This window comes from Weissella diestrammenae (genome assembly GCF_014397255.1).
In the GTDB taxonomy this organism is placed as follows: Bacteria; Bacillota; Bacilli; order Lactobacillales; family Lactobacillaceae; genus Weissella; species Weissella diestrammenae.
In genome coordinates this window covers 980,415-1,095,757 of the sequence record NZ_CP060724.1, presented here as the reverse complement: position 1 = coordinate 1,095,757, position 115,343 = coordinate 980,415, and the positions used below count along the sequence as shown (strand labels likewise).

Here is a 115,343-nt window from a genome sequence, read left to right as displayed (position 1 = left end):
ATCTAATGATAAATAGTGTGGTGCTGCGACACCATAATGATCTAATGTGGCCCGCAAAACACCATTATCAAATGGCGCATTATGGGCAATGACAAGCTGATCAGGTGTATAAAACTGCTTAATTTGCTGCCAAACATCTGGAAATAAAGGCGCATCAACCACATCAGCTGGTTGTATCCCATGGATTTGAATATTTCTTGGATTAAAAGTGGTTTGCGGATTAATCAATGAATAAAATTCATCCACTAATTGATTATCTCGAACAACAACAACCGCCATTGAAACGGCACTTGACCGAACGGCACTAGCTGTTTCAAAATCCATCGCAATAAAATTCATACTTCTTACTCCATTAATCAATTGATTTTATTTTCAACGCCATTTCAATGGCTTGGACCTTAATACCACGAATATCTGTCACTTCAAAATATGTCGACGATGTTTGAATAAAGCCATATTTTTGGTAGATGTGTTTGGCCACTTCATTGCGACATTGAACGGTCAGGACTAATTCGTCGACAGTACTATAGTCAACGGCCCACCGAATCAATTCTTCAAGTAGGGCCTGTCCTAACTTTTGTCCTTGATACGCTGACAAAACAGCTAACCCAACTTCAGCTGATCGGGGTTTGTGGGGCAACGCGGTTGCAGAAACCACACCCAATAAATTGTATTTTTCATCGACGATACCTAACAAAACGTTATTAGTTGTACGCTGCAAAAAGCTAATGTTATCAGCTTCATCAGCTGAATCAATTTGGCTTGCATCCTGATTGAACATCAGGGTATCTGATTCATTTTGTAATTGCTGCACTAGTAATAACAAATTAGTTGCATCGTCTGAGGTCAATGGCCGAATGATGGCTGTCATACTTTACTTCTCCATGGCTGCGACAATTGATTGGCTGCGCGGACCACTGCCAGAAATATCAATGACGCGTTGTTGATTTGTTTCATCATGTAAGACACGTTCTAAGGTCACACTTACCACGTCTTGTGGTAAAAGATCAGCAATAAATGCCGGCCATTCAATTAATGCCACGCCCTCACGGCCAAAATAATCTTCCAGGCCCAATTCATCAGCCCCACCTTCTTCACCTAGTCGATAGACATCAAGATGATAGAGTGGAAAACGCATCGTTTGATATTCGCGCACAAGCGTAAAGGTCGGACTTTTTAGAGGTCGTTGAATGCCTAGTGCTTTGGCAAAACCTTGTGTAAAGGTTGTTTTGCCAGCACCTAAATCACCGTTCAACAAAATTGTATCACCGGGCTGAATGTTTTTTGCCAACAAACCCGCGATTGCTTGCGTTTCTTCGACTGTTTTTACTATTATTCTCATAAGCCAAATTATACCATTTTTATAGAACATGCCCTAATTTTACTCGCCCTGACTTAATTAACCTTAAATTCAAATCACGCAATTTATCAATCAAAAAAGGCATGATGCTTATCATGCCAAATTAAGTCATTTAATTTTCTAATGCTTGCGCTGCCGTGATGATGGCAGTCTTATATACATCTTCCTCATTTGCACCACGTGACAAGTCTGAAACGGGGGCAGCAAGGCCTTGTAAAATTGGGCCAACAGCTTCAAAGCCACCCAAACGTTGGGCTATTTTGTAGCCGATATTCCCCGATTGTAAATCAGGAAATACAAAAACATTTGCATGTCCAGCAACGGGTGAACCCGGTGCTTTTGAAGCACCAACAGCATCAACGAAGGCAGCGTCAAATTGCAACTCACCATCTAAAGCTAAATCAGGTGCCATTTCATGGGCCAATTTAGTTGCTTCTACGACCTTATCAACTTGAGGCGCAGCAGCTGAACCTTTAGTTGAAAATGAGAGCATAGCAACTTGTGGGTCAATGCCAAAGACCTTAGCAGTTTTTGCAGATTGAATCGCAATTTCAGCCATTATTTGAGCATCTAAATCAATGTTAATCGCCGCATCGGCAAAAATATACCGTTCATCACCGCGTTGCATCACAAACGAACCAGAAATGCGTTTCGAACCAGGTATCGTTTTAATAATCTGTAGGGCTGGCCGAACAGTGTCGCCAGTCGGATGCGTTGCCCCTGAAACCATCCCATCGGCATGTTTCATATAAACCAGCATTGTGCCAAAGTAGTTCACATCTTTTAACCATTTTGCGGCCGTCGCTGCATCCGTTTTACCATTCCGACGCGCCACCAAGGCTGAAATCATGGCTTCTTTTTCATCCGTTGGATAAGTTGCTGGGTCTAGAATATCAATCGCATGTAAATCAAAATGATTATCATTAGCTACTTGCTCAATCATTTGACGATTACCCAATAAAATTGGCTTTGCTAGACCATCAGCTGCTAACCGTACGGCCGCACCTTGAATTCTGACGTCTTCTCCCTCAGGGAAAACTAAGGTTTTCCCTTGACCTTTAATTTTTGTTGAAAGTTGTTCAAAAAGTTCCATTTCATTCACCTTCGATTTAATTTATAATGATGGTAACGATTACATGTTTATTATCTCAAAAAAACTGATAAATTGATAGTGAAAAATTTATCAAACTTAATTATACGTCATTACCATTGGATGCCAGCTTCACCATGCCGTTCTAAAAACGCATTCGCTTTTGAGAACGGCCGCGAACCAAAGAACCCTCGGTATGCTGCCAATGGGCTCGGATGCGCAGCTTTAAGAACTAAATTATTTGGACCAGTAATTAAGCGCTCTTTGGCTTGTGCTGGTCGTCCCCATAGGAAAAAAGCCACTGGTTGTGACTGCTGTGCAACCAATTCAATAATGGCATCAGTCAGTGGTTCCCAAATGAGATTGGCATGCCCATTCCGTATATGGGCTGGTACAGTCAAGACAGTGTTTAATAGTAAAACACCTTGCTGTGCCCAAGCCGATAAATCACCTTGCCGAACGCTTTCATCGCCTAAATCATCGGATAATTCACGATAAATATTCACCAACGATTTAGGAATTGGTGTGTTTTTGGGCACTGAGAAACTAAGTCCCATCGCCTGACCAACATTTGGATACGGATCCTGCCCTAAAATAACCACCTTTGTTTGCGCCAACGGGGTCTGCAACAGGGCGGAAAAAACCTGCTCTTTTGGGGGTATACTGATTGTTGGTCGCGATACGCAGTATTTAAAAAGTGCGCAACTTCCGCCCAATACTCTGACCCCAGTCGCTGCCAAAGCGGCAACCACCAATCAGTTAATTTTAAATCATCTAACACAGTCTTAGTTCCTCATTTCTTTTCATAGCAAAGGCGGCCAACGATGAAACAGCTTTATTTCCGACCATCAAATCATCAAACTAGCCTCATTGGCAATGTCATGGATACACATTATCAGCGTCTCTACCAAGTACGTGGCCGCCTAGGTCATCGCGGTGATGCGATGCGTATCTACGACCAAAGTCAACGCTGTTTGGCGCAAATTATTCAGACCACCAATGGTCTCATGCCAAAATTCCAACTGCAAATTGACCACCAAACAATTGGTACTTTTGGTGTCTCATTATATTTTCGCGAACTATTATTCATTAACCATCTCAACTGGGTTGTACTCGTTAATTTAACACAACAGCGGTATCATATTAATCATGTCAATCGGACGCTTGCGCGAGCACGGCCCCACACAAACGGATTACTTCGTATATCAATCAACGACGAGCAATTCACAAGTGTCTTAGCCTTAGTGATTATTTTTCTAGATCGACGCCAACAAATTGGCTTACCCTTTAGTTTACCACGTTTTTATTTCCCAACTCAGCCAAGGCATCTAGGTCTCGAGCATTTCGCTGGTCCAGATATGCATCGTAACGACCACAGAGGAAATATTTAGATTACAATCAAAAACACGACAATTTGCCGGTGAATCAAACGCTAGTTTGACCGGTGCCCAATTGTCGTGTTTTTTAAATTTTGCTCATTGATCTTTGTAAACAATTCAGCGTGACAATCGTCAATCAATCGCACCCCTTTGGTAATCGCCTAATCCTGATTCCGATACGGTGCTTCAGGGATAATAAAGAGTGCAATGATATACACTAAGATCCCTGGGAAAGCGACCGAAAAAATACTAATTGCAATATACAATAAGCGTACTAATTGCGAATTCCACCCAAAATGTTCTGAAATGCCACCTAAGACACCTGCCAAGACCCGATCGTTTCGCGAACGATAAATTTTATTTGTTTGCATACTTTCATTCTCCATTTCTTATTTGATGACAATTGCGCCGAGTGATGTTGATGCGTAAACATTAAAAGCTGGAGTAAACCCAACTTGCGCATCTAAATTCCCACTACTATTTAATACTGTATGTTCACGCAAAACCTTAATCATACCCATTGTCGTATTACCCTTAATTTTAAAACTAATATCTGTCATAAAGCGCATCGTGATATTGCCTAACGCCGTATCCAAATGTATATTACCCGAAACCTGTGCCCAATCAACATCAATATTCCCGGCATTCGCATGGAAACCACCTGCTCCCACAACCTGATGGGCCACTAAATTACCAGCAGCTACTTCAATATCAAACTGTCCAGTTGTGTCCATGAGTTTCAAATCACCAGCTGATACACTACCAATAAATTGATTACTGGCGTTTACCTGACTAAATTTAGCCTTACCAGCTGAAATATCAGCATCAACATTACCGGCATTAACATGTTCAACATTCAACGCACCAGCAATCAAACTTGTTTTTAAGTCACCTTGTAAATCCAAATCAGAAACAAATACCTCACCCGCATTCACACTAAGTTTCAAGTCACCCATAAAATTAGATGGCACTTCAATCTTGATGACATTGCGGAAACGACTACTGAAATTTGATTTGAAGAAATTAAACAGGCCGTGTCCAGTCGGCTTTGGCATCGTAATTCGTAATTGTTGGTCTTCATTCTGTACTTGAACCGCAAATTCTGGTCGATCAATATTGGTTAATTGATGTACCTTTACTTCTTGTCCATCACCGCGACTAATATAAACTTGACCAGCATAGGCATTCACCAATATTTGTCGATAATCCTGGGTCGCTTGGCTAAAGACTGCCACCTCCGTTGTTTCACCAGCAATCATCTTTGCAATTGCTGCGATGTCACCCAAACTGTCCAAAATGGCACGAATGGCATCTGGCTCACTAATCGTCGGATTTTGACGTTGATAATCTTGCAAGGCTTCACTTGCGTCAGACATGACTTCTTCTTTAAATTCATTCAAAGCAGTTGTCTCTGGATAAGCATCAAAAATTGCCCCAATTGATTTTTCCAATGCGTCATTCATCTTTATCACCCATTAATTCATTAATCATTTGCCGTGCAAATGCCCATGCTTCTTTTTCTGCGGTTAACCGTTCCTGACCAAGAGGTGTTAACGAATAGTACTTTCGACGCCCACCTTGACTCTCATCGCCATAATAACTTTCAACTAGACCGGCTTTACCAAGACGTCGAAAAACTGTATACAGCGTCGCCTCGTTTAATGTATATTGACCTTTTGTCCGTTGCTTAATATCTTGTACAATTCGATACCCATACGAATCACCTTGACTCAATAAATTTAAGACAATTGCATCCGTATGCCCACGAATTAAATCTTTCGACAGTTCATTCGCCATTTTTATTACCTCACTACACAAAGTAATATACCATCGATTACTATGCGTGTCAAAGTATTATTTCAGACATTTTTTACGCACCTAAATCGTTAAACAATAAAAAAAGACAGGGTTTCCCCTGTCTCCTGTCTACGGCTAATTCAACTGTTCCGTGTGCGGTCCCTTTTCATCAAAAGCCCGCGACAAAATTTCAATCGTTGTTTGCATTTGTTCATCTGTTACCAATTGTGTTTGACCGTTAACTAAAACATCGTACACATTGTCATAAACACGCCCATAATCACCTTGAATGCTAGGCAAATCTTTCTCAATACGATCGCCACTTTGATTGTAATAGGTCACGTGCCCATAAGCTTGTGGCGCATCCAGGCCAAAACCAGCCATACCTGGCATAATCCCCGCCTTTAAATCATTTTCTTGTTGATCAACGGTTGTTTTGATAAAAGTCCCTTGTGTCCCAACTAAACGCCATTTTGGATATGGTGTCACTGCCAATTCGGTGGATTGAACTGTTGCTTTAAAGGCATTTGCGTAATGCAAATTCACTTCAAATTGATCTTCAATCGTGGCTTGGGTCAAGCGTGTGGCCCGCAAATCATAAGTAGCCGCTTCTGGCCGACCAAAGAGACCAACAATTTGATCTACTAAATGTACCCCATGCCCATACCATGTGCCATCAATTTGCTCACCAGTTAACTGACCCGCCGTTGGTCGATAATGATCCATATGCAACTCTAATTCAACTGGCCGGCCAACATAACCAGCCTGTAACACGTGTTGCAGCGTTAAATAATCTGAATCAAAACGACGATTTTGAAATGGCATTAAGAAACAATGTTGTGCTTTTGCAATTTGTAATAAATCGTCCAATTCAGCGATCGTAGTGACCATTGGTTTGTCGACCAAAACATTTTGACCGGCAAGCAATAATTGTTTGACAAGCTGGTAATGCGTTGGTGCGGGCGTAACGACAACCACTAAATCAAGCGCATCATCATTTAAAATGTCAGTAAAATCAGATGTGAAACGCGTCCCACTGGCTTCCAAAGCTGCTTGATCTAACGGTCGTTTCCCCAAGGTTGGCGCATAAATGCGCGTCACATCAAATTTATCCAATCGTTGTTGTATATATGGTAAATGATAACGATTGGTACTTTTACCAAAACCGACGTAAGCAATTTTTAGCATATTTCCCCCTCCGTATGACTTTTAAAATCGAAAAATCAAATTAGACATTCAATACCTTATCTAAAAAGTCTTTGGTACGTTCATTTTGTGGCCGGTCGAAGACTGCCTCAGGTGTACCAATTTCTTGAATCAGTCCATCCGCAAAAAATACAACCCGATCAGCCACTTGCTTTGCAAAGCCCATTTCATGTGTCACAACAATCATCGTCATGCCTTCGGCAGCTAAATCTTTCATCACGCCCAAGACATCACCAACCATTTCTGGATCGAGGGCTGACGTTGGCTCATCAAATAACATGATTTTAGGATTCATTTCCAAGGCGCGCGCAATCGCTACTCGTTGCTTTTGCCCTCCAGATAAGGTTCCCGGTTTGACATTAGCCTTATCAGCTAGTCCGACACGTTCAAGTAGCGCCATTGCAGTTGAAGTTGCTTCAGCTTTGGTTTTCTTGTGCAATTCTACCGGCGCTAAAATCATATTTTCTAACACTGTCAAATGCGGAAAAAGATTAAAGTGTTGAAAAACCATCCCAATTGTTTCGCGCGTCTTGTTGATATTGTTCTTAGGATCCTCTAAATCCCAGCCATTAATCACAATTTGACCGGAATCTGTAGCCTCGAGTTGATTTAGTGATCGTAAAAATGTTGATTTTCCAGAACCAGAAGGGCCAATCATTACGACTACTTCACCTTCTAAAACAGCTAACGAGATGCCCTTTAAAACCTCATTATTACCATAACTTTTGTGTAAGTCGCGAACCGTTACAATTTCTGTCTGCTCAGTCATCTTATTTCATCCTCTTTTCAATCCAGTTTGACAGCCATGTTAATAGCGTAATGACAATAATATACATCAATCCAACCATCAACCAAACTTTGAACCCTTGTAAATTACGCGCAATAATCAATGTTCCGGTTTGTGTCAATTCAACTAAGCCAATCGCTGACAAAATTGACGTATCCTTTAACGTAATAATAAATTGATTGACGAAGCTAGGAATCGTTAACCGAATTCCCTGCGGCATGATGACCTTTCGCATGGCTTTACCATATGGCAGCCCTAACGAACGAGCCGCCTCTAGTTGTCCCTTATCAACTGACAGGAAACCGCCACGAACAAAAGCACCAATATAAGCACCTTCGTTCAAGACTAATGTCAAGATCCCTGCCGTAAACGCCGGCACCTTTTGCCCAGTTAAATTAGGAATACCAATATAGATGAAAAAAGCCAACACCAACATTGGTAATCCTCTGAAGATATAAATAATTGTGGTTGAAATGCCACGAATAATCCGTGATGGTGCAATTCCCATGACACCTAACAATAATCCCCACAAAGATGCTAAGACGATACCCAAGATCGTCATTTGCAAAGTCATCCATAGACCATGTCCAAACGCCGACCGATTTTCATTAAAAATCGTCAACCAACTAGTCTTATTGGATCCACTTTTTAAATTAGTCGCATATTTTTTGCCCGTATCACCCAAATATCGATGGACAATTTTATCATATTGACCACTGGCAACAATCTTTTTATAACCAGCATTAAATGAAGCAATCAATGCATCATTTGCACCTTTTTTTACCCCAAAACCATACCAAGCTGTTGAAGCTGGCTTCGTGATAATCTTTAAGTCGACGCCTTGTTGAATCGCATAAGCCATGACGGGTTGATCCTCAAAAGCAGCCACGGCATTACCAGTTCGGACGACATCATACATCATACTAGAATCGTTATAAGCAACCATCTTAAAACCATATTGTTTTTGAATTGACTTGGCGTAGTCATATCCAGCCGTTCCGGTTTTAACCGCGACAGTTTTATTTTTCAGCTGCGTCAAATTTTTGATTTGGCTCTTATTAGCAACGGCAACGACAACACCTGATTCATAATATGGTGTTCCAAAATCAAACGATTGTTTTCGTTCATCGGTGATTGACATCCCCGCTAAAATACCGTCTGCTTGTCCAGCTTGGACAGATTGCACAGCCGCATTAAAACTCATTGGTTTTAATTCGTAGGTGAAATTTTCAACTTTGGCAATAGCTTTTAACATATCCAAATCAATGCCAACTAACTTTCCATCACTCATTTGCCATTCAAATGGTGGGTAGGTTGAATCCGTCACAATCGTATAATGTGGTTTGTTAGCTGCATGTCCCTTCGGCACCCCAAGGCCACCAAATCCAATTAAAAATGCTGCAATTAGCACAGCAATATGCAACCCCCATTTTCGCATTATCTTTCCTCCTCAAATTGTCACTTTATTCCACAGTCTAGCATGATGATCTGGCATTTGTCATAAGTGATGTCAGGTTTAATGTTTTTAATTATTGCCTTTACTGACCGAAAAAAGGTAGTTGATACTTCAACTACCTCTACAAATTCATACAAAATGTTATCCCTTCTGGATAATATTTTGTAATACATTGATATAGAAATCTTCGACGTCTTGGACCATTGAATGACTAAGATACTCATTTGGCTGATTACTAATCTTAACTTGGTTCTCAGCTTTAATGGCCCCTGGATAAAACGACATCACTTTCACTGACTTGCCATTTGATTCTTCTTCTTTTTGAAAGCCCTCGCTAATCACACGGACAGCCTCTTTTGTAGCTTGATAAACCAATGACACATTGGCATTAACATACAAACTATCAATTGAACCCAGATTAATAAACAAACCTTGCCCACTTTCATGGAATACAGGCTGACAAGCTGAAATACTATGCAGGACACCTTTAATATTGAAATCAATGATGCGATCCCAAGCCTGCACTAAGTTATCTGCATCTGAAAATCTTGATTGTGGTACCCAATCAATATTATTCACCCAGATATCAATGCGACCAAAAGTTGACACTGCTGTGTTTGATAAATTTTTAACCGATTCTGGGTCAGCAAAATTTGTTGGCAATGCTAACGCTTCACCTCCAACTTGCTTAATCTCTGTTTCAATATCTTTAATTTCATTCGCATCAATTGACCCCAAAATCACTTTATCACCTTTCGTGGCTTGTTTCAGCGCAAATTGACGTGCAAAATGAGATGGCTTTCCTGCAAATACAATTACTTTTCCCATGACTTTATCCCTCCTATTTAGTCCTAAATTTAGGATAACAACACATTATGTACGAATTATTTACAATTTATGCCTAAAAAAAGACCGCCCACCTACGTAGGAAGTCTTCTAATCATTTACAAGTTAATACATCAGTAGCAATGGCTCTGACATCGTCATTACCGTTTAACCGATCGTCTCAATTCTCGTTCTTGATCGCGTTTTTTAATTGTTTCACGTTTATCATAACTATGTTTACCAGTCCCTAACCCGATTAGAACCTTTGCAAAACCACGTTTAATATAAACTTTCAAAGGTACAATTGTCACCCCTGCAACCGATGACGCTTTCGCTAGTCGTGTAATCTCTGACTGATGTAACAATAATCGACGTGACCTTAATGGCTCATGGTTAAACTGATTGCCTTGTGGAAACCAAGCAATATTGACATTATCTAACCAAGCTTCACCGTTTCTAATTTGGACAAAGCCATCAGCAATCGTGATTTGGCCTGCGCGAACCGATTTAATTTCAGTACCGGTCAATGCTAACCCAGCTTCAAACGTCTCACCAATTGCATAATTGTATCTTGCCTTATTGTTGGTTGCTAGCACACCTGGCCCAGCTTGCTTTTTTTTCACCATATCTTATCAACACCTCCGACATATATCAATATCGCGCGATCAATAACGACGTTTGCTTTAAAAAGCGGCATTCATTTTACAAACATCTATCACTACATCGCATGCAAAGTACGTCATTTAATGACGCCCTTTACGATTAACTGAACTATGCTTTGACTCAGGCTTACGCCGATCGCTCGGTGCGCCAAAGGGCTTACCATCATTATGCGTTTTATTCCCTTTGTCCGAACGATTACGCTTATCATTTGTCCGTCGGTCCTGACGATTACCCCCACCAAAACTACCGCGGCGATCATCTGCCACCTTGATATCTGTAATTGGTGCAGCTGTTGGGTCAACCAATACAAAGTCTAATGCGCTTTGTTCTTTATCAACACGAATCAATTTAACTTTCACTGCCTGACCAATTTGGTAAATATGATGGAAACGACGCCCAATCAATGCCAAATGACTTTCATCATAAGCGTAATAATCATCCGTCAAATTCGATGTGTGAATCAATCCCTCAACAGTGTTTGGCAATGAAACGAACATCCCAAACTTCATGACACCATTAACCACTGCATCAAATTCTTCTCCGACCTTATCAGCCATAAATTCAGTCTTCTTCATCGCATCAGTATCCCGTTCTGTATCGATTGCTCGACGTTCACGGACTGATGTATCTTTACCAATCTCTGCTAATTGATCACGATATTGACTTTGCGCTGTCTCATCAATGCCATGCTTAGCATACCACTTAATTAAGCGGTGTACAGTCAGGTCGGGATAACGTCGAATTGGTGAAGTAAAGTGCGTATAATATTTAGCGCCCAACCCAAAATGACCCAAAGACTCATTTGAATATTCAGCCCGTTGCATTGAACGTAACATCATCGTCGACACCATTTGTTCAGACGGCTGGTCCATAAATTCGTCATGAATTTTTTGGAAATCCATCGGTTTAACATCATTTGGATCAGCATTGACCTTACCACCAAGCGCCTTAACAAATTCAAAGAATTTAACACTCTTATCAATATTTGGTGTCGTGTGGACACGATACAAAAATGGCACATTCAACTGGTCAAAATGCATTGCGACTGTTTCGTTGGCTGCCAGCATGAAGGACTCAATCATCCGTTCTGACAAACCACGTTCACGCAATTGAATGTCGACGGGCTTTCCTTGCTCATCAACGATAATTTTTGCCTCTGGCGCATCAAACTCAATCGCACCACGAGCAGTCCGTTTTTTAGCTAATGCATCATGAAGGGCGGACATTTCTTCAAACATGGGCACCAATTCTGAATATTCAGCCCGAGTTTCTTCATCACCAGCTAAAATAGCATTCACTGCCTTATAAGTCATCCGTGCATGCGACTTCATAACTGATTCATGTAAGCGATGCTTGACTAAATCACCAGATGGTGTAAATTCCATTTCAGCCGACATCGCTAAACGTTCAACCCCAGGGTTCAAAGATGCAATTCCATTAGAAATATTTCGAGGCAACATTGGAATGACCCGATCAGTCAAATAAACTGATGTTCCCCGGTTATAGGCTTCCTCATCAAGCGGCGTCCCCGCGACAACATAGTGGGAAACGTCAGCAATATGCACGCCTAAATGGAAGTTACCATTTGGTAGCTTCCAAACCACAACCGCATCGTCCAAATCTTTTGATTCAATTGAGTCAATGGTTACCAGTGGTTGGTCAGTAATATCCTCACGTCCAACCTTTTCACTGGCTTGCACCGTGTCAGGAATCTTTTCAGCCTGAGCCAACACTGCCTCTGGGAAGACAGCTGGCACCTTATGACGATGAACAATCGCCATAATATCAACCCCCGGTTCATCTTTAAAACCAATTGTTTCAGTGATAATACCGGTCATTTGCTTTGGCATCGCTGGTGTGGGATATGCTTGAATCGTGGCAACAACGACTTCACCGTCATTCGCCTGAACACCGCCCTCTGCGACCAAAAAGGCATAATTAGCATGCTTTTTGTCGGTCATATTAATGGTTCCGATATAGCCAGTATAATCTGAACCTAATTTAAATTCGCCAACGACTTGATTCAAGTCGTGAGTAATAATTTCTTCAACTTTTCCTTCTGGCCCTTTACCAGTACTGGTATCCCCTTTAGTCAAAAGTGAGACCCGGACTTGATCTAAATCAAGCGCCAATGCGGTATTGTCGGGATTAACGAAGACATCCTCGTCTAGACCTTCTGCTGATACAAAACCAAAGCCTTTTGCGTTTGAACGAAATGTACCAATGTAACCTTGTACTGACGCATTATATTGAAAAGCCCCTGCTTGTTCAATAATTTTACCTTCACGTTCTAGCACTGCTAATGCTTGGACGACTTGCGTAAAACCATTAGCGTCATCTAAATGTAAGCCGTCAGTCAACGTTTGTGCTGAATAAGTCTGCGTGTTATTGGCTTTCAAAAAACCAAACAATTGATTTTGTAATTGTATTGCGTTCATTTTTTTACCTTTTCCTTTGTTAATAAGTCGTTTACCTGTCTGCTGGCCATAACGAATGGCTCTTATTTCACCCATTAATTATGCCCAGCTAGATTAAACTTCTTATAATAAAACCCTCTCGCAACGTATCACGAGAGGGAAATGCGCTATTTTTAGTGTGCTGAAAGATATACCAACGCTAAGCCCAGAATAAACCAGACAGCGCCGAGAATTGCTGTAATTCGTTGCATTACGGCTTCAAAGCCCCGTGCTTTTTGAGTAGCAAATAAATCACCACCGCCACTACCTGACAAAGCAGATAAAGCATCTTGCTGCTTTGATGGTTGCATCAACACGGCTAAAATAATCAACACGCCAACAATGATCATTGCAGTTAATAGAATACTGTACATTAATCCGGCGCCTCCTTTAGACGTTTAATCTATTGATATATTTTACCATATCCGTGGAGACGACTCAACTAAATATCACCATTCGCATTTTTTTAGGTCGACACGCCATTAATACCCCGCAAGTACGCCATTAAATGACACTTATTTCACTACAAATTTGACCGGTTGATTGTAAGTAACCCCACCATACTGGTCAACATATGAAGCCGTCAATTCGTATTCACCTTTATCAGTACAATTATATGTATGTGAGCCAATTGGAATCTGAATCGTCGAACTTGGTTCTGGCGTACGTAAATTACCACTCGAATCAAGGTCGAAACGCGTCAATTGATACGTAAAACCTTGTTTAAGGCCTGAAATCAACCCATTCTTTACTGTCACGCCCTTCAATGGATGGGCCTGTTCAAAGCGTTTGTCATTAGCTTTTGGAATCGCAATATACTCCTTCACGCCAATCTCAGTTTGGGCACGACCCAAACCATTAATTTGTCTCAGATAACCCGCCTTGCCATATAGATCTGGATAACGGTCGAGATCAATATACCCTGCGCCAGCAACCGCAATTTTTTGTCCAGTAATTATGTCCTCAAATTCGTAGTCTACCGTGGCCCCAGTTAGTCGACTTGTTACGATTTCTCCCCGAACAAAGTCAATCGTTGGCTCACTTTTTAAAGGCCTGAGAATTGCCCCCGGTGCATTTTTTATTTTTCCTTCATGCCATTGACCTGAATGATACGCCTCAATCAAATGGTAATTATTAATGGTTGCATCACCACCATCATCACCGTCAGCATTGACCTCTTTTCCACCGATCGTACCATAATTATTAATAACACTATTATCTTGTGCAATCAATGCATCTTTAACAATCAATTTTGCTCCCTTCTCAACCGTTAATTTAGCGTTTTTTGCTACTCGTACGTCATTGAGATAGGTCACCGTTTGACCCGCTTTAACCGTATAATCTTGTGTGAGAACTTGATTACCAGCAATCGTTTGATTTTGATTTGAGCAACCGACCACGACATCAGCGTGCGTCGTTATAATAGGGGTAACAAGCGGCGTAATAGCAAAAGTACTAGCGACTAGGCCAACCGAAAATGATGAAAAAATTTTATGCATATAAAATACCTCAGTTTAAGTACTCAACTTATCAATAACAAGTTGGTAGTAGCAATATACTCAGATTTTAACTTTAGTTCAACCTTTTTCATACAAAGACCACAAACACATCATTTTTTCTTCAAATTCTGCAATTAAAAACATAGTCATTCCAACTTATCGGACGTCTGGCTATCTTGTTTGACCACCATTCTTAAGACATAAAAATAAAAAAACATACGTAATCACGTATGCTTTATAAATAAAATTAACTAAAGAAAATCATGTCTTGGTTTAAAACCCCAACCGCCCATTTCTTTTTACCGCGCTTAACAATAACATATTGCAATCTGAAACGGATATTATTCTAATCAATATTTGGGCAATTACTTCAACCCAACATTAATATCTGTTTCGTTTTACAGTTTTTCAAAAAGATACCCATACTTAAAGAAAATGGCACCCTCAATTATCATCCTTACATATCTAAAATAACTTTATCAATCATATCAAATGCTGCACGTTTGACATTATACATCTGACGCATTAATTCACCAATACGCTTAGCATTAATTACCATTTCTTTATATTCATCAGGTGTTAATTTATCAAAAATATCTGGTAACTGATCTAGACTATCAATTACAATCCCAATTCCCTGTTTGATAACATAAGGTGCCACCGCACTGGTTTTAGAGACAATAATAGGTTGATCTGCAGCCAAATACATTGAAGCCTTGAACGGTGAATTATATTTTTCATAGTCTCCAAAAATCCCTGTCATCTCAGGATACGTTTCTGAATCCCAAACTAATCCAAAATGTCCTTCTAATACATGTGGAATGGCTTGATGATCAAATAACCCTTTGGAACCAAATTCATTATTCTCATCTGATCCATATAAATTTATTTTTAAATGTTTTCGTGCCTCAACAAGAAATTTTGCCTTTGCAAGATTACCAGCATAGTCAATATCAACCGTTTTTTGCAGTTTTCGTTCCCAATTATTTGTCATACGAAGTGTTATGAACCCAAATAAGCCAACAATTGTATACTTCTGATTGTATTGTAGTCCACAATCTTTAAACATTCGCTGAAGGCGTATCTTCATTGCTTCTGAATGAACCATGATTCCGTCTGATTGAGATAATTCTAAAAGATAATTATAGTTAGGGTCATAACTACCATCTGCAATTTTTTTGTCAGCTCTGCGTCAGTATAGACCCGCCACGGTTCAATATCTTGAATGAATGAAACCACTTTAGCGCCATTAAACTTACATCTCCAGATAAATTCTTTAATAAAGCTACGTCGATTCATCAATTGATATTGAATAAAAACAACATCACCTTTTTTAACACCAGTTAGCGTTCCTTCGATCAGTGCGGTTTGATAATCAGGATCTAAATCGCTATATTGATTCACATAAATTGGTATCGGTCTGAAGTGTAAATCAATTAATGCTTCTTCGATATCAAATCTAGATTTTCCCCCCGCACCACTCTCCCAAAATGGGTATCCTCCAGTATAATGTGTGCCAATTGCTGTCGTAATCCAGTTAGCCATAAATACGTCTCCAATTTTTTATAATCAGTTTGCGATAAATTTAATATTGTTTAATATATATACATATTAATACTAAGTAATTTAAATTATATATTAAATCATGTTCATTATAAATGATATATATTTCTTACATTTATGGTATTAACGTCAATGATACAAATTTCCGAACCAATCTCAGTTTTTTGTCTAAATTGTACAACTAATATTTACATTAAAATCAACACCATATCTCAACCCTTTATTTAAATTTAAATTGATATAAGTTTTAATTTTTTAAATCCCAACCTTATATATAAAACAACAAAAAAACATACGTAATCACGTATGCTTTATAAATAAAATTAACTAAAGAAAATCATGTCTTGGTTTAAAACCCCAACCGCCCATTTCTTTTTACCGCGCTTAACAATAACATATTGTCCATCAAACTTTTGACTAGGGTCAATCACAGCTTCAACATCTTTGATTTGTTCCCCATTAATTCGAATTGCACCATCTTTTACTGATTTACGCGCTGCAGTTTTTGAACTTTCAAGCCCAGCTTTAACAATCAAGTCTAATAACCCAATTACTTGACCATCAAATGTAAAAGTTGGGACATTTCCCGCTAAAGCCCGTACGTCATCCGTCGACAACTGAGCAACATCACCGTTTCCAAAGAGCACTGAGGAAACCAATTGTGCGGTTTTAACCGCCTGTTCACCATGAACAAAGCGTGTCACTTCTTCTGCGAGACGCGTTTGTGCGCGACGCGCAGCCGCGTCATTCTGAACAGACTGCATCAATTCAGCAATTTCAGTTTGCGTTAAAAATGTAAAGTATTTCAACATCTTCTCAACATCATTATCAGCAGTATTTAGCCAAAATTGATAGAACTCAAAAGGCGTGGTCTTTTTTGGATCGAGCCAGACCGCCCCGCCTTCGGTTTTACCAAACTTAGTGCCATCGGCTTTCAATAACAAAGGCACTGTCAACCCAAATGCAGGGGCCTCGCTACCTTCTAACTTATGAATTAAATCAATTCCGCCAGTAATATTTCCCCATTGGTCTGAACCACCAATTTGGAGGCGAACATGTTCATTTTTCCACAAATGATGAAAATCAATCGCTTGCAAAATTTGATACGTAAATTCAGTAAACGAAATACCTGCTTCCAAACGTGACGCAACAACGTCTTTTGCTAACATCACGTTAATTGGAAAGAACTTGCCATAATCACGTAAAAAGCTAACCAATGACAAGTTGCCCAACCAATTATTGTTATTCGTTACTGTAAAACCATCTTTGCCAAAGAGTTTTTCCATTTGTTGTGTGATTTTAGCAACATTTTGCTCAACATCAGCTTGGTTCAATAGTTGTCGTTCTTGCTTTTTCCCAGATGGATCACCGATTGAACCGGTTGCCCCACCGATTAGAATCACTGGACGAACACCTGCTAATTGGAACCGCTTTAAAATCATAAAGGGAATCAAGTGCCCAATATGCATTGAATCTCCAGTTGGGTCAATCCCAACATAAGCCCCAATTTGTTCCTTAATAATCAAAGATTGCAAGCCTTCTGGATCGGTTTGCTGATTAATGGCACCACGCCAAGCTAATTCATTTAATACGTCGCTAGTCATATTTTCCTCCTAAAAATTAAAAGCACCCCAATTTCTCAATTAGGGTGCTTTTTTAATGCACGGTACCACCTAAATTGCGACCATTCGTCGCCACTCAGTATCCGGTAACGTCGGATTACACGTTGTCATAAAATTTCTTGTGACTGTACTTCACATTCGTGAGGGCATGGTTCACATCGACCACCATGTTTCTGATTGACCCTATACGCTAGTTACTATATCACTGACTAAGATGTATTCATTGTATCATGTTCTCAGATATTTGCATCAGTTTTTAACAATTTTTTGCTTTTGCATCCGTCATGAATCAGTATCAATCACTTGCTTGCTATTTTGCCATTTGTTAATCCAATATCACACAAACTAGTGCCACTCGATTAATTTTGATACCTCCAACTTGATTTTCAATTCTAGATTACCACCTCATTCATTCTTAAGGGCTTACCAGTTAGATATTATCAAAAAAAATCCTGCAAGCTTATCACTTGCAGGACATCAATTTCAATGATTCTGATAGTTTACAATTGGAACTGTTGATCAGCATTTGCCATTTCTTGTTGATATTGTTGTTGTAAGGTCGCCGTTGTGTTTGGCTCAATGCGATCAATCGCAACACCTAATACATTCACCGCTTGCTCATAATTATAAGCTTCGTTATACAACTGCTGTGCCTGTTGCACTGCCGTCATGACTTCAGGATATTGACGCAATTGGTTTGCTTTGCGAACTAATCGTCCAGTCAACGCAGCCGCCTCGATCATTTGATTTGTCTCTGACTGTAAGTTATCTAAATCAGAACCCACAATACTTACCTGGCGTTGCATATCATCAACATCCACCCGTGCTGCATGTAATTGCTGCTCCAATTTGCTTAACATATCAGTCACTTGATTAAAGAAGACCAAATATCTTTCTGGAATGCCGGGTAATCCTTGACGTTCCACCTGGCGTTGAATGGCACGAACGCCTTCAACAAATAATTCAACTTTGTTTTGAGAGGCTTTTACAATGCCCGGTAAATCCTGCAATGATTGCCACATAGCCATCTGTTCTTTTTCAACCATACCTAATCGGGCATGGTCTTCAAGCAAAGACGTTCCTAAAGTCGTAAAAACAACCGCGTGATTTGTAATACCCAATTGGATTTCATCCAAATGTTTTTCAACACTAAACAACATCATTTCCCAATTTTTAACTGTCCCATTCTCATCTTTATTCAAGATATAATCCTGGGTCAAGCGATCCAATTCAATTATTAAATCATGATTTTGTTTCTGGGTATGAGTGAGATATTCACGCAATTCATCAACTTTTTCTTGGACATCCACTGAGGCCTGATACTCTTTTTCAAACGTGTCATAGATATAATCAATTTGCTTATGCATCGCGCTTAATTGATCATTCACTTTTTTCAACGTTAATTCTTGTAATAAGTCCAATGTGAATTGCCGTTGTTTTTCAATGTCAGCCAAAGCTGTTGGCACAAAGTCTTCCACAAATCGAAAACCAGCCGTTGTCATTTGATCATATGTTGCCTGCAATTCTTGCTGTTGGGCTGGAATTTTCTCATCAATTTCAGTATAAAGGTCCGGAATCTGTGCAATGCGCTCTTCTAGTTGATTCGTTTCCATGGCTAAAGTTTCATAAATATCAGCTGCTGATGCATGATCCCCAACCTCTGTTAATCGTGCAAATTCTGCAAAATCATCCTCAAGGCTACCCAACACTTCTTCCAACTTATCCAAAGCATTTCCAAATGAAAAACTCTGTGCTAGCAAAACCTTGCGCAAGGCCTTGTATTTTTCTTCTAATTCCGTTACCGCCGTCTTGTGAGCATGGTCTAATTGCTCTAAATCATTTAAGCCCTGCATTACTGTATCAATATCTTTTGCTAACAAATCAATATCTTGTTTCAGCTGTTTAAAAGCCTGGTTAGCTTTGACAAAGTTGATACCTTGAGATTCAAACAAAACTTTGTTTGCTTGCTCCTCAACATTATCAAAGCCTTTCGCTTCTAATTGACTATAAATTGCCTCTAGATTTTGAAATTGTTTAAGTGATTTACCAGTCAAGCTCATCTTTCGACCATTAACCAATCGATCTCGCATCGGAATATCTTTTAATTCTTGACGACGCACCATCAACTTAGCAACTTTACGCGCCGTTAGACGTTGTGACACAAAAACAAACAGATAGACGGCCGCTGCAACAACAATAAGTCCAATGATAATATGTCCAATTTGGGTCATTTAACGTCACTGAAACGTGTAAGACACACGTTCAAACTCCTTATATCTCGAATAATTAATTCTAATGTAACACGCTAAATCAGCATTCCCATTGAAATCGATTAACCTTTATAGATATATGAAATTCCTTTATACAATATTAAAGAATGGCTAATTATCTGCCGTGACGTTATTGAATTTTTTTAGGAACCAAAAAAATCAAAACAAACAATGTTGTTTTGATTTTTATCTCAACTTATCTTAACATTTGACAATTATTTTTCGTCAAAACGATTCGTGCGTTCCGTCTCTCGGCGCCGCTTAATCACCAAAAGCAATAACGTCGCAAGTAGGGTTGCTAACGCAATTTCTAATGCAGAAGCACTCACAGCTCGTGAACCCTGCAAATGCATATTATTCAGTGATTTTTTAATTTGGCTGTCAGTGCCATCAAGGGAATCAACAATTTCATCCTTTGCAGCATTAAGCACCTGATTGGTCACACCTGAAGGGGCAACAGTCGTTTGATTGTCACTACTGCTTTGTACACTAGTATCCACCAAGGCTGTGCTTTCCTGCAAATTATTAGCGACGCTTAAACTTGTCACACCAGAATCAGTGATATCACTAGAATCATTGATTTCTGACTTTTGGCTCGCTTCGTTCGCACGATTAGCGACTTCAGCGGCTACCCGCACGTCATAATTAGCTTGTTCAATCACCGCAGCAGCACTCGCAGCGATTTCAGCCACACTATGGGCCACGTCAGCAGCACTTGAAGCAACCGATTCCGCATTCTTGGCATCCGTAGCAGCACTAACAGCTGTTTCAGCCGCAACACTGGCTGTATTATTCAATTGATCCGCCAATGACGTATCACCTGTTTGTGCGGCCTCAATTGCGGCACTCGCAGCTGAACTTGCCTCACTCGCAGCATTATTGGCAACGACTGCGGCACTGGCTGCAACTGAGGCCGCAGAATTTGCGACACTTGCAGCCGATTCAGCAACACTTGCGGCTGAACTTGCAGCGTTAGCAGCAGCACTAATTACCGCATTATCAGGGTTTGAACTTGCTAATGCAGCGATCTCGTCTGCTATTGATACAGTCTCAGTCGTTAATTGACTGGCCTCACTCGTTGAACTTGCTGCTTGATTTGCATCGCTAGTTGCTTCTGACGCATAAGATGCGGCATTATTGCTAGCTATATCGGCTTCTTGTGCCGCACTACTTGCAGTTGATGCATATTGCGTGGCGTCATCAATCGCTACCGTTTCAGCGTTTGCTGCTGATGAAGCATTAGAGTTAGCCTCTGATGCGACAACCGCAGCGCTTGAGGCAACACTTGCAGCAGAAGAAGCAACATCAGTCGCTACACTTCCTTGATTTGCAGCGCTTGAAGCAACTGAATTAGCTGAATCTGCAACACTTGCAGCACTTGAGGCGACGCTCGCAGCACTACTTGCTAAACTACTTGCACTTGACGCAGCAGAACTATTATCAGCGATAACAGCACTAGAAGCTGCCGCAGCAGCGGAACTTGCAACGTCAGCGGCGCTTGAAGCAACTGATGCGGCAGAGCTTGCAATGTCAGCGGCACTTGAGGCAACTGAAGCTGTACTTGACGCCGTACTTGACGCACTTGAGGCAACCGATGCGGCTTCACTTGCAATATCTGTAGCCGAATCAGCGACACTCGCAGCTGAATTCACTGTTGAATTTGTTGGATGGTCTGTCGCAATTGATGTCGCTTCGCTAGCAGACGAACTAGCCTCACTCGCAGATGAACTAGCGGCACTCGCATAAGAATCGGCAGCGTTAGCTGAACTCTCTGCATTTGAGGCAGCTTGACTCGCTTCTTGAGCAGAAGACGAAGCCTGATTTGCATTGCTATTAGCATTTTGGGCATCATCAGCAGCCTTTGTCCCTTGTCCATTAATAATTGCAGCTTGTAAGTTAGTGATAGCGTCATTAATCGCTTGCGTTGTCCCGTTGTCAGCAGCCGCGGCACTCACGGCGTTATCCAACGCCGTCTTGGCAGCTTGCACTGTCGCATCATCTGCGACATTTGCTGGTACGAGGACCGTAGCGGCGGCACTATTGGCCGCTTCACGTGGTGCGACTTGACTCGCAACCAACGTATTCAAGGTCGTTTGGGCCTCACTTACCCCTGCTTCTTGTGAATATGGCGCAGTGTCTGAATTAACGGCATCAAGGCTACCTTCTAAGGCCGTCTTTGATTCATCAGCTTCATCATCAGCCGTTGTAATTGCGGCTTGTAAGTTAGCGATGGCATCATTAATTGCTTGGGTTGTTCCGTTGTCAGCAGCCGCATTCACGGCGTTATCCAACGCCGTCTTGGCAGCTTGCACCGTCGCATCATCTGCGACATTCGCGGGAACTACGACCGCAGCGGCAGCACTATTGGCCGCTTCACGTGGTGCGACTTGACTCGCCACCAACGTATTCAAGGTCGTTTGGGCCTCATCAACAGCTTGTTTTGCGGCATCGAAGGCACTTTGCGTCGCATTTTCATCCGCTAAGATCCTTTGCGCATTAGAAACGGCAGTTTCTAAGCTTGTCTTGGCCTCACTTACCCCTGCTTCTTGTGAATATGGGGCGGTGGTAGTATTGTAATTCGTAATCGCATTTTCTAAGTCTTTTTTAACTGCTTCTAACGCTGCCACACTTGCAGCCGAGTTAGCAGTCTCTGCTGCTGAAGAAGCAAGACTAACTAGAACATCTAAATGAGAAGTTGCCCGACTTGCATCATCTGCAGCGGAAGACGCTAAACTCGTATTAACATCAGCAATGCTGGCGACACTATTAGCCGCAGAGACTAAGCCATTAGCTAGTGATGTTGCCGCGTCCATAACGCTCTTTGCTGTACTCATTGCAGCTGAATTATTAGCTGTCGCAGCCGAATTATATGAGGCTGTCGCACTTGATAAAACATCATAGGCGCTATTGGCAGCATCAATTGCAGAATTGGCCTGGCTAGCGGCACTGCTTGCTACACTAGCCGCACTACTTGCTACGCTAGCGGCACTGATAATGTCAGCATGAATTGAATTAACCGCCGATTGAGCGCTTGCGGCCTCTGAAGCGGCACTACTAGCAGTACTTGCAGCAGAACTAATCAAACTATTATCGGGTAAACGCTCTGCCAAGCTATTTGTAACACTAGCGGCCTCTGAAGCCACTTGGGCCGAGCTACTAGTCTCACTAGCAGCTTGACTTGATGCGATAGCTGAGCTACTTGCAGCATCTGCATAACTATCAGCATGATTATCGACATTAGCCACATGAAAAAGAACATTTGTAAAGTAAACACCTAAAGTTGTCACACCAGAAGTTCCATAACCTGATTCTGCCACATACGCCACATTAGGCGTCGTATCATGAACACTTGTCCATTCTAATGAAACTTGCTGGCTTGCAATTTGGTCTTTAGGTGGTTGGACACTACCCTGGGCATATGTGATCTGCTTATAGTCGAGGCCATTGTTAGACAAATTAATTGACGTTAATCCTGATAACAGATTTAAATAAAGCGTATTAAACAATTGTGCTTTAACATAAGTATCAGAAACGCCCGCAAATACGCCCCGCAAATTAACAGATGTCACATGATTATCAGCCATAATTTGCTCTAAATAAACAAGTTGAGCCATCACAGTCGGTGAACCAGCGCTACTTGAATTAGTTGTCATCCACGCTGACAGACTCGTCTGACTAAAATCCGCAACACCATTAACGCCCTGCGCTGCACTGATGACGTCTGATTCAAATGATAATTGTGATATAGTTTGTCCAGCATTAACCCCCGATTTAAAGGTATAAGAGGAACCGGTAACATCAGCTGAAACCGTCGCCCCCCCATTAATACTATTTAATGGCATCTGCATCATCACAGTACCACCCAAAGCGACGGTAATTGCTGTCAAACCGGCAGCAACCCAGCGCTTTCCATCCTTATACATTTTGAAACGTGTAATACTTTTTTCATCATTATTATTTGAATTAAACATTTAAGTACCTCCAAAAAGTGAATATCTTCACTAATCCATACCAATCGATCGACTTGTTAGCGTTAACATTGAATTGTGTATCAAGCCATCAAATACTTTCGTCATTTAGATCTTATTTTCTTAACATTTTGTTAATATTTATCTTTTACGTCAAAAAATATAACACTTACAAAAAATCAATTCAAATAATAAGTCTTAGAAAAATTGGTTGAATTTTTAGAAACCGTTTTCATGATGATTGTTCTTATACCACGATCATAATCGTATATTGTGAAAAAATTATAAAAAAGCATCGATAATATCTATCGATGCTCTTATTTATAAATTAATGTCGTATTGATTCTCGAAACAAACTATATGCTGTCCACAATGCTAACCCCACGATTGCATATCGTAGCAACGTTGTATCAATATGTTTAACTAATGTTGCTGCAATGACAACTCCTACGACGCCCCCAATCACAATACCAAATAATCCTTGCCACTGGACACGTTTTGTTTTTACGAAATTAATGGTTGCAGCGAACATAATCATGGCAGCATCCATCATCATCACTGGAAATGCAACAAGCGGATTGACCCCCATCAATGCAAAGAATATCAACTCAGGTGTATAGTTCCCTAATCCAATAGTCATTAAGATACCGATCCCTAAATTGAAAATCACACCCACTACTAGCTGCCATCCGACTAAACCGTGACTCGTAACCGGAATATTAGGCGACGTTAGTGTGTTGACCAGCATAACGATAGCAGCGACTGTTAATGTAATCGACAAGCCACGTTGTATCATTCGAGCATTCCAATTCATAGTGATTTTGGTTCCAATACCTGCACCAAGCATGGCGGCCAACGTCATCGGAATTAATGTGGTGAGGGAGACTTTGACAGCGGTCAAGAAGAATGATGCTTCGACAATCACCGGAATCGCATGCGCTGCATTCATCGTCCCGGGCAGTTGCCGATCATCAGCCATATGTCCGGTCAATTTAAAGGCGGTCGTTGTTGTCGCAAAGCTACCAATTCCAATCGTATCGCCAAAATCAGTAATCAACCCAATTAAGAATCCAGACACAAACTTTTCTTTGATGTTAATCCGGTTAACATACATCTGATGAGCAAATAGCACGCCTAAAAGAAAAATCGCAATTATCAAAATCAATTGCAAGCCATGTAGAATTAATTGTTCATTCATTACAAACCGTCCCCTTTATATCATCCTAATAGCTTAACATCTAATCAAACGACAACCAACCATTTTTGGTTAATAAATTTGATTAACCTCAGTTCGTCAATTTATTTAGTATGATTATTCTAGCGAATGACTTACAATTAGTATATAGAACTCAATATAACTATTTGATCATGAGGAGGAAAACTATGAAAATCGCAATTATTGGTACAACTGGCATGGCCGGCCAAGCCATTTACCTTGAAGCAGTCAAACGTGGTCATGACGTTACTGCAATTGTCCGTGACGGCAAGAAAGCACAGACTATATTGGGCGCGTCGACACAGTTACTCACAAAAGATATTTTTGACTTAACATCAGATGACTTAGCCAATTTTGACGTCGTAGTCAATGCCTTTGCAAACCATCAAGCATCTTACTTAAACTTAGATGCCCTAACCCACTTACTACATCTTTTCCGTCAATCAGCCAAACGCATCATCTTCATTTTAGGGGCTGCCTCACTGCAACTTAATCCAAACGAAATTCTGTTTGATCGATTGAAACAAGTCCCCGATAATGCTGCCTGGATTGACGAACCTCGGTATGGGGTCCTTGAACTCGACATTTTGCGTGCAACGCCCGATGTCAATTGGACCGGTGTATCACCACAACAAGACTTTATTCCAGGGCCAGCCAGTGCCTACAAAACTTCCGATGACTCAATTATTTTTGGACGTGATGGCAAGTCACATGTCACGGCCGGTAATATGGCATTAGGTATCTTAGATGAAATTGAAACACCGCAACATTTGCGTCGTCGTTTTACGATTTCCGACTAAATAAAAAAACGCAGCATATCAATCAATGACAAACTATGAAAGTGACTATCACTTCTAGCGCTAATTGTTTGAGGCTGCGTTTTTATTTGTTTAAATAAAGCTTGATGTGCCTGGGTTTAATTCAACAATTTTACCAGTTCGCTTGTAAATAATCCATTCAGCGATATCTGTCACATAGTCAGATGTCCGCTTTAAATAACCGGCAACGACCAGATAATCTGTAGCTGCTTCAACAGTTTCAGGATTAGCCTTCATCGCATCAATTGCCATGTCACGAATACTACGGGTGTCTTTTGCCACTTGATGTGACACACTTGACATTGAATTAGCACCCATAGCGTCATCACTAATATAGTATGTCAAAACATCGGCAACCATTTTAGCGACCAAGGTACCTGTCTCACCAATTTGCTTTTCAATCTCAGCCACTCGTTGATTACCTTTAACGTGAATTGTTGACAAAGCAATATTTCGTGCGTTATCACCAATTCGTTCGACAACTGATACCGCCTTTAGAATCGTCACAATTTCACGTAAATCAGTCGTGACCGGTTGGTAAAGTGCAATCATTTCAAAGCTCTTTTTTTCAAGGGCAATTTCACGCTGATTAATGGCTTGATCGCCATCAATAATTTCTTGTGCCCCTTGACGATTATGGTCTAAAAAGGCTTGCACGGACCTTTGAATTGTCTCGGATACCAACAATCCCATTTCCTTAAATGATGTATCTAAATCGGCTAATTCTTCATCAAATAAACGTCGCATACCATCATTCCTCCTATTTCATTACATATTTTTTTTACTATTATCCAAAACGACCCGAAATGTAATCTTGCGTCATTTGTTGTGTTGGATTCAAAAATATTTTTTTAGTGTCATCCACTTCAATCAAATTGCCTTGATTGAAGAAAGCTGTGCGATCCGAAATTCGTGATGCTTGTGACATTGAATGAGTCACAATAATCATTGTGTATTGATCGCGCAATTGAATTAACGTATTCTCAACCATATTAGCTGAAACTGGATCTAGGGCTGAAGTTGGTTCATCCAAAAGCAAAATTTCTGGTGACGTTGCCAAGGCGCGTGCGATTGACACACGCTGTTGTTGGCCACCCGACAGAGACAAAGCTGATTTATGTAAATCATCTTTAACTTCATCCCAAATTGCAGCACCTTTAAGTGAGGTTTCAACCCGTTCGTCGAGGGTCATCTTATCCTTCACACCAGCCGTTCTTAAACCGAAAGCCACATTATCATAAATTGAAAATGGAAAAGGATTAGGTTGCTGAAATACCATGCCGATGCGCTTACGTAAGTTAACGGTATCCATTGTAGGTGCATACATATTTTCACCGTTTAATAAGAAAGTACCAGTAACAGTGACATAATCTGTTAAATCATGCATGCGATTCAACGCCCGCAGATAGGTCGACTTTCCAGAACCAGACGGTCCAATCAACGCAGTAATACCAAACTGATCGTAATCAAGATTAATACCATGCAAGGCTTCTTTCTCCCCATAATAGAGGCGGACATTTTCAGTTACTAATTGCTTTTCAGTCATTTATCGCTACCCCTATCCAAAGTTTCCGTTCACATAATCAATCGTTCGTTGCACTTTTGGCCGTGTAAATATCTTACGCGTTAAATCATACTCGATAACCTCACCCATGTGGAAAAATGCTGTGTAATCAGAGACACGTGCAGCTTGTTGCATATTATGCGTCACAATGATAATTGTATATTTTTGTTTCAGCTCCAATAAGGTATCTTCAATCTTAGCTGATGAAATGGGGTCAAGGGCTGATGATGGTTCGTCCAATAACAAAATATCGGGTTGTAAGGCAATTGCTCGAGCAATCACTAACCGTTGTTGTTGTCCCCCTGATAATGAAAGGGCTGACTTATCCAAATTATCTTTGACTTCGTCCCACAGTGCTGCTTGGCGTAAACTTGTTTCAACACGTTCAGCCAATACATTTTTATCTCGAATACCATGTTGTTTCAACGCAAATGTAATATTCTCAACAATTGATTTGGCAAACGGATTTGGCCGTTGAAAGACCATCCCAATATGCTTACGCATTTCATAAACGTCAATCTTTGACGAATTAACGTCCAAGCCGCGATAAATAATCTGCCCATTCACCGTCCCAACTGTGTCATTCATGCGATTCAATGATCGAAGAAAGGTCGACTTACCTGAACCAGAAGCGCCAATCAAAGACGTGATTTTAAACCGTTCGAATTTTAAATCAGCATTCTTTAAGGCACGTTTTTCGCCATAATAAACTTCTAAATCCTTAGTTGATAATGCAATTTCATGCTTATCAGTATTCATTTCCATAATATAGCGTTCAGGCATTTCATCCGAAAACACCAATGGTTTATTTTCTGTCATGATTACAATCCTCTTACTTGCTTGACGTTAAGTGCCGGAACAGTACTTTAGAGATATAGCGAGCAGCAAAATTAAAGATTAATACTGCAATAATTAACACTGCAGATGCACCAGCTGATACATCCGCGGCATCTGGCATAATCCCTTCCGAATTAATTTTCCAAATATGAACAGCTAACGTCTCGGCTGGCCGCATCAAGTTTAATGGTGATGATACATCAAATGGATTCCAATCAGCAAAATTCAAAGCTGGTGCTGATTGACCAGCCGTATAAATCAAAGCAGCCGCTTCACCAAAGACACGACCTGCAGACAGCACAACCCCAGTGACGATGGAAGGCAATGCTGCTGGCAAGATAATATGTCCAACTGTCTCCCAGCGTGATAACCCTAAGGCTGAACCCGCCTCACGTTGCAAGTCAGGAATCGTCCGTAGAGATTCTTCAACAGAACGCGTCAAGAGTGGGAGATTGAAAAATGTCAATGCAATGGCACCTGACAACAATGAGAAACCAAGTTTAAATTGCACAACAAACAATAAGAAACCAAACAAACCAACAACAACTGATGGTAATGATGATAGGATTTCAATTGCTGTTCGGATTAACCCAATGACCCGTGATTTCTTTGATGCGTATTCATTTAAATAGATACCTGCACCTAAAGCAATCGGAAATGAAATGAGCATCGTAATCAACAGCAAATAAATTGAATTGAAAAGTTGAATACCAATTCCCCCACCTGCAACGAACGATTTCGCTGGTGATGTCAAAAAGTGCCAAGATAAGTGTGGCAATCCTTGGAAGAGAATATAGCCCAGCAAGGCTACCAAAACTAAAATCACAAAACCAGCAATCAAATATAAAATACCAGTTGCAATTTTATCAGCACGACGTGGATTTAACATTCTACATTGCCCCCTTCTTTCCAATTGCACGGATGACTAAGTTAAAGACTAATGACATGAGCAATAGAATTAAGGCCAATGACCATAACGCGTTGTTTTCTAATGATCCCATTACTGTGTTTCCAATTCCTTGGGTTAACACTGATGTCAATGTCGCAGCCGGTGACGTTAAATTATGTGGCATTAAGGCCGCATTTCCGACCACCATTTGAACGGCTAAAGCTTCTCCGAAGGCACGGGCCATCCCAAACACGATGGCTGTTAAAATACCTGGCGTAGCAGAACGCAAAATCACTTTATAAATCATTTGCCAACGCGTAGCACCTAAAGCTAATGCGGATTCCCGATAATGTTTTGGCACAGCTCGCAATGTATCAACAGTCATTGACGTGACCGTTGGTAAAATCATTACAAATAGGACAAATGAACCAGCTAAAATACCGAAGCCAGAACCGCCAAAGAGCTGACGCATCACTGGCACAACCACCGTTAAGCCAATAAATCCATAAACAACCGAAGGAATACCAACTAATAATTCCGTCACTGGTTGGAGAATTTTTGCACCACGCTTAGGTGAAATTTCGGTCATAAAGACGGCCGTACCAATCGCAAATGGGGTCGCAATCAAAGCAGAAATCAAGGTAACCAAGAATGAACCAACGATCATTGGCGCAGCTCCAACATATGGATGACCTGCCTTATCAAGTTGTCCAGGTGCCCACTTACTACCTGTTAAGAAGTCCCAAAAATTAACTTTATTAGTAAAGAAGGTTGCGAGCCCTTTTGAAGCAACGAACCAAAAAATTGAAATAACGACGAAAATAATCAATGCTAATGCTGACATTGATAATATGCGCCCAAAACGATCTTTTTTTGTAGCAGCACTAGTTTTAGTCAGTGCTTCACGAATCTCATCCATGTTTTTTCCCCATTATTTAACTTTTGAAATTTGACCAGCAACGTTCCGCTGAACTTGCATATCGTGAATTGAAATATATCCAAGACGCGGCACAACCGTTTTTTGAATTTTATTTGATTGAAGATAATCTAAAAACTTTTGTACATCGGCACTCGGCTTACCCTTGGTATATACATGCTCATATGACCAAATTGGATAAGCGCCGGAAATGACATTAGCATTTAATGGTTTAACATCATTCAGTGTTGGTACAGTGACCACATCATCATCTAAATATGAAAATGCCACATAGGAAATGGCACCGGGAGTTGAAGCAACAATTGAACGTGCCGTTCCTGAGGAATCCTGTTCTTGTCCATCTGCTGACGTACTACCATTCAAACCGTACCTTTCAAATGTAGCACGTGTCCCTGAGCCTGCCACACGATTAACCAAGACAATGGGTAAATTCTTACCGCCAACTTGCTGCCAATTTGTCACCTGCTTGGTAAAAATAGCGTTAAGCTGTTGTGACGTTAGATTTTTAATCCCTGCTTGTTTATTCACAATCGGTGAAATTCCCACAACTGCTACCCAATGGTCAACGAGTTGTTTTGCTTTAATGCCCGCCTTTTCTTCAGCAAACATATCCGCATTTCCTAAGTCAACTGCACCTGATTGAACCTGCGCCAAACCAGTACCAGAACCCCCACCTTGAACATTCACGAACACACCTGGTGTTTCGCGCTGATATTCTTCACCGGCGGCTTCAATCATTGGCTGCAACGCCGTCGATCCCACCGCATTAATGTTGACTGATTTTTGTCCATCATGATTGAGATACGCATATGTGATGGCCGCCACAGCAGCAACTGCTACCGTGCCCCATAACCATTTTTGTTTCATGTTCCTAAGTCTCCTCAAACGTTGTCAATCAATTCAAACCGCTCATGGATTAATAATGATTTTTAACATCATCAGTTAACCACCCAACAGCTTTTGAAGTGTCGCCCGTTTCCATAAATTCATCTACTATAACACCATGTTCTATTATCTTATTTTTTTTCACAAGAGACCATAACAACTTTGTAAAGATTATTGTTACATTGCAATAATTATGCCTCATAAACTTGTTGTTTGAGGCTTTAGCGTGTAACAAAAAAGACTTCAATTAATATGAAGTCCCTCATTATCATTAAAAAACGTTAAATGTCTTAACTTTATTTTTATCTAACACGGTCTACAGTTGCCAATCGTCTAATGAATCAACTGAATAGGTTGGTTGTTTTGATAATGCCTCAACTTGATTGCGTTTTGAAACACCGCTATAAACAAGTAAGGTATCCATGCCAATTTCTAAGCCTGCACGAATATCAGTTTGGTAATTATCACCCACCATAATGACTTCGTCCTTTTTGTAGCCAGTTCGTTCTAACGCCCCCAACATAATTGGTGCATATGGTTTCCCAATGATGACCGGTTCTTGCTGCGTTGCGGTTTGGATAGCCGCAACAATTGACCCGGCACCGGGAATAAACCCTCGCTCATTAGGAAGGTTTGTATCAACATTGGTCGCCACAAATTTAGCACCATGCTGAATTGCAAGCGTTGCTTGCATTAAATCTTCATATTTCAATTCACGATTCAAGCCAATAACTGCAACATCTGCATCCCCAGCTGTCACAATTTCAAAGCCCTTATCTGCCAATGCCTGATGAAGCCCGACTTCACCCAAAACAAAGACTTTTTGGACATTTTCTAGACTAGCCACGTAGTCAGCCGTTGCCATCGCTGATGTATAAATTTGATCGACCGTTGTTTCAATCCCATGCTGTTCAGTTAAAAACGCAGCAACCATTTCTGGCGTTTTAGTCGCATTATTAGTAACAAACAAATAATCCGTATTTTTTGCTTTTAATGACGCAATAAAACGTTGGCCGCTTGGAAAACTCTCTGTGCCTTTATAAATGGTGCCATCCAAATCAATAAAGTATGCTGCATATTTTGACATCAAATTACCCCTCATCACTAACCCGATTCCGAATTTCGAATCGACGTTTACGATTATTTCCCTTTGTAACTGCTTTACCTTGTGCCTTTTGACGCACTGTCTGTCGATTTGCCACTTCTTTTTTTTGTTCTTTTATGACTGGCCCACTCTGATTTTGATGGGTACTATTACTCTGATTTTGATGTTTTCGCCCACCACGTCGTCGTGGCTTATGCATTGCCGGTTCATCAATCTCTTCAATCACATGTGGATTCAAGTTTTCTAATACAAAATATGGTGCCCCAAAATTGATATTTTCATACAAATAATCTTGTAGCGCACCAATTTGTAGTGCTCTTGATACCCCAGTTTTTCCCTCTTCGTACAAGCCATGCAAACGTAGCTGATCTGCTGCAATATCGCCAACGATATAATCATATTTTTCTAAAAACTCACTAAAACGAGCTGCTAACCGATCATCTGAATATGCATCTCGATAATTAGCAACCAATCGATATTGACGATCATTTATCATCAAATCGTCCACATTATTACCATGCACAATGGTTGTTTGTGCCATCCGTTCAAGTGTCTGAGCTTCAGCTAATTCTTTCATTCTTTCGCGATCCACAAATTCACCGCCTTTCTGAATAATTTATCTCAATTGTTTCTTTAAATACGTGGCAAAGTCCTCTCGAAACACTGTATCATACGACAAGACGTTTTGACCAGCTATTTCCAAGGTTGGAAAATAAGGCAGGAGTAAATAATGATCGAGACTACCGATAGCATACTGCTTTTGCATCTCAATGGGCACGTTATGAACGTAAACTTGTTGATCGGCGTCCATCGTCATGCCATCAAAGACTATTTCTCCCCAGTGATTTCCTCGAAAGCCCATTCCTTTAACTTTTTCACCCAAAAGAAAACGGCGTGATTTCTTAACTTCCAACATCAAGCGCCTCAAGTCGGCACCAGACAATACCGTTCGCATGGCATGAATCGCATGCGGTAGCATCGTATGAATTGTTTTAGCGGTAATTCGACCAGCAGGCAAATCGGTTAAAAATAATCCTGTCGATAGCATCGCAATATCCGTATGTGTCTGAGCTTCAAGCGCTTTTAACCCTAAATCAATCAAACGATTGGGCGCATCTAATTCTCGTTGATAATTAACCGCTGATGTCCCCACAACAATTTTATCTAGTTGCTCATCCCCACTCACTTCATAGCTTCGACTTTCCGTCTGATCATTCTTTTGTGCTGGTAATTCATCAGTATTAATTGTGTGCGCTTGTAACTGCATCAACTGCCCATTTTCAACGACTAATTCAACTTTACCAATATGTTCACCATAACGACCAGCAGCCGCTAAAATGGCATTACCGTGTCTTTCACCATGTGGTAAATGATGGTGTGTATGCGCTCCTAAAATGACTTGAATCGCTGAACACGTTTCAGCAATTCGACGATCAACTAGAATGCCCAAATGCGATAATAGAATATTAAAATCAGTCTGACCTTCCAAATCACGTAAAACATTTTGTAATGCCGTTTGAATCTCAACTGGTTGCCAATCAAGTAACGGGTATGTTAACTGGTAAGGGGCGGTTAGCCCGATAATACCAATGCGCGTACCTGCCGCAGTCGTTATAATTTTATAAGGCAATGCCCATCTTGGCCTTTGATGTGTTCGTGCATCAATGATGTTTGACACAATCACTGGAAAATTTGCTTGCTCATACAACTGATTCAACGCGTCATGTGGGATGCCTAAGCCCTCATTATTACCAATCGTCACAGCATCATAGTGGACTTCATTCATCAACGCGACATTAGCTTGCCCCATTGTGGCCTCAGTTAACGGGTGATAACGATCAATCGCGTCCCCAATATCAAACGTTAAGACAGATACGTTATCCCGCCGTAAATTGGCTTGCTGGCTCGTTAGGTAACGTCTAATTTTAGGCCACCGTTCTAAATGAGAATGTAAATCATTAGTATGCAGAATTGTAATTCGTTCGCGCATAATATCCCCTTTCTACATTCAATTGATGCCATTTGATTGATTCAATTCTTAGCGCATTTTAGCAAACGCATCATGCTTACGCTGAATAATTCTCTCAATCATTTTAAGACTAAGCGGTGTGCCGAATGGTGGTCGCTCTAGTGCTGTCAAATAATCTAAATCTGCACTATCGACACCAATGTTAATATTCTCTTGAATTGGCACACTGGCATGATGAATATGGCCATGTAAATTAATGCTTGATTGCGTTTTGCCAAACAATATCGGATAATGCGTCAAAAAAAACTGATGATGATTTGCCTTTAAAATGATACCAACATCATGAAAGACAAATTTTGGTTGACCGTCGGCCAATATTTGATTGTGAACAGACAAAAATTTAAACAAATCACGCGTGTCATGATTACCCTTAATAAAAATTAAATGGCCGTTCAATGCATACAATAATTCCAATACCATTTGATAGCCTTTTCGAGCTGGCTTTATACCATTCAATAATGCGATATCACCCAAATGATAAACGGTATCGGTTGGTTTAACTTGCTCATTCCAAGCCGTCATCATCGCCAAATGTTCTGCCTCAATGTGAGTGAATGGCCGCGGTGAAAAATGTTGGCTTGTCAATAATTCGGCATGGAAAAAATGTGTATCTGAGATGAAATATTGCATTTATCCCCCTATTAATTGATCACAACTAAATCCTTAGTAATTCCAGCAGTCAAATTTTCAAAGCCATCAGCTGTCACAATAATATCATCCTCAATTCGAACACCAACGTGATTGGGCACATAAATACCAGGTTCAATCGTCAACAACATGCCTGCTTCGATTTGGTCGTCTGAATTAGCCGAAACTGCTGGTCCTTCATGAATAGCTAGACCCACTCCATGTCCAGTCGAATGGTTAAACTCCTTACCATACCCTGCATCAGCAATGATTTCCCGAGCTGCCTCATCAATACTGGTACCTGAAATACCAGCCTTAATCACTGAGATCGCCTTCTCATTTGCGGTTTTAACAATGTCATAAATTTTTCGACTCTCATCATCAATCTGTCCCACAGCGAAGGTCCGCGTAATATCAGACGTATAACCATCAACAAAATAACCAAAGTCAACGGTCACCAATTCACCGGGCATAATCTTTTTATCTGTAGCTTCACCATGTGGTAATGCGCCACGCACGCCTGATGCCACAATTGTATCAAATGATGCCTTTTCCGCACCACGGGCTTTAACCAAACGATCCAATAAATTGGCAATCTCTCGTTCTGTCATACCAGCATGTAGCATTGGTAACATTTCATTGTACGCATCAACTGACACTTGTGCTGCACGCCGTAAGGCTGCTAATTCATTGGCATCTTTCACTTGACGAAGCCAACCGACTAATTCAGGAACTGGAACGATATCTGAATCGGCATCCACGCCTTCAAATGTTTCATCTAGAAAGTCAAAAATTCGGAATGGTAATGATTCTTCAAAGCCGAGATTATTAATCTTATATCGCTTGGCAACTAACATGGCCACACCATAATAGTCACGCGTAATTAAGAGTTCCACGCCTTCTGGTAAATGATCACGGAAATCAGTTTCATAGCGGGCATCTGTAATTAGGGCTGTTTGATCCGGCCCGATTAATAAGACACCATCACCGGTGCCACCATAAAAGCCAGTCAAATATTTGAGATTGTCCCCATCAGTAATTAAAAAACCATTGATGTTGAATGCTGCTAGATTTTTTCTAACACGTGCAATACGTTCTGAATACATATCATAATCCTCACTTATAATTGATTTACTAACTATTATATACCAGTCTCTTACTAAACCGTTTGAATCGATACAATCTCACAAGCTTACCATTAAAAATAAAAAAGCCAACCGCAAAAATCGATTGACTCTTTTTCTAAATACACTTATAAATCAGTATCAATTACCGCATATTTACCGTCATTTCGCTTATAGACGACTGCTGGAATTTCAGTCTCTGCGTCTAAGAACACAAAGAATTCATGACCTAATAAGTCCATCTGCAAAATAGCTTCTTCAACATCCATTGGCTTTAATGCTACGTGCTTTGTTCGCACAATTTCAAGTTTTTCATCATCTGTGTCATCTGGATCGACATCAGCAACAAAGGTGTCGATACCTTTATAACCCTTTTCACGAGACTTCCGATTAACCTTGGTCTTGTACTTTCGAATCTGACGTTCCAATTTTTCTGACACAAAATCAATGGCTTGATACAAATCAGCCTCAGTGTCCTCGGCTCGTAATAGCAAGTAAGGCAATTGAATCGTTACTTCGATCTTAAATGTTTTCTCTTGATAAGACCGTAAGTTAACATGCGCAACATACTTGTTATCATCACTCAAATAACGTTCCAAACGTGTCAAACGCTTTTCCACGTATTCTTTAATAGCTTCAGTGACTTCGATATTTTCACCACGTACAATAAATTCTAGCATAGCGACAATCTCCATTCTTTTTGTTCTGTCAATTGTCAGTAACAAACAATTGACCCACCTAAGACAACCATTCTCATTTGATACTCATCTTAGTAACTATATTGTAACATTTTTAAACACTAATTAAAACGCTTTCACAAACTATTTAATTCCAATTCATCTAGCTAGTGTAATTGAACATACATTCTTCACACCGTTTGCATACAATAAATCAGCGGCATGATAAAGTGTGCGTCCCGTTGTGTAAACATCATCAACTAACATAACCTCTTGGCTGCGGACGACTTCAGGTGTCACTTGTAATATGAATGGTTGTCGCGTACTGAGTCGTTCTCGCCGATTTTTTTTGACTTGGTTGTCCTTTTGAATCCATCTAACTTTCAACCACTGCTGATACTTAACGTGTGATAACAGACCTTCAACCTGATTAAAACCACGTTCATGCAGTGTGTCCTCAGCCGCTGGAATCGGTACAATAATTCGTCGTCCTCGTAAAGCCCGACTCATCTCAGCGCAAAATATGTTTTTTAAATGATATCCACCTTCAAATTTATATGTCCGAAAATATGTTTGCATTATTGTGTTGTATTCATATAAGGCCTGATTATTTAATAACTGCTTGCCATATCGTTGCCATTGTAAGCAGTCATCACAAAGCGTATCTGCTGATTTACCACATCCTAAGCACACATGCTTAGGATCAATTGGACAAAATTGATGCTGACAATCACTACATATGAATTGATCAACTTGTGTTCGATTAAATAATATTTGATCAATCTGATAAAATGCTGGCATATCGCCACCACAAATTTCACACATCGTTACCTCAACGCATTTAAATATTTAATTTCATTATTTGCAGCCAGTACCGAATAACACACTTCAGACACAATGGCTAATACTAACCCCGTTGGTCGTTCAATACTACGACCACAACGCCCAGCAATTTGAATTAATGCCGTCTCATTAAATGGCAATTCATCTGCCCCCAAAATAATGACATCAATGCCGACAAAGGTAACACCACGTTCTAAAATTGTCGTCGTTATCAACCCAAGCAGTTTCTTCTCTCGCATCTGTTCTATCAGTTGATGTCGTTTTGGACTATCGGCATGTACCATGCCTATTGAAATAACATCACTAATCTGATTATATATCAATTGTAAATCGGTTACTTGAGGCACAAAAATCAAAAATTGTCGTTTAATCTGTTGATACTGTTTTAATCGATTCTTGATATATCTCGGTAATTGATGTCGCCAATAGCGACTCACTTTAATCGTCAACTGCGGCAAGTGATGCCCATGAAATCGCTGCGTTAAAATTGAATACGTAAGTATCTGCTGCCTTACTTGCTGCATTAATTGTTTGCTCGGCGTCGCGGTCAGATAGAAGATACTGCCCTTTTCAAGCAATGCTTGTTGTACTGCCACTTGCAAACGCTGATCGTTCACATAAGGAAATGCATCACCTTCATCAACAATAATGACATCAAACGCAGCCTTAAAATGCATTAACTGATGTGTTGTTGCAATGAGCAATTGCGTGTAGCGATAATGTTCTAAACTATCACCATAGCAACATACTGAATCGATTAAAAAAAATTGATGAATTCGTTTATTGAGTTCAATCACAACATCTACCCGTGGCGCGACAAGTGCAATTCGCTTTTTTTGTTGAATTGCTTGAATTAGTAATGGAAATATCATTTCCGTTTTACCAGCCCCAGTCACTGCATAGGTCAAATGCGAACTATGATTTGTAAGGGCCTGCAATTGGGCTTGGCTAATTTGTTTTTGTGCGGGGGTCAATTCTCCAGTCCAACTACAAACTCGAGTTGGTAAAATAAAAGCGTGAGGTTCAGGTAAATAGCCAAAATACTGTGATTCACGCACACGTCCTAAAAGATGGCAATGCCAACAATAGCGTTCCTCATTTGGTAATCGCCATTGTTTTTTGATATCACCCAAACAGCGCTGACATTGATTATTTAAAATTGCCGGTGAGATTTCAACATCAGAACGTGGTGTTTCTAATTTAACTTGTCGGCCATAAAATAATTGAATCGTCATCTCTCAAGCTCCTTGATAATAAGGTGCCTTTTGCATGAAATATGTGACAAAAAAACGAGATTGAACTAAACTTCAGACTTCGAAGTTTAATTCATTTCGCTTTCTATTCATGGATTTACTTTACAACTGTCCCATCAGCATCTTTTGTGACTTTCATGCTCTTGACTGGAATATAACCTAGCTTCTTCGTGACAGCTTTTTCAACTGCTTTTGAAGTCATAAACTTAATAAATGACTTTGTTGTCTTATCTGGTGATAGCGTCGTATACATATGCTCATATGCCCAAATTGACCACTTATTTGTGGTAACATTTTTATTTGTTGGTTTGACGTGATCGATTGATATTTTCTTCAAATTCTTGGCGGACTTACCATTTGTATATGAAAAGGCGAGATATGAAATCGCACCTGGTGTCTGACCAACAATTTTTTGCACTGCCCCATTATCATCTTGTTCTTGAGCAGTTTTTACTTCAGTCCCACCCATCACCGCTTGTTCAAATGTTGTCCGCGTGCCTGAACCTTGTGCGCGATTAATTAAGACAATTTTTTCATCATTACCGCCGACTTCTTTCCAATTAGTAATTTTACCAGCGAAAATATCTTGTAATTGTTGCTTCTTGAGGTTTTCAACTTTAATGTCTTTATTCACAACAGGGGTGATACCAACTACAGCCACCTTATGATCTTTAAGCTTTGACGCGTCAATTCCTGATTTTTGTTCAGCAAAAATATCCGAATTTCCGATTGTCACTCCACCTTTACCAACTTGGCTGAGGCCAGCACCAGATCCACCCCCCTGAACTGTAATTGATGCACCTGAGTGTGAGTCGCTATACATTTCTCCTGCCTCAGCTGCTAATGGTTGAAGTGCAGTTGAACCGACTGCCAACACCTTTTGAGCTGCTCCCACAGCCGGCAAGCCGGTTGCTAGCACCGCTGCACCTGCCATGGAAACCAACAATCCCTTAAAAACCAATTTCTTCATTATATTTCTCCCTTTTTTCCAATAGATGTAGTTAAGCTGATTCAACATTAATGGTATGGTAGTAGAACTTAGGAACTGAATCAAACTTAACTACAAGTTCTATTGTAGTGATTGTATGTAATGAATAGTGGCATAGTTTAATAAACATTATGTAAAGGAAAAATATACAATAAAAAAATACCCATCAAATTGATGGGTATTTCATTTGCATCGCGACTTCCTATCCTCGCAGGAAGCGATCCTCCAACTACTTTCGGCGTTACTGAGCTTAACTTCTGTGTTCGGTATGGGAACAGGTGTGACCTCAGTGCCATCGTCACGACACGTTTATTAAATTGAGAAGTTTAATCCTCTCAAAACTGAATCATATTGTTTGTAAATTTGTGAAATAAATTGAACCACCACGTTTTATTCAACTTGGTTAAGTCCTCGAACCATTAGTACTAGTCCGCTCCATGCCTCGCGGCACTTCCACTTCTAGCCTATCTACCTCATCATCTATAAGGGGTCTTACTTCTTTCGAATGGGAAATCTCATCTCGAGGCGAGTTTCACACTTAGATGCTTTCAGCGTTTATCTCATCCGTACATAGCTACTCAGCGATGCTCCTGGCGGAACAACTGATACACCAGTGGTACGTCCACCCCGGTCCTCTCGTACTAAGGGCAGCTCCTCTCAAATTTCCTACGCCCGCGACGGATAGGGACCGAACTGTCTCACGACGTTCTGAACCCAGCTCGCGTACCGCTTTAATGGGCGAACAGCCCAACCCTTGGGACCGACTACAGCCCCAGGATGCGATGAGCCGACATCGAGGTGCCAAACCTCCCCGTCGATGTGGACTCTTGGGGAGATAAGCCTGTTATCCCCAGGGTAGCTTTTGTCCGTTGAGCGATGGCCCTTCCATGCGGAACCACCGGATCACTAAGTCCTACTTTCGTACCTGCTCGACCTGTTAGTCTCGCAGTCAAGCTCGCTTGTGCCTTTACACTCTGCGAATGATTTCCAACCATTCTGAGCGAACCTTTGAGCGCCTCCGTTACCTTTTAGGAGGCGACCGCCCCAGTCAAACTGCCTGCCAGACACTGTCTTCCATCACGATTAGTGATGCGAGTTAGAGTGATCATACAACGAGGGTAGTATCCCACCAACGCCTCCATCGAAACTAGCGTTCCGATCTCTACGGCTCCTACCTATCCTGTACAAGCTGCACAAGCACTCAATATCAAGCTACAGTAAAGCTCCATGGGGTCTTTCCGTCCTGTCGCGGGTAACCCGCATCTTCACGGGTATTTAAATTTCACCGAGTCTCTCGTTGAGACAGTGCCCAGATCGTTACGCCTTTCGTGCGGGTCGGAACTTACCCGACAAGGAATTTCGCTACCTTAGGACCGTTATAGTTACGGCCGCCGTTTACTGGGGCTTCAATTCGCACCTTCGCCGAAGCTAAGCACTCCTTTTAACCTTCCAGCACCGGGCAGGCGTCAGCCCCTATACGTCATCTTACGATTTTGCAGAAACCTGTGTTTTTGATAAACAGTCGCCTGGGCCTATTCACTGCGGCTCAGCTTGCGCTGAGCACCCCTTCTCCCGAAGTTACGGGGTCATTTTGCCGAGTTCCTTAACGAGAGTTCACTCGCACACCTTAGGATGCTCTCCTCGACTACCTGTGTCGGTTTGCGGTACGGGCAGGTAAACACTAACTAGAAGCTTTTCTCGGCAGCGTGACATCATGGACTTCTCTACTTAATTTCGATCCTCATCATCGCTTGTTCTTATAGGGATAAGCATTTAACTACTCCCAAAACTTACGATTTAACCCAGCATTTCCATTCGCTGGGATCCATTAGCCTTCTGCGTCCCTCCATCGTTCAAACATGTTCACCTGGTACTGGAATCTCAACCAGTTATCCATCGACTACGCCTCTTGGCCTCGCCTTAGGTCCCGACTAACCCTGGGAGGACGAGCCTTCCCCAGGAAACCTTAGTCATACGGTGGACAGGATTCTCACCTGTCTTTCGCTACTCATACCGGCATTCTCACTTCTATGCGCTCCACCAGTCCTCACGGTCTGACTTCATCGCCCATAGAACGCTCTCCTATCGCGCCAACTTAGTTGGCACCCGTAGTTTCGGTGGTGTGTTTAGCCCCGGTACATTTTCGGCGCAGAATCACTCGACTAGTGAGCTATTACGCACTCTTTAAATGGTGGCTGCTTCTGAGCCAACATCCTAGTTGTCTATGCAACTCCACATCCTTTTCCACTTAACACACACTTAGGGACCTTAACTGACGATCTGGGCTGTTCCCCTTTCGACAATGGATCTTATCACTCACTGTCTGACTCCCGGACATACGTAATTGGCATTCGGAGTTTATCTTAATTTGGTAACCCGAGATGGGCCCCGCACCAAAACAGTGCTCTACCTCCAATACGCTACATTCCGAGGCTAGCCCTAAAGCTATTTCGGAGAGAACCAGCTATCTCCAAGTTCGATTGGAATTTCACCGCTACCCACACCTCATCCTAGCATTTTTCAACATGCACAGGTTCGGGCCTCCAGTGCGTCTTACCACACCTTCACCCTGGACATGGGTAGGTCACCTGGTTTCGGGTCTACAACTACATACTATGACGCCCATTTCAGACTCGCTTTCGCTTCGGCTCCGGTCTTTCCACCTTAACCTTGCATGTAATCGTAACTCGCCGGTTCATTCTACAAAAGGCACGCCATCACCCCTTAACGGGCTCTGACTTCTTGTAGGCACATGGTTTCAGGAACTTTTTCACTCCCCTTCCGGGGTGCTTTTCACCTTTCCCTCACGGTACTGGTTCACTATCGGTCACTAGGTAGTATTTAGCCTTGGGAGATGGTCCTCCCAGATTCCGACCGGATTTCACGTGTCCGGCCGTACTCAGGATCCTACACGGGAGATTGCATGCTTTCGTTTACAGGGCTATCACCTTGTCTCGCGTGGCTTCCCAACCACTTCAACTAACATACAATTTTGTAACTCCACAACGGTAGTCCTACAACCCCAAAGTGCAAGCACTTTGGTTTGGGCTCTTCCGGGTTCGCTCGCCGCTACTGACGGAATCGATTTTTCTTTCTACTCCTGCTGCTAATGAGATGTTTCAGTTCACAGCGTCTACCTTCAACTAGTCTATAGATTCAACTAGTGATAACTTGCATAACAAGTTGGGTTCCCCCATTCGGAAATCCCCGGATCAAAGCTTACTTACAGCTCCCCGAGGCATATCGGTGTTAGTCCCGTCCTTCATCGGCTCCTAGTGCCAAGGCATCCACCATGCGCCCTTAATAACTTAACCTATCAACTGACGTTGATGATTTAAGTTTTGAGTATGTGACATCTTTCAGTCACTTGCGATTATCACGATATTGCTATCGTGATGAACTTGTATAAAAACTCAAAATAACGCGGTGTAATACACTGTCAATTGTCTTGCGACAATCAACTCTTGATTACTCGGTTCAATTTATTGATTTTCAATAATTTGAAATTTTAAATTTACTAATATGATTCAGTTTTCAAAGAACTAATGATATTGGCAACCGAAGTTGCCAATGGAGAATAGCGGGATCGAACCGCTGACCCCCTGCTTGCAAAGCAGGTGCTCTCCCAGCTGAGCTAATTCCCCAGATGATACTATTGAGTGTAAAACACTCAAAACTAAATAACGTTTCAACGATGTGCAAGTTTCCGATTTTCCTTAGAAAGGAGGTGATCCAGCCGCAGGTTCTCCTACGGCTACCTTGTTACGACTTCACCCTAATCATCTGTCCCACCTTAGGCGGCTGGCTCCTAATAAAAGGTTACCCCACCGACTTTGGGTGTTACAAACTCTCATGGTGTGACGGGCGGTGTGTACAAGACCCGGGAACGTATTCACCGCGGCGTGCTGATCCGCGATTACTAGCGATTCCGACTTCGTGTAGGCGAGTTGCAGCCTACAGTCCGAACTGAGACAAGCTTTAAGAGATTTGCGCACCCTCGCGGGTTGGCGACTCGTTGTACTTGCCATTGTAGCACGTGTGTAGCCCAGGTCATAAGGGGCATGATGATTTGACGTCATCCCCGCCTTCCTCCGGTTTGTCACCGGCAGTCTTGCTAGAGTGCCCAACTAAATGCTGGCAACTAACAATAAGGGTTGCGCTCGTTGCGGGACTTAACCCAACATCTCACGACACGAGCTGACGACAACCATGCACCACCTGTCACTTTGTCCCCGAAGGGAAAGCACCATCTCTGGTGTGGTCAAAGGATGTCAAGACCTGGTAAGGTTCTTCGCGTTGCTTCGAATTAAACCACATGCTCCACCGCTTGTGCGGGTCCCCGTCAATTCCTTTGAGTTTCAACCTTGCGGTCGTACTCCCCAGGCGGAGTGCTTAATGCGTTAGCTTCGCCACTTAGGGGCGGAAACCCCCAAACAGCTAGCACTCATCGTTTACGGTGTGGACTACCAGGGTATCTAATCCTGTTTGCTACCCACACTTTCGAGCCTCAACGTCAGTTACAGTCCAGAAAGCCGCCTTCGCCACTGGTGTTCTTCCATATATCTACGCATTTCACCGCTACACATGGAGTTCCACTTTCCTCTACTGCACTCAAGTCATCCAGTTTCCAAAGCAATTCCTCGGTTGAGCCGAGGGCTTTCACTTCAGACTTAAATAACCGTCTGCGCTCGCTTTACGCCCAATAAATCCGGATAACGCTTGGAACATACGTATTACCGCGGCTGCTGGCACGTATTTAGCCGTTCCTTTCTGGTAAGATACCGTCACACACTGAACAGTTACTCTCAATGTCATTCTTCTCTTACAACAGTGTTTTACGAGCCGAAACCCTTCATCACACACGCGGCGTTGCTCCATCAGACTTTCGTCCATTGTGGAAGATTCCCTACTGCTGCCTCCCGTAGGAGTATGGGCCGTGTCTCAGTCCCATTGTGGCCGATCAGTCTCTCAACTCGGCTATGCATCATCGTCTTGGTAAGCCATTACCTTACCAACTAACTAATGCACCGCGGGACCATCTCTTAGTGATAGCATGACCACCTTTTAAGTGAGAACCATGCGGTTCTCATTGTTATACGGTATTAGCATTTGTTTCCAAATGTTATCCCCTGCTAAGAGGTAGGTTTCCCACGTGTTACTCACCCGTTCGCCACTCACTGCAATGTCTGAATCAAATCTGAGCAAGCTCTTCATTTCATCAAACCACAGTGCGTTCGACTTGCATGTATTAGGCACGCCGCCAGCGTTCATCCTGAGCCAGGATCAAACTCTCAATTTAAATTGATCAGCTTGAGTATAACTCAATCTTTTTTTGTTGTTTAACAGATGTTAAACGAATTTACTAGCGAAATTGACTTCGCAAATGTTTGTATCATTTTTACGTGATACACTTGCACATTTGTTTCATCGAAACGTTATTTAGTTTTCAATGTTCTACGTTGTTGTCTCAATCAGACAACTTTTATATCTTACCAAAGCGTGATGACAATGTCAACAACTTTGATGATTTATTTTATCGACGTGATGTCATAAAGCATCGCAATTCGACTTAACTAATATACCTCATTCTAAAACGTTCGTCAACTGCTAAAACCCATTAGTTTTTTCCGAACATTAGTCGATCACATCGCAAATTCGTACCAGACCGCTCGCGCCATGGTAATCGCCACATTTATACTGCCGTCACCAAAGCGTTAACCACATTAAACAATGTCCTCACGGTTTACCATTTAAGGTCAATTGCATTTTGAATGAATCAAAAAAACCTCATTAATTGATTTGAGCCAACTAATGAGGTTTTCAATACCCTACACTTTATTTCAATATACAAACAATATTGGTTTTAGAATAATGCCATTTGATTTTCATCAGACATACCATCAACAACACCATTATCTTCGAAGAATTGCATCAAGGTTTGCGAAACACCCCCACGTTTTGCTAAATCTTCTTTAGATAAGAATTCGCCATCTGCCCGAGCAGCAATAATCCGCTTTGCAACGTTATCGCCTAAACTAGGCACGGCATTAAACGGCGCAATAAGTGTATCGCCACTAATCACCCATTGTTCTGAGTCAGATTGGTATAAGTCAACCATCCCAAAATTGATTCCGCGTTCAGTAGCTTCATTAGCTATTTCTAGCACGGTCACCAAATCTCGATCTTTTGCCGAAGCATCTAAGCCCTGCCCATGAATTTCGGTAATCCGACCTTTCAGCGCCTGTGAACCACGTGCCATTGTTACAATATCAAAATTGCTAGCTCGTACGGAAAAGTAAGCCGCATAATACAAAGTTGGAAAATAAACTTTAAAGTACGCAATTCTTAGTGCCATGAGGACATACGCCGCAGCGTGGGCTAACGGGAACATATATTGAATCTTTTTTAGCGAATCAATATACCATTCTTGTACGCCAGCGGTACGTAATTCCGCTTGATACGCATCTGAAACACCTTTCCCTTTACGCACTTTTTCCATAATTTGAAATGCTGATTCAGGATTGACCCCTTCATTAATCAAGTCAGTCATGATTTTATCTCGGGTTCCAATCACAGTTGAAATATCAGCCAAACCGCGTTGAATTAATTCATCAGCATTGCCACGCCAAACGTCTGTCCCATGAGATAGGCCAGAAATTTGCAGCAAGTCAGCATAACTTTTCGGATTCGTTTCTTGCAGCATCCCCCGAACAAATGCTGTTCCAAATTCTGGTACGCCAAGCGTCCCGGTTTTTGAGAAAATATCATCCGCCTTAACGCCTAACACATCAGGTGACTGAAAAAGGCTCATAACTCCTTCGTCATTCATTGGAATTGTCTTAGGGTCAATGCCCGACATATCTTGTAGGGCACGAATCATCGTTGGATCATCATGACCTAAGATATCCATTTTCAAAATATTGTCATGAATGGAATGGAAATCAAAGTGCGTTGTTTTCCATTTTGCTTTCACATCATCCGCTGGAAATTGAATTGGTGTAAAGTCATAAATTTCCATATCATCTGGGACAATCAAAATTCCAGCTGGGTGTTGACCCGTCGTTCGCTTAACGCCAGTTGCCCCAGCAGCTAAACGCTCTATTTCGGCCGTTTTAAATGAAACAACTTCTTCTTCTGACAAATGAACATCTTCAAGATTTTGTATCCCTAGGTCCTTTTGCTTTTGCTTTCGAACAGCCTCGTTCAAATCACGTTCATAGGCCTTAACATAACCAAAGGCTGTTTTATCAGCAACAGTCGCAATGGTTCCGGCCCGAAAAACATTGTTTTCCCCAAACAATGATTTCATATAATTATGTGCAAAGGGTTGATAATCACCTGAGAAATTCAAATCAATATCAGGCACTTTGTTCCCTTTAAATCCAAGAAAAGTTTCAAACGGAATATTATGCCCATCACCAATCAATGGTGACTCATCTAACGGTGAATTTTTCATTGGGATGGAATAACCTGATCCGTAAACACGAGGATCAACAAATTCAACATAGTCACCAGCCCGACTATAGTAGTGCGGTGCCAAAGCATTCACTTCGGTAATTCCCGCTAAAAGCGCTACCAAAGACGAACCAACCGAACCACGAGAACCAACCAGGTAGCCGTCTTTATTCGATTTTGCCACCAAACGTTGTGCCACCAAGTAAATAACCGCAAAACCATTTCCAATAATTGACGCCAACTCACGTTCAATTCGAGCTTCAATTTGGAGAGGCAATGGCTTTCCATACATGGCGTAGGCTGTCGTATACGTTTTGTCACGAATTTCTTGCTCGGCCGTTGGCATATTAGGTGGATAATTACCACTTTTAATCGCCTCGACGGATTCAATCTGATCAGCGACAACATTCGTATTATGCACGACAATCTCTTGTGCTGTTTGCTCACCCAAAAATGAAAAGTCCGCTAATAACTCAGCTGTGGTCCGGAAATGAACATCCGGTAGTGGATAACGATTAAGCATATTCGCACCACCTTGTGAATTAATGAGAATCTTTCGATAAATGGCATCTTCAGGGTCCAAATAATGTGCATCGCCACTAACCACCACTGGTTTACCAAGTTCGTGACCAATTTCAACTGCATCAGTGAGAATTTCGTGTAAGCGTTCTTCACCTTTAATCATTTCTCGTGCAAGTTCTTGCGAATAATTAGCAGGCGGTTGGACTTCAATATAATCATAATATTCAGCTAACTTAGTTGCAGCCGCTTTTCCTTTTCGTTCCAATGTTTCAAAAAACTCGCCACTTGCATCACCAGTACCGACAATTAAGCCTTCACGATATTTTTCAAGCAGTGATCGTGGCGTACGTGGCATACGGTCCAAATATTTTACATTTGAATCGGAAATTAATTTATATAAATTTTTGACACCTGTTTGATTTTTAACCAAAACAGTTGCCCGCTTGGGGCGTTCGTGTCGCCATGGCTCACCATCATTAATATGTTCATTTAATTGGTTAGCCGTCGTCACACCATAGCGTTCACGTGCATCTTGTAATAATTGACGGGCAACATGACCAGTCGCTGTTGCATCATAAATCGCGTTGTGCGCATGCTCTAATGGAATACCTAACTTTTTTGCTAACGTTCCCAAAGTGAATCGCCGCATTTCTGGATGTAAGAATCGGGCCAAAGGGAGGGTGTCAATCACCACATTTGTCAAAGGCGTCATTTGATTTCGTTTCAACGCTTCATCGACCATTGGAATATCAAAATCAATCACATTATGTCCAACTAATATGGCATCACCATAAAATTTTTGGAAATCCGCAAAAACTTCAGCTTCAGATCGTGCCTGTCGCAAATCATTATCGGTAATATGCGTGATTTCCATGATGATTGGACTCAACGCTTCATGCGGATTAATATATTCATCGAACTCGTCAATAACATTGCCTTTTTGCATCTTAACGGCTGATAATTGGATGACTTTGTCATAGCGTGGCGCTAGTCCAGTCGTTTCCACGTCAAAGACAACATATTCTGCATCATCTAAATTGGTATCATCTGTATTCAGGGCAAACAATGTCCCGTCATCAACAAGGTTTATTTCAACACCATAGATCATTTTAAAATAATCGCCATTCATTTGAGCAAAGGTTTTGATGTCATCTAAGTGAGCCTTCTGAAAGGCCTTCAATTCGTCATCATCAGCTATTTTTTCACCTTGTTGTTGCGCATAAGCATGGGTGGCATGGGTTAAAAGCTTTGCATTAACCTTACTAGCTGTCGAAGACGCTTCTGGAAACGCCTGTGCCCCAGCAGTATCAGTCACAGCCAGTGCACGCATGCCCCAGCTTGCAGCAGTGTTAATATACTCACTGATAGCACTTGTCGCATCCATTGTTGACATAATTGAATGAACTTGTAGATCGACGCGCTTTTCAGCACCATCGTAAGTGTCCTTACGCGCTTTCTTACCCGGAATCTCCTCAATATCTCGAAACATCATCGTTAAGTCATGACTGAAACTATCTTCTCGAATATTACCGCGTACTCGATACCAACCACCATTTTTTAAGCTATCCAACCATGGTTCTTCAGCTTCTTGGTTTAAGAATTTCTTTAAAATAAAGGAGTCAGTGTAGTCCGACATTTTTAAAATGGCCAGTTTTCGCCCACTCTTCAACTCACGAATTTCACTATCAAAGACATAGCCTTCAAATGTGACCAAATCCGCTTCCATTGTTACTTCGGCCATTTTTGAGACTAGTACGCCAGATGGAATACCTTTCCCAATTGCATGTGCCGTTACTTTTGATCGTACGCGACTCTTTTGCGCGTCTTCATTTTTTTCAGATTCTTTTTGCCGCTCAAGTGCGCCCGCACGTTGGGCAACCAAATTTTCACGTGCCTGTTGGGCAAGTATTCGTTCATCTTCAGCTTTTTGATCCAACAAGTGGGCCATCGAATCCTGTGCCATTTGCTCATCTAATACCAATTTAAAAGGCAACTCATCTTGAATACCTAACTGGCGATACGATGCACCAATCAATGCCATACCCGTAGTTTGTGCATAATTGAGCCAAAATTGTGAGTCAAATCTCAAAAGAATATTACCTTCAATTACTTCAGCCGCAACATGCTCAAATGCCGGGCGAAAGGCACCAGATTCATTTTGATGTTGTTGTAAAATCCACGCCCAATAACGGACTACTTCTTCCAAAGCTGGTTGTTCGTGTAAATGAAATTGGAAGTGAGTGGTTGCAATTTGCTGAAAAGTGGCTGTTAACTGTTGTGAAAACAGTGCAACTTCTTTCACATCAGGTAATGCCGGTAATTCAATGTTAAATTCCCATTGCTTAGAATTCTCATGCACAACCAATTTCTTCAATTTGGCTGCTATCAATCCCTGTGGTATTTCTTTCAAATTCAATTGTTGCGCCAAAATTTTAAATTGTTCCTCACCAGATAAATGCATTGATTCGCTCCTTTCCCCTAATGATTTTCCCAGATTAGATGATATACACTAAAAATCATCAGTTGTGTTAACCCAAAAACTAAAATGAAAATAAACATATTGGCGCCCATCATCATTTGAATTTGCGTTAATATTCCATGCAGATTCGTCAAAATATCCCATGAATTAATTCGAGCAAAACGACCTAAATACATGGCAAAAGCTGAAATAAATGCAATCACGACATAAAACACCACCCGCCAACTCCGTTTTTTAAGTGGTAACGATGCTTGCATGATTTCCAAGCTAGACAGGCCAATAAGCATCCCCAGCATGACACCAGTAAACAAAAAACCATAATTTAAATACTGGGCCGTATTGGCCAGTCCGGTTCCAATTGCTGACAGATGACTAAAATCAGTTAGCAGATACATCGCATTTGGAAAGAAACAAAGCCAACACAAAAAGACTAGCCATTGGAACCACTTTTTGCGTTGCATGGCCAGTCGCCGATAGACGATTGCAAAGTCAAGTGGCAATAACGCCAAAAATACATTCCAGATTAAAAATCCAAAGTGTGACGGAATAACAAAAACTAGAATCCAAAAGATGAACACCATTAAATGCAAACCAATAATTAACTTTTTTTCTGCATACTTCATTTATTTCACCATATTACTCAAAAGGGTTAACCCAAAATGATGCGTTTGACCCGTCATCATATTTTGAATTAACCACCTTTTCTTGATTATCTATTCAACTGTTTCAGGCGCTTGTTGCAACAAAATTTGAAGTGTATTTGCTAGTTCTTCGACTCGCACTTCAATTGCTTCCTCGGCAGTCCGGACTTTAACTTCCACCACACCTTCACCAGCCTTCTTACCAACTGTCACACGAACTGGCAACCCAATCAAATCAGAATCTGCGAACTTAACCCCAGGTCGTTCACTTCGATCATCAACCAAAACTTCATACCCAGCGGCAACTAATTGCGTTTCAATTTGATCCGTTAATGCCCCTTGCACATCATCGCTATACTTAATTGGTACTAAATGTACATCCCAAGGAGCAACGGCGCGTGGCCAAGCCAGACCACGATCATCCGCATTTTGCTCAGCAATCGCAGACAAAAGACGTGAAACACCAATACCATAAGAACCCATGATAACATCTTGCTGACGGCCATTGGCATCCAAAACTTGTGCCCCATTGCTTTAGAGTATCGCGTACCAAGCTTAAAGATATGCCCGATTTCAATTCCCTTTGTAAAGACCAAGTTCCCAGTCCCATCAATCGCAGGTCGACCTTCAATGGCAACCCGAATATCAGCAACCTCATCAATTCTAAAATCACGATCAATATTTGCATTCAAATAATGGAATCCAGCTTCATTAGCGCCAACCGGCACGTTGACCATATCTTGAACCCATTCATCAGCAATAATCTTAATTGTATCATCAACACCAACCGGTCCTAATGAACCAAATGGTGCCCCTAGAATTGTTTGTGATTCAGCTTCAGTTGCCATGCGCAATGCTTGCGTGCCCAAAAGATGACCAACTTTAATTTCATTCACTTCGTAATCACCACGAACTAACAAGAGCACTGGTTGTTCATCAGCAATCATCAGAATGGTTTTAACTAATTGTTCTGGTGTCTTTTCAAGATACGCAGCCAATTCATCGATTGTTTTAACTTCTGGCGTTGCAATCTTTTCAAGTGTATTGGGTGTCGCATGTGACTTATTTGGCGTATACAAATCTTTAGCCATTTCTAAGTTAGCAGCATAATCTGAATTATCAGAGTAAGCAATAATATCTTCTCCGGCCTCAGCAGGTGCTGAAAACTCTTTTGAATCAGATCCACCCATCGCACCAGCATCACCAACGATAACGCGATAGTCAAGGCCAACAGCATCGAAAATATTAATATAAGCTTGTTCCATTTTCTTATAAGCCTCATCCAAACCAGCTTGATCAACAGAAAATGAGTAAGCATCCTTCATAATAAATTCACGGCCGCGCAATAACCCAAATCGTGGCCGCCGTTCGTCACGTAATTTCGTCTGAATTTGATATAGCGTAATTGGTAGACGCTTGTAAGATTTAATATCATCTCGAATCAATGAAGTCATCGTCTCTTCATGCGTTGGACCAAGAATCATTTTTCGATCATGACGATTCTTAAGCTTAAACAAATCTGGTCCATAACTTTCATAACGCCCAGATTCTTCCCAAAGCTCGGCGGGCAATAAAACCGGCGTTGCCATCTCAATTGCATCAATTGCTTCCATCTCGCGACGGATAATCGTATTCATTTTGTTTAATACACGTTGGGCTAATGGTAAGTACGCATAAACCCCCGCTGCCACCTGACGAATGTAACCCGCCCGAAGCATTAATTGGTGTGAAATCACTTCTGCATCAGCAGGCGCTTCACGTAATGTTGGAATGAACACTTTAGACTGTTTCATAATTACCCATCCTATTTCTAACATTCATGTTATGTGAAATTTATTCAATCATTTTACCATATCAATATGGCAGACAAATGACATCACCTCAAAAAAATGCGTGCGATATCATTCCATGTCACAGCAATCATCAAAATGACTAGCAAAACTGCTCCAAAGGCCGTGACATAATTTTCTACCTTCTCCGGAATTGGCCGTCGAATCAAGATCTCAATGACATTCAAAACAATTTTCCCGCCATCAAGGGCTGGAATCGGAAAAAGATTAATTAATCCTAAATTAACGGATAACCAAGCCATAAAACTGACCACTGCTAAGACACCCAATGAACTAACATCAGAAGTAGTTTTAAAAATTGATACAGGACCACCCAACTTATTAATATCTGGTCGAATGATTAAATCTTTGATACTATGAAAAATTTGCGTAAAGGCCTGTCCGGCCGTGTGAATACCATACTGCACACGATCGGCAGCTGATGTTGATTGACGAGCCGTAATCCCAATCATTTGATATTTCTGACCCTGATCAGTCATTTTTTTCACTTTAACAGTTGCCGTCTTCACGACTCCTTGTCGAACAAACGTTACGGCAACTTGGTTTTTAGTCGTCGTTTGAATGTAGGTCTGCATACTTTGCCAATTATTAATTTGATGCCCATCTAATTTTGTAATGCGGTCATTGTGCTGAATACCCGCCTGATAAGCCGGAGAATTCTTCTGTGCTTGATCAACGGTGGTCGTTGTCACAGAAGGCATAGCAAACGCCAACCCAAAAAACAAAACAACAGCTAAAATAAAATTCATCAACGGTCCTGCAAAATTAATCAATAATCGTTGCCAAGCACTGGCCGACTCCAGATGAGTTGCCCGCGGGGCGATAATCACTTCGGTCCCATTTGGCTCAATCATAGTGGCATCAGGGTCAACTGACCACGTCAACCTTTTTGTATCATCATTTTCTAAATAACCGTGAATTTCTAACGCATCAACTAGGTCAGCTTGATCAACCGTGACTGCCATACCACCAATCAAAGCCATCTCACTAGACAAACTAATCCGTTTCACTTGATTGTCTTCTGGCACAATCACGATGGTCATACCTGGTTGAATTTCTGGCGCATCAATATCGCCGCGCCCTGCCATCCGTACGTAACCACCAAGTGGTAATAACCGCAACGTATAGGTTGTGCCATTGCGTCTCAATTGTACAACTTTTGGCCCCATCCCAATCGCAAATTCACGAACACGGACACCTGACCATTTAGCAACCATAAAATGCCCTAACTCATGAATAAAGACCACCACCGCAAAAACAATAATAAACGCAATAATACCAGTCATTAACGCAATCCTCCTAATAAGAATAGGATTGGCATCACAATCAGCATTGAATCAAAACGATCCAAGATGCCACCATGGCCTGGTAAAATCGTACCTGAATCTTTCACCTTATAAAAACGCTTTAAACCGGATTCAATTAAATCACCATATTGACCAGCAACTGACAATATACCAGTCAATAAAATCATGACTGGCATTGAATAAGCCTGTGGGAAAAAGTAAACGTAAACGGTCATAATAACCATTGCCAAAATCGTACCGCCAATTGATCCTTCCCATGTTTTATTGGGACTAATCCGTGGTGCCAATGGGGTTTTCCCAATTTTTCGGCCAATGAGATATGCCCCTGAATCTGTTAACCAAACAATTAACATCCCGTAGAAAATAACACTTAAACCAGCTTCACGCGCTTGCACGAAGAAATGAAATCCCATACCAACATACATCATAGCCAGTGTAAAGACGCCAGCATCCTCAAAATTAAAATGGTTTTTCGTCACAACAGTATGGAGCAGCATCAATAGAACAAAAATATACAACAGTGACGAGGCATGTACCGGCACTGGTAGTTTCGTATTGATTTCGTTCCAGACATTATTAGGCAAAGTCATCAACGCTGCACCTAACATTGAAATAATAGCTTCAAATGAAACCAACAAGCGCTTGCGCATCAATGCGACTTCACTCATCGCAATAACAGCCAAAATTGCCGCTACTGCTTGCAAGATAACGCCACCAGCCACTAAGGTTGGGATGAAAACCGCTAATGCTACAACGGCTGTAATTACTCGTGTCTTCATATCTATATCCTCTACTCTTTATCACTCTTATTTTCAGCTAACCCACCAAACCGTCGATGACGATTCTGATAAATCAAGATGGCTCGCTTTAATTCATCGGCGTCCATTTCTGGCCAATGTTTAGTCAAAAACACAAATTCACTATAGGCCAATTGCCATAGTAAAAAGTTCGAGACACGTTCTTCACCACTTGTGCGAATTAGTAATTCAGGATCACCATATTCACCTAACGAGGCAGTCATCAAGTGTGTAGCCATCGTCTGCTCAGTGATTTGGTCTGGCTTGATTTGCCCTGCCAACACTTGCTCGGCAATTTGTTGTACCCCAGTAATGATTTCTGCTCGTGCGCCATAATTCAACGCAAAATTCAAGACCATACCTGTATTTTTAGCAGTTTGTTCAACGGCAGCCTGGACTGCTTTTTGTGTCCCAACTGGTAATTGATCCGTATAGCCCATCACTTCCACTCGAACGTTGTTTTCGATCAATTCAGGCACGAACGTGTCAAAAAAACGGCCCGGTAATTTCATTAGGAATTGCACTTCATTATCAGGTCGTTTCCAATTTTCAGTTGAAAAAGCATACAAAGTTAATACTTTAACCCCTAAATCACTAGCTGCAATGGTCATCGTTTTGACAACGTCCATTCCCCGCTGGTGCCCAGCAATTCTTGGCAAGCCCTTGGCTTTTGCCCACCGACCATTGCCGTCCATAATAATGGCAATATGGTGCGGTATGCGTTGCATATCAATTTGTTGTTCGTTCGATTTTGATAATCGTTTTCTAAAGAACACAGTATTTCTCCAAATCCAAGTGCCAAAACACTAAGTATTTATTTTATTGTACCATCTTGGTCATAAGCGCCGGCTAATATTGCTTCAATTGTGTCCAAAACACCATTGTGTTCATTATCATTTAGTGCTTCATTCGCAATTCTGACCTTCATAAAGTCTTCAGCATTAGGCATCACAAATGGCAATCCGACATAACGTAACATCTCTAAGTCGTTCCCATTATCTCCAAACGCTGCCATTTCTTCAGGCTTGATTTGCCAAATATCACTTAATGCTGATAAACCTGTTTCTTTATTTGTATTAGCCGCCAAAATCGATACCGAGCCAAAACCTGAGCCAGTCGTATGTAATTCCTCTCCGAAAACATCACGTAATTCCCGGATATATTCAACCACATTCGCTGTTTCAGGCCAGACTAATTCAATGACAAAAATATCATCGTCAATCGCCATAAACTTTTCAACTTGGACGACATTCGTGTAGAATTGCGACACCTGTGCAATAATTTCCGGTGTGGCGTGGTTCGACACATAAGCCCCTTTTAAGCCAGAGAGTACAATGAGATTCTCCATCATCGCATGGTTTTCCCGATTCCATGCCAAAACTTGCGCGATTTTATCCTTTGGTACTGGGCGCTTGTAAAGCACACCTTCATGGTCTGAGACCATTGCACCATTACTTGAAACATACGTTAATCGTTTAGGATCAACTGGGTTAAAATACGATTGTAATTGTTTCAACTGATTACCACTAGCAGCAACCATTTTAATACCCCGTGCATCCATTTGGTCTAACAAACTTTCAAATCGGGTATAATCAAATGTTTTGTCTGTTCGTAATAATGTACCGTCCATATCTGTGGCAATTAATTTAATTGTCATATAGCTTCCCCCCATTTTCAATCACTCATCGTTTATGGCTATTGCATCAATCTTGACGATGTTAGGTTATCGTTGATATTCAGTCATGAATCCAGTGTCTCAATAATTATCTCCACCGTTCGCATACACTTGGGGCTTTTACATCCCAAAATGTTCGATTCAAACAGCGTTTCTGCGACAATGTATGTTATTATCATGTCAGAGCACCAGCATTAACGCGAACGTTATCCAACGTATGCGCCTTTTATTATTCAATCATTCATGAATCGTTATGCAATATAATTGCTAACCAAATCACATAAATTAACAAAACACGATAAAATATGACATGTTAGCCATCATTTGTTTGATAAAATATATAATGAATTATACAAGAATTTAACGCACGTGACATTAAAAAATAGAAGGAAGTCTCTCATGGATTCACACGTCACCCCCACACAAGCCCCACAAAACACACCACAACGCATGAATAGACAACGCGCTTTCTATCGACAGATACCATGGTTATCAGTCATCTTAAGTGTTACCGCTCAATTGTTAATCTGGTGGGTTTATCCACTAATTTACTCAAAAGAACTAAGTGCTGGTCAATGGCAACATAATCCGGCCTTAATGACTTATTCGGTCTTTCTAGCGCTCACTATCTTTTTCACATTCAATCGGCGCTTTGTTGGCTGGCTCAATTATCTATTCTTAGTTATCCCATTCCTTTTACTCTACTTTCTATACCGTGAGATGACGATTCAGCAATTAGTACTCCTTATATTATTACCAATTGCTTTAGTCGCTATTCATCTAAAATGGCTTAATTTACAAAACATCTTTGGCCTAATCTTATTTTCTGGCCTGTCAACATTATCATTACCCGTCGTTATTTTCTATCAGCAAAACACATTTCTAACGAAACCATTTTTAATTAGCCTTATGCCACTACTGTTGAGCTATTTATTTTACATGACCATTATTTTCATCCCTGATGGTAAGAAAAAGCGACTCACCGCCCTCGTATTTGGCATTATGCTCCTTTTGACTATTTTGTCATTACCTTGGAATATTTGGACCTTAATTGCACTTATCATATTAATCGCGACATGGATGATTTTTATCAATTTGGATTTAAAACAACGCTACCGGATGACATTCTTCACCATATTACAAGCAGCGACAATTTTATTAATTTTCATGCAACAGGCCCACTAAATAACTGATAACAAAAGACGCCATTTTTATCATGATTTATGATAAAAATGGCGTCTTTTCAATAAAAACACTTTCATTCTCAATATTTCAGAATTTGTCGTTGTATCAGTTAAAACCTTCCAAACGTTAGCGTGCCATACCACATATGATTTTAACACTCACATCAGACCAAAACATTCATATTTTTGTAAACTAGATTTTTCAACCATAATCATCTTGGATTAACTGTTGGTAGCTAACAATGAATAGCGTTCAGTAACCAATTGGGCATCAATCACTCGACCAAAATGCAGTAAAAAATCGACTACCACTCGTTGGTTTGTCACACTTTTTTCATTATCATTAATCAACACTAACATATCTTTTAAGGCAGCAAACAGAACTTCATCCACTAATGATTCATATCGACCTAACAAACCATCAATCCGCTCATATACTGCCTTGACTATGGTCAGATGATTAGGTAACAAATCGATTGCACACCAGATGATCAAAGTAATTAATTCAGTGCTTTTAGGAAAACAATATAAAATCAACCATTCTTCGACAAGTTTTGAATGTTCAAGAAAGAATATCAAAAAATCAGACTTAACTTTTTCGCCAACAAAAGCATAGGTATACCGAAATAATAGAATTTCTAGATTACCAAACGTTTGATGCGCCACCATTTCGTGTATAACCTTCTCAATATGAATCACCAAGCTTGACGTTGGTTCAGCCGTATCAGTGTAAGTCAAAATTAATGTTGTGACTGCTTTTTTGGACACGGTATCAGTCATCAGTTGGCTAATCTCTCTCCGTAGTTGATCTGAATTAATTGGCGTCATCAAAACCACGTCATGCGCTTCTAAAAGATTTTTTAGTGGCTGATACAAAATTAAAAAATCAGCATCGGCATCATTCACTTCAATCATAAAATCAAAAAAATGCACATTCAGATGATTGATAAAATCTAAGAAACTAATGACCGACGGGTTATTCAACCCATGTTCAAACTTCGATAAACTCGACAAACTATGGCTGCCTACGACAGTTTTCAAGCCATAATTTTTATTACCCCGCAAACGTTTCATTGCTGCACCATATTCAATTAGATTCATCTGTTTCTCCAATATACATATTCAACAAGACCTGATCAATTTCAGCAATCAAATAGTGGCGCCGAGCTAATTGTAAAGGCGCAATTAGATGCCGTAGCGTATGTAATTTAATCAGGGCTTCTTTATCATGATTGTTTAAAATCATCAATTTGGCCTGGTAAACCTCAAACAAAAATTGAGTGTCAAAATCTGCTTCATGCGAAACTCCTCGCCACAATGCGATGATTTGTTCCGCCAAATCAAGTCGTAATCCATCCATCACATTTCTTAAAGCAGCAAGCAAGACTGTCGCGATTTGCCTTAAATCAACACGATTGATTCTTTTTGCTTCTGACAAATTAAATTGCAATTGACACACAATTGATTCAACCTCAATCGGTGGCGCAAAATAGAGATAAGCTTGTAATAATATATATTCGAATCGTGACCAACTGTTAGTTGCATCAATAGCCGTCCGAATTGACTGACACATACGCCTAATCTCAGCATGATGACTCGTCTCTATTTGTGTGATGTGATGAAACATCGTTAATTTTAAAGCCATTTTAAATAGCAAAGGCGCACCAGAATTCGCTGCTTGTAATTCATACCTTAAATAAATCGGGAGCAAGGGGGCAAGGTAGTCTGCCTGTTTAATTGTGTATTCAAACTGGGAAATCAGATCCCAATATTTGTAACCTGCAACGCGTACACCCCATTCTTCAATGCCGCAATCTAATTTTTCTAAAAGCATACTAAGCTGAACTAGCGAAATATTCAATTGACCATGTTCAAAATTTGAAATATAACTAGGCGTCGTCTGTTCAAAACTTAATGCTTTTAGTGACATCTGTCTTTGCTTGCGTAATGTCTTAAACGCTTGGCTAATAATTCGTGTCATGTGTTCGTCACTCTGCATTGCGATTCCCCCTCCTAGTCAAAAAATCAGCATTCTACTATTTTGTCATAAATATCGGACTAATCTTTGAAAATTCCACGCATATTTTCGAATATTATAAAAAAAGACGCAAATGCGCAAAAAAGCCAAAGAAAAAAAAACAACAACATTTTCTAAAATATGCGAATCAAATCCTAAAAATGACACAATAAGCGTTGTATTAACGCACAAGAATTATTAATAAATTTTTAGGAGATTATTTATCATGTTACTGACACAGTTTTTGAACCAGCATAAAGGCAAGCTCGGATTCGCAACACTCTTAGTTACGAGCGGCATCGCAATTGGCTGCTTCAAAACGGAGTCTTCACAACCGTTAAAGCTTGTCGCATCGGACAATAAAACGATTATTACACATTTAAACGCAAGCGATGTCCAGCAGTATCATAAACCACTCAATAGCAAATCGTTTGTCATGCCTGACCATTCAGAAAAACTGACCAGCACATTTGACTTAAAAAAGACTTTCAACAGTAGTTCGTATACCTTTGATTTATCACTAGCCCAAACCTTGTCAATCGCTGATTTAAATTCATATGGATCCGGACTATCTGATGTGACTGGTGACGGTACAGCTGAGAATACCCTACAAACAATGGGTTTCAAAGATGTCATCGGTTACAACTACAATGTCGCTAGTCAAGCGCAAAAAGATAGTTGGTCGACAACCGCCTATGCCATTGGTCACAAGGACATGGGGTTATATGATGCATACGCTGTCATTGTCCGAGGAACACCCGATGACGATGAATGGATTGGTGATTGGGATATTCGGTCAAATCAACCAGACACACAAACCATTCATCAAGGGATGAATAAGGCAGCCGAAGATGTTGAAGGACAATTAAAGGCATATGCTAAAAATCATCAGCAACATGGTGGACTATTGACTAGTGACTCAACCACACTCAACACAAAAACAAAAATCATCATTTCAGGACACTCACGCGGAGCGTCCGTCACCGATATTTTAGCGACAAGTCTAGGCAAACAAGGCTTAGATAAAAATAACATCTACGCCTATGCTTTCTCGCCTGCCCGAACAATGACTTCAACCGCCCTCAAAAACAATGACTTCAATTACATTTGGAACATCATTGCGCCGGCTGATTTCATTCCCACATTAGGCCTAGATCAATTGGGCCTAAAAATTTCTGGTAACCAAGTCTTTTTACCTAACGCTGACGATCAACGTGTAAAGCAAGCATTAGTCAGTTATCAAAAAACCTTACCTAAAACAAATAGCGAACGTGCCTTTTTAACATCATATGTTAAAAATGATCGTAGTAACCTTTTGGGTAATGCAGCCGCTAGTCAAAGCTTTGGTCAATATATGAACACCAATTCAAAATCATTGCTAAAGCCATTAAGCCAATCAACCGTTGACCAAAACTTCTATCAAACTTTCAAGCCACTCTTGACCGAATACCTAGTCAACACTAATGAGCCAACTAAAAATTCAAATGATGCCATTCGATTCTTCAATTTTGCGATGTCATTTATGATGTATCACAAGTTAAACGGCACCCTTGATAACGGTCAATTAGAAACCCAAACGCCGGGGATTACGAAAGCATTTAATGACTATATTGACGAAAAAAAGAATGTTAACGAACGCCATTATGCTGCCTATTTAGGCGTCTGTGACGATCCTAATTTTACAAATCAATTTGGTAAATTCGATATTAATCAACACATTATGCAAACCTACCAAGCCTTGCTTGCAGTACTGAAGTAGTCAAAATTCTGACATCGATCACACATTCGATGTCTTTTATTATATAAAAAAGCGATGCATCAGAAAATTACTGACATGCATCCCTTTTCTTCATATTTTTAATCCCTTTTTCTATCTGGGCTCAAACATGGGTGCTATAAATGTTGCAATTTTACCCACCAACGACCAAATGCCAATAAACTAAGCAATGCTAAGTTTAACATCAACCATGCGACATTTTCATGCGTACCAGTGGCCGGTAAAACGGCCGTCTGCTTGCTTGAAATTTGTTCTTGCACAATCTGTTCAGGGGCATTCTGGTGTGCTGGCACTTCAACGGCTGGTTTGTTACCATCGTCATGCTGTCCGCCATCACTGAGTGGCAGAATTTTTTTCGTCACACGCACGATAATTGGCTCATTATTGACCTGATTATTGCTGTCCACCGAAAAAGTACCGATGTTTTTTTCTAACGACACAATTGAATATCCCGTTGGTAATTGTAATGCTGCTTGATCATGCGAGAAGAAATATGTCGTACCAACTTGGCCGGTAATTGATCCAGTCGCTATATTTTCCCCACCGTCAGTCACAAAATTGACCGGTAATGTAATCGCATTAGTCGAAATCATCATCAAAATATTAACAACTGAAGAACCATCCGGATTGGTCTCTGCCACATTCGTTGCATCATAAGTTAGTGGAACCGCAGTGTTTCCAATTGTGTTCCAATAAACAACACCCGTTAAACTGGTCCCATTAGGATAAAAACCCAATTGTTGTAAGGCAGTTAATGTACTTGGGTCCCCAGACTGAATTGCACTAATAATGTCGGCCTGATGTGCAGTACTAGCGCCAGTCTGTGCCGTTGGAATGGCTTCACCAGTGTCTGGATCAGTCGAAGCAGAGAGCGAACGAACAATATAGTAGATATTTCCTGCTGTATCCGTCATCTGACCTTCAATGAGTGATGTATCAATCGGGCCAGTCAACGAACTAGCTGGTAGAATCGTTTGAAAATTAACATACACATCATCAATTGTTGCCGCTGATACAGTTGTCGATTGAACATTGACCGCTTGCAGCACTATGATACTACCGGTTAAGCCAACCCCAACACCTACCATCAGAAACATCAGCAAATGACGTATTGATCTAACGATATTCATATGAAACACCCCCTTTTTTAAGCAGTTCTTTTCTTAATTATATAAAAAAGCGCCTTCAAATGAAAGCGTTTTCTTTTAGGCTGCATCCCTTATTCTAAGACTGCAATATAACCTAAATTTCGATAATGATTATTATAATCCATGCCATAACCAACTAGAAATTCATTGGGTACACGAATACCAACAAAATCAGCATGGATATCATCAGCTGCAATTTGCTCACGCTTATCAGTTGCAACTGCCAAGAGCACCTTTCGTGCGCCCCGCGCTAACAATTCTTTTTTAAGATACTGCAACGTTAAGCCGGTATCAATCACTTCATCCAACAAAATCACAATCCGATCATTCACATCCTGTTGAATATCTTTGACCACCGTAACCACACCCGTTGATTGTTCGTTGGCATAACTCGAAACATGAATATAATCCATTTGGACATCAGCACCAATTTCACGTAACAAATCGGCCATCCAAATATATGCCCCCTTCATGATACCGACAAATAAAACATCTTTTAAATCATCGCCACAAGCCTGTTTTATTTCGTTAGCGACTCTGGGCACCATGGCTTTAATTTCTGATTCGGACACAACAGTTCGACCTAATTTCATTTCCATGATTAAGCCTCTGCGTCCTTCCAAATATCAAACAAGACATTCGTTTGCTCGTTTGATGGCCCCACTGCGAATGTATACAATGGCACACCAACTAATTCTTCGACGCGTTGTAAATACTTTTGCGCATTAATTGGCAAATCTGCACGCTGTTTGATTTCAGTGATATCTTCTTCCCAACCAGGTAATTCCTCATATACCGGCTTAGCCCGACGAATATCGCCAAGTGACGCTGGATAATGGGTTAATGTCTCGCCGTCCAATTCGTAGGCAACAGCAATCTTAACTGTCTTCAACCCAGACAGAACGTCTAATGAATTTAATGCGAGGTGAGTAAAACCACCAATACGGGCTGAATGACGCATAATCACTGTATCTAACCACCCAATTCGTCGTGGACGACCAGTAACTACGCCATATTCATGTGCTACTTCGCGAATGCGTTGTCCCACTTCATCAAACAATTCAGTTGGGAAGGGCCCATCGCCAACACGTGACGTATATGCCTTCATCACCCCAACGACGCGTTGAATTTTAGTTGGTCCAATTCCCGCACCAATCGTTGCCCCACCACCAACTGGTGATGAAGATGTCACATACGGATACGTCCCATGATCAATATCAAGCAAAGCACCTTGCGCGCCTTCAAATAACACCCGTTTACCTTGCTCTAAATATTCATTGGCTAAGACGGCTGTATCGGCGACATATGGTGCTAGTTGTTGTCCATATGCATAAAATTCTTGAACAAGCGGCTCAACAGCTAGTGCCTCATGATTGTATATTTTTTCCAAAAGTTCATTTTTTTCAGCCAGAACTGTCGTTAAGCGTTCTCGCAATACATCTTCATCAAGTAGATCAACAACCCGAATTCCTGTTCGTGCTGCTTTATCCATATATGCTGGACCAATACCACGACCAGTTGTCCCAATTTTACCATCACCCTTTTTTAAATCAGCTAATTTATCAATCAAAATATGATATGGGAAAATAACATGGGCACGATCTGATATGCGCAAATTATCTGTTGTCACACCTTTAACATGAATTGACGCCAGTTCTTCCAATAACGCTTTAGGGTTTACAACCGAACCATTACCGATGACCGCTAATTTTTTTGGATCAAAAATTCCAGAAGGAATCGAAGACAGTTCAAATTTTTCACCATTCACATAAATCGTATGACCCGCATTATTACCACCTTGATAACGCACAACCATATCGGCGTCACGAGCAATGAAATTAGTAATCTTACCCTTACCTTCATCACCCCATTGACTCCCTACTACCACAATCCCTGCCATATTGGCCTCCCATTAATCGATAGAATATAAATATTTCCTATAGTTCTCATTTCCAACCTTATTAATTTTAGCAACATTAACTAGGAAATTCAATATAATCAAATATAAAAAACCAAAAAATAGCATATTCCATTCATTAATGTTCGTTTTTTAGCTTGACTAACTTACTTTCAATCTTCATACTTAGCATGTTAGCTTTTATTATTTTTTTATTATTAGGAGATTTAATTATGGCGTTCATCGCACGTTACTTTCATTTCGATGAGTTGAAAACAACCCACCGGCGCGAACTTATTGCAGGTATCACGACCTTCGTATCCATGGCATACATCCTTTTCGTCAATCCAACGGTCCTTGGTGCCGCTGGCATGGATAAAGGTGCAGTGTTTACAGCAACTGGTGTTTCGGCAGCTGTCGCTACGATATTCATGGGCCTAGTTGCCAAATATCCAATTGCAATTGCGCCTGGTTTAGGCGTCAATGCATTCTTTGCTTATTCCGTTGTTATCGGAATGAAAATCCCATGGCAAACTGCTATGGCCGGTGTCCTAGTGGCCGCCTTAATTTTCCTTTTACTGACATTCTTTAGAATTCGCGAAAAAATTATCAACCTCATTCCTCAAGACCTAAAAGTGGCGATTGCAGCCGGAATTGGCCTATTTATTGCTTTTATCGGTTTACATGATGCAGGTTTGATTGTCGCAAATCCCTCAACAATGGTCTCACTTGGGTCATTAACCAGCGACAAGTCACTCCTTGCAATTTTTGGAATTATTGTGACATTCATTCTCATGGCACGTAAAACACCAGCTGCAATTTTCATTGGTATGATCTTAACTGCCACTGTTGGCGTTCTCTTCGGTCTCATTGAATTACCAAAGCAATTCATTTCTGCAGCCCCATCACTCGCACCAACTTTTGGTCAATCAATTAAACATTTGACCGACATAAATACATTCCAACTGGCGACAGTTGTATTGACATTTCTAATTGTGACTTTCTTTGATACCGCCGGAACAATGATTGGTTTGGCAACGCAAGCCGGCTTTATGAAAAATGGTGAAATGCCACGAGCAGGAAAGGCCTTAATGGCGGATGCCGTTGGTATGACTGTCGGTGCCGTGATCGGAACATCACCAACTTCCGCTTTCGTTGAATCTTCTTCTGGAATCGCAGTCGGTGGTCGTTCAGGATTAACTTCGGTTTATACCGGCCTGCTTTTCATCTTCGCATTACTCTTTTCACCATTGCTCTCGGTCGTAACACCACAAGTGACGGCACCAGCATTAGTCGTTGTCGGGGTCTTAATGGCTGAGAATTTGCGTGACGTGAATTGGCAAGATTTCGCCATTGCAGCACCCGCATTCTTGATCGTAATCGGTATGCCACTGACTTACTCAATTTCAGACGGTATTGCCCTTGGCTTTATTTTATATCCAATGACAATGATTGCTACCAAACGTGGTAAAGATGTCCCCGTTATGATGTACATTCTAGCGGCGATTTTCCTAATCTTCTTATTCTTAGTCGCGCACTAAGCGATTAATAGCTCAAAATTAACACCGATTAGCTACTATCGCCAATCGGTGTTTTTATTTGTGCATCATCCAATTGCTGATTTACTCAAATAACTCATACACCATGCTTGACAAATATTACGGGCATTAATAGTCTCAGATGGTTAATGAGCATCACACACTTTATCTGTTACTGCAAAGCAAAAAAGCATTCACTGAGCAACTAAATGTCGTTTCTATCTGACAAAACGTTTATTGCAATAATAAAAAAGCCGATACAACTTAATGTATCGGCTTTTAAACAAATTGTGGTTAACGAATTAACCCAACTTGTTGTAGTATTCAACGATTAGCGCTTCGTTAAAGTCACCATCTAACTCTTCGCGTTCAGGCAAACGAGTCAAAGTTCCCTTAAGAGCATCTTTGTCAAAGTCTACGAATGGCAAATGTCCGAATTGTGATTCAACAGATGCCAAGATGTAAACGTTCTTTTGTGACTTTTCACGAACTGAGATTTCTTGTCCCACTTTAACTTCGTATGATGGAATATCAACACGCTTACCATCAACCAAGATGTGACCATGGTTTACCAATTGACGGGCTTGTTGGCGAGTTGATGCCAATCCCAAACGGTAAACAATGTTATCCAAACGTGTCTCCAACAAGATCAAGAAGTTAGTACCGTGAAGACCCTTGCGAATCTTACCAGCCTTATTGAACAAGTTGTGGAATTGACGTTCAGTCAAACCATAAGTGAAACGAACCTTTTGCTTTTCACGCAATTGTGTTCCGAAATCAGAAAGCTTTGCGCGGCGTCCGGCACCGTGATCTCCAGGTGCATAGTTACGACGAGCAATTTCTTTACCAGTTCCTGACAAAGAAACACCCAAACGACGTGAGATACGGTACTTAGGACCAGTATAACGTGACATGTGATATGTCCTCCAGAATTTTATTTGTGTGAATTCATTCTAGAGAATTGCCTCATATTCGTGCAATTCATCCAAACTTTCACCGCTGCAGCGCGGTTACTAGTGAGGCCTCGCCAATAACTTGAAACAAGGACGATGAATTGTTGACGAGCTTACGGACAATCCGCTGCAGTTTTCAACACTTAAAGTAATATACCAAAAAAAAAAGCCAATGTAAAGGTTTCATACCTGCAAGCATGCATTGATAATTGCCTTTACAACAATTCGCCACGATTTATTGGGGCATTAGACGTAATAAATAATCGTGTACTTCTTCTAGCTTATCCTTTTTTAAGTAGGCTATTTTCCCCGTTTGACATAATCAACTATCAGGACAGTAACAGCAAGCAACATGAAAAGGCACCGATTCCATTATGTATGTTGATGCCGAGGATTAGAAAGCAATAAAACGCCCACTTCATTTTTTTGTTCATCAGCGTTAGACCCCATGTTTTAGAATGTCGTTCGTCTCCGCCTAGAGCGCATTTTGAGTGTAGTTACATCTCATTTTTTGTACGCTTTAAATGAGCTCGCCATAGCCAGCTTGGCATCATAATGCCAAACAAAATAAGCCCAAACGCCTGTGAAAACCAATAGTTATCCCGAAATTGCTGAATAAAATGTAACGGTGCAAATTGAATGCCAATGAGTACACCTATTAAAATAACCTGCAGACGATATGTATAATCTAAAATTTTAATACGCATTTTTTTCTCCATTTTTCTGGCAACGCAATCTTCATCGCAATGCCTGCAAGTAACAAAAACCAACTATAAATCATTGATTAATGTGCAACACTTTATCAAGCTATTCAGATGCTCCAAAACCATTGACGTATGTTGTTAGTTCAATCTAATGCTTTTTAATCAAAAGTACAAGCGTTTTTCATTGTTGTGCCAAAAACGTTCCGAAAGCATTCACACATTCTTCTTTTGTCTGATTTTAAAGATAAATCCCAGTTGCTAGTTGAAGTTTCTCAGACGATATAACTAAATCAAATAGGATGTTAAAATAATTTTTAACTATCACGTTTTTTAGAATCATACATTTAACTTTTTTCATTCAATAGTCTCAAACCCTCCCTTTTTAAATCTGTATCAAAACCCATATTTTATTTTTTTAAACGAAAAGTCATAGTCACCAACAGCTTCAAAAATCAGTTTAAATCCTTTTTTAACGAACTAATCAAGAGACCTTTAATCAACCATTCAGCATACCAATCCACCGATTGAATGCACGTTCATTTCAAACGATGCCCTTAACCCCACAATAAAAAATGAGATAGACAAATCTATCCCATTTCATGAGTCATTCAATTTGCTGGATTTTATCTCAATCCACACCGCCATCGCTAGCAAACATTTCAAAAATAACCTACCAGATTCTAGTGGCATGTTTATAGTTGAAACTCAAAACGACTGGCAACATATTGTGTTCGCACAAATTCAAAAGGATGTGCCAGACTATCCAAGGTCAGCTGTGTTAAAACTAACACCGGTTCGCCAACTTTCATTGCCAGCAATGGTGCCACCGTTTCTTGTACCAAACCTGCCGTCAGAATGCGTTTCGCCTGCCCGACAATTAATCCCTGATCTGTCAATGCGTGATAAAGTGACGCAGTAACAGTTTCCTCAGGTAATCCTTTTACTAAATGGGCTGGAACCACAGCAACTTCAAAAGCAATGGGTTCACCGTCACCAGAACGCACACGTTCCATCCGTAACACACTAGTCGTAACATCAATTTGTAGTTCATCGACCTCTTGAGGCGTTGGTTGCCCAATTTTGTATGAAATCACTTGTGAACTAGCGATTTTCCCTGCTGCAGCCATCATTTCTGTAAAAGACGATGTCCGATCAAGATTTTCTTGCACGCGCGCAGTCGCAACATAAGTGCCCGAGCCCACCCGGCGCTCTAAATAACCTTCATCTACCAATAACATCACAGCCTGTCGTAATGTCATACGAGACACATCAAACTGTTCTGATAATTCACGCTCTGACGGAATGCGTTCACCGGCCACCCAACGGCCAGCGTCAATAGCCTCCTTGATTTCATCATGAATTTGAATGTAAATTGGTGCCACCATCGTATGATATTCTCCTAGTTTTTAATTACCGCATCAGATGGTTTGAATTGACGACCAAGACTATAAGTCATCTCCAGATTAGTTAAAGCCGCATCAAACAGGTTGAAATCTGCATCTTTACCAACCTCTAATGTCCCTTTATTTGTCAAACCAAATTCCTTTGCCTGATTCACCGAAGCCATTTGAACCGTTTCTTGCACAGTTGCCCCTGTGAATGCCATCATATTTAAGAAGGCATGTTTAAATTGTAAAACAGACCCCGCTAATGTGCCATCTTCAAGTCGAGCTTGTCCATCTTTTACCCAAACTTTTTGGCCGCCCAATTCTGAAATACCTTCGCCAATGCCTTTCGCCCGCATTGAATCAGTAATCAAATCGATCCGATGTGCACCTTTTAACCGCCAAGCCACTTTGACCATATCTGGTGCAATGTGGAAGCCATCGACAATCATTTCAGCATACATGTCTTCATCTAACATGGCATGACCAGTAACACCTGGATCGCGATGCTTCATTGGTCGTTGTGCATTATATAGGTGCGTTACATGCTTCACTTTTGAATGCGTTTGTAAGAATTCACGAGTTGCATCTGAATGTCCAACTGAGCCAATAATATTGTTTGCCTTCAAATAGTTCTCAAATTCAGACAAATTCTCAGCACGTTCTGGTGCATAGGTAATTAGTCGCACGCGCTGACCTGATAATTCATTCCAGCGTGCTACCTTTTCCACACTAGGTGCGATAATATATTTCTCCGGTTGTGCCCCTTTAAAGTGAGGGTTAATGAAAGGTCCTTCAAGATGAACCCCCATAATAGCGGGTTCTTCCGCAGCGGCTTGATTAATTGCTCGCATCGCTTGATCAATATTTGGCACACTTTGCGTCATCGTCGTCGGAAAAACAGATGTGATACCTTCAGTAATTTCATCACGGACCATCTGAACTATCTCATCAGCATCCCCATCCATTGTGTCAAAACCATAGGCACCATGTGTGTGTACATCAATAAAGCCTGGGACTAGGTTGGCACCTTGTGCATCGAGAACTGATTCATCGGTTGCTAGGGCTTGATAATCCGCCATTGCCCCGATTGCCTCGATTTGTTTATCAAATCGAATAAACCCTTGTTCAATGACCGGTTGTGCACCCGTTCCTGTGTAAATCTTTGCGTTAATCACCACTTTACTCATGTCATAACCCCCTATGAATTTTGGTCTATACCATTTATATCTTATATTATAACCCTATTTAAAAAGAAAACACGTCAAAATGACGTGTCTTTTGACTAATTAGCTAGACCAACAGTGTGCGTTTCAACAACGAAGCCTTTGAGTGCATTATAAATATGCTTTGCACGGCTTGCCTTCGTGGTGATACCAAATACAGTCGGCCCGGTGCCAGACATTTGGGCCGCGTCAGCCCCAAATTGCAGCATTTTCTCTTTAATACGGATAATCTCAGGAAACTGCTTAGCCGTCACTGGTTCTAACACATTAAACATACCACGTGCTAAGGTCTCATAGTCACCCTCATCAACCGCGTGCATCAACGCTTGCATGTCGCCATGCTCTAATTGATCATACCGCACTGTCCGCAACAACTTGGGCGTTGAAACACTCACTGAAGGTTTAGCAATAATAAAATAAATTGATGGTAGTTTCATATGCAAAGGCGTCACAATTTCGCCTCGTCCAGTTACTTTAGCTGGCCGTGAATAGACACAAAATGGGACATCGGCATCTATTTTAAGGCCTTCCGTCGCTAATTGGGCTTCACTCAGTTCAAGTTGCCAAATTTTATTTAAAGCACGTAAAACTGCCGCGGCATCCGATGAACCGCCACCCAATCCTGCTGCAATTGGAATTTTCTTATCAATATGAATTTCGATGCCATCCGTTGCATCAGCAATTTGGCGCATAATTTGCGCCGCTTGATAGGCTAGATTGCGTTCGTTTGAGGGTAAAAGACCAGATGTTGATTCAACAATGATGTCAGTGTGCGCCTGTGTCGTTCTGACCGTCACAGTATCTGCTAAATCAACCGCAACCATCAACATATCCCATTCTTGCAAGCCGTCTGCATGCAGATAAGGCGTGTCGAGGCTAATGTTCAATTTCGCATATGCCCGCTCTAAGACTTCCATAATTTGCAATCCTTTCTTCAATTTCTCTTGGGTTAATTATATCAAAAGCATCACCATTTATGGCAATCAAAAAAGACAATCCCCATATCCATAGGAAATTGTCTTAATCTGATTACATAATTGAGTAATTAACTAAATAGTCAAAGTAAAGTAATTGGTCCGTGACATCAATGATTAAATTATCTTTTTTATACAACACCAATCGCCAGTCTGACACGTGGTTATCATTGTTTTCATCAATAAATTGATTCATGGTGCCGTCGTTATTAAGTAAAAGATACCCAGCAAACTGTTCAATCACATCTGCCAATACTGTTGTACGGCGTTCAACATGCCCATCGTTAACATCATTTAATGTGATTGAAAAATCGCCCAATTCTGATCGCGTATTTTCAAAATACCATTTAAATGCCATCAAATCATTGATTGTTAAGCCAATGTTCATCAGATAGTCAACGCTTAATCGAAAATGAATTGGCATCACATGATCTTGTACTGCCGACACTTGAAAATGATCAGCATAAAAAATGGCCAAGCGTTGCCAATCATCAGTATCTGGTACCTTGGTGCCATCCTCAAACGCTATTAACGTTGCTTTAGGCATCTGAATGGTTTCACTCACTTGAGTTAATGATAGATTAAAAAAATCGCGAATTGTCTTTAAATTATTCATAACGATATTTTAACAGATTTTAGGTGCATCAAGCTACTCAAATTGGTTTCAGTGCTTGATTATCAATCACATACTTCCGCCATGCTAATGCTTGTGTAAATTGACGATGATGTGACACTAAAATAACTGCACCCGTAAATTGTTGTAAAAACACTTGCAGAGCTTGCAGGGCTGAAATATCTAAATAATTCGTTGGCTCATCTAAAATTAATAGGTTAGCCCCGGATAATAATGTTCTCACCAAACTGACCCGTACACGTTCACCACCTGACAATGATGCTACATTTTGATGATACATTTCCCCACGAATACCCATAGCACCAAGAAAGTCACGTGCAATTTGTTCAGATTCATTTGAGTCCTGCAAGACATTGTCAATGACCGTCGCTTGATTCTCTAGTTGATCCAATTGCTGAGAAAAATACCCCACCTTAGTCATAACATGCTGATTAGCTTGTTTGACCAGCATTTGTAACAATGTACTTTTCCCAATTCCATTTTCGCCATGAATAATATATTTATCCCGTCCTTGAACCTTTAAAGTCACTTCATCAACTAAAATTTTATCATCTGCGCTTTTGACCGGTATTCCTACGACATTCACTAATACTTGGGTTGAACGCACGTTGGCTTGATGTTGTAACTTTAAAGTTTGTTTTTGCTGCGGTTTTTCAATTTCAGCCAACCGATTAGATTCCTTATTCAATATCTTTGCGTTACTCGTTAATTGGGCCTGAACCGTATCACCTTTTAAGGTATTATTTTGGCGTTTCACGCGATTGCCGCGTTGTACTAGTTTCTGCGCTTCATCGTGTAACTTCTTGGCTTGTTGGCGTGCGGCTCGATATTGTTGTTGCTCAGTAACCTCAATTTGCTCAACGGTCGCACGATAACGCACATAATCCATATGATATGCTTGGAGCTTGTTATCTTTTAAAGCCCACACCCAATTAACCAATGCTTCCAACAAATATTCATCGTGTGAAACGATGATTAAAATGCCTCGATAACGTTTTAAACGATTAATCAGCCAATCTTGATGCGCAACATCCAGGTTAGCCGTTGGCTCATCAAGCAACAAAACCGGCGGATTCCGATCAAGTGCCTGACGTAACGCCTGAATTTCAATCTCACCGCCACTCTGACGCTGGGCTGTAGTCACATCAAAGATTTGCGGTACTAAGAACGGTTGACTTGAAGCTGTAATTTGACCTGTATAATCGGTATCATCACCTGTCAGCATGCTCAACAACGTACTTTTCCCGACCCCATTATCACCGACAACCCCGATGACATCCCCTTTATTTGCCGTCAATTTATCCGTTGTAAATAACACTTGACCGCGCATATTTTTTGTAATTTGATTTATTTTCAACATATAAAAACCACCAATCTTTCAATTTTCTAGACTGGTGGCATGCACAAAAAGCGCTTCTTTCAGCCATGTTCAACACCAATCTAAAAATAGCATGTCCTCTGTTTATCACAAAAGACGTGAATATTTTAAGCATTGGTTAATTGCGCATTGGCTGAATACCTCGTTTTTCTGAATTACTTTTAGTCTAACAAATTATACAATCAAGCTCAAGTTATACAAATTAACCATTGTATTAATAGTGAAACCTTTGTAAAATAGAGTAGTTGATGCCCCTGTAGCATAATGGATAGTGCAAAGGAGTTCTAACCCTGGGATGGGGGTTCAATTCCCTCCAGGGGCATATATATACCTTTAACATCAAGGGTTTATCGTGATTTGTAGCCTTTATTGTAGCCCTAACAAATCGTAAGTGAAACAAAAGACTGCTTAGTTCAAAACCAAGCAGTCTTTTTGTTACCCTATATTAGTTCGCCGTTCATCTATCAGATTTTGCAATTCATCCAAATCATCACTAGTCGCCAAATTTCGAATAAATGATCGCGCTGTACTTCTGTAATTCAAATACTTTGTATACTCTTTATTCTTTTTTCTCCAGTTGTTGTTTGCTTCATTTTGGCTCACTTTTTCATCAGCATCCTTTTGGGGCCGTCCTGCATTATTTTCGATTGTCATTTACTGCCCCCAAAATAAATAGAACCATTCCAACATTCGTAATCGCAGAAATGGATTCAGAATGAACAAACCAATTACCAACTATGAGAATAAGTAGAATAATTAAGAACCACTTGTTTTTATAAAAATTTGTCATGTTATTACTTAGCATGTTAGAATTTAATTACACGAAAGCAAGGGTATTTCTACCCTTACTTTGTTATTTGTCGTCGTCTTTCTTATTCTTTCTAAGTTGTTGAACTATCGCAATTGTTGACACAACTTGGAATAAGATTTCGGCGACTTTTTTAATATCGTCTAACATTACTTTCTCCTTTCTATATATATTATACGCACTCTTATGAGTATTAAAAGTCAACCCTTTTTCTAAACTTTTTTCAATTATTTTAAGCTCGCCCAACGAATATTACTCATCTCAATTTGATGATTTCCAATAAATATATCAGTCTCTCCATAACCCTTAACAACACCATGAATTATCTGTGGTACAAACTCATCTTGTCTTACACGTTCCTGTATAGCTACCATACGCCCTTTTGAGTATGCATCGAATAACACTTCACCAATCTCTACCATACTCATCTCTGGCATCCACTCCTGTTCATACGCTTGTTTACGTGCAAATCTATTTTTCTCAGCATCTTCCGTGTGGTCAGATAAATAATAACCCTGCCATTTAACCATGCCGCGATCACGATAATCATTCTCAAAGAATCGCTTAGCCCTTTCAAGGGTTTCATCATTTATTGTTTCTTGATTCATTACATATCTCCTTTTGTTAGTTTTAATTTAATATAGTATAGTTTAAAACTAACATTTTTCAAGACAAAATAAAAAAGCCCACGCAATAAAATTTACCGGGTGGGCTTAAATATTAATTTACATACGCAGATTTCAGCCAAGGTAGCTATCGAAAATAATGTATTTTTCGAAAATATCAATTTTTTTATTAATATTATTTCATGTAAAATGTATTCTTATTGAATGAGTATTCCTCGCAAGTTACAATAGTCTGAAAGAAGGAGGTTTATGCTTATGTTAAACGTAAACAAATCGCGTACCACACCATTCCAAGAACTGATTATGTTTTTAGCTATCTATTTCATTTTTGTGTTTTCTGGGCCTTACTTATCAATCCCTGGGGTAGATAACAATATCATTACATTCTTAACTGCCGTAGTTTTTGCAGGAATAATTTTTTTCAATCTGAAAACAACTCATTTATTTGAAAAGAATATTCTTCATCGCCGAAGTTCAAAAATGCTTATTATTACTCTATCTATTATTTCATTTCTATGGCTATTCTTAGCATTAGGTATGATGAACAATATTACAAGTATCTTAAAACTCAGTCCTCAACTAATTATTTTGGCAATGTTCTCAGCGCTTAGCGCTGGTATCTTTGAGGAATTTCTTGTACGTGGACTGGCAGTACATTTTTCGATGAAATTTTTGGAAAAATCACGTTATTCAATTTTCCTATCAGTCATTTTTTCATCTATCATCTTTGGGCTTCTGCATATTTCAAACTCCCTTGTCATGAGTCAATCATTCACTTCAACGGCTCAACAAGTTTTCTATGCAACTGCCATAGGAATTTTTCTCGCCGTACTACGAATAATGACTAACGGTCTTATTTTACCAGTACTTATTCATTCGTTAATCGACTTCTCTCCAACAGTTACTTCGGGAACTCCGATTGCTGTTCAATCATGGACACCAATTCTAAGCGTATTTATTCCAATTATCATCTTAATGAGTATAGCCGCAGCCATTCTGAATTCTGAAAAAAATCATTTTTCAAATTAAAAAAAGCTCACTTGATAGTTAGTCCTACCAAGTGAGCTTTTTTCTATGCTGCTAATAACGAATTAGCATCGTACCAAACCATGCCTCTGATGGTATTCAAATAACTAACAGAGCTGTAAATAACAGATTGAGTACCATTCTATCTAAAATCAACGCAAATCAAAGAATCACCATCCACGGACTACGGCACACTCACGCAAGTTACCTACTCTCTCAAGGAATAGATATTCAGTATGTCTCTGAAAGATTAGGCCATGCTGATGTGAACATCACGATGTCAGTGTATGCTCATTTGTTGAACAAAAGAAGAATCGAAGAAAATGATAAGACAATTTCCTTGTTTAATAATTTGTAGCCTTTTTGTAGCCCTAAACACATAAAATACCATAAAAATAAATGAATTATACAGAATTAAAAACACCCAATAAACGCCTATATGCCAACGCATTTGCCGATATATCAAGACTTAACCAAAAATCACTCAAACTCTCTCCAGGGGCATATCGGTCAAATTAAGAACCCCGTCATTTCGGCACAATGCTGATATGACGGGGTTTTATTATACTTCAAAATTCATATTTAACCGTGATTTATCGTGAAATACCGTAAAAAATCGTAGCATTTGCTACAAATTTGCGACATCGTTAATCTACCGTACTGATTCACTTTTATTTAATCTGATATATGGCGTTTCAACCGTTCTAATTCCAATTTTAATCACCGATTCTCCTTTCTCAAAGCAATCAGCGCCTGTGTTTGAATTTCAATTTGTTTATCTTTGCCTAATGTTAATGGGATTGATTGCGTGTGACTCATGTGATTACCTCCAAATTGCGATATATCATTTGCCTTAATTATCTCACTAAGAATAAAGACACCCACCACAATCAATATGGTCGGTGCCTTTTAATTATTTCTTTGTACTAACGAACAAACCATTAAATGGTGAATCGCCTGTCATGGCGACTTGTGTTAGAAAAATTTTCAGTGCTGATTGCGTGGACAGGCCTTGGCTTTTAAAGACATCATCGGCGCGATCTTTAATCACTTCTTCAACGCGTAATTGAATTAGTTTTTCATTCATCTTCTGCCACCTCTTATCACTGTCAAACTGGATTCCAATCGACTATAAACACGTGATACAGTTATCTCAATGAGATTAATTGTGCTTTGGCTTGAACAACAAACTTGCACCCGCAAAGATTGCTGTCAAAACTGCTAATCCAATTGCAAACAGTCCAATTGTCCGCCCAGTTTCAGGTAATTGTGCATCTGTTGTCTTCTCATGATGTGAAACAACTGGGGCTTCAGGCTCAGCTGGTGTCGTTGGTGTCTCTGACTTTGTATAGACGTAAGTCACTTCTTGATCAGCAGCTGTATATTGCCCCTTTTCGCTACCTTGAACTTCTTTGAAAGTATATCCGTCAATCGTCTTCTGCTGTGTTGCCCAATCAGTTGCAATATCACCTGACTGTGTCTCATCACTAGCTAATTGTTGTCCACTTTCATCAACGTAATGTGCAGTGACTTTTCCTTGCGCTGGTGTTACAGGGGCTTTTGTGTACACATAAGTTACTTCTTGATCGTTAGCAGTATAAGTACCACTTTCAGCACCTTGTACTTCTTTGAATTGCCAACCAGTGATATCATGTTTTTTTGTTTTCCAAGTGTCATTAATATCACCTGATTGAATTTCATCTGGATCTAATTGATTACCCGCTTCATCTACGAAATGGGCAATAATATTTCCTTGCGCAACTGTATACTTAAAGCTTTCCAATTGGAATTGTTGCAAGTTCTTATTCGTTCCAGTCGATGAAACAATCGCAAATGACATGCTCTTGTTTTGACCTAACATTGTCGTAATGTCTTGTTCCCAACTTTGTCCGTCAAAATCAACACTCATTTTCTTAGTTGTCCCATCATAAGAAACGGTAATATCTTTAAAAGTATTCCCAGATGGTTGGGCAATCTTTTTGGCCGTTGACTCAATTGTTGACACAACACCTGATGTACCATCTAAGAAGCCACCAAATGAGTAATCATCACGGGCTGAAGATGAATCCATAAATTGCGCAGGATCTGGCGTATAAGTTACTGTTGCGCCAGTTGCAGGTTCATTGTAGTAGGTGTCTAATTTAAAGCCAAAGGCTTCCTTAACACCACCAACACCCATCGCATTACCAGAATTTCCAATCACGTCAGTATCACCCGGTTGGAAAGCAAAACCAACACCGTCAGCGCCACCTTGTAACTTGCTCTTGTCACCAAGATTCACTTTTCCCTTTAAGGTAAATGATTGGGTCATGTCAATTTTGTTGTTCAAAATAGTGTTCCCAACTTGATACTGCGCATCAGGAGTCAACGTTGCCGTGTCCCCATTGATTGTCGCATTACGATTTTGGGTAAAATTGGCCGCATAATCAGTACCTGTCAAGACGACATCACGTGAAGCTGCTTTGGCACTTTTTTGAATTGATGATTGGGCATGCATGACATTCCCATAAACGATTGGCAAACTTGCAACTGATGTTGCTGTTGTTCCCAAAACTAAAACTGTAAATAATAGGTGACTCTTACGCATATGATTCATTGATATACTCCTAAATAATTTATTGATACTAATATAATGTCTATTGATATAAAATTTCACGTCTCATATCAATACATTTATATTAACAAATATATTTATACTGCGTACTTTTTGATTTTTTAAAAAATAAAAAAATAAAAAAAGCGTCACAAACGACGCTTCAATCAAAATATAGAAATATTATTTCATTATATATGAATCATGCTTGATAATCTTTACCGCCCCTAGTACGTGGCATTATTTCAATGTCCACCCACCGTCTAACGTCAGGACTTGACCTTGCATATAACTTGCTTCCGGGCTAGTCACGTATAAGGTTAAATTTGCCACTTCTTCTGGTTGTGCCCAACGCTGAATCGGAGTCTGTTCGGCAACCGACTGCGCCATCGACCCGTCACCAGCAAAATCAGCCGCATTCATCGGTGTTTTGATGGCGCCAGGGGCAATCGCATTGATATGAATATGATCATGTGCATAATCCAACGCTAATTGACGCATCCAACCAACAAGCGCGTGCTTTGACGTCGTGTATGCTGCACCACCACCGCCAGCAACCTGACCTGCAATCGATGCCATGTAGACAATTTCACCTTTTTGGCGTTTAACCATACCCGGTAGAATCGCCAACGTCAATTGAATCGCAGCATTAACATTGACCGTCATAACTTTTTGAATTTTAGCATAATCTGTTTCAAGTGCCGGCGTAAACGCATCTAAAACACCAGCCGTGTTTAAAAAAACATCAATTTCTTGTAGGATTGAATCCTTTAACAAGGTAGTCATCTGTGTCACATCACTTAAGTCCACTACATAAGTCGTTAATTTTGGATGCGACAAGGTTATCTTTTGCTTATCAATTGCAATCACATTTGCGCCAGCTGTTAAGTACGCCATCATTTGTGCATACCCAATACCAGACGCTGCACCTGTAATTAAGACATTTTCTTGCGTATATTCTTGTGTTATCATCTACTGCTACTCCCTGACTATCGACCCAAATCAATGCGTTTGTGCAATAAATAAATCAGCACTGCCCCAACAATTAATGATAAGCATTCGCCGATTGCTACCCAACCATATGTGACCCAAAATGGGGCGTGGGCAACAAAAAACAATTCCAAAGCGACACTCCACATCATAATCGTATCAACAACGGTACTGATAACTAAACGTTTAACAATACTTGTCACATGACGCGTCAAAAAAGCACTGATTGACGTCATAATTAACGTGCCAAGCGTCCCAAAAATCACATCAACGATTCCTAGTGGCGAAAACAAATTAGCAATCAAAACACCTAGCGTTAATGCCCAGATATAGCGTCGATTAAAGACAGCCAAATGATTCAGGCCCTCCGACATTCTTAATTGCACTGGCCCATATGCAAACGGCGCAAAGAGCAAAGTCATCGTGACATATAATGCCGCAACAATACCAATGAGCGCCGTGCTTTGAACACGTTTTCGATTATTATCTGCCATTTTTCTATTAACTCCTAGTTTTTTTCTGTAGTCAGCCAAAGGCCAGCTACGCGTAGGATGGTTACGAACCACTGTTTTCTATCATAGCATAATTTGAAAAGCGTTGGCACGCTTACGGTTTACGTTTCAATCTGACAAAAATTTTTTAGATTCATTTTCGAAGTGGATTTTGTTACAATGGATAAATCATGTTTAATTCGGGGGAACACTAATGTCTAATCAATCCAAAGGCCTATTGCTTGCCGCAACAGGCCCTGCTTTTTGGGGTCTAAATAGCGTGGCTGTTGACTTATTATTCAAACAACACGTCGATTCACAGTGGTTTGCCACTTTCCGACTACTATTATCAGGTCTCATTATCCTAGGCATTGCATATATTCAAAACGGCACCCGTATTTTTGCGCCATTTAAACAATTCCAATCTTTCTGCCGCCTAATTTTATTTTCAATTTTAGGCATGTTCTTCGTACAATACGCTTACATCATGGCGATTCACGCTGGCAATGCAGCCACTGCAACCGTACTACAATTCACTAATCCCATTATGATTGTCATCATTCTAGCGATCCTCAAACGTCAGTTACCGAGGCGTCAAGATGTCATTGCCATTATTTTAGCCATTCTTGGCACCCTTTTAATCGCAACCCATGGTCATTTAACAACACTCGCCATGTCCAAGTCGGCATTAATTTGGGGCTTATCAGCAGCAGTTGGTGCTGTATTTTACACCCTTTTACCCGGTAGCCTCGTTAAGACATTTGGTGCAATTACCATTTCTGGGTGGGCAATGTTGATTGCCGGTATTTTTATTAACTTCATACATCCAGTCTGGGTGGGCGTCCCCCATTTCAACTGGTCAATCAGTTTGATTTTAGTATTTTCAATCGTCTTTGGGACCGCCTTAGCGTACTTGGTATTCATTCAAAGTTTAACCCTGATTGCACCGACGACAGCTAGCACGCTTGGTGCTGTTGAGCCACTAATCGGGACACTATTAAGTGTACTATTGTTTCATATCAACTTTGGCGCCATTGATACCTTAGGGGCCGTCTTAATCATCAGCACCGTGTTCATTCAAACTATGCACGCACCAAAACCCGCTTTCACCCCAAAGGCTTGAAGGTATTTATAAAATAAAAAATCTGGCAGTCTACCACGACTACCAGATTTTTTAATTCGTTTGATTGATCAACTGTGTCACAGCCGAATCAATTGTTGCTTGATCGAGATGTAACTCATTCAACCCTAATTTAAGGTATGAACGCCATGCATGGGCAAAGTCACTTTGACGCCGTTGATGATAGCTATTTAATAACATTGTATCAATACCGATGAATTGATGATTCAAATGCCGTTGTGGAAATTTAGCAAATTGCTGCAAATCTTGCGGCTCTAGGACCATTAAATGTATCCATTGCTGCTTTAAACTAATCAGTAAAAACTGAACTAACCCAGTGGCATACAACGTATCGACGCCGGCATCATCTAATCGTAGCGTGACCGGCACATTCGGGTTCACTGCCTGGGTCAACGTTTGCAACTGTCCTAACGTTCCCAATAGATTTAAATAGTCATTCAATAAATAATCATCTCTTTTAATTGGCCGTTCCCAATCATCAGCAACCGTCCGAAACATCGGACGGACATTTCTTAAATATTTTGCAATATCAATCTGCATCCGCGACGGACTCCTTTGGATATAGAACCTCAACAATCACCTGTGGTCGCCGGACACGACGCATGTTATCATCAAATACAGCTTGCTTTGATGCAACTTCAATCGTCTTACGTTCTTTCAGATACCATGTACCAATGAAATCATAATCTAATAAGACATCAAGCCACGAAACCGCATGATGCCCATCAAGCACTTGGAAATGCCATTCTTGCCCTGCAATTGCTTGAGGATTTTCGTCATAAAAGACCCGCATTTCGACACCATTTTCAAGCATCATCGCTGCACCATTTTGAACAGTCTGCAAGAAATAATTCGATTCAGCGGATAGCACGAATAATCGGTCAAGCATACCAGCTGGCATCTCAGTTTGTACTAACTCATAACGATAATTATCATCTGTCTCCAAGATATTATAATCAACATCATAACCAAAAGTCTGGGCCATGTACCGTCCAAACGTCCGCAGTAAATCAGATACCGTTCGAATATCATCAGCTGTGTCTTTCGCCCGATAATTCGATACTAACAAGCTTGTTAGGGCATGCGAGTTGAAATACAATTGTTTATCCTGAATTGACCAGAAAAACAATTTTTGCTTGGTACCCATTTCAACAAAATATACCGTACCATCAGGGTTTTCTATAAACTGAAAGACCCCCGGCACCTGTAATTGTGTGAATACCATCGTTAATTCTTCACGGTCAGTTGGCGTTAACAGATCATACATTTGCCCATTTGCAAAAGTTAAAAACCGATGCATCGCCAATAAATACCAGTCTTTATGTTGGTATTGTCGAGGCACACGAGCCCATTCAGTTTGTAATTGATAGCTCACCAATTCTTCAAGCACCGTATGCACAATTGTCGGATCTGTCGTCATCGATAATAGATTCAACTGGCTCATTTGTTCTGAAATTGCTGAAACGTCTGAATTAATCAAATCAACGTAAGCATTGATATGGCCTTGAATATGATCAGTCATTGTTTTGTCCTCCCGCTTCTGGCAAGATAGACGCTGGCAGTTGACTAACATAGTCATGATACAAATTAGCGACAGCTACCTTAAAGGCGGCAAAATTTTCAAATTGTTCATTAATCGCCCGTTGCTCATAAATGAGAATGGTATCTTCTTTTGAATAATTTAAAATCACCGCGTTATTTTCAGCAATCAACTTTGGTACTTCCACCGCTTTTTCATCAGCAGACTGAATTTGGGCCAAACGCGTTTTAATTTGTTCACGTCGATTCTTAACTTCTTGTGATTCAAACATTCCTGGCTTCTCTCCCAGTTGTTCTAACTCATTCGTTAAGCTAACTCGTTCTTCATTACGACTACTTTGTTGATCAACAATCCGTTGCAACGCTTCATTGGAACGCGTCGTATCTTCTATCACATCAGTATGATAGCGACGACCCGATTCAGCTAATTCAACAGCCCGACTTAGCATTTGGTATTCCTCATCATCAAAAATGAAATTAACCGTTAATGGATCTAACAGACCAAAATGCCGTCGATCCCACCAATTTCCAAAATAAAGTTGATACACCCCACGCGCATCTTCTTCATAATAAAAGAACGGGAATTTTTCTGACAGGTATGCAATAAGACGCATCGCTAAATGATGTGACAGCTCTTCTAAAATGTCATCCACCATTCGCGCATCTTGCCGATTATCCCTACCTTCAGTTTGACCTTCAATTGTTTCAACATATTTTTTATTATCAAGTAATTGATACAATTTACGGTCATCATCATCATTAATCGCCTGTTGGACGGCATGAATATAAGTTAATTTGTCAGTTAATTTTTGATTGAACGTATCGCGTTCATCGTCAATTGTTGTTTTTAAATACGGTGTCTGTTCCATAACAAACCTCCTATGAATTTACAAAATATCTATTCTATTCTATTCTACACTGTCTATCACATTAAAGGACAGCAGCTCCCATTCCACAAGTAATTCTTAAGAGTCTAAAAAAATCCTTCAATCAATTTCGATTAAAGGATTTAGCATTTAATTAGTATTGCTCAAGGTAGGTGTCAATTTCCCACTCTGAGACATGTTGACGATATGACGTATATTCAACCCGTTTAGCTGCAATAAAGGTATTCGCCATATGTTGACCAAGGGCTTCCTTGACCACCAAGTCTTCATCTAACATATTGACCGCAGCCAATAATGTGTCAGGCAAATCAGTTATACCAGCCTTTTTACGCTCTGATTCGTCCATCAAATAAATATTACGGTCAACTGCATGGTTTGGTTCTAATTCACGCTCAATACCATCCAACCCAGCGGCTAAGATTGCCGCAAAGGCTGTATAAGGATTGGCAGTCGGATCCACCGAACGCAATTCCAAACGTGTTGAGTTACCACGTGCAGCTGGCACACGAACCATTGGTGAACGGTTTGAGCCTGACCACGCCACATAAACAGGGGCTTCAAATCCTGGTGTTAACCGCTTATATGAATTAACCGTTGGATTTGTAATTGCCGTAAAGGCCGCCGCATGATCTAAAATACCGCCTAAGAAGTTATAAGCTGTCTTTGACAACTGCATTTCACCGTCTTCGTCAAAGAAAGCGTTCCCGGCTTCAGTGAAGAGCGACATATTCGTATGCATCCCATTACCGTTAATCCCAGAGATTGGCTTGGGCAAAAATGTCGCATACAAACCATGCTTACGGGCGATTGTTTTAACAATTAATTTGAAAGTTTGAATATTGTCGGCGGCATCAAGCGCATTCGAATATTTAAAATCAACTTCATGCTGACCGGGGCGACTTCGTGATGGGCAGCTTCAACTTCAAAGCCCATCTTTTCCATTTCTAAGACAATTTCACGGCGTGTATTTTCCCCCAAATCAAGTGGTGCTAAATCAAAATAGCCACCTTTATCATTTAATTTAAGGGTTGGTTCACCATTCGCATCCAATTTAAACAGGAAAAACTCAGGTTCTGTCCCTAAATTAAACGCTTTATAGCCAGCCCGATCCATCTGAGCTAAAATACGCTTTAAATTATTTCGTGGATCACCAGCAAACGGTTCGCGGTCAACGGTGTAAATATCCGCAATCAAACGTGCCACTTTCCCACCATTATCGTCAGTCGCCCATGGGAAAATCATAAACGTTGCCAAATCAGGGTACAAATACATATCTGATTCTTCAATTCGAACAAAACCTTCAATTGACGAACCATCAAACATTAAATTATTATTCAAGACTTTATCCAGTTGTGATACTGGCACTTCAACATTCTTAATTGCACCAAAAACATCTGAAAATTGAATTCGTAAAAATTGAACATTTTCTTCTTGAATAATATTACGAATATCGTCTTTTGAATAATTTTTTCGAACCATGATAAAATATCTCCTTTTATATGACAATAGCAATAACAACATCTACGTCGATTAGCGCTTTCCTTGACCACCTAAACGTCCAATTTGCATAAACTCCCCCTGCAACGCCTTCCGTAATTGCGCTTCGGTTGCATTTTTTGTTCGTTTTGCCTTTTGCTTGTCTTCAACTTCATGAATCTCAGAAATTGTATACCCGGCATCTAAATAATCGGCAATTTCCAATAGACGATCAACGTCATTTAATGAATATCGGCGCTGTTTGCCAGCGCCGCGTTTAGGGGCTATCAGTCCTTGCTGATCATAATAACGAATCTGGCGATCACTCAGCCCGGTCAATTCACGAATGACGCTAATGGGGAGCACTGCCATTTCTCGGCGTAATTCCTGTTCACTCATGTGTCTCGACCTCCTAATCTATCCAAATTATAACCGGCAAATATGAATATTTAATGACAGATGTTAATTTCCCTTACATGAAGTCGATGATCGCTTCAAAAATAGCTGTGAGCTGGGTTGGATGCGCGACTAAATCATACCAATGAATATCTTGAAATTGATTATTGAACCACGTTAACTGTCGTTTTGCATATTGCCGAGACGCTTGTTGTAATTTTGAGATACCCATTTCAAGTGGGACGTCATTCGTTAACACTGGGAAGAGCTCTTTATACCCAATTGCTTTTTTAGCGGTCGCATCATCAGGCAACGCATAAGCTAACGCGACTTCTGTCATCAAGCCCGCCTCGACCATTTGAATGACACGATGATTAATTCGCGCATATAATTGCTCGCGAACCGTGGATAGGCCGATAATATAGGCGTCATATTTTCTTTCTGGTACCGGTTGTTGTTCAGAAAATGGTCGTCCTGTCTGCTCACTGACCAACAGCGCACGAATTAAACGTCGCGTTTGACCAGGTAGAATACGTTGCGCACTAACTGGGTCTACCAACCTTACGGCTTCTCGTAATTCCTGCTCGCCTTGCTGAGCAACATTTGTTAGCCACTTATCAACTGAGGCTTGGTCATCAACGCCAACCTCTGCTAAAGGTCGATCACCTAGTAAGGCTTGAATATAAAATCCCGTCCCACCGACAACAATAGGTAACTTTTGGCGTGCGGTAATATCATCAATTGCTTCACGGGCTAAATCAACAAATTGGGCAGCAGAAAAATGTTCAGTTGGTTCAGCGATATCAATCAGATGATGTGGCACAATGCGTTGTTCCGCCCGTGTCGCCTTGGCGGTCCCAATATCCAGCTGCCGATAAATCTGCATCGAATCACCTGAAACAATTTCACCATTAAACTTTTGGGCAATTTCCAATGATAATACCGTTTTCCCAACCGCGGTTGGTCCGACAATGACTACAATTTTTGGGCGTTCATTCATAAGCACAATCCATTCTATTTGTTGGCAATAAAGCACAAGTAACAAATTACTGATATAATTATTATATCCAAATATATAATTAAAAGTAGAGGTATTAAACAATGAAGAAATTTGGTTGGGGTATCGTTACCGGTATTGCTGGTACTGTTGCTGGTTTAGTTGGTGCAGGTCATATTTTTCATAAAGTTGCCATTAAGCCCTTAGAAGAAGAAGAGGCTAAGTTCGAGGCGACTGAAATTCGTGGCGCTCGTAAAGCTGGTAACTCACACACACCACGTTAAAAAACTTTAAAAAATAAGCTGATGATTGATTTAACCAATCATCAGCTTATTTTTATTTTGTCTTGCCCGTGTAAGTCGACATACCACCCTTGAGAACAAACATTTGTGGATATCCTTGTTTAGCAAGCTTTCGCGTAATAGAAGCCGCCCCTTGATTGTTCGCATCCACAAAAAAGACAGGTTTATCTTTTCGAATCGCAGCTGGATTTTGCAGCAATAATTGTAATTGAATATTACGTGCGCCTAATACATGCTTAGCTTTAAAATCAGCAGGGTCTCGTAAATCAATAATTTGCTCGCCGCGACTTTGGCTCTCAAATGCTTCACTCGTTAACACTGTTGCATGCCGTTTCAACGAATAAGTCGTCCACCACCGCAATCCTAGATTAACTGCCAAATAGATAATAATCAAAGCTAACAACGCATACAACATTTTTAATTTCCTCGAACTTCAGAATTTTGTTTAATATGTTATCATTTTAGCACAATTTAAGCCCAATTTAACGGCAAATTCAGATTAAATTTTCAGACTCTGCGCCTGTTGCGTGCGTTGATACTGTCGATAAATCTCATAAACAGCCCGGCCGGAAAAGGTTAAATTTGCCGTCTTTAACGCTTCCTTTGACATCCACTTTTTTTGATCAATTTCAGTCATGTCAATATTTTGGCTTTCCGATTGTACATCAGTCGCCAGAAAAACATTAGTAAATAATTGGGTCGTATCACCATTTGCATATTTTGCTTGAAAGTTTGGGCCAGACGCTGCCCCAATCAATTGTAGCCGGTTTGGATCAACAACCACCCCAGCCTCCTCAAACGCCTCTCGACTAGCATTTTCTTGCCATGACATTTCAGGTTCCACATACCCACCCGGAAACGCCCAACCTTTAAAATCACGATTATAAATCAGCATTAATTGATTATCTTTTTCAATCACCACGTCAATTGTCGGCATTACTAATAGCGTGTCGTGACCAATCTTTTCGCGAATACGTGCAACATACGATGCTTGATAGGGCATATTTTTCTCCTTAATACAATAAAGCCCCGAAACAAACCTGTTTCGAGGCATAATCATTATGAATTAACGGGCTTCACCAACGAAGGTCCCAGTTGCGGCATTATAGCCAAAGCCAACAGATGTAATTGAAGCATTCAACAACCAGTTACGGTGTCCAGGTGCAGCCATCATGTTAGTTTCGTTATACCAAGCGCTGATAACACCCGCACCTGATCCAAATTGAATAGCAACAACTTCATAACCATATGACTGTGCGAAGTGCGCTGAGTCAACAGAACCGGCCATCATATTAGCACGCATTGCAGCAGTAGATGCCAAACCAGCGTCATATGAAACAGGCGACAAGCCATATTGTGCACGCAAAGCATTCATTGCATTAAGTGCTTCAGAATAGCTACCTGTTGCTTGGGCAACGGGCGCGCTAGCTGTGTTTTGATTTGTAGTCGCTGTTGCAACAGATGTCGCAGCAGGCGCTACAGATTGCGCTTCAGGCTTTCCCTTAGCGACCCAAGCGTTATATTCGTCCATCGTCATAAAGCCATCACCGTCTGTATCAGCATTGGCGTTATATTGAATATCTTCTTGTGCAACTGGTTCAGCCGCAGCTGATGAAGCAGCTGGTGCAGTTTGAGTTGGTTGTAATTGTAAGACTTGCCCCACAACAATGGTTGCATCCTCACTACCAAGACCATTATATGAAACGATGTTTGCCGTAGAAACTTGTGTCAATTCGGCAATCTTTGATAGTGTGTCCCCACTTTGAACAGTGTAAGTTGTATTATCGGCTGATAATCCAGTTGGTTGAGCAGCTTCAGAGGTGGCTTGCGTATTAGATAACTTCAACGTTTGTCCGATTGACAAAACGTTAGCATCGCTCACTTGCTCTTCCAAAACTGACAAATCAATACCAGTTGCTTCAGCAATTGAAGATAGCGTGTCACCTTCTTGAACAGTATAGTTAGTCAAATCAGCTGATTGGCTAACTGCTTGTTTCACTTCATCGACACTCTTGGCGCGCCATGAAGATTGTGGTGCCGTTTCATCGGCAGATACTTGTGTTTGATCATTAGCTGGAATGAATGCACCAGCAGCCAAGGCTGCTGCGGCAACTAAAAACTTACCATTCTTATATAGTTTCGTGTTTTCAAATTTAGACATTATATTAGTACTCCCTTTGAGCGCTGCTTAATTTCACTTTTATTAGTATATTAATATGGTAGCAGTGGAATTTGACATTAATGTTACTGTTACAAGACACAAACTTAAATTTAGTCTACGAATTCTGTAACAGGCTGTAAAACGTGATAAATAAGGTGTTTTTACCTAATTTTTGTCATTTGCAACACGTTACTAACTGCCAATGATTTTCTTTCTTAAACACTCCTTAAGATTTAGAATTATAAAAATAACGTTAAAAATGCTAATTTTCTACAAATTGTTACATTTGTCATAAAACAGTAACGTTTGTTTATCAAACCATTCGTTTTTTTGACTATTAACGCTTACAAACGCTGGACACAACTCAAAAAGTCACTCATTGAAGCCGATTATACGCGCCATCCATATTTTGCCCACCTACGCTGACACTAGTATGCTTGATAAAAATAAAACGCACGTCAATCAGGTTTCCCCAATTACGAGCGTTTACATGCAATGCAAATGATTTTTTTAAATTAGTTAGCTTGTTTAGCTAGCAATGCTGCCCCATACGCTCCAGCGTCATTACCCAAAACTGCCAACTTGACATCTGTTGTTTCTTTGACAGGTGGGAAAGCAAATTGCTTAAAGTTCTTTTGAACTCGTGTAATCAAGAAATTACCGGCTGCCGACACACCACCACCAATCACGATTGATGACGGATTAAAGACATTAGCAAGGTTAGCGGCAGCATACCCAAGATAGTAAGCCACTTTATTCACCACTTCGTTGGCTAAGAAGTCATCTTGTTTAGCTAAATCAAATACAATTTTTGAGGTCACTTCATCCCCATCATCAATCATGCTCTTCAATTTTGAATTTCCTGCATATTCTTCAGCTAAATCTTGTGCCAAGTGGACAACACCAGTTGCCGACGTATATTGCTCTAAGCAACCGTGGTTGCCACAAGTACATAAGTACCCATCTGGTTCAACAATCACGTGTCCAATTTCACCAGCTGTCCCGATAGCACCATGCAATAATTTACCTTCGTTAATGATACCACCACCGACACCAGTACCAAGCGTGATGAAAATGACTTCTTTTGCATTTTCACCGGCACCACGCCATTGTTCACCCAATGCAGCAGAATTTGCATCATTATCAATGGCCAATGGTAAGCCAGTACCTTCCTCAATTAGCTGCTTCACTTCAACTGGTGTTTCACGCCAATTCAAATTATAAGCCGCTCGGACGGTTCCTTTTTCAAAATCAACCGTACCTGGGGTTCCCATCCCAATACCAATAATACGTTCCTTTGGTAAATCATATAAATCAAGATGGTGGTTAATTGATTCAACAATGTCTGGCACAATATGCGAACCATTATCTAAAACATTGGTGCGAATTGACCATTTTTGTTGAATTTCACCTTCGGCCGTTAAAATAGCGAACTTAATGGTTGTTCCACCTAAGTCCACCCCGATTAATTTATCTTTAGTCATCGTTATTTTCCCCAATCATTTTTAAATGTATGCGTTTTCAATTACTTAATTATTATACAAAAAAAAATCGTAACTTCCAAATTTTTTATCAACAATCCCTTATAGAAAAGGTAGCCAACTTAAAATTGGCTACCTTTACAATCAACTAAGATTCATTTGTTCCATTTCCATCCGATGTTCATGTGCTAATACAAGCTTAATCCTTGCATAATCTTTGGCACTAATAAGATCAGCCCGATATAAATTATCGATTTCAATGGCTGCCAATTCAATATCCCAAATTCGTTTACCGACATGAATATAAATATCATACATTTTTAGCAAATTCAAGACATCTTTAAATGTTCGCATTTGTTCCGTCATTAGACACCTCTTTGCAATGCAATGTATAACAAGCCACCAGCAAGAAGCAACACACCGATCGCCGACATACTTTTACCCCACCAAGTCACTTTAAACGAACCAGTTTGACAGCGACTACTAATGAGCAACGGCGAGGCAATAAGCCCCATCATGATGCCTCCAAGATGTGCATAGACATCAACCCCATCACGCGTAAAACTCATCAGAAACGAAATCACTACCAGAATACCAATTGTTGTTGCTTCGCGCTTCCAAAAATCATGAAAACGATCCAAAATGCCAATACCAATTACGGCACCAAACAACCCGTATATACCACCAGATGCGCCTGCAGAAATACCGCGCATATCACCAAAAGCTAAACTAGCTAAATTGCCGATTAAAACAGCACCAAAAAATAAACATGCAAATCGTACATGACCAATTTGCCATTCTAATAATTTACCGATGAAATACAAAACAACTAAATTAAAGATTAAATGGGTTGGTGTAATATGCAAAAATCCCGCCGCCAACAATCGCCACCATTGGTGCTGTTCAAGAATAGCAGGTCCATACTGTGCACCGGCATGGTACAGCACATTCACTGAAATTGTGGGACTATAAGAAACTAACATTTCCCAAATAAAAATAGCCACTAACACAATTACCAAAGTGATGTTAACTGGTTGAATTTTAAAATTTTCTTGCCAATATTGCTTTCGCGAAAGTTTCATAATCTATCCTTAATCCAAGATGAGAATCTCATCCATTTTTATATCCGTGAGTTCAACTGGCCACATCGGTTGGGATAAATAGTTTGATTGAATGGTTACCCCAAGTTTGTAACCCGCAGCTTGCGCTAAATAGCGATCATAATAACCACCGCCAAATCCGACGCGCTGACCATCAGCGCTGAATCCCAAGCCTGGGACAATGAATAAATCAATGTCAGCAGCTGCTACAATTGGTGCATCAGTTGGCTCTAAAATCCCAAAACTACTTTTAGTATACTGCGTAGATGTAGTGATTTCATGAAAATTCATCCGCCTTTTTGCTTCAACCTTTGGCACCACAACGCGTTTATTGAGTTGTTGGGCAATTTGTACAAGTGCTAAGGTTGGTAATTCAAAACCTTGTGACAGCGATAATGCAACTGTATCAGCTGCTTTAAATCGGTGATGGGCTACAACTAATGTGCCCATCTTTTGCATCAGCGTCCCGCGTTCCAAATCAGACAGCGCGCTTAAATGATTTTGAAAAACCAAACGTATCTCTGTTTTGTTCATGGTCGCCTTCCTTATCACTTAAATTAACCATTAATTACCCGAGTTTTCAACGTCATTCCAATAGGCTTGCCAAATAGCATTTGTAATCGGAATTGACACTGCATCTTCTGACTGATTTGAAATACCAGGAATGACAACAGCCACAGCAACATCACGGTTTGGCACATATGAAATTGCCGTTGAACTATATGTTTGTTGCCCATTGGTGGTGGTTTCAGCCGTTCCGGTTTTAGCAGAGATATCTGGTTTAACCGTTTTCATGCTAGCCCCCGTTACATAAGGGCCCGAACCGTGGACGACTAAATGCATACCTTCCCAAATCGCTTGCCGTTCACTATCAGTCCAGCCAACAGTTCCCAGAACCTGCGTCCCAATTGTTGTTTGTAACTGATCCATATCCGAGTTTTCTTTTCGCTGGGTAATCGATTCGACAACATGCGGACGTACGCGATAACCACCATTTGCAATGGTCGCTACATACTGAGCCATCTGCATAGGTGTATACGTATCATACTGACCAAATGACTCATCCAAAGCATTTCCCTTATGTTCATCATCAGTCTTACCCCGTAGACCAGCCGTTTCTCCAGGTAAATCAATGCCAGTTTTAACACCTAATCCAAAGCGGGCAAACCCATTACGCATCTTCTGCCAAACGTCATTATTCAACGACGTTAAGGACATGTTGGGATAATAACTTGTCCCCCCATTTTCAGCATGAGCTGCATCACATACGAATTTGATGAATTCTGTAATGCAGTTTGCGCAGTCAGTGGCACTGCCCCATTTTGATTAAACCATGACGCCTTTTTAGGTGTCGCCGCAATTTGGATTGGCACATCAGTAATATTGCTATTCTGTGGCGTAATCACATTATTCATAAATGCTGTTGTAATCATGGCTGGCTTAACCGCCGACCCAACGACCTGGGCACGGTTAATATTACCTAATGCATCATCTGTTTTCTTGCCAGTCTGGTTATCACGATAAACACCACCCATTGCATACAGGCCACCTGTTTTAGGATTAATAACAACCGCATAAGCACCTTGCGTTAAACCACCTGGCATTTTTTCGTTCAAGATCTTTTGCACATCTTCTTGGAACTTCGCATTAATTGTTAAATGCAAACTATCGCCAGCTTGTCCCGCATTTTTAACTGCTGTTGTTGTTTCACCCGTTTTACCATCAGTAGAAACTGAAATTTCTTTTTTCGTTCCACGCAATGATGATTCATAGAACTGTTCCAAATAAGATGTTCCCACACTATCATCACGGGCATATCCTTGTGTCAAAAGCGTGTTAACCTTTGAGTCTGGCAAACCAGCTTTCGATGTCGAGACCGAACCAATCACTGACTGCATCCCGGTACCATTTGGATAGTCACGCGTATAATACAATCCCACTTTGACGCCTGGCATCGCTGATTGGCGCTCACCAATTTTAGCCACCTCAGCAGCAGAAACATCAGTTTCCTTCAGGTAGACGGTTGACAGTGCATACGCATTATTCATTTTTTGATAAATCATCGCTGCATTTTTTTGTGCATCAGATAATACGATTTGATCATCATGTTTCATCAAATATTGCGTCAATTGTCGAACCCGTTCATCTGTTCCTTCAACTGCAATATTTTTAATATGCTTAGCTACTAAGGCGCTTCGTTTTGCATTTTGCAAATAATAAGATGCTGCCGCGGATTTTGACAATTGTGCCGTATCAATTTGAATATTTTTGGCGACTTCATTTGCCACTTGGTACATTTTTTGTTCACTAATATTCTTAGGTTTAGTGTACATGACCGCCTGTGACCCTTTATTTGCGACTAACACTTTGCCCGTTGTATCGTAAATCATGCCTCGTTGCACTTTTTCCTTTTCGACACTTTGGGTACCTGATGAAATTTCAGCGACGAACTTCTCGTGATTTCTGATTTGTAAATTCATCAACTGCGCACCAAGTGCAATCAACATAACAATCACAAGTCCTAACAATATATTCAATCGAATTGGAATTCGAGTGAGTGAGTTTGGGGCCTTACGTGCGGTTCCCCTTCGATTCGGTCGTTGCATGCTTACACCTATATTTCCTGAGTTAATTACCTTTAATTTTATCACAGAACAGTGACGGCTTCCTTAAAATCACAATTATAACGATAGCATACATCACTAATTTAAAAAAAGCGGTTAAGTCCGCCATACACAACATTTGATAACTATCAAATATTAAGCATATGCCCACTTAACGCGCTCTTAACTATTTATGCTAATGCAACTGCAAGAATTTCAACTTCAAAAGAGAAACCATTATCCATTACAACTTGCACTTTATCGCCAACCTTATTACCAATTAATGCCTTACCAATTGGTGATTCATTTGAAATTTTACCTTCATCAGGATTAGCTTCAACTGCACCAACGATTGTATATGCTTCCTCTGGTTCACCTGCTTCTTTAAAGGTCACACGCTTACCAACAGATACTTCATCCGCTGCAATAGCCGCTGAATCAATAATTTCAACGTTATCCAACATATTTTGTAGTGATTTAATGCGACCTTCCACAAAGGCTTGTTCGTCTTTAGCTGATTGGTATTCAGAATTTTCAGATAAATCACCATGAGAACGCGCTTCTTGAATAGCAGCTGTAATCTCACCACGTCGAACTGTGATCAACTCATTCAATTCATTTTCTAACTTTTTCTTACCTTCTTCTGTCATCGGGAATTTCTTTTCATCTGCCATTCCTGAATCCCCCTGTCATCTTCAATTTTTATAATTATGCATTTGATAGTTTAGTCATCAAAAACTAAAAATCACGATACCATGTTATTGACTCAATGTAAAGGCTTACCGTGTAACGAATGGCGCCGTTTTGTACTTTCAGACCAACTCAAGCCCATTAAAAATAATACAAAGCCAATTGAAACAACCCCACCAATATGCAATAACGGCACCTTATAGCGATATTCTATCCGATGTTTACCCGGTGAAATCACAGCGCCAACAAAGAAATTAGCAATTTTAATTTGATTCACTTCTTTGCCATCGACATACAAGGTCCAGCCGCGACTCGCTGGAATCGTTGACATCAATAAATTCTCACCACGTGGCATATCAATTTGTCCACTAATCTTTGTAGATGAAAAGTGAGTCATTTTCAACCCTTGCGCTTGAAACGTACTTGCTTGTTCCTGCAGCAATTTAGCATTCAAGGTATATAACGAGACGTCTTGTAACCACAAACTCTTTTTTTGCAAGACTAACTTAATCGTATGTTGACTCCCCACATCACCGGTATCTGGTAATGGAACCACAATAGTATGCCGATGAGATGGGACAGATTGCAAGGTTTCACCATCGACACTGATTATCACATCTTCCGCAGCAATTGATGCACCTAATGTCAGGTAACTAGGCCCACCTTCACGTTTAGCATAGGTTAATACAAGCTCTGCCGGTTGATTTGCATCTTGCTTATTTAAAAATGCACCCGTGATTACAGTCGGTACATTCAAATTTTGCCCCGAAGTCTGTAAAAAATTATCGCTGGTTATCACATTATTTTCAGATTGCCCAGTCAAACTTTGCCATAACTTGTTTTGATTCCCCAGCGGGTCGTTGCTCCGACTCGTATAGCCAATGGCATCTGTATTGGCCGCAAAAGCGATCGGTAGCGCTTGTTCATTTTTTTGAATCAACACTTTATTGGTCTTGGCAATTTGTGGATAAGTCAACATGTCAAAACGCGGATAAGTTGCAAATGTCGATGGATTACCTAATTCAGTCGGTATCGCTCGATTTGGCTGTAGTACATATCGCATACCTAATAAACTATCACTAAGCAAAGTACCACCATCGTAGGCAATGTAATTGTCACCCTCTGGTTGACCAATTGCGGCCATGAAATCACTTTGTTGATGCTCAAGTGCTGAGCTAAAAGTGGTGGCGCCATTAAAGTCGCCCTGTAACGGATCACCTTTTGTGCGCTGAAATGATTTAGTAACACGATAAAAGTCATCGGCTTTTTGAGGTAGTTTTGCACTCGCCGTCTCAATGGACTGAACAATCGTTCGATATTCATCAGCATTAAGATAACTAAAGTTATCTAAAGTCCAGACGGTACTCATTAACATCTCTAAGATAATACTGATCCCCAAACACCAATGCCACCACCACCCACGAAATTGTAATTGCTGTAACACAAGAATGATTGTCAAGAAGCCAACACCAATTCCAATTTGCATCCATGTTAAATCATTTAAAGCTGAGAGTCGATAAATCGACCACCCGATACCGAGCACCAACACGAAGATGAACCCAATTAATTGACGCCGACTCAGTCTCACCTCAGGTGACCAAACTGATGCGGCTAACCATATCATCCAAAAACTAAAGACATACGAAAAGCGATATGGATACCACACTGGGAATGAAAACCCATGCCAGGCAATATTAACCGGGTCATACACCATTGATATAATCAACACAAGCGTTACGAAACCAGCAGCTAATCTTGTTTGCCACCTGATTTCACGATGCGTAAAGAAATACCAAACCAAAATCAAAACAAAACTGCCCACAAAGATATTAGGTAGTCCATCCTTCATCTGTTCAAAATTAAAAGTACCCATAAATAACTTTGAGACCAAGTCTAGTGGTGGATAAGCCAATTGGTTTTTAAGTCCCTCGAGCATATGCTGGCCTTTTGATTCCATCAGGGCTTGAGCAGTTGGCAACCAAATCACAGTCGCTAATCCAATACTCATCAGGGTACTAAAGGTGAATTTTCCAATAATAACCAGGCGCTCATGTAACGTATATGGTTGCCAAAATAGGCGCCAAATGAGATATAGTCCTAAAAATAACCCAATCATATAAGCCATGTAATAGTTAACGATAAAAATAAGCGTCAATGATAACGTCAAACGCCAATGACTCATGCCATCCAAAAAGCGTTCAAATCCAACCACAATCAGTGGCAGCAAAATTGCACCGTCTAACCACATCAAATTTAGTTGATTGGCGACAAACCACCCCATCATCGCGTAAATCAAACCAAAAACAGGTAAAGCCCAACCCTTTTGCCAGCGTATCTGGCGTAAGGCAAACGCCATTGACCAGCTCGCACACCCATATTTAATAGCCGTTAAAAATAAAATTGCAGCCGGCAATTGTGCATTTGTAAATGGTAATAAAAGTAAATTAAATGGGCTCAACAAATAATATGCCCAATCACCAAACGTTTCCCCACCTAGACCTTTTGTAAAACTAAACAACAAATCTGTTGGGTGATGCAAGAGCGTTTGTTTATAACCAGCAAAAAAATCAATATATTGTTGCCCTAAATCAACTGTTAAGATTGACCCATGACCAAATGGCGTCATATGACGATACGCAAAATAGCCGACCATCAAAACTGTCGGCATTAAAAAGCTTATCCAGAGTGCTTGCGTGTTAACCCGCCATTTCAGGGGATTGATTATTTTTTTAAACATTAAATATTCCTAGTTCAATTACTTTGAGTGACTCGTCTCCATGGCTTGATTACTGGCATCAAATTTTTCGACCGCTGCATCATGCGCCGCCTGATTCTTTGAATAGATAATCTCACCCGTTTTTAAATTCGCAACAAAGTAGAGATATTTTTCATCGCGCTCAGTTGCATTCAAAACGGCCTTCACAGCTTGTAAACTCGGGTTATTGAACGGTCCGGGTCCAAAACCACTCTTTTGATATAAATTATATGGCGAATCAACTTGGACATCTGTATTCGACAAATTGACTTTGTCTGTTTGTAACGCATACTTGACGGTCACGTCAGACTGAATCGGCATGTTGATTGAAATGCGATTTAGAAAAACACCTGCTATCTTGCGCATATCTTTATCACCAACACCCTCGCCTTGAATAATTGATGCCAACGTTATTGCTTGTTGAACCGTCAATTTTTGTTTTTCAATTTTTGAAAAATATGGCATTAATTCAGTATTGGTCTTCGCAACCATTGCACTAATCAATTCATAAACATTCTGATACGCATCGAAATTGTAGGTTGCTGGATACAAATAACCTTCTAATCGATATCGTACATCTTTCGCAGCCATCGCTGACTGTAATAATTGTGGGTATTTCTGAGCCAGGCGATCCATAAATGACTGGTCTTTTAATGCGGTCAAAAATTCCTCAGCCGTGAATTTACCCGTCTTATCAACTTTTTTAACAAAACTATCAATCGTTTCGCCTTCAGTCATCGCTACCATATGTTTTGCATTAATTGGCGCATCTGCCCCACCAATTTGTAGCTGGTTAATAATTTCCGCTAACGACATCGTTTGATTGAAACGATAGTATCCTGCTCGCAAATCAGACGTTGTGTGCGTCCGCAAATAATGATTAAATGCCAATGATGAATGAATTAATTTTTTTTGTGCTAATAATTTCCCAATCTGTTTTGCCGATGAACCCGGTGCAACATGAACTGGCTGCATCGTCTTATTTTTAACATTTACGGCCTGATATTGATTAACGGTCACAAAATAATACGCCACGCCACCACCGACCAACATCATTAATACGACCAACATTAAAAATATCTTACGTCCACGTTTCTTAGCCCGTCTGGGTTTCTTAGTCTGTTGCACTGGCTGATTAACTGACGTTGACTTTGACGCCCGTTGCGGACGGTTTGCTTGACGCGCTACCTGTTGCTCATGCAGCGCTGGTTTATCATTCGTCTGAGTGTTTGGCGTTGTTGGTTGAATTGTTTTTGAATCTGGCACATGCTGCGCTTCAACAGGGTCATTTTGACTGGCCTTTTGATTCACTGACTGATGTTTCCCAAGCAAGCGCTTTTTTTCTTTATATCGCGCATTTCGCGGTTCAAATGGCATAACAACACCTTCCTACTTCCTTAATAATATTAAGTATACCGACACATTCCGTTTTTTGTGGTTTGAACGGTTCATTTTTTACCATTTATAAAGAATCATTATTCATGAAATAATACCTAAAAAAAGACTAGGTCAACGGCAATCCGCCATTATCCCTAACCTTCTAACAATATTTTATCGAATTTCAGCATCAAATTGCTTTGCTAATTGCTTCGTGATGCGTTCAACAGCGGTATTAATTTCATCATCAACTAAAGTCTTTTCAGGATCAATGAATGTCAATGAATAGGCTAACGACTTTTTATCATGCGCCACATTCTGACCAGTATAGACATCAAACAGCATAATATTTGCTAGATGCTTGCCACCAGCCTCTAGAATCGCTGACTTGATATCATCAGCAGATACTTGGCGACCAACCAAAATCGCTAGGTCACGTGAAATACTTGGGAAACGAGTAATCGCTTCATAATGTGTCAAATCACGTGCTAAGGTCGCAATCAAATCAAGATCCATTTCAAAGGCAAAGGTTTGATTAATCTTATATGCTTTAGCCACTAGCGGATGAATTTGACCAATAAATCCGATGCGTGTCTCCCCAACAAAAATATTAGCTGTTTGTCCGGGATGCATTTCTGGTTGTCGATCAGTCGGTTCAAATCGAACAGGTGCCTCAAAAGCATAATTAGCTAACAACTGTTCAACAATGCCCTTCAAAGCAAAGAAGTCAACTGATTCAGCCGGGGTTTGCCAAGAACGCGCTTGCCAAGCACCAGTGATCACCCCCGCAACATGTTCAATTTCAGCCGGTTGATGATTTTTATTGCCATTTGAAACAAAAACACGACCTTGTTCATACAGTGCGACATCGTTTTGGTTCCGTGCAACATTATATGCGACATCATCTAGCAAACCTGTCAAAATTGAACTCCGCGTCTGTTGACGATCTTGTGTCATTGGATAGTCTAACTGAATCGGTTCACCATGATGCAATTTAAATTGCGCTGCTTTCTCTGGGGTCGTTAACACATATGAAATTGCTTGATTCAACCCAAGGCCCTCAAGATCATGTCGGGTTGCTCGAATCAACTTTTGTTTTGGCGTTAATTGACCAGGCGTTGTCGCACCAACAGGTAATGTGGTTGGTAAATTATCGTAGCCATAAAGACGTGCAATTTCTTCAATCAAATCAGCTGGAATCGAGATATCCCAACGGCGAGCCGGAATTGTTACCGTAAATTCATCTGCCGAAAGTTCAAAAGCAAAGTCCAAACGCTTGAAAAAACCAGCGACAGTTATCGCAGTTAGTGACGTTCCAAGCACTCGATTAATATCGGTCATTTTCACACTCACAACTGGTGCGTGATACGTGGCCTGTTGTGCAACAACACGGCCTTGTGTAATTTCACCACCTGCCAATTCAGCGATTAACGCTGCGGCATGATCAAGAGCTTTGAATGTCTCAGCAACATTGACACCGCGTTCAAAACGTTGTGAGGCCTCAGAATGTAGATTTTGATCACGTGCGGCATGTCGAATGGATTTGGGTTCGAAAACAGCTGCTTCTAGAACAATATTAGTCGTCTGCGCCGTGACTTCGGTGGACTCACCACCCATCACACCAGCAAACATTAAGCCTTGTTCACCAGCAGCAATAATCAAATCCTCTTCGCCAGCTGTCCGTTCCACACCATCGAGAGTTTTAATTTGTTCATCAACATGAGCTGTTCGAACATGTAAATCATGGCTTGGCAAGGTATCAAAATCAAAAGCATGTAACGGTTGACCGTACATCAAAAGCATATAATTTGTCACATCGACCACGTTATTAATCGGCCGAATACCCATGGTCCAAAGACGTTTTTGCAACCATAGTGGTGAATCGCCAATTTTAACGTTTTTTACAATACGTAACCCATAATAAGGTGCCAAAGCACTTGGTGCTTCAGCCGAAATTAAATCACTCGTTTTTTCTGATGTTTCTTTCAAGTCAAATGTTGGACGCGTTAAAGTTTCATCTAATATCGCTGCAATTTCATACGCCGTCCCATTCATTGACAACATGTCTGCACGATTTGGTGTAATACCAGTTTCTAAGACGTCATCTGTCATTCCTAGGACTTCTAATGCATCGGTCCCTGGGATTAAATCTTTCGCATCCTCTGGATTGAACACCCAAATACCCTCTTCAAAGTCTTTGGGGGCGACTTTATCATCAAATCCAATTTCTTGCAGTGCGACTAACATACCATAAGATACAACACCACGTAACTTACCCTTACGAATTTTTTGACCATCACCAACAACAGATCCATGTTTGGCCAAAATAACCGTTTGTCCAGCTGCAACGTTTGGTGCGCCGGTAACGATTTGGATTGGCTCATCTTCACCGGCGTCAACCTGCGTAATCACCATATGATCTGAATCAGGATGGGGTTCAACTGATAACACCCGCGCGATGACAATGTTTTTCATATCACCTTGGGGTTGATATTGTCCTTCAATTTCCACCGCGGTCCGTGAAATTTTTTCTGCCAATTCATTGACTGGCAAATTAATATCCAAATAGTCTCGTAACCAATTGACTGATACTTTCATTATTCTTCTTATCCCTTCTGATCAAATTGCGTTAGGAAACGAACATCGTTGAGATAGAAATTACGTATATCCTCAACACCATACTTCAACATTGCAAAGCGGTCTGGTCCAAGGCCAAAGGCAAAGCCGCCATAAACATCAGGATCAACTCCTGCCATACGCAATACATTTGGGTGCACCATTCCAGCCCCCAGCACTTCAATCCACTCAATATCCTCTGGTTTTGTATCTGCAGTCACTGCCCCCCATGAGACATCAACTTCAACTGAAGGTTCAGTAAAAGGGAAGTATGATGGGCGTAAACGAATCTCATGATCAGCACCAAACAACTGATGTGCTACCGCCAATAACGTCCCTTTCAAATCACCCATTGTAATGTGCTTATCAATCACTAGGCCTTCAACTTGATGGAATTGATGTGAATGAGTAGCGTCATCAGTATCGCGACGATAAACTCGACCGGGTGAAATCATTTTCAATGGCCCAGCATTAAAATCATGCGTTTCTAATGTCCGTGCTTGCACTGGTGAGGTTTGTGTCCGCATTAAAATATCAGGTGTGATGTAAAATGTGTCCTGCATATCACGTGCTGGGTGGTCTTTTGGCAAATTCATCATTTCGAAATTGTATTGATCTTGTTCGACTTCTGGACCCTCAACAATTTGATAACCCATCCCCATAAATTGATCTTCGAGTGATTCAATGATTTGTTGCAAAACATGTGGCTGACCTTGATGAACTGGTTTACCTGGCAAAGTTACGTCAATCGTTTCTTGAGCAAGTTGCTTGGTCAGCGCCTCAGCTTCTAATGCTGATTGTCGATCAGTAATCGCTTGTGTTAATGCATCACGCACCTCATTGGCTAAGGCGCCAATTGCTGGTCGTTCCTCAGGCGTTAAATCTTTCATGCCCCGCAATACTTCTGTCAAAGGTCCCTTTTTTCCAAGCCAATCAACGCGGGTTTGATGCAATGTCTTTAAGTCAGTGGCCACCACTGAAATATCATGCATTGCCCGTTCGCGTAATTGCGCTAATTCATCAGCCAAACTCATGCTATTCTCCTCTTTTATCTATCAATTTAATTAAAAAATCCCTTTGGCATGATAAACATGCCAAAGGGACGTTAATTTAACGTGGTACCACCCAATTTTTATTATGAACCATCTCATAATACTTAGGCATCTCATAACGATGATGAACCGTGCCAGCCTTATCAACTGACAAACTCCCGACTGAAATTCAAGCTAGATGATTAGGCGACTTCCCACTATTTATCGCTCTCTGGACTAATATCTTCCCTTTACTAGGTCGTTCAAAGTTTATGCCTTAAGTATACAAGTATTTCAATAAATTTCAAGCGATTAGCCTAATTAACACTAATTCAAGGCTTTACCTAGCTGACATTGACAACACCGCTAATCATCATTAACCAAATAGATTGTGCGATTTAATCCACGATTAGCAAATGACTCATCGCCCACGGTGCACAAAAAAATAGCAAGCGAACGCCTACTATTTCTATTGTTTACAAAAATTCTTTAATATTCTTAATTGTCGCTTCTCGGCCAAGCAATTCCAATACATCCCCTAAATTAGGCCCTTCGTTCACACGAGATGATGTAATACGAATTGGCATCCACAAATCACGGCCCTTGATCCCCATTTCGTTTTGAACGGCACGAATAGTCTCGACAATCGCTGCTGAATCAAAAATTGGCAAAGCTTCAAGCTTAGCAACCCAATTGGTTAACAATTCAGGCACGTAATCTTTAGCAAGCCATGCCAGAGATTCTTCACTCAAATCAGCTTTTGCTGTTAAATCAAAGAAAACAGGCTTTACTAGTGGTACAATCTGTGACGTATATGAAATACCATCTTGATGCAAACTCAAAACTTGACGCACCCATTGCAACTTTTCAGCGGTCAAATCTTCAGCTTGAATATAACCAGCAGTAATTAATTCATGCAGGAGCTTATCAAATAAGACGGCACTATCAATCTTTTTTATCCATTGATTATTCACCCAAGCTAATTTCTTATTATCAAATTTAGCTGGTGATTTTGATAGGCGGTCAGGATCAAACATCTTAACCAATTGTTTCGTTGTAAATATCTCAGCTTCACCAACTGGTGACCAACCTAACAAAACGATAAAATTAAGCATGGCTTCTGGCAAATAACCCATTTCCCGGTATTGAGAAATGAAGGCAATCACGTTGTTGTCACGCTTTGATAATTTCTTACCTGTTTCGGCATTCAAAATCAAAGTCATGTGCCCATATACCGGTGCTTCCCAATCAAACGCATCATAAATCATTAGTTGTTTAGGTGTGTTCGAGACATGCTCGTCACCACGAAGTACGTGTGAAATTTCCATCAAATGATCATCAATTACGACCGCGAAATTATATGTTGGCATCCCATCAGCTTTTTGAATCACCCAGTCACCACCAACTTGTTCTGCCCCGATGGACACGTGACCCTTAACCAAGTCATCCCAAACATACGTCTTTTCAACTGGTACTCGGAAGCGGACAACCGCTGGCAAGCCTTTAGCTTCCGCTGCTGCTTGAGCCGCGGTGATTTCTTCATCACTCATACCTGCATACTCATAGACATAATGTGGTGCTTGCTTGGCAGCAATTTGGGCTTCTCGCTCAGCTTCTAGCTCTTCTGACGTTTTATATGATTTATATGCCAATCCACGGGCCAACAACTCATCAATATACTTTTTATAGATATCTAATCGTTCTGACTGCCGATAAGGACCATACTTACCAGGATTACGAGGTGACTCATCCCAATCCAATCCCAACCACGCCAGATTATCAAATTGCGATTCTTCCCCATCAGCCACATTACGTGACGTGTCGGTATCTTCAATCCGGATAATAAACTCACCATTATAATGGCGCGCAAAAAGCCAATTAAACAAGGCCGTCCGTGTATTTCCAATATGCAAATAGCCCGTTGGTGATGGGGCATACCTTACGCGTACTTTTTTCTCACTACTATCCGTCATGAATGTTGTCCTCTTCCCTAAAACTAATTTAACCAAACACTATGATGTTTGGTACTTGATAAAATAAAACCATTGTCTAATTTACGCCATTTTGTTGCTGTTTTCAACTATACCGTTGCTAAATAATTACCAAAAATCATACGCCCAGCATCGGTTTGAAGGCTCGAAGTCACCTCAACGGCAACCGTTTCTTGAAGATGGGTTTGTCCATCCTCCACCACCACCATCGTGCCATCATCGAGATAACCAATGGCCTGTTGCCGTTCGCGACCATTTTTAACCAATGTGATTTCCAAATGTTCTCCGACTGCAACACTCGTTCGTAGCGCACCGGCTAATGCATTTAAATTGAGTACCTCAACATTTTGAAAGCGGGTCACTTTATTCAAGTTAAAATCATTTGTGACTAAGATGCCGTTTAACTCTTGTGCTAACCGAATCAATTTTTCGTCAACTTCCTTGATATCCTCATAATCACCGTCCCACATCTCTAGTGGCATCGTTTCGTACCGACGCAATTCATTTAAGATATCCAATCCACGACGGCCACGCACTCGTTTGAGAGGCTCACCAGCATCCGCAATATACTGCAATTCGTACAAGACGAAATTAGGCACCAATAACGTCCCCTCAATCCAACCAGTCTTCACTAATTCTAAAATGCGACCATCAATCAAAATATTCGTATCTAGAATTTTATAATGATGATAGTTGTTTTCTTCAGTGGTTAATACATCGCTTTCTTTGTCAGACCCGCGCGTCGAACGAATTCGAAGTCGCGAAGTAATTGTCCCGACAAAATGATAAACATCCTCCATCCTGCCAGTACCAATCCGATAACCCAAGTAGCCCATCGCTAACATAACTAAAATCGGCACGCCGGCATTTAAAAATACATTTCCCTGAATACTACGCAATGGTGAGGTAATTAGCACTGCTAAAACCAAACCGATCATCATACTCAAACTACCAAGTAACAATTTAAGGGGTGATTCCTCACTCAAAATTGTTTCAACTTGCTTCAGCGCTCGGTCAACTAATCGCCATGCAGTAAGACTTAATAGGAAAAAAATAAGTGCACCGAGGATAAAATCCGTAATTGGATTGTTAACCCACAATAAATTTGAATACCCTATTACGTCCCACAAGATTGGCAAAAAAGTGATTCCAAAAGCGGCACCACCTAGCATAAACGCTAATTGAATAATTCGTTTTCGCATTTGCTTCTCTCCTGTTTTCATACTCTAGTCAATTTTCAAAGCCACTTGCAACGCTTCTTCAAGTGTTCCTACCGCAATCACTTGAATATCCGTGATTTTATCTTGCTTGGTCATACTGTTCTTCGGCACAAAAATCCGTTTAAACCCTAACTTTTTTGCCTCAGCAATGCGGTCTTTTACACGCGGAATGCGTCGCAATTCACCGGTCAAACCAATTTCACCGATGAAGGCATCGGTCGCACGCGTACCAACATTCTGATAACTCGATGCAATCGCGACCGCAATCGCTAAGTCGACCGCCGGTTCGTTCAGCCTGACGCCACCAGCTGCACGCACATAAGCATCTTGATTTTGTAACAGTAAATTCGCTCGTTTTTCAAGCACAGCCATTAATAACGTCACACGATTTCGGTCAATGCCTGAACTCGTCCGCTGGGCATTACCAAATGCGGTTGGCGTGACAAGCGCTTGCACTTCGACTAACACCGGCCTCGAGCCTTCTAATGTCACAACAACCGCTGACCCAGTCGCATCTTGCAACCGTTCTTCCAAAAACATTTCTGAAGGATTTAACACTTCAGAAAGCCCTTCTTGTTGCATCTCGAAAATACCGAGTTCATTGGTCGAACCAAAACGATTTTTAACAGCCCGCAAAAGTCGAAAACTTCTTTGGTTATCCCCTTCAAAATATAAAACAGTATCAACCATATGCTCTAAAATTTTAGGTCCAGCAATCGCGCCTTCTTTGGTCACATGGCCAACAATAAAAATTGTGATGCCATTTGTTTTGGCAATTTGTAATAGTTCTGCCGTCGTTTCCCGAATTTGAGCGACCGAACCAACCGCTGAAGCAATATCTGGTTGTTGCATCGTCTGAATCGAGTCAATAATCACAAATTCCGGTTGATATTCATCAATGGCTTTCCGAATTTGTGCCATATCAGTCTCTGGATACAGTAAAAATTGTTCATTATCTTGCACACCTAAACGTTCAGCACGTAATTTGATTTGCGCAGCACTTTCTTCACCTGATACATACAAAACCGTCCCCTGGTCTGCTAATTGTCCAGAAACTTGTAAAAGTAACGTTGACTTACCAATCCCAGGATCACCACCGATAAGCACCATCGATCCAGGTACTACACCGCCCCTAGCACCCGATTGAATTCAGTTAACGCCGTTTTCACACGCGGCACTTCAGCTAATGACACTTGATTAAGACGTTCAACCTTTGCCACTTGTCCTGCTAAATTCACACGATTTTTACGATCGACTTTTTCAGTTGGTATGACTTCTTCAACGAGTGTTCCCCAGGCACCACAGTTTGCACAACGACCAAGGTAACGTTGCGAGACATACCCACAATTCGTACAAACAAATTGCGTTTTTGCCTTTGCCATTATTTTTTATCCCCCGTTGAACCAAATCCACTGACACGGTCCTGCTTACTATCTTGCGCATCATCATCAGTTACCAAAAATGGCATGAAAATACCTTGTCCGATACGTTCACCCTTTTTTATCTGAACATCTTTGACACCAAAATTAAGCAACTGAATAAAAATTTCGCCTTCATTGCTTTCATTATCGGCATAATCAGCATCGATGACACCAACCCCATTTGGTAAAATCAAGCGTCGTTTGAGTGGGCCAGACGAGCGATTTGCCAGCATCAAATATTCATCATGATTCATGTACGCTTTAATCCCAGTTGGCACCAGCAACGGCTTTAAAGCTTGATCTGCCGTCAAGTAATCTGTCTCAGTCATTGTTTCGCCTTTGAAAAGTCCAAATAATAGTTTAATAAAATTCAATTTCCAAATCGTTGGTAAAATGAAATCTTCAGCAGCTTCAAAATCATAGCCTGCCGCTTGTTTAGTTGCTCTTTTGGGTAAGTGCAAACCCGCATCTTGATATTTGGTCACAATTGCAAATCGACGTGTCATAAATCCACTCCTTTTATCTGATGGTTACTATTATACCGGACTTTCCTCATAAATAATAAAGCATTCTTCTAAAAGAATGCTTAAACAATACGATTAATCTGGATTGTGCCATTCCAACTTTTGATAGGCCGGTGTCGTCATGAATTTTTTCTTTGCATACGAGCAAATCGGCCGTAACTTAACATCTGCTGCTTGTGCGCGTTCAATCACTGCTGCTAACAACTGACTAGCAACGCCTTGTCCGCGAAGTTCGGGTGCGACAATCGTTGAATCAATCGACCAAACACGACCGTTTTCAATGGCCGGAAATAAAATTTCTGCATCAACTTGTCCCGTTTCATTTCGATGAAACAATCGACCTGGTTCATATTCAAAATCCATAGAATGCCCTCCTTTACACATATTTTACCACATTCAACATTTATGAATGCGCTTTCAAACAAAAAGATAGCCGACTTAACCTTCATCAAACGTGCCACCCGTTTTTTGAATGAGGTCATGCTATCTTTTTTAATGTTTATACCGCTTCGCCACAGATTTCATTTAGACCGTGACAGTTTCATCAGCAGCCACAATTTTAATCTCGTCGTCACGAAGTTCAGCCTTCAACTTTTTAATTTCTGGATTATCCAGATAAAAGTCTGCAATCTGATCTTCTAATTGTTCTTGAATCACACGCCGCAATGGTCGTGCACCCATAGCCGGATTGTAACCCAATGTCACAAGGCGCTCCACAGCGGGCTTAGTCACTTCGATCGTTAAACCAGTAGGCGCAATCGTTTCATTCATGTCATTTAACATCAAACGAACAATCTTCAGCAAGTCGTCTTTCGACAAAGCGTTGAACTCAACAATGCCATCAAACCGGTTCAAAAATTCTGGCTTGAAGTACGGTGCTAGCCGATCCATTAACTCACTTGCAACTGATGCTTGTTCATTTTGATCATCCTTAGCATCAAAGCCAACTTTACCAACATTAACACCCGTTCCTGCATTTGATGTCATAATAATGATGGTATCCTTGAATGAGACGGTATGTCCTTGTGCGTCAGTCAACCGACCATCATCTAGAATTTGCAAAAACATATTCATTACATCTGGATGTGCCTTTTCCACCTCATCTAACAAAATTAATGAGTATGGGTGTCTGCGGACTGCTTCTGTTAACTGACCCGACTCCTCATAACCGATATAACCAGCCGGTGCTCCAATCAACTTCGAAACACTATGCTTTTCCATATATTCTGACATGTCAAAACGAATCATACTATCAGTTGTACCAAATAACTCTTTTGCAAGCTGTTTAGCCGTTTCAGTCTTTCCAACACCGGTCGGACCGACAAATAAGAAACTACCAATTGGCCGATTAGCCTTATTGAATCCAACCCGATTACGACGAATAGCCCGTGCAATCTTTTGGGTGGCTTCCGTTTGCCCGATAACGTGATCCGCCAAATTTTGCGCAAGATGCTTTAATTGTTGTTGCTCAGCATCTTGTAAGTCACCGACCGGAATACCAGTCTTTTCTTCAACGATCGTTTGAATATCTGCGACATCAATAACCTGTTGTCCATCCTTCACTGGCTGTGATTCTTGTGCAGCTTTCTTTTGTCGATTTAACTGTTCAACTTGGTCACGCCAGTAACCAGCCTTTTCATAATCTTCATCATCAATTGATTGCTGTTTCATTTTTTCAGCGTATGCAATTTGTTTCTCTAACTTTTGTGGATCCTCCACTTTAATTGCCAAGTTCTTACGTGACCCTGCCTCGTCCATTAAATCAATGGCCTTATCAGGTAAGAAACGTTCTGGAATATAGCGGTTTGACAAATCAACCGCAGCTTCCAGTGCTGCATCACTATACTTGACCTTATGATAATCTTCATAGCGGCCACGGATGCCTTGCAAAATTTGTAAGGCTTCTTCAGTCGTTGGTTCATCAACTTGAACCGTTTGGAAACGACGTGCAATCGCAGCATCCTTTTCAATTTGTCGATACTCATTGAGCGTTGTCGCTCCAACTAATTGGAACTCACCACGTGCCAAAGCCGGCTTCAAAATATTACCAGCGTCCATAGAACCTTCGCCAGCTGTACCTGCACCCATAATCTCATGGATCTCATCAATGAACAAAATCACGTCTTCACGCTTTGACACTTCTGCCATCAATTTTTGCATACGTTCTTCAAACTGTCCTCGTACGCCGGTACCTTGGACTAATGACACCACGTCCAAGCGAATGACTTCTTTACCTTGTAACTTTGAAGGCACCTGACCATCAACAATGGCTTGTGCTAATCCCTCGACCACTGCCGTCTTACCGACACCAGCTTCACCAATCAAAACGGGATTATTCTTAGTACGACGATTCAAAATTTCAATCACCCGTGCAATTTCAGGGTCACGACCAATGACTGGGTCAAACTTACCCTTCCTTGCCATTTCAGTCATATTCATTCCAAATTGTTCAAGTAAACTATCACCGTCGTTACCATTCCCGTTGTTTTGCATTTGGGCTTGTCGTTGCCGTTGCTGTTCAGCCGCTGCCCGTTGCATTTGGGCTTGCCGTTGCCGTTGACGATCTAAATCGCCATTCATTGCATTAAAAATATCATCAAAATTTGAGAAACCAAATGGATCATAATTTGCCATATTCTGTATCCTCCTCATTTATTACCTGTTTATCTACTCAGATTAAAGATGTCATATCAATCCTGACCTTCCTTGACCTTGTATTTATATTTTAGCACTCTAACAACGAGAGTGCAAATGTTTTGGTGAGATTTTTTTAATTTTTCAATAAACCCCATTAATGTACAGGCACGACATGCTTTAAAACAACATTTTAAAAGCAACTTGTATCACATCAACTTACGATTTTATTCTTCCCCACCCATGTTATTTTAGAAAAGGTTATAATAATTGTAATGAAAAACGCTAACTAAATAAGACATCTGTATTAACGCAGATGTCTTATCACATGATAACTTTTGGAGGTATATTAATGCAGACACCAACAACTATGACTACTATCATGACAACCAGTGACAGCCAAGTGCCCCTTACGCTCATTCAAACGCCATTACCACAACCTGAACCATTTGATCTTTTGGTCAAAATTTCAGCAGTCTCGGTCAACCCGGTTGATTTAAAGCAGGCACAAGTTGCGGTCACAAATCAAACCCCAAAGATCTTAGGCTATGATGCTGTTGGCACTGTTGTCGACACCGGGGCACAAGCCTCAAAATTTAAAATCGGCGATCGCGTCATGTTTGCTGGCGCCGTGAACCGTCAAGGCTCATATGCCGAATTTGAAGCTGTGCATGAGGATTTAGTGGCACTCGCACCTTCTAATATTGCCGACGCACAATTGGCTGGCGTACCACTTAGTTTCTTAACAGCTTATGAATTACTCATTGATAAATTTCGTTTGATTCCCAGCGCCAATGCCAATCAGGGTCAAAGTATCTTCATTATTAATGGGGCTGGTGGGGTCGGCTCATCAATGATTCAACTGGCAAAATGGCTCGGATTGACTGTCATCGCATCAGCATCCCGCCCCAAGACGATTGACTGGGTACAGTCACTTGGTGCCGACCACGTTGTTAATCATCGTTTAGATTATTTAGCTGAGATTAAAGCCATGGGTATCGATACAATCCCATATATTGCAATCTTACACAATCCAAATCAACATTTTACAGCGGCAGCAGAATTAATTAGTCCTTTTGGTCACATTGGCAGCATCGTTGAAAATGCGACACCCCTGCCAATTGAACGTTTGAAAAGTAAGGCAGCCTCATTTGACTGGGAATTTATGTTCGCTAAATCGCTTTACCATTATCACATGGCAAGCCAAGGTACCATATTAGCGCTCGCTGGTGAATTACTGACGACACACACTTATAAAACGCCTGTGACACAGACGTTAGCTGGGTTATCCCTTGATACGATCCACGAGGCACATCAGTTACTGACTTCAAATCAACTGATTGGTAAATTAACAATCACATATTAATTAAAAAAAGCGGTTTGGACAAATTGTCCAAACCGCTTTAATTTTATTACTTTGCTTCTACGACTTGCTTACCATTGTAAGTACCGTCAGCCGCAACATGATGATTACGAACATAAACACCATTTTCGTTCATGTGGATTGCAGGTGTTTGAATACCACCACGACCACCACGACGTGAACGCTTCTTAGCTTTAGAAGTCTTATGTGTAGGAACTGCCATAATTTTTTTCCTCCTTTTACGCTACCAAGCCTAAAACGAGGAGGCAGCATTAAATTAATAATCGATTATTTTTTCAACTGTTCTAATTTACATGATTTTTGAATAATTGTCAAGGCACTCACTCGAAAACCCACCTTTAATGTGTCCTATATGCTATCGTCAGCCATTTAAAAATAGGCGCGGCAACCGCTTAGCCTAGTTCTTGACACGCATAACTAATGCTTAACCGTTTTGTCTTTGATGACAACAATTTTTGACCAAGTTACTCATTAGAACCAACTTTATCTCAACCCAGCCCCGTAATTCTAAGTTGATTGAACGCATCATTAATACTGTTACCAATCTCAACTTCAACCGTTATTGTCATGTTTTTATGCCTCATGCCAATCACCCCCATATTGATAAAAACACAAAATAAACACAAACACCTACCACAAACAAGCAAGCTTTCCAGAAATAACAAAAATTGGGCAATCTTTTTGCTGTAACGCATTGATTCATCCACAACGCCACTACATCACAATCAGGTAATCTAATTTTATCAAAAATAAAAATTTTCCCATTGCTTTGCCCAAAATTGCAGCGCAAATCCTCGTTAAACAAAAAATCATCGTGCAATACTTGAAATGATTGAACTAATTGTTGTATACTATTGTTTATTGATTGGGTATTAGCCAAGCGGTAAGGCAATAGTTTCTGGTACTATCATGCGCTGGTTCGAATCCAGCATACCCAGTAATCAAAAAGAGGCCATGTCAGATGTGTTTATTAACCATCAACATGACCTTTTTTATTCTTTATCAGATAAACGCCACCGTGTCATCACACCCGTCGCGAACTGAGCAACAATTCAACGAAAGCATACTGTTTCAATGGTGCCAATGTTGCCATAAAACATGCAGCCCATAAATAGCACCTGTCAAAATGACCCAAGGCCCTATTACTAAAACTAATAGATTCCCATCTTTCATTGGCAAGCATAGCGTTTGAATAATTCGAATCATCAAAACGAGAAATGCCGCAATGACCCCAGCCCAGATAACGTTTTGTTTCATTTATAAATACCTCGTTTAATATATAAAAAATATTAATATTGAATGCTTTTATGTATAATAATGACATATACAATTAAGGTGGTATCGCATTATGGAAGAAAATAATACACCGCAACATGTGTTGGTTGAACACATCATTAATATTAGTGATGCCTTCAACGCTGGTTTCGGTTTTACCCTCGGTGTATTTATTTGCACGCTACTCATTTCAATCGTCGGCTTCTTATTTTGGGGGCTTTTCATATTATTGGTTGCGCACTAATCGTCATTGTCAGCTCAGACATCAGTCTGAGCTTTTTCATTTCGACTGTGCACCGCTTAAGTAATTGGCACAACCGTTACGCATACTTGATCGCCCACTTTTTTGTTTAATGCCTGTCGAATCGACTTTAATATACCAATAATATAGCAAATTGACCCATCAGGATTTTTAACGCCCATGTTAACGATACTACCTTGATAACTGATACCATCAAACATTACTTGGACTTTGAGCCTTCCCTTACCAAATTTTTCCCTAATATCATACGGAAAAGCCATATATGCCCCACCTTTTCCCACCGTTGCGCTTTGAATCGTGGCCAGAAAAGTATAGGTTTTATTATTCATCATACCCATCACGTTACCTTATCTCTACAATTGCCTTTGCATCAAAATGTCACGTTGCACGTCTTGACCCAAAACAAATTCATGTTGATCAAAAGCGACAAATCCCATTTTTTGATAGAAGGCTCGTGCATTATCATTATGCTCCCAAACCCCCAACCAAATCACGGACTTTGATTGATTTTTTGCTTCTTGCTGTGCATATTCTAATAGCACTTTGCCTAAGCCCCGTTTTTGATATGCTTTGCGCAGATAAATACGCTCAATCTCTAAGCTGTTTTTAGTTGCTTGCTCTGATTGTGCCTGATTAATATTTAGTTTCAAATAGCCTGCTAATTCAGCATCGACCCATAAAAAATAAAACCACGAATCTACCTGAGCAAGTTCCAAACGCAATTGTTGTTGACTGTAAGCATTAGCTAAATATTCTGCCAAATCATCCGGCTGATTTTGTGCACCAAATGTGTCACTAAAGGTTTCAACACTGATAGCCTGTAATTGTTCAACATCATTTTCAGTGACTATTCTAATCTCAAACATATTCCACTCCTAGCTTCATTTAATACGGCCGAATCCGACCATTTTTTACATCTCGCCAATCCGATTGTACATTTGCAGTAACACGTTTTAACAATCGTTCTAACTGTCTAATTTCTGTCGCTGTTAAACCAGAGGTACTTGATTGCTCTGAATAGACGTGTTCATTGAAAACAACCTGGTAGCGTTCTTTACCACGCTGAGTGAGATAGAGGCAATTAATTTTTTGATTATCTGCCCGCTTACGTTTTTCAATCATTCCCCGCTCAGCTAATCGCTGAACTGCGCGAGCCGTTGTCGTCCGATCAATCAATAACATTTCGGCTAACTCTTCTTGGATAATACCTGGATGTACAGCTATTCGTACCAGATATAAATATTGTCCCCTCGTCAAATCCAATTGTAAAAATTCTAAATTACTAATTGAATCTAAACCACGCGCGATGTCACCAATCTCACGCAAAATTTGACTCATTGCACCATCTCCTTTCAAGCTGGAATAATACTTTGTTGCAAATGCAACAATATTGACAAAAAATTATTTGCGCCGAATTAACTGCGCAAATGAAATACCCGCAATTGCAACCCAACTCACAGCGAGGACGTTAAAAATAATTTCGTCCCACCAACTATCCCATCGATAACTTTGAATCAACAAATACACAATACCACCTAAAATACAAAGGCTACTGATTAACATATAGATCCAAAAACTGTCGTTTCTCATCACTACCCTTTCCAATTAAGCCATATTCGTCCAATAATCAAACACTAAATTTTTATGGTGTTTTAATACAAATAAACTATGTTAATTATACATAACATATCAATAATTGAACACTTAATCGAAAGAAGATTGCAACCCCCTAAGCATATGTTTAACATACTGTTAAAGTTCCTGTAATGTTCTCGTTACCAAAACTCTCATTATGACATTGTTGTTTCATAAGCATAGTCATTTTCTATTTAGCTTTGTGTTTTCAAAGCAATCTGTCAAAGATAGATACGTTAAATCAACTGATTTAAACATAGCCACTTATTGGCAACATTATAACACATGGTCATTTGCCTTAGTCAATACCTTTTTACGACTTAGTCGTATAGTTCGTGTTTTTACCAGTACGTGGCTAACTGTAGCTGAAATATAGTTCGTATTTATCAGCCAATGTAGTGTTCCAGGAACGACGTTTAGTTCGTGTTTTACATATAAATCAACACCTTTGCATACAAAAACGACCCATGATTGCTCATTGAGTCGTTATTTTTGTCTATTTTGATAGAATTTGTACACCTTCCAAGTTATCTGACCAACCGATTAGGCTTGCTCCGTGGAAAGTATCGGTAATGTGAGCACCGTTTAGTTCCATTTGTCCATTAAGAACAGCTTGTACTTCTGCATATGATAGGTG

102 protein-coding genes, 3 tRNA genes, 3 rRNA genes, 4 pseudogenes and 1 other annotated feature (2 of these 113 cut by a window edge) are annotated in these 115,343 nt (G+C 40.6%); of the genes and pseudogenes, 13 read left to right on the top strand and 99 right to left on the bottom strand.

Translation table 11 applies throughout. From position 1 onward, the window contains the following. The 5 genes and pseudogenes from H9L19_RS05370 to H9L19_RS05350 form a co-directional block, all read right to left on the bottom strand. Positions 1-339, bottom strand: partial view of a 3'-5' exonuclease gene (locus H9L19_RS05370; protein ID WP_187528672.1) — the 5' portion only. Its footprint begins 195 nt before the window's first position; only the first 339 of its 534 coding nucleotides appear in the window; the start codon lies at positions 337-339; the stop codon falls past the left edge of the window. A gap of 13 nt (positions 340-352) precedes the next feature. Next, entirely contained in the window at positions 353-871 is a 519-nt protein-coding gene (locus H9L19_RS05365; RefSeq protein ID WP_187528671.1) for a GNAT family N-acetyltransferase, read from the bottom strand. 3 nt (positions 872-874) lie between these two features. Further along, the gene (gene tsaE, locus H9L19_RS05360; protein ID WP_187528670.1) at positions 875-1,342 is read right to left on the bottom strand and encodes a tRNA (adenosine(37)-N6)-threonylcarbamoyltransferase complex ATPase subunit type 1 TsaE; all 468 of its coding nucleotides are present in this window, start codon (positions 1,340-1,342) and stop codon (positions 875-877) included. Positions 1,343-1,472: 130 nt separating this feature from the next. Beyond that, positions 1,473-2,453 carry a phosphate acetyltransferase gene (gene pta, locus H9L19_RS05355; RefSeq protein ID WP_187528669.1) on the bottom strand — a complete coding sequence of 327 codons (981 nt, stop codon included), beginning with the start codon at positions 2,451-2,453 and terminating at the stop codon, positions 1,473-1,475. A 110-nt stretch (positions 2,454-2,563) separates the two neighbouring features. Then, positions 2,564-3,231, bottom strand: a pseudogene (locus H9L19_RS05350) (uracil-DNA glycosylase). 43 nt (positions 3,232-3,274) lie between these two features. Here H9L19_RS05350 and H9L19_RS05345 point away from each other — a divergent pair. After that, a complete protein-coding gene (locus H9L19_RS05345; RefSeq protein ID WP_187528668.1) occupies positions 3,275-3,841 on the top strand; it encodes an LURP-one-related/scramblase family protein in 567 nt (188 codons plus the stop codon). Between the two features lie 149 nt (positions 3,842-3,990). Here H9L19_RS05345 and H9L19_RS05340 read toward each other — a convergent pair whose 3' ends face one another. The 17 genes from H9L19_RS05340 to H9L19_RS05260 all read right to left on the bottom strand — a co-directional run bounded on the left by H9L19_RS05340 (position 3,991) and on the right by H9L19_RS05260 (position 25,139). Then, positions 3,991-4,200 carry a PspC domain-containing protein gene (locus tag H9L19_RS05340; RefSeq protein ID WP_187528667.1) on the bottom strand — a complete coding sequence of 70 codons (210 nt, stop codon included), beginning with the start codon at positions 4,198-4,200 and terminating at the stop codon, positions 3,991-3,993. A gap of 18 nt (positions 4,201-4,218) precedes the next feature. Further along, entirely contained in the window at positions 4,219-5,292 is a 1,074-nt protein-coding gene (locus H9L19_RS05335; RefSeq protein WP_187528666.1) for a DUF4097 family beta strand repeat-containing protein, read from the bottom strand. Continuing rightward, positions 5,285-5,626 carry a PadR family transcriptional regulator gene (locus H9L19_RS05330; protein ID WP_187528665.1) on the bottom strand — a complete coding sequence of 114 codons (342 nt, stop codon included), beginning with the start codon at positions 5,624-5,626 and terminating at the stop codon, positions 5,285-5,287. The genes H9L19_RS05335 and H9L19_RS05330 overlap by 8 nt, the downstream gene beginning before the upstream one ends. Before the next feature lie 135 nt (positions 5,627-5,761). Next, positions 5,762-6,814: a Gfo/Idh/MocA family oxidoreductase gene (locus tag H9L19_RS05325; protein ID WP_187528664.1), complete on the bottom strand. Its 1,053-nt coding sequence runs from the start codon at positions 6,812-6,814 to the stop codon at positions 5,762-5,764. 40 nt (positions 6,815-6,854) lie between these two features. Then, on the bottom strand, positions 6,855-7,601 hold the full coding sequence (locus H9L19_RS05320; protein ID WP_276509290.1) for an amino acid ABC transporter ATP-binding protein: 747 nt from the start codon (positions 7,599-7,601) through the stop codon (positions 6,855-6,857). 1 nt (position 7,602) lies between these two features. Then, positions 7,603-9,057 (bottom strand): ABC transporter substrate-binding protein/permease, encoded by a 1,455-nt coding sequence (locus tag H9L19_RS05315; RefSeq protein ID WP_187528663.1) that lies wholly within the window; start codon positions 9,055-9,057, stop codon positions 7,603-7,605. Positions 9,058-9,216: 159 nt separating this feature from the next. Next, complete coding sequence (locus H9L19_RS05310) at positions 9,217-9,903, bottom strand: SDR family oxidoreductase (RefSeq protein WP_187528662.1); 687 nt, start codon at positions 9,901-9,903, stop codon at positions 9,217-9,219. A 158-nt stretch (positions 9,904-10,061) separates the two neighbouring features. Further along, positions 10,062-10,526, bottom strand: coding sequence for an SsrA-binding protein SmpB (gene smpB / locus H9L19_RS05305; protein ID WP_187528661.1), 465 nt, complete (start codon positions 10,524-10,526; stop codon positions 10,062-10,064). Positions 10,527-10,643: 117 nt separating this feature from the next. Further along, on the bottom strand, positions 10,644-13,001 hold the full coding sequence (rnr, locus tag H9L19_RS05300; RefSeq protein WP_187528660.1) for a ribonuclease R: 2,358 nt from the start codon (positions 12,999-13,001) through the stop codon (positions 10,644-10,646). A gap of 152 nt (positions 13,002-13,153) precedes the next feature. Then, complete coding sequence (gene secG / locus H9L19_RS05295) at positions 13,154-13,393, bottom strand: preprotein translocase subunit SecG (protein WP_187528659.1); 240 nt, start codon at positions 13,391-13,393, stop codon at positions 13,154-13,156. Positions 13,394-13,534: 141 nt separating this feature from the next. Next, the gene (locus H9L19_RS05290; protein ID WP_187528658.1) at positions 13,535-14,518 is read right to left on the bottom strand and encodes a hypothetical protein; all 984 of its coding nucleotides are present in this window, start codon (positions 14,516-14,518) and stop codon (positions 13,535-13,537) included. A 457-nt stretch (positions 14,519-14,975) separates the two neighbouring features. Next, positions 14,976-15,587, bottom strand: a complete 612-nt coding sequence (locus H9L19_RS05285) for a glycosyltransferase (protein WP_187528657.1) — start codon at positions 15,585-15,587, stop codon at positions 14,976-14,978. A gap of 62 nt (positions 15,588-15,649) precedes the next feature. Continuing rightward, the gene (locus tag H9L19_RS05280) at positions 15,650-16,063 is read right to left on the bottom strand and encodes a glycosyltransferase (RefSeq protein ID WP_187528656.1); all 414 of its coding nucleotides are present in this window, start codon (positions 16,061-16,063) and stop codon (positions 15,650-15,652) included. A gap of 341 nt (positions 16,064-16,404) precedes the next feature. Further along, positions 16,405-17,685 carry a tyrosine--tRNA ligase gene (gene tyrS, locus H9L19_RS05275; RefSeq protein WP_187528655.1) on the bottom strand — a complete coding sequence of 427 codons (1,281 nt, stop codon included), beginning with the start codon at positions 17,683-17,685 and terminating at the stop codon, positions 16,405-16,407. 518 nt (positions 17,686-18,203) lie between these two features. After that, on the bottom strand, positions 18,204-19,934 hold the full coding sequence (locus tag H9L19_RS05270; protein WP_187528654.1) for a septation ring formation regulator EzrA: 1,731 nt from the start codon (positions 19,932-19,934) through the stop codon (positions 18,204-18,206). Positions 19,935-20,188: 254 nt separating this feature from the next. Next, positions 20,189-23,944, bottom strand: coding sequence for a KxYKxGKxW signal peptide domain-containing protein (locus H9L19_RS05265; RefSeq protein WP_187528653.1), 3,756 nt, complete (start codon positions 23,942-23,944; stop codon positions 20,189-20,191). A gap of 325 nt (positions 23,945-24,269) precedes the next feature. Continuing rightward, positions 24,270-25,139 carry a sulfite exporter TauE/SafE family protein gene (locus H9L19_RS05260; protein ID WP_187528652.1) on the bottom strand — a complete coding sequence of 290 codons (870 nt, stop codon included), beginning with the start codon at positions 25,137-25,139 and terminating at the stop codon, positions 24,270-24,272. 185 nt (positions 25,140-25,324) lie between these two features. Between H9L19_RS05260 and H9L19_RS05255 the strand changes: the two genes are divergently transcribed. Further along, complete coding sequence (locus H9L19_RS05255; RefSeq protein ID WP_187528651.1) at positions 25,325-25,957, top strand: NAD(P)H-binding protein; 633 nt, start codon at positions 25,325-25,327, stop codon at positions 25,955-25,957. Between the two features lie 90 nt (positions 25,958-26,047). Here the strand turns inward: H9L19_RS05255 and phoU are convergent, their stop codons facing one another. The 26 genes and pseudogenes from phoU to H9L19_RS05125 form a co-directional block, all read right to left on the bottom strand. Further along, positions 26,048-26,722: a phosphate signaling complex protein PhoU gene (phoU, locus tag H9L19_RS05250; protein WP_187528650.1), complete on the bottom strand. Its 675-nt coding sequence runs from the start codon at positions 26,720-26,722 to the stop codon at positions 26,048-26,050. 40 nt (positions 26,723-26,762) lie between these two features. Beyond that, positions 26,763-27,521: a phosphate ABC transporter ATP-binding protein PstB gene (gene pstB / locus H9L19_RS05245; RefSeq protein ID WP_187528649.1), complete on the bottom strand. Its 759-nt coding sequence runs from the start codon at positions 27,519-27,521 to the stop codon at positions 26,763-26,765. Between the two features lie 12 nt (positions 27,522-27,533). Further along, complete coding sequence (gene pstB, locus H9L19_RS05240; protein ID WP_187528648.1) at positions 27,534-28,358, bottom strand: phosphate ABC transporter ATP-binding protein PstB; 825 nt, start codon at positions 28,356-28,358, stop codon at positions 27,534-27,536. Positions 28,359-28,371: 13 nt separating this feature from the next. Beyond that, complete coding sequence (gene pstA, locus H9L19_RS05235; RefSeq protein WP_187528647.1) at positions 28,372-29,265, bottom strand: phosphate ABC transporter permease PstA; 894 nt, start codon at positions 29,263-29,265, stop codon at positions 28,372-28,374. Position 29,266: 1 nt separating this feature from the next. Next, on the bottom strand, positions 29,267-30,184 hold the full coding sequence (pstC, locus tag H9L19_RS05230; protein WP_187528646.1) for a phosphate ABC transporter permease subunit PstC: 918 nt from the start codon (positions 30,182-30,184) through the stop codon (positions 29,267-29,269). A 12-nt stretch (positions 30,185-30,196) separates the two neighbouring features. Continuing rightward, the gene (locus H9L19_RS05225; RefSeq protein WP_187528645.1) at positions 30,197-31,069 is read right to left on the bottom strand and encodes a phosphate ABC transporter substrate-binding protein PstS family protein; all 873 of its coding nucleotides are present in this window, start codon (positions 31,067-31,069) and stop codon (positions 30,197-30,199) included. A 334-nt stretch (positions 31,070-31,403) separates the two neighbouring features. Next, positions 31,404-32,174 carry a TIGR01457 family HAD-type hydrolase gene (locus tag H9L19_RS05220; RefSeq protein ID WP_187528644.1) on the bottom strand — a complete coding sequence of 257 codons (771 nt, stop codon included), beginning with the start codon at positions 32,172-32,174 and terminating at the stop codon, positions 31,404-31,406. 4 nt (positions 32,175-32,178) lie between these two features. Continuing rightward, a complete protein-coding gene (locus tag H9L19_RS05215) occupies positions 32,179-32,784 on the bottom strand; it encodes a YutD family protein (RefSeq protein ID WP_187528643.1) in 606 nt (201 codons plus the stop codon). Positions 32,785-32,808: 24 nt separating this feature from the next. Beyond that, a complete protein-coding gene (locus H9L19_RS05210) occupies positions 32,809-34,182 on the bottom strand; it encodes a bifunctional metallophosphatase/5'-nucleotidase (RefSeq protein WP_187528642.1) in 1,374 nt (457 codons plus the stop codon). Positions 34,183-34,230: 48 nt separating this feature from the next. After that, positions 34,231-34,851: a metallophosphoesterase family protein gene (locus H9L19_RS05205; protein ID WP_187528641.1), complete on the bottom strand. Its 621-nt coding sequence runs from the start codon at positions 34,849-34,851 to the stop codon at positions 34,231-34,233. Positions 34,852-34,862: 11 nt separating this feature from the next. After that, positions 34,863-35,954 carry a M24 family metallopeptidase gene (locus H9L19_RS05200; RefSeq protein WP_187528640.1) on the bottom strand — a complete coding sequence of 364 codons (1,092 nt, stop codon included), beginning with the start codon at positions 35,952-35,954 and terminating at the stop codon, positions 34,863-34,865. Between the two features lie 146 nt (positions 35,955-36,100). Further along, positions 36,101-36,652 (bottom strand): ribosome hibernation-promoting factor, HPF/YfiA family, encoded by a 552-nt coding sequence (gene hpf, locus H9L19_RS05195; RefSeq protein ID WP_187528639.1) that lies wholly within the window; start codon positions 36,650-36,652, stop codon positions 36,101-36,103. Positions 36,653-36,808: 156 nt separating this feature from the next. Next, complete coding sequence (locus H9L19_RS05190; RefSeq protein ID WP_187528638.1) at positions 36,809-37,474, bottom strand: ComF family protein; 666 nt, start codon at positions 37,472-37,474, stop codon at positions 36,809-36,811. Positions 37,475-37,476: 2 nt separating this feature from the next. After that, entirely contained in the window at positions 37,477-38,727 is a 1,251-nt protein-coding gene (locus tag H9L19_RS05185; protein ID WP_187528637.1) for a helicase-related protein, read from the bottom strand. A 115-nt stretch (positions 38,728-38,842) separates the two neighbouring features. After that, complete coding sequence (locus tag H9L19_RS05180; RefSeq protein ID WP_187528636.1) at positions 38,843-39,715, bottom strand: phosphate ABC transporter substrate-binding protein; 873 nt, start codon at positions 39,713-39,715, stop codon at positions 38,843-38,845. A gap of 207 nt (positions 39,716-39,922) precedes the next feature. Then, a 5S ribosomal RNA gene (gene rrf, locus H9L19_RS05175) occupies positions 39,923-40,039 on the bottom strand. 93 nt (positions 40,040-40,132) lie between these two features. Next, a 23S ribosomal RNA gene (locus H9L19_RS05170) occupies positions 40,133-43,047 on the bottom strand. 257 nt (positions 43,048-43,304) lie between these two features. Continuing rightward, a tRNA-Ala gene (locus H9L19_RS05165) sits at positions 43,305-43,377 on the bottom strand. A gap of 76 nt (positions 43,378-43,453) precedes the next feature. Continuing rightward, a 16S ribosomal RNA gene (locus tag H9L19_RS05160) occupies positions 43,454-45,032 on the bottom strand. The 16S, 23S and 5S rRNA genes sit together here with 1 tRNA gene alongside, the layout of an rRNA operon. Positions 45,033-45,596: 564 nt before the next feature. Continuing rightward, complete coding sequence (locus H9L19_RS05155) at positions 45,597-50,171, bottom strand: PolC-type DNA polymerase III (protein WP_187528635.1); 4,575 nt, start codon at positions 50,169-50,171, stop codon at positions 45,597-45,599. A gap of 17 nt (positions 50,172-50,188) precedes the next feature. Next, positions 50,189-50,812 carry a DUF1361 domain-containing protein gene (locus H9L19_RS05150; protein WP_187528634.1) on the bottom strand — a complete coding sequence of 208 codons (624 nt, stop codon included), beginning with the start codon at positions 50,810-50,812 and terminating at the stop codon, positions 50,189-50,191. Positions 50,813-50,902: 90 nt separating this feature from the next. Then, positions 50,903-52,623 (bottom strand): annotated as a pseudogene (locus H9L19_RS05145) (proline--tRNA ligase). A gap of 83 nt (positions 52,624-52,706) precedes the next feature. Further along, positions 52,707-53,966, bottom strand: coding sequence for an RIP metalloprotease RseP (rseP, locus tag H9L19_RS05140; protein WP_187528633.1), 1,260 nt, complete (start codon positions 53,964-53,966; stop codon positions 52,707-52,709). Continuing rightward, a complete protein-coding gene (locus tag H9L19_RS05135; RefSeq protein ID WP_187528632.1) occupies positions 53,966-54,766 on the bottom strand; it encodes a phosphatidate cytidylyltransferase in 801 nt (266 codons plus the stop codon). The genes rseP and H9L19_RS05135 overlap by 1 nt, the downstream gene beginning before the upstream one ends. 11 nt (positions 54,767-54,777) lie before the next feature. Beyond that, complete coding sequence (locus tag H9L19_RS05130; RefSeq protein WP_338117717.1) at positions 54,778-55,560, bottom strand: isoprenyl transferase; 783 nt, start codon at positions 55,558-55,560, stop codon at positions 54,778-54,780. A 38-nt stretch (positions 55,561-55,598) separates the two neighbouring features. Beyond that, positions 55,599-56,441, bottom strand: a complete 843-nt coding sequence (locus tag H9L19_RS05125) for a Cof-type HAD-IIB family hydrolase (protein ID WP_187528631.1) — start codon at positions 56,439-56,441, stop codon at positions 55,599-55,601. A gap of 417 nt (positions 56,442-56,858) precedes the next feature. On the opposite strand from H9L19_RS05125, the gene H9L19_RS05120 reads away from it, so the two are divergent. Continuing rightward, a complete protein-coding gene (locus H9L19_RS05120; RefSeq protein WP_243198129.1) occupies positions 56,859-57,644 on the top strand; it encodes a hypothetical protein in 786 nt (261 codons plus the stop codon). 221 nt (positions 57,645-57,865) lie between these two features. Here the strand turns inward: H9L19_RS05120 and H9L19_RS05115 are convergent, their stop codons facing one another. Both H9L19_RS05115 and H9L19_RS05110 read right to left on the bottom strand, forming a co-directional pair. Further along, the gene (locus tag H9L19_RS05115; protein WP_187528630.1) at positions 57,866-58,744 is read right to left on the bottom strand and encodes a hypothetical protein; all 879 of its coding nucleotides are present in this window, start codon (positions 58,742-58,744) and stop codon (positions 57,866-57,868) included. Further along, positions 58,731-59,642, bottom strand: coding sequence for a helix-turn-helix domain-containing protein (locus tag H9L19_RS05110; protein ID WP_187528629.1), 912 nt, complete (start codon positions 59,640-59,642; stop codon positions 58,731-58,733). The genes H9L19_RS05115 and H9L19_RS05110 overlap by 14 nt, the downstream gene beginning before the upstream one ends. A gap of 244 nt (positions 59,643-59,886) precedes the next feature. Here H9L19_RS05110 and H9L19_RS05105 point away from each other — a divergent pair, with 244 nt between their 5' ends. Beyond that, the gene (locus tag H9L19_RS05105) at positions 59,887-61,419 is read left to right on the top strand and encodes a lipase family protein (protein ID WP_187528628.1); all 1,533 of its coding nucleotides are present in this window, start codon (positions 59,887-59,889) and stop codon (positions 61,417-61,419) included. 134 nt (positions 61,420-61,553) lie between these two features. On the opposite strand, the gene H9L19_RS05100 is transcribed toward H9L19_RS05105, so the two are convergent. The 3 genes from H9L19_RS05100 to H9L19_RS05090 form a co-directional block, all read right to left on the bottom strand. Beyond that, positions 61,554-62,567 (bottom strand): hypothetical protein, encoded by a 1,014-nt coding sequence (locus tag H9L19_RS05100; protein ID WP_187528627.1) that lies wholly within the window; start codon positions 62,565-62,567, stop codon positions 61,554-61,556. 89 nt (positions 62,568-62,656) lie between these two features. Continuing rightward, positions 62,657-63,184 (bottom strand): hypoxanthine phosphoribosyltransferase, encoded by a 528-nt coding sequence (gene hpt, locus H9L19_RS05095; protein ID WP_187528626.1) that lies wholly within the window; start codon positions 63,182-63,184, stop codon positions 62,657-62,659. A 2-nt stretch (positions 63,185-63,186) separates the two neighbouring features. Next, entirely contained in the window at positions 63,187-64,485 is a 1,299-nt protein-coding gene (locus H9L19_RS05090; RefSeq protein ID WP_187528625.1) for an adenylosuccinate synthase, read from the bottom strand. Between the two features lie 230 nt (positions 64,486-64,715). On the opposite strand from H9L19_RS05090, the gene H9L19_RS05085 reads away from it, so the two are divergent. Further along, positions 64,716-66,023 carry an NCS2 family permease gene (locus H9L19_RS05085; protein WP_187528624.1) on the top strand — a complete coding sequence of 436 codons (1,308 nt, stop codon included), beginning with the start codon at positions 64,716-64,718 and terminating at the stop codon, positions 66,021-66,023. A 299-nt stretch (positions 66,024-66,322) separates the two neighbouring features. Here H9L19_RS05085 and rpsD read toward each other — a convergent pair whose 3' ends face one another. The 7 genes from rpsD to H9L19_RS05050 form a co-directional block, all read right to left on the bottom strand. Beyond that, a complete protein-coding gene (gene rpsD, locus H9L19_RS05080; RefSeq protein WP_187528623.1) occupies positions 66,323-66,934 on the bottom strand; it encodes a 30S ribosomal protein S4 in 612 nt (203 codons plus the stop codon). Between the two features lie 536 nt (positions 66,935-67,470). Then, positions 67,471-67,680, bottom strand: a complete 210-nt coding sequence (locus H9L19_RS05075) for a hypothetical protein (RefSeq protein ID WP_187528622.1) — start codon at positions 67,678-67,680, stop codon at positions 67,471-67,473. 689 nt (positions 67,681-68,369) lie between these two features. Continuing rightward, positions 68,370-69,062 carry a GntR family transcriptional regulator gene (locus tag H9L19_RS05070; RefSeq protein WP_187528621.1) on the bottom strand — a complete coding sequence of 231 codons (693 nt, stop codon included), beginning with the start codon at positions 69,060-69,062 and terminating at the stop codon, positions 68,370-68,372. Between the two features lie 14 nt (positions 69,063-69,076). Continuing rightward, positions 69,077-70,252, bottom strand: coding sequence for an N-acetylglucosamine-6-phosphate deacetylase (gene nagA / locus H9L19_RS05065; protein ID WP_187528620.1), 1,176 nt, complete (start codon positions 70,250-70,252; stop codon positions 69,077-69,079). Positions 70,253-70,347: 95 nt separating this feature from the next. Next, positions 70,348-71,205, bottom strand: coding sequence for a 4-(cytidine 5'-diphospho)-2-C-methyl-D-erythritol kinase (gene ispE, locus H9L19_RS05060; protein WP_187529925.1), 858 nt, complete (start codon positions 71,203-71,205; stop codon positions 70,348-70,350). 112 nt (positions 71,206-71,317) lie between these two features. Beyond that, on the bottom strand, positions 71,318-71,878 hold the full coding sequence (locus H9L19_RS05055) for a helix-turn-helix domain-containing protein (protein WP_187528619.1): 561 nt from the start codon (positions 71,876-71,878) through the stop codon (positions 71,318-71,320). A gap of 37 nt (positions 71,879-71,915) precedes the next feature. Then, complete coding sequence (locus H9L19_RS05050; RefSeq protein WP_187528618.1) at positions 71,916-73,256, bottom strand: ATP-binding cassette domain-containing protein; 1,341 nt, start codon at positions 73,254-73,256, stop codon at positions 71,916-71,918. A 268-nt stretch (positions 73,257-73,524) separates the two neighbouring features. Between H9L19_RS05050 and H9L19_RS05045 the strand changes: the two genes are divergently transcribed. Continuing rightward, positions 73,525-73,596 (top strand) — tRNA-Arg (locus H9L19_RS05045). Positions 73,597-73,709: 113 nt separating this feature from the next. On the opposite strand, the gene H9L19_RS05040 is transcribed toward H9L19_RS05045, so the two are convergent. Both H9L19_RS05040 and H9L19_RS05035 read right to left on the bottom strand, forming a co-directional pair. Further along, entirely contained in the window at positions 73,710-73,928 is a 219-nt protein-coding gene (locus H9L19_RS05040; RefSeq protein ID WP_187528617.1) for a hypothetical protein, read from the bottom strand. Between the two features lie 381 nt (positions 73,929-74,309). Then, a complete protein-coding gene (locus H9L19_RS05035) occupies positions 74,310-74,690 on the bottom strand; it encodes a hypothetical protein (protein WP_187528616.1) in 381 nt (126 codons plus the stop codon). Positions 74,691-74,963: 273 nt separating this feature from the next. On the opposite strand from H9L19_RS05035, the gene H9L19_RS05030 reads away from it, so the two are divergent. Together H9L19_RS05030 and H9L19_RS05025 are read left to right on the top strand one after the other, a co-directional pair. Next, a complete protein-coding gene (locus H9L19_RS05030) occupies positions 74,964-75,737 on the top strand; it encodes a CPBP family intramembrane glutamic endopeptidase (RefSeq protein WP_187528615.1) in 774 nt (257 codons plus the stop codon). Positions 75,738-75,864: 127 nt separating this feature from the next. Then, entirely contained in the window at positions 75,865-76,092 is a 228-nt protein-coding gene (locus H9L19_RS05025; protein ID WP_243198128.1) for a tyrosine-type recombinase/integrase, read from the top strand. Between the two features lie 555 nt (positions 76,093-76,647). Here the strand turns inward: H9L19_RS05025 and H9L19_RS05020 are convergent. The 4 genes from H9L19_RS05020 to H9L19_RS05005 all read right to left on the bottom strand — a co-directional run bounded on the left by H9L19_RS05020 (position 76,648) and on the right by H9L19_RS05005 (position 79,811). Then, positions 76,648-76,821, bottom strand: coding sequence for a type II toxin-antitoxin system RelB/DinJ family antitoxin (locus H9L19_RS05020; protein WP_187528614.1), 174 nt, complete (start codon positions 76,819-76,821; stop codon positions 76,648-76,650). Positions 76,822-76,896: 75 nt separating this feature from the next. After that, positions 76,897-78,330, bottom strand: a complete 1,434-nt coding sequence (locus H9L19_RS05015) for a lectin-like domain-containing protein (protein WP_187528613.1) — start codon at positions 78,328-78,330, stop codon at positions 76,897-76,899. Between the two features lie 237 nt (positions 78,331-78,567). Then, positions 78,568-79,299, bottom strand: coding sequence for a 3-oxoacyl-ACP reductase (locus tag H9L19_RS05010; protein ID WP_187528612.1), 732 nt, complete (start codon positions 79,297-79,299; stop codon positions 78,568-78,570). A 17-nt stretch (positions 79,300-79,316) separates the two neighbouring features. Continuing rightward, on the bottom strand, positions 79,317-79,811 hold the full coding sequence (locus H9L19_RS05005) for a QueT transporter family protein (protein ID WP_187528611.1): 495 nt from the start codon (positions 79,809-79,811) through the stop codon (positions 79,317-79,319). 211 nt (positions 79,812-80,022) lie between these two features. Here H9L19_RS05005 and H9L19_RS05000 point away from each other — a divergent pair, with 211 nt between their 5' ends. Further along, the gene (locus H9L19_RS05000) at positions 80,023-80,931 is read left to right on the top strand and encodes a DMT family transporter (protein WP_187528610.1); all 909 of its coding nucleotides are present in this window, start codon (positions 80,023-80,025) and stop codon (positions 80,929-80,931) included. Between the two features lie 51 nt (positions 80,932-80,982). Here H9L19_RS05000 and H9L19_RS04995 read toward each other — a convergent pair whose 3' ends face one another. From H9L19_RS04995 to miaA, 6 genes and pseudogenes are all read right to left on the bottom strand, one after another. Beyond that, the gene (locus H9L19_RS04995; protein ID WP_187528609.1) at positions 80,983-81,489 is read right to left on the bottom strand and encodes a dUTPase; all 507 of its coding nucleotides are present in this window, start codon (positions 81,487-81,489) and stop codon (positions 80,983-80,985) included. Beyond that, entirely contained in the window at positions 81,479-82,471 is a 993-nt protein-coding gene (locus tag H9L19_RS04990; RefSeq protein WP_187528608.1) for a hypothetical protein, read from the bottom strand. Before H9L19_RS04990 ends, H9L19_RS04995 begins: the two co-directional genes overlap by 11 nt. Further along, a complete protein-coding gene (locus H9L19_RS04985) occupies positions 82,464-83,357 on the bottom strand; it encodes a hypothetical protein (protein WP_187528607.1) in 894 nt (297 codons plus the stop codon). Before H9L19_RS04985 ends, H9L19_RS04990 begins: the two co-directional genes overlap by 8 nt. A gap of 151 nt (positions 83,358-83,508) precedes the next feature. Further along, positions 83,509-84,854 (bottom strand): annotated as a pseudogene (glnA, locus tag H9L19_RS04980) (type I glutamate--ammonia ligase). A gap of 51 nt (positions 84,855-84,905) precedes the next feature. Continuing rightward, a complete protein-coding gene (locus H9L19_RS04975) occupies positions 84,906-85,250 on the bottom strand; it encodes a MerR family transcriptional regulator (protein ID WP_187528606.1) in 345 nt (114 codons plus the stop codon). Between the two features lie 73 nt (positions 85,251-85,323). Beyond that, entirely contained in the window at positions 85,324-86,247 is a 924-nt protein-coding gene (miaA, locus tag H9L19_RS04970; protein ID WP_187528605.1) for a tRNA (adenosine(37)-N6)-dimethylallyltransferase MiaA, read from the bottom strand. A 101-nt stretch (positions 86,248-86,348) separates the two neighbouring features. On the opposite strand from miaA, the gene H9L19_RS04965 reads away from it, so the two are divergent. Further along, entirely contained in the window at positions 86,349-86,528 is a 180-nt protein-coding gene (locus H9L19_RS04965; RefSeq protein ID WP_187528604.1) for a DUF3042 family protein, read from the top strand. 52 nt (positions 86,529-86,580) lie between these two features. Here H9L19_RS04965 and H9L19_RS04960 read toward each other — a convergent pair whose 3' ends face one another. The 20 genes and pseudogenes from H9L19_RS04960 to H9L19_RS04870 form a co-directional block, all read right to left on the bottom strand. Further along, a complete protein-coding gene (locus H9L19_RS04960) occupies positions 86,581-86,961 on the bottom strand; it encodes a rhodanese-like domain-containing protein (protein WP_187528603.1) in 381 nt (126 codons plus the stop codon). Between the two features lie 84 nt (positions 86,962-87,045). After that, entirely contained in the window at positions 87,046-87,549 is a 504-nt protein-coding gene (locus tag H9L19_RS04955; protein ID WP_187528602.1) for an NUDIX domain-containing protein, read from the bottom strand. 63 nt (positions 87,550-87,612) lie between these two features. After that, a complete protein-coding gene (locus tag H9L19_RS04950) occupies positions 87,613-88,707 on the bottom strand; it encodes a LysM peptidoglycan-binding domain-containing protein (protein ID WP_187528601.1) in 1,095 nt (364 codons plus the stop codon). A gap of 515 nt (positions 88,708-89,222) precedes the next feature. After that, on the bottom strand, positions 89,223-90,191 hold the full coding sequence (locus H9L19_RS04945; RefSeq protein WP_187528600.1) for an ROK family glucokinase: 969 nt from the start codon (positions 90,189-90,191) through the stop codon (positions 89,223-89,225). A 141-nt stretch (positions 90,192-90,332) separates the two neighbouring features. Continuing rightward, positions 90,333-90,542: a YqgQ family protein gene (locus H9L19_RS04940; RefSeq protein WP_187529923.1), complete on the bottom strand. Its 210-nt coding sequence runs from the start codon at positions 90,540-90,542 to the stop codon at positions 90,333-90,335. 11 nt (positions 90,543-90,553) lie between these two features. Continuing rightward, entirely contained in the window at positions 90,554-91,270 is a 717-nt protein-coding gene (locus tag H9L19_RS04935; RefSeq protein ID WP_187528599.1) for a rhomboid family intramembrane serine protease, read from the bottom strand. A gap of 9 nt (positions 91,271-91,279) precedes the next feature. Further along, positions 91,280-91,822 (bottom strand): 5-formyltetrahydrofolate cyclo-ligase, encoded by a 543-nt coding sequence (locus H9L19_RS04930; protein ID WP_187528598.1) that lies wholly within the window; start codon positions 91,820-91,822, stop codon positions 91,280-91,282. Positions 91,823-91,852: 30 nt separating this feature from the next. Then, positions 91,853-92,506 (bottom strand): penicillin-binding transpeptidase domain-containing protein, encoded by a 654-nt coding sequence (locus H9L19_RS08390; RefSeq protein ID WP_276509288.1) that lies wholly within the window; start codon positions 92,504-92,506, stop codon positions 91,853-91,855. After that, positions 92,497-93,894: a penicillin-binding transpeptidase domain-containing protein gene (locus H9L19_RS08385; RefSeq protein WP_276509287.1), complete on the bottom strand. Its 1,398-nt coding sequence runs from the start codon at positions 93,892-93,894 to the stop codon at positions 92,497-92,499. The genes H9L19_RS08390 and H9L19_RS08385 overlap by 10 nt, the downstream gene beginning before the upstream one ends. Before the next feature lie 188 nt (positions 93,895-94,082). After that, complete coding sequence (gene greA, locus H9L19_RS04920; RefSeq protein WP_187528597.1) at positions 94,083-94,565, bottom strand: transcription elongation factor GreA; 483 nt, start codon at positions 94,563-94,565, stop codon at positions 94,083-94,085. A 92-nt stretch (positions 94,566-94,657) separates the two neighbouring features. Continuing rightward, positions 94,658-97,318, bottom strand: a complete 2,661-nt coding sequence (locus tag H9L19_RS04915) for a YfhO family protein (protein WP_187528596.1) — start codon at positions 97,316-97,318, stop codon at positions 94,658-94,660. 18 nt (positions 97,319-97,336) lie between these two features. Then, entirely contained in the window at positions 97,337-98,713 is a 1,377-nt protein-coding gene (mltG, locus tag H9L19_RS04910; RefSeq protein ID WP_187528595.1) for an endolytic transglycosylase MltG, read from the bottom strand. A gap of 174 nt (positions 98,714-98,887) precedes the next feature. Next, positions 98,888-101,311 (bottom strand): phenylalanine--tRNA ligase subunit beta, encoded by a 2,424-nt coding sequence (gene pheT / locus H9L19_RS04905; protein ID WP_187528594.1) that lies wholly within the window; start codon positions 101,309-101,311, stop codon positions 98,888-98,890. Positions 101,312-101,319: 8 nt separating this feature from the next. Continuing rightward, entirely contained in the window at positions 101,320-102,363 is a 1,044-nt protein-coding gene (gene pheS / locus H9L19_RS04900) for a phenylalanine--tRNA ligase subunit alpha (protein WP_187528593.1), read from the bottom strand. A gap of 61 nt (positions 102,364-102,424) precedes the next feature. Beyond that, positions 102,425-102,636 (bottom strand) — a binding site (T-box leader). Between the two features lie 200 nt (positions 102,637-102,836). Then, the gene (gene gltX, locus H9L19_RS04895) at positions 102,837-104,333 is read right to left on the bottom strand and encodes a glutamate--tRNA ligase (protein ID WP_187528592.1); all 1,497 of its coding nucleotides are present in this window, start codon (positions 104,331-104,333) and stop codon (positions 102,837-102,839) included. 107 nt (positions 104,334-104,440) lie between these two features. Beyond that, positions 104,441-105,553, bottom strand: coding sequence for a PIN/TRAM domain-containing protein (locus H9L19_RS04890; protein WP_187528591.1), 1,113 nt, complete (start codon positions 105,551-105,553; stop codon positions 104,441-104,443). A gap of 24 nt (positions 105,554-105,577) precedes the next feature. Continuing rightward, positions 105,578-106,953 (bottom strand): annotated as a pseudogene (radA, locus tag H9L19_RS04885) (DNA repair protein RadA). Further along, a complete protein-coding gene (locus H9L19_RS04880) occupies positions 106,953-107,498 on the bottom strand; it encodes a dCTP deaminase/dUTPase family protein (RefSeq protein WP_187528590.1) in 546 nt (181 codons plus the stop codon). The pseudogene radA and the gene H9L19_RS04880 overlap by 1 nt, the downstream one beginning before the upstream one ends. Before the next feature lie 93 nt (positions 107,499-107,591). Then, positions 107,592-107,879, bottom strand: coding sequence for a GNAT family N-acetyltransferase (locus tag H9L19_RS04875; RefSeq protein ID WP_187528589.1), 288 nt, complete (start codon positions 107,877-107,879; stop codon positions 107,592-107,594). 162 nt (positions 107,880-108,041) lie between these two features. Next, a complete protein-coding gene (locus H9L19_RS04870) occupies positions 108,042-110,150 on the bottom strand; it encodes an ATP-dependent Clp protease ATP-binding subunit (protein WP_187528588.1) in 2,109 nt (702 codons plus the stop codon). A 352-nt stretch (positions 110,151-110,502) separates the two neighbouring features. Here H9L19_RS04870 and H9L19_RS04865 point away from each other — a divergent pair, with 352 nt between their 5' ends. Continuing rightward, on the top strand, positions 110,503-111,516 hold the full coding sequence (locus H9L19_RS04865) for a zinc-binding alcohol dehydrogenase family protein (RefSeq protein ID WP_243198127.1): 1,014 nt from the start codon (positions 110,503-110,505) through the stop codon (positions 111,514-111,516). A 46-nt stretch (positions 111,517-111,562) separates the two neighbouring features. On the opposite strand, the gene rpmF is transcribed toward H9L19_RS04865, so the two are convergent. Then, positions 111,563-111,736, bottom strand: a complete 174-nt coding sequence (gene rpmF / locus H9L19_RS04860; protein ID WP_187528587.1) for a 50S ribosomal protein L32 — start codon at positions 111,734-111,736, stop codon at positions 111,563-111,565. Positions 111,737-112,400: 664 nt separating this feature from the next. Between rpmF and H9L19_RS04855 the strand changes: the two genes are divergently transcribed. Continuing rightward, a tRNA-Gln gene (locus tag H9L19_RS04855) sits at positions 112,401-112,472 on the top strand. 133 nt (positions 112,473-112,605) lie between these two features. Here H9L19_RS04855 and H9L19_RS04850 read toward each other — a convergent pair. Continuing rightward, positions 112,606-112,791 carry a hypothetical protein gene (locus tag H9L19_RS04850; protein ID WP_187528586.1) on the bottom strand — a complete coding sequence of 62 codons (186 nt, stop codon included), beginning with the start codon at positions 112,789-112,791 and terminating at the stop codon, positions 112,606-112,608. Between the two features lie 91 nt (positions 112,792-112,882). Here H9L19_RS04850 and H9L19_RS04845 point away from each other — a divergent pair, with 91 nt between their 5' ends. Continuing rightward, positions 112,883-113,053 (top strand): hypothetical protein, encoded by a 171-nt coding sequence (locus H9L19_RS04845; RefSeq protein WP_187528585.1) that lies wholly within the window; start codon positions 112,883-112,885, stop codon positions 113,051-113,053. Between the two features lie 56 nt (positions 113,054-113,109). Here H9L19_RS04845 and H9L19_RS04840 read toward each other — a convergent pair whose 3' ends face one another. The 5 genes from H9L19_RS04840 to H9L19_RS04820 all read right to left on the bottom strand — a co-directional run. Beyond that, positions 113,110-113,403: a DUF1905 domain-containing protein gene (locus H9L19_RS04840; RefSeq protein ID WP_243198125.1), complete on the bottom strand. Its 294-nt coding sequence runs from the start codon at positions 113,401-113,403 to the stop codon at positions 113,110-113,112. A gap of 21 nt (positions 113,404-113,424) precedes the next feature. Next, positions 113,425-113,937, bottom strand: coding sequence for a GNAT family N-acetyltransferase (locus tag H9L19_RS04835; protein WP_187528584.1), 513 nt, complete (start codon positions 113,935-113,937; stop codon positions 113,425-113,427). A 19-nt stretch (positions 113,938-113,956) separates the two neighbouring features. Further along, on the bottom strand, positions 113,957-114,409 hold the full coding sequence (locus tag H9L19_RS04830) for a MarR family winged helix-turn-helix transcriptional regulator (protein ID WP_187528583.1): 453 nt from the start codon (positions 114,407-114,409) through the stop codon (positions 113,957-113,959). A gap of 63 nt (positions 114,410-114,472) precedes the next feature. Beyond that, positions 114,473-114,634, bottom strand: a complete 162-nt coding sequence (locus tag H9L19_RS04825) for a hypothetical protein (protein WP_187528582.1) — start codon at positions 114,632-114,634, stop codon at positions 114,473-114,475. A gap of 568 nt (positions 114,635-115,202) precedes the next feature. After that, positions 115,203-115,343, bottom strand: partial view of a hypothetical protein gene (locus H9L19_RS04820; protein WP_187528581.1) — the end only. 576 nt of this gene lie beyond the right edge of the window; the window shows 141 of its 717 coding nt (coding positions 577-717); its start codon lies beyond the right edge, outside the window; its stop codon occupies positions 115,203-115,205.

Coding starts and splice junctions, on each gene's coding strand:
- H9L19_RS05365 (WP_187528671.1), bottom strand. CDS start 871: ATGACAGCCATCATTCGGCCATTGACCTCAGACGATGCAACTAATTTG.
- tsaE (WP_187528670.1), bottom strand. CDS start 1,342: ATGAGAATAATAGTAAAAACAGTCGAAGAAACGCAAGCAATCGCGGGT.
- pta (WP_187528669.1), bottom strand. CDS start 2,453: ATGGAACTTTTTGAACAACTTTCAACAAAAATTAAAGGTCAAGGGAAA.
- H9L19_RS05345 (WP_187528668.1), top strand. CDS start 3,275: ATGAAACAGCTTTATTTCCGACCATCAAATCATCAAACTAGCCTCATT.
- H9L19_RS05340 (WP_187528667.1), bottom strand. CDS start 4,200: ATGCAAACAAATAAAATTTATCGTTCGCGAAACGATCGGGTCTTGGCA.
- H9L19_RS05335 (WP_187528666.1), bottom strand. CDS start 5,292: ATGAATGACGCATTGGAAAAATCAATTGGGGCAATTTTTGATGCTTAT.
- H9L19_RS05330 (WP_187528665.1), bottom strand. CDS start 5,626: ATGGCGAATGAACTGTCGAAAGATTTAATTCGTGGGCATACGGATGCA.
- H9L19_RS05325 (WP_187528664.1), bottom strand. CDS start 6,814: ATGCTAAAAATTGCTTACGTCGGTTTTGGTAAAAGTACCAATCGTTAT.
- H9L19_RS05320 (WP_276509290.1), bottom strand. CDS start 7,601: ATGACTGAGCAGACAGAAATTGTAACGGTTCGCGACTTACACAAAAGT.
- H9L19_RS05315 (WP_187528663.1), bottom strand. CDS start 9,057: ATGCGAAAATGGGGGTTGCATATTGCTGTGCTAATTGCAGCATTTTTA.
- H9L19_RS05310 (WP_187528662.1), bottom strand. CDS start 9,903: ATGGGAAAAGTAATTGTATTTGCAGGAAAGCCATCTCATTTTGCACGT.
- smpB (WP_187528661.1), bottom strand. CDS start 10,526: ATGGTGAAAAAAAAGCAAGCTGGGCCAGGTGTGCTAGCAACCAACAAT.
- rnr (WP_187528660.1), bottom strand. CDS start 13,001: ATGAACGCAATACAATTACAAAATCAATTGTTTGGTTTTTTGAAAGCC.
- secG (WP_187528659.1), bottom strand. CDS start 13,393: ATGTACAGTATTCTATTAACTGCAATGATCATTGTTGGCGTGTTGATT.
- H9L19_RS05290 (WP_187528658.1), bottom strand. CDS start 14,518: ATGCATAAAATTTTTTCATCATTTTCGGTTGGCCTAGTCGCTAGTACT.
- H9L19_RS05285 (WP_187528657.1), bottom strand. CDS start 15,587: ATGTTTAAAGATTGTGGACTACAATACAATCAGAAGTATACAATTGTT.
- H9L19_RS05280 (WP_187528656.1), bottom strand. CDS start 16,063: ATGGCTAACTGGATTACGACAGCAATTGGCACACATTATACTGGAGGA.
- tyrS (WP_187528655.1), bottom strand. CDS start 17,685: ATGACTAGCGACGTATTAAATGAATTAGCTTGGCGTGGTGCCATTAAT.
- H9L19_RS05270 (WP_187528654.1), bottom strand. CDS start 19,934: ATGACCCAAATTGGACATATTATCATTGGACTTATTGTTGTTGCAGCG.
- H9L19_RS05265 (WP_187528653.1), bottom strand. CDS start 23,944: ATGTTTAATTCAAATAATAATGATGAAAAAAGTATTACACGTTTCAAA.
- H9L19_RS05260 (WP_187528652.1), bottom strand. CDS start 25,139: ATGAATGAACAATTAATTCTACATGGCTTGCAATTGATTTTGATAATT.
- H9L19_RS05255 (WP_187528651.1), top strand. CDS start 25,325: ATGAAAATCGCAATTATTGGTACAACTGGCATGGCCGGCCAAGCCATT.
- phoU (WP_187528650.1), bottom strand. CDS start 26,722: ATGCGACGTTTATTTGATGAAGAATTAGCCGATTTAGATACATCATTT.
- pstB (WP_187528649.1), bottom strand. CDS start 27,521: ATGACTGAAAAGCAATTAGTAACTGAAAATGTCCGCCTCTATTATGGG.
- pstB (WP_187528648.1), bottom strand. CDS start 28,358: ATGACAGAAAATAAACCATTGGTGTTTTCGGATGAAATGCCTGAACGC.
- pstA (WP_187528647.1), bottom strand. CDS start 29,265: ATGTTAAATCCACGTCGTGCTGATAAAATTGCAACTGGTATTTTATAT.
- pstC (WP_187528646.1), bottom strand. CDS start 30,184: ATGGATGAGATTCGTGAAGCACTGACTAAAACTAGTGCTGCTACAAAA.
- H9L19_RS05225 (WP_187528645.1), bottom strand. CDS start 31,069: ATGAAACAAAAATGGTTATGGGGCACGGTAGCAGTTGCTGCTGTGGCG.
- H9L19_RS05220 (WP_187528644.1), bottom strand. CDS start 32,174: ATGTCAAAATATGCAGCATACTTTATTGATTTGGATGGCACCATTTAT.
- H9L19_RS05210 (WP_187528642.1), bottom strand. CDS start 34,182: ATGCGCGAACGAATTACAATTCTGCATACTAATGATTTACATTCTCAT.
- H9L19_RS05205 (WP_187528641.1), bottom strand. CDS start 34,851: ATGCAATATTTCATCTCAGATACACATTTTTTCCATGCCGAATTATTG.
- H9L19_RS05200 (WP_187528640.1), bottom strand. CDS start 35,954: ATGTATTCAGAACGTATTGCACGTGTTAGAAAAAATCTAGCAGCATTC.
- hpf (WP_187528639.1), bottom strand. CDS start 36,652: ATGCTAGAATTTATTGTACGTGGTGAAAATATCGAAGTCACTGAAGCT.
- H9L19_RS05190 (WP_187528638.1), bottom strand. CDS start 37,474: ATGTGTGAAATTTGTGGTGGCGATATGCCAGCATTTTATCAGATTGAT.
- H9L19_RS05185 (WP_187528637.1), bottom strand. CDS start 38,727: ATGACGATTCAATTATTTTATGGCCGACAAGTTAAATTAGAAACACCA.
- H9L19_RS05180 (WP_187528636.1), bottom strand. CDS start 39,715: ATGAAGAAATTGGTTTTTAAGGGATTGTTGGTTTCCATGGCAGGTGCA.
- H9L19_RS05155 (WP_187528635.1), bottom strand. CDS start 50,171: ATGCATTTATCTGGTGAGGAACAATTTAAAATTTTGGCGCAACAATTG.
- H9L19_RS05150 (WP_187528634.1), bottom strand. CDS start 50,812: ATGAAGTATGCAGAAAAAAAGTTAATTATTGGTTTGCATTTAATGGTG.
- rseP (WP_187528633.1), bottom strand. CDS start 53,966: ATGACTGGTATTATTGCGTTTATTATTGTTTTTGCGGTGGTGGTCTTT.
- H9L19_RS05135 (WP_187528632.1), bottom strand. CDS start 54,766: ATGAAGACACGAGTAATTACAGCCGTTGTAGCATTAGCGGTTTTCATC.
- H9L19_RS05125 (WP_187528631.1), bottom strand. CDS start 56,441: ATGACAATTAAATTAATTGCCACAGATATGGACGGTACATTATTACGA.
- H9L19_RS05120 (WP_243198129.1), top strand. CDS start 56,859: ATGGATTCACACGTCACCCCCACACAAGCCCCACAAAACACACCACAA.
- H9L19_RS05115 (WP_187528630.1), bottom strand. CDS start 58,744: ATGAATCTAATTGAATATGGTGCAGCAATGAAACGTTTGCGGGGTAAT.
- H9L19_RS05110 (WP_187528629.1), bottom strand. CDS start 59,642: ATGCAGAGTGACGAACACATGACACGAATTATTAGCCAAGCGTTTAAG.
- H9L19_RS05105 (WP_187528628.1), top strand. CDS start 59,887: ATGTTACTGACACAGTTTTTGAACCAGCATAAAGGCAAGCTCGGATTC.
- H9L19_RS05100 (WP_187528627.1), bottom strand. CDS start 62,567: ATGAATATCGTTAGATCAATACGTCATTTGCTGATGTTTCTGATGGTA.
- hpt (WP_187528626.1), bottom strand. CDS start 63,184: ATGGAAATGAAATTAGGTCGAACTGTTGTGTCCGAATCAGAAATTAAA.
- H9L19_RS05090 (WP_187528625.1), bottom strand. CDS start 64,485: ATGGCAGGGATTGTGGTAGTAGGGAGTCAATGGGGTGATGAAGGTAAG.
- H9L19_RS05085 (WP_187528624.1), top strand. CDS start 64,716: ATGGCGTTCATCGCACGTTACTTTCATTTCGATGAGTTGAAAACAACC.
- rpsD (WP_187528623.1), bottom strand. CDS start 66,934: ATGTCACGTTATACTGGTCCTAAGTACCGTATCTCACGTCGTTTGGGT.
- H9L19_RS05075 (WP_187528622.1), bottom strand. CDS start 67,680: ATGCGTATTAAAATTTTAGATTATACATATCGTCTGCAGGTTATTTTA.
- H9L19_RS05070 (WP_187528621.1), bottom strand. CDS start 69,062: ATGGTGGCACCAATTTACATTCAAATTCATGATGAAATCAAGGAGGCT.
- nagA (WP_187528620.1), bottom strand. CDS start 70,252: ATGAGTAAAGTGGTGATTAACGCAAAGATTTACACAGGAACGGGTGCA.
- ispE (WP_187529925.1), bottom strand. CDS start 71,205: ATGGAAGTCTTAGAGCGGGCATATGCGAAATTGAACATTAGCCTCGAC.
- H9L19_RS05055 (WP_187528619.1), bottom strand. CDS start 71,878: ATGAATAATTTAAAGACAATTCGCGATTTTTTTAATCTATCATTAACT.
- H9L19_RS05050 (WP_187528618.1), bottom strand. CDS start 73,256: ATGTTGAAAATAAATCAAATTACAAAAAATATGCGCGGTCAAGTGTTA.
- H9L19_RS05040 (WP_187528617.1), bottom strand. CDS start 73,928: ATGACAATCGAAAATAATGCAGGACGGCCCCAAAAGGATGCTGATGAA.
- H9L19_RS05035 (WP_187528616.1), bottom strand. CDS start 74,690: ATGAATCAAGAAACAATAAATGATGAAACCCTTGAAAGGGCTAAGCGA.
- H9L19_RS05030 (WP_187528615.1), top strand. CDS start 74,964: ATGTTAAACGTAAACAAATCGCGTACCACACCATTCCAAGAACTGATT.
- H9L19_RS05020 (WP_187528614.1), bottom strand. CDS start 76,821: ATGAATGAAAAACTAATTCAATTACGCGTTGAAGAAGTGATTAAAGAT.
- H9L19_RS05015 (WP_187528613.1), bottom strand. CDS start 78,330: ATGAATCATATGCGTAAGAGTCACCTATTATTTACAGTTTTAGTTTTG.
- H9L19_RS05010 (WP_187528612.1), bottom strand. CDS start 79,299: ATGATAACACAAGAATATACGCAAGAAAATGTCTTAATTACAGGTGCA.
- H9L19_RS05005 (WP_187528611.1), bottom strand. CDS start 79,811: ATGGCAGATAATAATCGAAAACGTGTTCAAAGCACGGCGCTCATTGGT.
- H9L19_RS05000 (WP_187528610.1), top strand. CDS start 80,023: ATGTCTAATCAATCCAAAGGCCTATTGCTTGCCGCAACAGGCCCTGCT.
- H9L19_RS04995 (WP_187528609.1), bottom strand. CDS start 81,489: ATGCAGATTGATATTGCAAAATATTTAAGAAATGTCCGTCCGATGTTT.
- H9L19_RS04990 (WP_187528608.1), bottom strand. CDS start 82,471: ATGACTGATCATATTCAAGGCCATATCAATGCTTACGTTGATTTGATT.
- H9L19_RS04985 (WP_187528607.1), bottom strand. CDS start 83,357: ATGGAACAGACACCGTATTTAAAAACAACAATTGACGATGAACGCGAT.
- H9L19_RS04975 (WP_187528606.1), bottom strand. CDS start 85,250: ATGAGTGAACAGGAATTACGCCGAGAAATGGCAGTGCTCCCCATTAGC.
- miaA (WP_187528605.1), bottom strand. CDS start 86,247: ATGAATGAACGCCCAAAAATTGTAGTCATTGTCGGACCAACCGCGGTT.
- H9L19_RS04965 (WP_187528604.1), top strand. CDS start 86,349: ATGAAGAAATTTGGTTGGGGTATCGTTACCGGTATTGCTGGTACTGTT.
- H9L19_RS04960 (WP_187528603.1), bottom strand. CDS start 86,961: ATGTTGTATGCGTTGTTAGCTTTGATTATTATCTATTTGGCAGTTAAT.
- H9L19_RS04955 (WP_187528602.1), bottom strand. CDS start 87,549: ATGCCCTATCAAGCATCGTATGTTGCACGTATTCGCGAAAAGATTGGT.
- H9L19_RS04950 (WP_187528601.1), bottom strand. CDS start 88,707: ATGTCTAAATTTGAAAACACGAAACTATATAAGAATGGTAAGTTTTTA.
- H9L19_RS04945 (WP_187528600.1), bottom strand. CDS start 90,191: ATGACTAAAGATAAATTAATCGGGGTGGACTTAGGTGGAACAACCATT.
- H9L19_RS04940 (WP_187529923.1), bottom strand. CDS start 90,542: ATGCGAACATTTAAAGATGTCTTGAATTTGCTAAAAATGTATGATATT.
- H9L19_RS04935 (WP_187528599.1), bottom strand. CDS start 91,270: ATGAAACTTTCGCGAAAGCAATATTGGCAAGAAAATTTTAAAATTCAA.
- H9L19_RS04930 (WP_187528598.1), bottom strand. CDS start 91,822: ATGAACAAAACAGAGATACGTTTGGTTTTTCAAAATCATTTAAGCGCG.
- H9L19_RS08390 (WP_276509288.1), bottom strand. CDS start 92,506: ATGTCCTTAACGTCGTTGAATAATGACGTTTGGCAGAAGATGCGTAAT.
- H9L19_RS08385 (WP_276509287.1), bottom strand. CDS start 93,894: ATGCAACGACCGAATCGAAGGGGAACCGCACGTAAGGCCCCAAACTCA.
- greA (WP_187528597.1), bottom strand. CDS start 94,565: ATGGCAGATGAAAAGAAATTCCCGATGACAGAAGAAGGTAAGAAAAAG.
- H9L19_RS04915 (WP_187528596.1), bottom strand. CDS start 97,318: ATGTTTAAAAAAATAATCAATCCCCTGAAATGGCGGGTTAACACGCAA.
- mltG (WP_187528595.1), bottom strand. CDS start 98,713: ATGCCATTTGAACCGCGAAATGCGCGATATAAAGAAAAAAAGCGCTTG.
- pheT (WP_187528594.1), bottom strand. CDS start 101,311: ATGAAAGTATCAGTCAATTGGTTACGAGACTATTTGGATATTAATTTG.
- pheS (WP_187528593.1), bottom strand. CDS start 102,363: ATGAGTTTGGCTGATGAATTAGCGCAATTACGCGAACGGGCAATGCAT.
- gltX (WP_187528592.1), bottom strand. CDS start 104,333: ATGACGGATAGTAGTGAGAAAAAAGTACGCGTAAGGTATGCCCCATCA.
- H9L19_RS04890 (WP_187528591.1), bottom strand. CDS start 105,553: ATGCGAAAACGAATTATTCAATTAGCGTTTATGCTAGGTGGTGCCGCT.
- H9L19_RS04880 (WP_187528590.1), bottom strand. CDS start 107,498: ATGACACGTCGATTTGCAATTGTGACCAAATATCAAGATGCGGGTTTG.
- H9L19_RS04875 (WP_187528589.1), bottom strand. CDS start 107,879: ATGGATTTTGAATATGAACCAGGTCGATTGTTTCATCGAAATGAAACG.
- H9L19_RS04870 (WP_187528588.1), bottom strand. CDS start 110,150: ATGGCAAATTATGATCCATTTGGTTTCTCAAATTTTGATGATATTTTT.
- H9L19_RS04865 (WP_243198127.1), top strand. CDS start 110,503: ATGCAGACACCAACAACTATGACTACTATCATGACAACCAGTGACAGC.
- rpmF (WP_187528587.1), bottom strand. CDS start 111,736: ATGGCAGTTCCTACACATAAGACTTCTAAAGCTAAGAAGCGTTCACGT.
- H9L19_RS04850 (WP_187528586.1), bottom strand. CDS start 112,791: ATGAAACAAAACGTTATCTGGGCTGGGGTCATTGCGGCATTTCTCGTT.
- H9L19_RS04845 (WP_187528585.1), top strand. CDS start 112,883: ATGGAAGAAAATAATACACCGCAACATGTGTTGGTTGAACACATCATT.
- H9L19_RS04840 (WP_243198125.1), bottom strand. CDS start 113,403: ATGATGAATAATAAAACCTATACTTTTCTGGCCACGATTCAAAGCGCA.
- H9L19_RS04835 (WP_187528584.1), bottom strand. CDS start 113,937: ATGTTTGAGATTAGAATAGTCACTGAAAATGATGTTGAACAATTACAG.
- H9L19_RS04830 (WP_187528583.1), bottom strand. CDS start 114,409: ATGAGTCAAATTTTGCGTGAGATTGGTGACATCGCGCGTGGTTTAGAT.
- H9L19_RS04825 (WP_187528582.1), bottom strand. CDS start 114,634: ATGTTAATCAGTAGCCTTTGTATTTTAGGTGGTATTGTGTATTTGTTG.